101 protein-coding genes, 1 tRNA gene and 3 pseudogenes (1 of these 105 cut by a window edge) are annotated in these 113,517 nt (G+C 71.6%); 56 read left to right on the top strand and 49 right to left on the bottom strand.

Going from position 1 to position 113,517, the window contains the following annotated elements; all coding sequences use genetic code 11:
• The 3 genes in view from ACZ59A_RS34120 to ACZ59A_RS34110 are tightly spaced (at most 52 nt apart) and all read right to left on the bottom strand, a layout consistent with a single transcriptional unit that may run on beyond the window.
• Positions 1-79, bottom strand: partial view of an acyl-CoA dehydrogenase family protein gene (locus tag ACZ59A_RS34120; protein ID WP_470966858.1) — the 5' portion only. It extends 1,136 nt beyond the left edge of the window; 79 of the gene's 1,215 nt are visible here — the first part of the coding sequence; it begins with the start codon at positions 77-79; its stop codon lies beyond the left edge, outside the window.
• Between the two features lie 8 nt (positions 80-87).
• A complete protein-coding gene (locus tag ACZ59A_RS34115) occupies positions 88-1,110 on the bottom strand; it encodes a phosphotransferase family protein (RefSeq protein ID WP_470966855.1) in 1,023 nt (340 codons plus the stop codon).
• A 52-nt stretch (positions 1,111-1,162) separates the two neighbouring features.
• Positions 1,163-1,615 (bottom strand): winged helix-turn-helix transcriptional regulator, encoded by a 453-nt coding sequence (locus ACZ59A_RS34110; RefSeq protein ID WP_470966853.1) that lies wholly within the window; start codon positions 1,613-1,615, stop codon positions 1,163-1,165.
• Positions 1,616-1,751: 136 nt separating this feature from the next.
• Between ACZ59A_RS34110 and ACZ59A_RS34105 the strand changes: the two genes are divergently transcribed.
• Both ACZ59A_RS34105 and ACZ59A_RS34100 read left to right on the top strand, forming a co-directional pair.
• Entirely contained in the window at positions 1,752-2,417 is a 666-nt protein-coding gene (locus tag ACZ59A_RS34105; RefSeq protein ID WP_470966851.1) for an NADPH-dependent F420 reductase, read from the top strand.
• Between the two features lie 101 nt (positions 2,418-2,518).
• Positions 2,519-3,445: an NADP-dependent oxidoreductase gene (locus ACZ59A_RS34100; RefSeq protein WP_470966848.1), complete on the top strand. Its 927-nt coding sequence runs from the start codon at positions 2,519-2,521 to the stop codon at positions 3,443-3,445.
• 64 nt (positions 3,446-3,509) lie between these two features.
• Here ACZ59A_RS34100 and ACZ59A_RS34095 read toward each other — a convergent pair whose 3' ends face one another.
• The 4 genes from ACZ59A_RS34095 to ACZ59A_RS34080 are packed head-to-tail and all read right to left on the bottom strand — an operon-like array spanning position 3,510 to position 5,560.
• Entirely contained in the window at positions 3,510-3,830 is a 321-nt protein-coding gene (locus ACZ59A_RS34095) for a DUF202 domain-containing protein (RefSeq protein WP_468050488.1), read from the bottom strand.
• The gene (locus tag ACZ59A_RS34090; protein WP_470966846.1) at positions 3,818-4,225 is read right to left on the bottom strand and encodes a YidH family protein; all 408 of its coding nucleotides are present in this window, start codon (positions 4,223-4,225) and stop codon (positions 3,818-3,820) included. The genes ACZ59A_RS34095 and ACZ59A_RS34090 overlap by 13 nt, the downstream gene beginning before the upstream one ends.
• Positions 4,222-4,758 (bottom strand): NUDIX hydrolase, encoded by a 537-nt coding sequence (locus tag ACZ59A_RS34085; protein ID WP_470966843.1) that lies wholly within the window; start codon positions 4,756-4,758, stop codon positions 4,222-4,224. The genes ACZ59A_RS34090 and ACZ59A_RS34085 overlap by 4 nt, the downstream gene beginning before the upstream one ends.
• Positions 4,759-4,786: 28 nt before the next feature.
• On the bottom strand, positions 4,787-5,560 hold the full coding sequence (locus ACZ59A_RS34080; RefSeq protein ID WP_470966841.1) for a hypothetical protein: 774 nt from the start codon (positions 5,558-5,560) through the stop codon (positions 4,787-4,789).
• A gap of 214 nt (positions 5,561-5,774) precedes the next feature.
• On the opposite strand from ACZ59A_RS34080, the gene ACZ59A_RS34075 reads away from it, so the two are divergent.
• From ACZ59A_RS34075 to ACZ59A_RS34060, 4 genes are all read left to right on the top strand, one after another.
• Positions 5,775-7,430, top strand: a complete 1,656-nt coding sequence (locus ACZ59A_RS34075; protein ID WP_470966839.1) for an FAD-binding dehydrogenase — start codon at positions 5,775-5,777, stop codon at positions 7,428-7,430.
• 821 nt (positions 7,431-8,251) lie between these two features.
• Complete coding sequence (locus tag ACZ59A_RS34070) at positions 8,252-8,980, top strand: molybdopterin-dependent oxidoreductase (RefSeq protein ID WP_470966836.1); 729 nt, start codon at positions 8,252-8,254, stop codon at positions 8,978-8,980.
• On the top strand, positions 8,964-9,653 hold the full coding sequence (locus tag ACZ59A_RS34065; RefSeq protein ID WP_470966834.1) for a cytochrome b/b6 domain-containing protein: 690 nt from the start codon (positions 8,964-8,966) through the stop codon (positions 9,651-9,653). The genes ACZ59A_RS34070 and ACZ59A_RS34065 overlap by 17 nt, the downstream gene beginning before the upstream one ends.
• 70 nt (positions 9,654-9,723) lie before the next feature.
• Positions 9,724-10,743, top strand: a complete 1,020-nt coding sequence (locus tag ACZ59A_RS34060) for a glycoside hydrolase family 6 protein (RefSeq protein WP_470966832.1) — start codon at positions 9,724-9,726, stop codon at positions 10,741-10,743.
• Positions 10,744-10,803: 60 nt separating this feature from the next.
• Here ACZ59A_RS34060 and ACZ59A_RS34055 read toward each other — a convergent pair whose 3' ends face one another.
• Positions 10,804-12,747, bottom strand: a complete 1,944-nt coding sequence (locus ACZ59A_RS34055; RefSeq protein ID WP_470966829.1) for a glycosyltransferase family 2 protein — start codon at positions 12,745-12,747, stop codon at positions 10,804-10,806.
• Positions 12,748-13,041: 294 nt separating this feature from the next.
• On the opposite strand from ACZ59A_RS34055, the gene ACZ59A_RS34050 reads away from it, so the two are divergent.
• Positions 13,042-14,241: a glycosyltransferase gene (locus ACZ59A_RS34050; protein WP_470966827.1), complete on the top strand. Its 1,200-nt coding sequence runs from the start codon at positions 13,042-13,044 to the stop codon at positions 14,239-14,241.
• A gap of 35 nt (positions 14,242-14,276) precedes the next feature.
• Here ACZ59A_RS34050 and ACZ59A_RS34045 read toward each other — a convergent pair whose 3' ends face one another.
• The 4 genes from ACZ59A_RS34045 to ribA all read right to left on the bottom strand — a co-directional run bounded on the left by ACZ59A_RS34045 (position 14,277) and on the right by ribA (position 18,785).
• Positions 14,277-16,406, bottom strand: coding sequence for a xanthine dehydrogenase family protein molybdopterin-binding subunit (locus tag ACZ59A_RS34045; protein WP_470966824.1), 2,130 nt, complete (start codon positions 16,404-16,406; stop codon positions 14,277-14,279).
• Positions 16,403-17,425: an FAD binding domain-containing protein gene (locus tag ACZ59A_RS34040; RefSeq protein ID WP_470966821.1), complete on the bottom strand. Its 1,023-nt coding sequence runs from the start codon at positions 17,423-17,425 to the stop codon at positions 16,403-16,405. Before ACZ59A_RS34040 ends, ACZ59A_RS34045 begins: the two co-directional genes overlap by 4 nt.
• The gene (locus tag ACZ59A_RS34035) at positions 17,422-17,991 is read right to left on the bottom strand and encodes a 2Fe-2S iron-sulfur cluster-binding protein (RefSeq protein WP_470966819.1); all 570 of its coding nucleotides are present in this window, start codon (positions 17,989-17,991) and stop codon (positions 17,422-17,424) included. Before ACZ59A_RS34035 ends, ACZ59A_RS34040 begins: the two co-directional genes overlap by 4 nt.
• A 116-nt stretch (positions 17,992-18,107) precedes the next feature.
• Positions 18,108-18,785 carry a GTP cyclohydrolase II gene (ribA, locus tag ACZ59A_RS34030; protein ID WP_385445656.1) on the bottom strand — a complete coding sequence of 226 codons (678 nt, stop codon included), beginning with the start codon at positions 18,783-18,785 and terminating at the stop codon, positions 18,108-18,110.
• Positions 18,786-18,906: 121 nt separating this feature from the next.
• Between ribA and ACZ59A_RS34025 the strand changes: the two genes are divergently transcribed.
• Complete coding sequence (locus ACZ59A_RS34025) at positions 18,907-19,704, top strand: creatininase family protein (protein ID WP_470966816.1); 798 nt, start codon at positions 18,907-18,909, stop codon at positions 19,702-19,704.
• Positions 19,701-20,342: pseudogene (locus tag ACZ59A_RS34020) on the top strand (RibD family protein); the annotation flags it as partial. The gene ACZ59A_RS34025 and the pseudogene ACZ59A_RS34020, both read left to right, overlap by 4 nt.
• A gap of 273 nt (positions 20,343-20,615) precedes the next feature.
• On the opposite strand, the pseudogene ACZ59A_RS34015 reads toward ACZ59A_RS34020, so the two are convergent.
• The 5 genes and pseudogenes from ACZ59A_RS34015 to ACZ59A_RS33995 form a co-directional block, all read right to left on the bottom strand.
• A pseudogene (locus ACZ59A_RS34015) lies at positions 20,616-21,380 on the bottom strand (lysylphosphatidylglycerol synthase transmembrane domain-containing protein); the annotation flags it as partial.
• A gap of 68 nt (positions 21,381-21,448) precedes the next feature.
• Entirely contained in the window at positions 21,449-22,369 is a 921-nt protein-coding gene (locus ACZ59A_RS34010; protein ID WP_470966814.1) for a class I SAM-dependent methyltransferase, read from the bottom strand.
• A complete protein-coding gene (locus ACZ59A_RS34005; protein WP_470966811.1) occupies positions 22,366-23,523 on the bottom strand; it encodes a glycosyltransferase family 4 protein in 1,158 nt (385 codons plus the stop codon). Before ACZ59A_RS34005 ends, ACZ59A_RS34010 begins: the two co-directional genes overlap by 4 nt.
• Entirely contained in the window at positions 23,520-23,918 is a 399-nt protein-coding gene (locus ACZ59A_RS34000; protein ID WP_468050503.1) for a 6-pyruvoyl trahydropterin synthase family protein, read from the bottom strand. The genes ACZ59A_RS34005 and ACZ59A_RS34000 overlap by 4 nt, the downstream gene beginning before the upstream one ends.
• 105 nt (positions 23,919-24,023) lie before the next feature.
• The gene (locus ACZ59A_RS33995; RefSeq protein WP_470966808.1) at positions 24,024-24,995 is read right to left on the bottom strand and encodes a zinc-dependent alcohol dehydrogenase; all 972 of its coding nucleotides are present in this window, start codon (positions 24,993-24,995) and stop codon (positions 24,024-24,026) included.
• A gap of 161 nt (positions 24,996-25,156) precedes the next feature.
• Between ACZ59A_RS33995 and ACZ59A_RS33990 the strand changes: the two genes are divergently transcribed.
• Positions 25,157-25,993, top strand: coding sequence for a CDP-alcohol phosphatidyltransferase family protein (locus tag ACZ59A_RS33990; protein ID WP_470966805.1), 837 nt, complete (start codon positions 25,157-25,159; stop codon positions 25,991-25,993).
• 161 nt (positions 25,994-26,154) lie between these two features.
• On the opposite strand, the gene ACZ59A_RS33985 is transcribed toward ACZ59A_RS33990, so the two are convergent.
• From ACZ59A_RS33985 to ACZ59A_RS33960, 6 genes are all read right to left on the bottom strand, one after another.
• A complete protein-coding gene (locus tag ACZ59A_RS33985; protein WP_470966802.1) occupies positions 26,155-27,126 on the bottom strand; it encodes an aldo/keto reductase in 972 nt (323 codons plus the stop codon).
• 118 nt (positions 27,127-27,244) lie between these two features.
• On the bottom strand, positions 27,245-27,619 hold the full coding sequence (locus ACZ59A_RS33980) for a DUF2255 family protein (protein ID WP_470966799.1): 375 nt from the start codon (positions 27,617-27,619) through the stop codon (positions 27,245-27,247).
• A 97-nt stretch (positions 27,620-27,716) separates the two neighbouring features.
• On the bottom strand, positions 27,717-28,484 hold the full coding sequence (locus tag ACZ59A_RS33975) for an SDR family NAD(P)-dependent oxidoreductase (RefSeq protein ID WP_470966797.1): 768 nt from the start codon (positions 28,482-28,484) through the stop codon (positions 27,717-27,719).
• Positions 28,485-28,555: 71 nt separating this feature from the next.
• Complete coding sequence (locus ACZ59A_RS33970) at positions 28,556-29,572, bottom strand: zinc-dependent alcohol dehydrogenase family protein (protein ID WP_470966794.1); 1,017 nt, start codon at positions 29,570-29,572, stop codon at positions 28,556-28,558.
• A gap of 67 nt (positions 29,573-29,639) precedes the next feature.
• On the bottom strand, positions 29,640-30,044 hold the full coding sequence (locus ACZ59A_RS33965; RefSeq protein WP_470966791.1) for a (R)-mandelonitrile lyase: 405 nt from the start codon (positions 30,042-30,044) through the stop codon (positions 29,640-29,642).
• Between the two features lie 73 nt (positions 30,045-30,117).
• Complete coding sequence (locus tag ACZ59A_RS33960) at positions 30,118-30,444, bottom strand: carboxymuconolactone decarboxylase family protein (protein WP_470966789.1); 327 nt, start codon at positions 30,442-30,444, stop codon at positions 30,118-30,120.
• Between the two features lie 231 nt (positions 30,445-30,675).
• On the opposite strand from ACZ59A_RS33960, the gene ACZ59A_RS33955 reads away from it, so the two are divergent.
• Complete coding sequence (locus ACZ59A_RS33955) at positions 30,676-31,569, top strand: helix-turn-helix transcriptional regulator (RefSeq protein WP_470966786.1); 894 nt, start codon at positions 30,676-30,678, stop codon at positions 31,567-31,569.
• A gap of 121 nt (positions 31,570-31,690) precedes the next feature.
• Here the strand turns inward: ACZ59A_RS33955 and ACZ59A_RS33950 are convergent, their stop codons facing one another.
• Positions 31,691-32,632, bottom strand: coding sequence for a cupin domain-containing protein (locus ACZ59A_RS33950; protein WP_470966784.1), 942 nt, complete (start codon positions 32,630-32,632; stop codon positions 31,691-31,693).
• Positions 32,633-32,732: 100 nt separating this feature from the next.
• Between ACZ59A_RS33950 and ACZ59A_RS33945 the strand changes: the two genes are divergently transcribed.
• The gene (locus ACZ59A_RS33945) at positions 32,733-33,695 is read left to right on the top strand and encodes an MBL fold metallo-hydrolase (RefSeq protein ID WP_470966782.1); all 963 of its coding nucleotides are present in this window, start codon (positions 32,733-32,735) and stop codon (positions 33,693-33,695) included.
• A 218-nt stretch (positions 33,696-33,913) separates the two neighbouring features.
• Here ACZ59A_RS33945 and ACZ59A_RS33940 read toward each other — a convergent pair whose 3' ends face one another.
• From ACZ59A_RS33940 to ACZ59A_RS33920, 5 genes and pseudogenes are all read right to left on the bottom strand, one after another.
• Positions 33,914-35,041 carry a PQQ-dependent sugar dehydrogenase gene (locus tag ACZ59A_RS33940; RefSeq protein ID WP_470966779.1) on the bottom strand — a complete coding sequence of 376 codons (1,128 nt, stop codon included), beginning with the start codon at positions 35,039-35,041 and terminating at the stop codon, positions 33,914-33,916.
• 232 nt (positions 35,042-35,273) lie between these two features.
• Positions 35,274-37,467: pseudogene (locus tag ACZ59A_RS33935) on the bottom strand (xanthine dehydrogenase family protein molybdopterin-binding subunit).
• On the bottom strand, positions 37,464-38,444 hold the full coding sequence (locus ACZ59A_RS33930; RefSeq protein WP_470966777.1) for an FAD binding domain-containing protein: 981 nt from the start codon (positions 38,442-38,444) through the stop codon (positions 37,464-37,466). The pseudogene ACZ59A_RS33935 and the gene ACZ59A_RS33930 overlap by 4 nt, the downstream one beginning before the upstream one ends.
• A gap of 6 nt (positions 38,445-38,450) precedes the next feature.
• Positions 38,451-39,092 (bottom strand): (2Fe-2S)-binding protein, encoded by a 642-nt coding sequence (locus ACZ59A_RS33925; RefSeq protein WP_470966775.1) that lies wholly within the window; start codon positions 39,090-39,092, stop codon positions 38,451-38,453.
• A 162-nt stretch (positions 39,093-39,254) separates the two neighbouring features.
• Positions 39,255-40,013, bottom strand: coding sequence for a carboxymuconolactone decarboxylase family protein (locus ACZ59A_RS33920; RefSeq protein ID WP_470966772.1), 759 nt, complete (start codon positions 40,011-40,013; stop codon positions 39,255-39,257).
• Between the two features lie 586 nt (positions 40,014-40,599).
• Here ACZ59A_RS33920 and ACZ59A_RS33915 point away from each other — a divergent pair.
• The 5 genes from ACZ59A_RS33915 to ACZ59A_RS33895 all read left to right on the top strand — a co-directional run bounded on the left by ACZ59A_RS33915 (position 40,600) and on the right by ACZ59A_RS33895 (position 45,155).
• The gene (locus ACZ59A_RS33915) at positions 40,600-41,019 is read left to right on the top strand and encodes a (R)-mandelonitrile lyase (protein WP_470966769.1); all 420 of its coding nucleotides are present in this window, start codon (positions 40,600-40,602) and stop codon (positions 41,017-41,019) included.
• 41 nt (positions 41,020-41,060) lie between these two features.
• Positions 41,061-42,431, top strand: a complete 1,371-nt coding sequence (locus ACZ59A_RS33910) for an MFS transporter (protein WP_470966767.1) — start codon at positions 41,061-41,063, stop codon at positions 42,429-42,431.
• 20 nt (positions 42,432-42,451) lie between these two features.
• Entirely contained in the window at positions 42,452-42,820 is a 369-nt protein-coding gene (locus ACZ59A_RS33905; RefSeq protein ID WP_470966765.1) for a hypothetical protein, read from the top strand.
• A 79-nt stretch (positions 42,821-42,899) separates the two neighbouring features.
• Entirely contained in the window at positions 42,900-43,988 is a 1,089-nt protein-coding gene (locus ACZ59A_RS33900) for an aldo/keto reductase (protein ID WP_470966762.1), read from the top strand.
• A gap of 411 nt (positions 43,989-44,399) precedes the next feature.
• Positions 44,400-45,155: a recombinase zinc ribbon domain-containing protein gene (locus ACZ59A_RS33895; RefSeq protein ID WP_470966760.1), complete on the top strand. Its 756-nt coding sequence runs from the start codon at positions 44,400-44,402 to the stop codon at positions 45,153-45,155.
• Between the two features lie 43 nt (positions 45,156-45,198).
• Here ACZ59A_RS33895 and ACZ59A_RS33890 read toward each other — a convergent pair.
• A tRNA-Leu gene (locus ACZ59A_RS33890) sits at positions 45,199-45,283 on the bottom strand.
• A gap of 236 nt (positions 45,284-45,519) precedes the next feature.
• On the opposite strand from ACZ59A_RS33890, the gene ACZ59A_RS33885 reads away from it, so the two are divergent.
• The gene (locus ACZ59A_RS33885) at positions 45,520-46,860 is read left to right on the top strand and encodes a M20/M25/M40 family metallo-hydrolase (RefSeq protein ID WP_468050511.1); all 1,341 of its coding nucleotides are present in this window, start codon (positions 45,520-45,522) and stop codon (positions 46,858-46,860) included.
• A gap of 373 nt (positions 46,861-47,233) precedes the next feature.
• Positions 47,234-48,160 carry a chaplin gene (locus ACZ59A_RS33880; protein ID WP_470966757.1) on the top strand — a complete coding sequence of 309 codons (927 nt, stop codon included), beginning with the start codon at positions 47,234-47,236 and terminating at the stop codon, positions 48,158-48,160.
• Between the two features lie 87 nt (positions 48,161-48,247).
• Here the strand turns inward: ACZ59A_RS33880 and ACZ59A_RS33875 are convergent, their stop codons facing one another.
• Complete coding sequence (locus tag ACZ59A_RS33875) at positions 48,248-48,436, bottom strand: DUF5703 family protein (RefSeq protein ID WP_079038522.1); 189 nt, start codon at positions 48,434-48,436, stop codon at positions 48,248-48,250.
• A 47-nt stretch (positions 48,437-48,483) separates the two neighbouring features.
• On the opposite strand from ACZ59A_RS33875, the gene ACZ59A_RS33870 reads away from it, so the two are divergent.
• Positions 48,484-49,155: a hypothetical protein gene (locus tag ACZ59A_RS33870; RefSeq protein WP_470966754.1), complete on the top strand. Its 672-nt coding sequence runs from the start codon at positions 48,484-48,486 to the stop codon at positions 49,153-49,155.
• A gap of 70 nt (positions 49,156-49,225) precedes the next feature.
• On the opposite strand, the gene ACZ59A_RS33865 is transcribed toward ACZ59A_RS33870, so the two are convergent.
• Positions 49,226-51,685: a helix-hairpin-helix domain-containing protein gene (locus ACZ59A_RS33865; protein WP_470966752.1), complete on the bottom strand. Its 2,460-nt coding sequence runs from the start codon at positions 51,683-51,685 to the stop codon at positions 49,226-49,228.
• On the bottom strand, positions 51,682-52,662 hold the full coding sequence (locus tag ACZ59A_RS33860; protein ID WP_470966749.1) for an aldo/keto reductase: 981 nt from the start codon (positions 52,660-52,662) through the stop codon (positions 51,682-51,684). The genes ACZ59A_RS33865 and ACZ59A_RS33860 overlap by 4 nt, the downstream gene beginning before the upstream one ends.
• Positions 52,663-52,864: 202 nt before the next feature.
• On the opposite strand from ACZ59A_RS33860, the gene ACZ59A_RS33855 reads away from it, so the two are divergent.
• Together ACZ59A_RS33855 and ACZ59A_RS33850 are read left to right on the top strand one after the other, a co-directional pair.
• Positions 52,865-53,914 (top strand): LLM class F420-dependent oxidoreductase, encoded by a 1,050-nt coding sequence (locus ACZ59A_RS33855; RefSeq protein WP_470967086.1) that lies wholly within the window; start codon positions 52,865-52,867, stop codon positions 53,912-53,914.
• A 230-nt stretch (positions 53,915-54,144) separates the two neighbouring features.
• Complete coding sequence (locus ACZ59A_RS33850) at positions 54,145-54,942, top strand: ferritin-like domain-containing protein (RefSeq protein ID WP_470967084.1); 798 nt, start codon at positions 54,145-54,147, stop codon at positions 54,940-54,942.
• Between the two features lie 69 nt (positions 54,943-55,011).
• Here ACZ59A_RS33850 and corA read toward each other — a convergent pair whose 3' ends face one another.
• Positions 55,012-56,004, bottom strand: a complete 993-nt coding sequence (gene corA / locus ACZ59A_RS33845) for a magnesium/cobalt transporter CorA (protein ID WP_470966747.1) — start codon at positions 56,002-56,004, stop codon at positions 55,012-55,014.
• A 119-nt stretch (positions 56,005-56,123) separates the two neighbouring features.
• Between corA and ACZ59A_RS33840 the strand changes: the two genes are divergently transcribed.
• The 4 genes from ACZ59A_RS33840 to mshC all read left to right on the top strand — a co-directional run bounded on the left by ACZ59A_RS33840 (position 56,124) and on the right by mshC (position 59,725).
• On the top strand, positions 56,124-56,819 hold the full coding sequence (locus tag ACZ59A_RS33840; protein ID WP_468050517.1) for a histidine phosphatase family protein: 696 nt from the start codon (positions 56,124-56,126) through the stop codon (positions 56,817-56,819).
• Between the two features lie 101 nt (positions 56,820-56,920).
• Positions 56,921-57,511 (top strand): DUF3090 domain-containing protein, encoded by a 591-nt coding sequence (locus ACZ59A_RS33835; protein ID WP_468050518.1) that lies wholly within the window; start codon positions 56,921-56,923, stop codon positions 57,509-57,511.
• Positions 57,475-58,332: an SCO1664 family protein gene (locus ACZ59A_RS33830; RefSeq protein WP_468050519.1), complete on the top strand. Its 858-nt coding sequence runs from the start codon at positions 57,475-57,477 to the stop codon at positions 58,330-58,332. Before ACZ59A_RS33835 ends, ACZ59A_RS33830 begins: the two co-directional genes overlap by 37 nt.
• 163 nt (positions 58,333-58,495) lie before the next feature.
• Positions 58,496-59,725: a cysteine--1-D-myo-inosityl 2-amino-2-deoxy-alpha-D-glucopyranoside ligase gene (gene mshC, locus ACZ59A_RS33825; protein ID WP_470966743.1), complete on the top strand. Its 1,230-nt coding sequence runs from the start codon at positions 58,496-58,498 to the stop codon at positions 59,723-59,725.
• Positions 59,726-60,736: 1,011 nt separating this feature from the next.
• On the opposite strand, the gene ACZ59A_RS33820 is transcribed toward mshC, so the two are convergent.
• A complete protein-coding gene (locus ACZ59A_RS33820) occupies positions 60,737-61,795 on the bottom strand; it encodes a PAC2 family protein (RefSeq protein WP_468050521.1) in 1,059 nt (352 codons plus the stop codon).
• Positions 61,796-62,052: 257 nt separating this feature from the next.
• On the opposite strand from ACZ59A_RS33820, the gene ACZ59A_RS33815 reads away from it, so the two are divergent.
• From ACZ59A_RS33815 to ACZ59A_RS33785, 7 genes are all read left to right on the top strand, one after another.
• Positions 62,053-63,435, top strand: a complete 1,383-nt coding sequence (locus ACZ59A_RS33815) for an enolase C-terminal domain-like protein (protein ID WP_470967082.1) — start codon at positions 62,053-62,055, stop codon at positions 63,433-63,435.
• Positions 63,432-64,208, top strand: a complete 777-nt coding sequence (locus ACZ59A_RS33810; RefSeq protein ID WP_470966741.1) for an SDR family NAD(P)-dependent oxidoreductase — start codon at positions 63,432-63,434, stop codon at positions 64,206-64,208. The genes ACZ59A_RS33815 and ACZ59A_RS33810 overlap by 4 nt, the downstream gene beginning before the upstream one ends.
• 189 nt (positions 64,209-64,397) lie before the next feature.
• Complete coding sequence (locus tag ACZ59A_RS33805) at positions 64,398-65,435, top strand: sugar ABC transporter substrate-binding protein (protein ID WP_470966739.1); 1,038 nt, start codon at positions 64,398-64,400, stop codon at positions 65,433-65,435.
• 2 nt (positions 65,436-65,437) lie between these two features.
• A complete protein-coding gene (locus tag ACZ59A_RS33800; RefSeq protein ID WP_470966737.1) occupies positions 65,438-67,042 on the top strand; it encodes a sugar ABC transporter ATP-binding protein in 1,605 nt (534 codons plus the stop codon).
• Entirely contained in the window at positions 67,039-68,079 is a 1,041-nt protein-coding gene (locus tag ACZ59A_RS33795; RefSeq protein WP_470966735.1) for an ABC transporter permease, read from the top strand. Before ACZ59A_RS33800 ends, ACZ59A_RS33795 begins: the two co-directional genes overlap by 4 nt.
• Positions 68,080-68,103: 24 nt before the next feature.
• Positions 68,104-69,099 carry an aldo/keto reductase gene (locus tag ACZ59A_RS33790; protein WP_470966732.1) on the top strand — a complete coding sequence of 332 codons (996 nt, stop codon included), beginning with the start codon at positions 68,104-68,106 and terminating at the stop codon, positions 69,097-69,099.
• Between the two features lie 9 nt (positions 69,100-69,108).
• The gene (locus ACZ59A_RS33785) at positions 69,109-69,960 is read left to right on the top strand and encodes an amidohydrolase family protein (RefSeq protein ID WP_470966730.1); all 852 of its coding nucleotides are present in this window, start codon (positions 69,109-69,111) and stop codon (positions 69,958-69,960) included.
• Between the two features lie 696 nt (positions 69,961-70,656).
• Here the strand turns inward: ACZ59A_RS33785 and ACZ59A_RS33780 are convergent.
• From ACZ59A_RS33780 to ACZ59A_RS33755, 6 genes are all read right to left on the bottom strand, one after another.
• Positions 70,657-71,328 carry a FadR/GntR family transcriptional regulator gene (locus ACZ59A_RS33780; RefSeq protein ID WP_470966728.1) on the bottom strand — a complete coding sequence of 224 codons (672 nt, stop codon included), beginning with the start codon at positions 71,326-71,328 and terminating at the stop codon, positions 70,657-70,659.
• Between the two features lie 122 nt (positions 71,329-71,450).
• Positions 71,451-71,921, bottom strand: coding sequence for a hypothetical protein (locus ACZ59A_RS33775; RefSeq protein WP_470966725.1), 471 nt, complete (start codon positions 71,919-71,921; stop codon positions 71,451-71,453).
• A gap of 234 nt (positions 71,922-72,155) precedes the next feature.
• Complete coding sequence (locus ACZ59A_RS33770; protein WP_470966723.1) at positions 72,156-73,766, bottom strand: glycerol-3-phosphate dehydrogenase/oxidase; 1,611 nt, start codon at positions 73,764-73,766, stop codon at positions 72,156-72,158.
• 5 nt (positions 73,767-73,771) lie between these two features.
• On the bottom strand, positions 73,772-75,319 hold the full coding sequence (gene glpK / locus ACZ59A_RS33765) for a glycerol kinase GlpK (RefSeq protein WP_470966720.1): 1,548 nt from the start codon (positions 75,317-75,319) through the stop codon (positions 73,772-73,774).
• Between the two features lie 37 nt (positions 75,320-75,356).
• Positions 75,357-76,151, bottom strand: a complete 795-nt coding sequence (locus tag ACZ59A_RS33760) for an MIP/aquaporin family protein (RefSeq protein WP_470966718.1) — start codon at positions 76,149-76,151, stop codon at positions 75,357-75,359.
• Positions 76,152-76,450: 299 nt separating this feature from the next.
• Positions 76,451-77,215: an IclR family transcriptional regulator gene (locus ACZ59A_RS33755; RefSeq protein ID WP_470966715.1), complete on the bottom strand. Its 765-nt coding sequence runs from the start codon at positions 77,213-77,215 to the stop codon at positions 76,451-76,453.
• Between the two features lie 236 nt (positions 77,216-77,451).
• On the opposite strand from ACZ59A_RS33755, the gene metH reads away from it, so the two are divergent.
• From metH to ACZ59A_RS33735, 4 genes are all read left to right on the top strand, one after another.
• A complete protein-coding gene (metH, locus tag ACZ59A_RS33750; protein WP_470966713.1) occupies positions 77,452-80,955 on the top strand; it encodes a methionine synthase in 3,504 nt (1,167 codons plus the stop codon).
• 128 nt (positions 80,956-81,083) lie between these two features.
• Positions 81,084-81,785, top strand: a complete 702-nt coding sequence (locus ACZ59A_RS33745; protein WP_470966710.1) for an HAD family hydrolase — start codon at positions 81,084-81,086, stop codon at positions 81,783-81,785.
• 339 nt (positions 81,786-82,124) lie between these two features.
• Positions 82,125-83,729, top strand: coding sequence for an ABC transporter substrate-binding protein (locus ACZ59A_RS33740; protein WP_470966707.1), 1,605 nt, complete (start codon positions 82,125-82,127; stop codon positions 83,727-83,729).
• Positions 83,730-83,785: 56 nt separating this feature from the next.
• A complete protein-coding gene (locus ACZ59A_RS33735) occupies positions 83,786-85,381 on the top strand; it encodes an ABC transporter substrate-binding protein (RefSeq protein WP_470966705.1) in 1,596 nt (531 codons plus the stop codon).
• Positions 85,382-85,435: 54 nt separating this feature from the next.
• On the opposite strand, the gene ACZ59A_RS33730 is transcribed toward ACZ59A_RS33735, so the two are convergent.
• Positions 85,436-86,107 (bottom strand): response regulator, encoded by a 672-nt coding sequence (locus ACZ59A_RS33730; protein WP_009719179.1) that lies wholly within the window; start codon positions 86,105-86,107, stop codon positions 85,436-85,438.
• Positions 86,108-86,120: 13 nt separating this feature from the next.
• Positions 86,121-87,041, bottom strand: coding sequence for a RecB family exonuclease (locus ACZ59A_RS33725; protein WP_470966702.1), 921 nt, complete (start codon positions 87,039-87,041; stop codon positions 86,121-86,123).
• Positions 87,042-87,169: 128 nt separating this feature from the next.
• On the opposite strand from ACZ59A_RS33725, the gene ACZ59A_RS33720 reads away from it, so the two are divergent.
• From ACZ59A_RS33720 to ACZ59A_RS33710, 3 genes are all read left to right on the top strand, one after another.
• Positions 87,170-88,414 carry a site-2 protease family protein gene (locus ACZ59A_RS33720; protein ID WP_470966700.1) on the top strand — a complete coding sequence of 415 codons (1,245 nt, stop codon included), beginning with the start codon at positions 87,170-87,172 and terminating at the stop codon, positions 88,412-88,414.
• Positions 88,415-88,487: 73 nt separating this feature from the next.
• On the top strand, positions 88,488-89,450 hold the full coding sequence (locus ACZ59A_RS33715; RefSeq protein WP_470966698.1) for a tRNA (adenine-N1)-methyltransferase: 963 nt from the start codon (positions 88,488-88,490) through the stop codon (positions 89,448-89,450).
• A 116-nt stretch (positions 89,451-89,566) separates the two neighbouring features.
• The gene (locus ACZ59A_RS33710) at positions 89,567-90,169 is read left to right on the top strand and encodes a hypothetical protein (RefSeq protein ID WP_470966696.1); all 603 of its coding nucleotides are present in this window, start codon (positions 89,567-89,569) and stop codon (positions 90,167-90,169) included.
• A 50-nt stretch (positions 90,170-90,219) separates the two neighbouring features.
• On the opposite strand, the gene ACZ59A_RS33705 is transcribed toward ACZ59A_RS33710, so the two are convergent.
• Complete coding sequence (locus ACZ59A_RS33705; RefSeq protein ID WP_468050543.1) at positions 90,220-90,510, bottom strand: ferredoxin; 291 nt, start codon at positions 90,508-90,510, stop codon at positions 90,220-90,222.
• 257 nt (positions 90,511-90,767) lie between these two features.
• Between ACZ59A_RS33705 and arc the strand changes: the two genes are divergently transcribed.
• The 5 genes from arc to prcA all read left to right on the top strand — a co-directional run bounded on the left by arc (position 90,768) and on the right by prcA (position 96,454).
• Positions 90,768-92,534 carry a proteasome ATPase gene (arc, locus tag ACZ59A_RS33700; protein ID WP_385445313.1) on the top strand — a complete coding sequence of 589 codons (1,767 nt, stop codon included), beginning with the start codon at positions 90,768-90,770 and terminating at the stop codon, positions 92,532-92,534.
• A gap of 262 nt (positions 92,535-92,796) precedes the next feature.
• The gene (gene dop / locus ACZ59A_RS33695; RefSeq protein ID WP_468050544.1) at positions 92,797-94,308 is read left to right on the top strand and encodes a depupylase/deamidase Dop; all 1,512 of its coding nucleotides are present in this window, start codon (positions 92,797-92,799) and stop codon (positions 94,306-94,308) included.
• Between the two features lie 136 nt (positions 94,309-94,444).
• On the top strand, positions 94,445-94,663 hold the full coding sequence (locus ACZ59A_RS33690; protein ID WP_123101079.1) for a ubiquitin-like protein Pup: 219 nt from the start codon (positions 94,445-94,447) through the stop codon (positions 94,661-94,663).
• A 108-nt stretch (positions 94,664-94,771) separates the two neighbouring features.
• A complete protein-coding gene (gene prcB, locus ACZ59A_RS33685; RefSeq protein WP_470966693.1) occupies positions 94,772-95,617 on the top strand; it encodes a proteasome subunit beta in 846 nt (281 codons plus the stop codon).
• A gap of 54 nt (positions 95,618-95,671) precedes the next feature.
• Complete coding sequence (gene prcA / locus ACZ59A_RS33680) at positions 95,672-96,454, top strand: proteasome subunit alpha (RefSeq protein ID WP_470966690.1); 783 nt, start codon at positions 95,672-95,674, stop codon at positions 96,452-96,454.
• A 45-nt stretch (positions 96,455-96,499) separates the two neighbouring features.
• Here prcA and ACZ59A_RS33675 read toward each other — a convergent pair whose 3' ends face one another.
• Positions 96,500-97,552: a LacI family DNA-binding transcriptional regulator gene (locus ACZ59A_RS33675; RefSeq protein WP_470966687.1), complete on the bottom strand. Its 1,053-nt coding sequence runs from the start codon at positions 97,550-97,552 to the stop codon at positions 96,500-96,502.
• Between the two features lie 159 nt (positions 97,553-97,711).
• Between ACZ59A_RS33675 and ACZ59A_RS33670 the strand changes: the two genes are divergently transcribed.
• The 11 genes from ACZ59A_RS33670 to ACZ59A_RS33620 all read left to right on the top strand — a co-directional run bounded on the left by ACZ59A_RS33670 (position 97,712) and on the right by ACZ59A_RS33620 (position 109,030).
• Positions 97,712-98,971 (top strand): MFS transporter, encoded by a 1,260-nt coding sequence (locus tag ACZ59A_RS33670; protein WP_470966685.1) that lies wholly within the window; start codon positions 97,712-97,714, stop codon positions 98,969-98,971.
• Positions 98,972-98,980: 9 nt separating this feature from the next.
• Positions 98,981-100,342, top strand: a complete 1,362-nt coding sequence (gene pafA / locus ACZ59A_RS33665; RefSeq protein ID WP_468050550.1) for a Pup--protein ligase — start codon at positions 98,981-98,983, stop codon at positions 100,340-100,342.
• A gap of 126 nt (positions 100,343-100,468) precedes the next feature.
• Positions 100,469-101,464, top strand: coding sequence for an FKBP-type peptidyl-prolyl cis-trans isomerase (locus tag ACZ59A_RS33660; RefSeq protein ID WP_470966682.1), 996 nt, complete (start codon positions 100,469-100,471; stop codon positions 101,462-101,464).
• A 39-nt stretch (positions 101,465-101,503) separates the two neighbouring features.
• Positions 101,504-101,878: an FKBP-type peptidyl-prolyl cis-trans isomerase gene (locus ACZ59A_RS33655; protein WP_468050552.1), complete on the top strand. Its 375-nt coding sequence runs from the start codon at positions 101,504-101,506 to the stop codon at positions 101,876-101,878.
• A 117-nt stretch (positions 101,879-101,995) separates the two neighbouring features.
• Positions 101,996-102,973: a helix-turn-helix transcriptional regulator gene (locus ACZ59A_RS33650; RefSeq protein ID WP_470966680.1), complete on the top strand. Its 978-nt coding sequence runs from the start codon at positions 101,996-101,998 to the stop codon at positions 102,971-102,973.
• Between the two features lie 20 nt (positions 102,974-102,993).
• On the top strand, positions 102,994-103,953 hold the full coding sequence (locus ACZ59A_RS33645; RefSeq protein WP_470966677.1) for a helix-turn-helix transcriptional regulator: 960 nt from the start codon (positions 102,994-102,996) through the stop codon (positions 103,951-103,953).
• A gap of 29 nt (positions 103,954-103,982) precedes the next feature.
• Positions 103,983-104,225, top strand: coding sequence for a hypothetical protein (locus ACZ59A_RS33640; RefSeq protein WP_039939485.1), 243 nt, complete (start codon positions 103,983-103,985; stop codon positions 104,223-104,225).
• A 104-nt stretch (positions 104,226-104,329) separates the two neighbouring features.
• Positions 104,330-104,554, top strand: coding sequence for a hypothetical protein (locus ACZ59A_RS33635; protein WP_470966675.1), 225 nt, complete (start codon positions 104,330-104,332; stop codon positions 104,552-104,554).
• 223 nt (positions 104,555-104,777) lie between these two features.
• Positions 104,778-105,068 (top strand): Sec-independent protein translocase subunit TatA, encoded by a 291-nt coding sequence (gene tatA, locus ACZ59A_RS33630; protein WP_470966673.1) that lies wholly within the window; start codon positions 104,778-104,780, stop codon positions 105,066-105,068.
• A 66-nt stretch (positions 105,069-105,134) separates the two neighbouring features.
• Positions 105,135-106,100 (top strand): twin-arginine translocase subunit TatC, encoded by a 966-nt coding sequence (gene tatC, locus ACZ59A_RS33625; protein ID WP_468050558.1) that lies wholly within the window; start codon positions 105,135-105,137, stop codon positions 106,098-106,100.
• Positions 106,101-106,204: 104 nt separating this feature from the next.
• Positions 106,205-109,030 (top strand): DEAD/DEAH box helicase, encoded by a 2,826-nt coding sequence (locus ACZ59A_RS33620; RefSeq protein WP_470966670.1) that lies wholly within the window; start codon positions 106,205-106,207, stop codon positions 109,028-109,030.
• Positions 109,031-109,076: 46 nt separating this feature from the next.
• Here the strand turns inward: ACZ59A_RS33620 and ACZ59A_RS33615 are convergent, their stop codons facing one another.
• The 4 genes from ACZ59A_RS33615 to ACZ59A_RS33600 all read right to left on the bottom strand — a co-directional run bounded on the left by ACZ59A_RS33615 (position 109,077) and on the right by ACZ59A_RS33600 (position 113,501).
• Entirely contained in the window at positions 109,077-110,339 is a 1,263-nt protein-coding gene (locus tag ACZ59A_RS33615; RefSeq protein WP_470966668.1) for an IPT/TIG domain-containing protein, read from the bottom strand.
• A gap of 113 nt (positions 110,340-110,452) precedes the next feature.
• Positions 110,453-111,244, bottom strand: coding sequence for an IPT/TIG domain-containing protein (locus ACZ59A_RS33610; RefSeq protein WP_470966666.1), 792 nt, complete (start codon positions 111,242-111,244; stop codon positions 110,453-110,455).
• Positions 111,245-111,647: 403 nt separating this feature from the next.
• The gene (locus tag ACZ59A_RS33605) at positions 111,648-112,526 is read right to left on the bottom strand and encodes a siderophore-interacting protein (protein WP_470966663.1); all 879 of its coding nucleotides are present in this window, start codon (positions 112,524-112,526) and stop codon (positions 111,648-111,650) included.
• A gap of 48 nt (positions 112,527-112,574) precedes the next feature.
• On the bottom strand, positions 112,575-113,501 hold the full coding sequence (locus ACZ59A_RS33600; RefSeq protein ID WP_470966661.1) for a 5'-3' exonuclease: 927 nt from the start codon (positions 113,499-113,501) through the stop codon (positions 112,575-112,577).
• Positions 113,502-113,517: the final 16 nt, after the last annotated feature.

Raw genomic sequence — 113,517 nt, 5'->3', positions numbered from 1 at the left:
CCGGGTAGACGTGCTCGTCCATGAAGGTCAGCAGTTTGGCGCGGAGTTCTTCGGTGCGGGCGTCGAATGCGAAGTCCATGAGGTGTCTCAGTGCTCCTGGAGAGTGGTGAGGCCGTTGTCGATGAAGGCCGGGACGATTCGGCCGATGCGGTCGAAGCCCGCGCCGAGGGTCTGTCCGAGAGTGAAGCGGTAGTGGATGCCCTCCAAGATCACCGCGAGCTTGAAGTAGGCGAAGGCGGTGTACCAGGCGATGCCGCTGACGTCCCGGCCGGAGCCCTCGGCGTACCGCCGGACCAGTTCGTCCGTGCCCGGGTGGCCGGGGGCGCCCTGGGTGGAGGAGATGGGCGCGTCTTCGAGGGTGGGGTGTTCGCTGTACATCACGATCAGGCCGAGGTCGGTCAGCGGATCGCCGAGCGTGGACATCTCCCAGTCGAGGATCGCCTTGATCCGGTCGTCGGCGCCCACGAGGACGTTGTCCAGGCGGTAGTCGCCGTGCACCACGGTGGGCGCGGGGGAGGCGGGCAGCGCCTTGGTGAGCCGGGCGTGCAGCTCGTCGATGCCGGGCAGTTCACGGCTGCGCGAGGACTCCAGCTGCTTGCCCCAGCGCCGCAGCTGGCGCTCCAGAAAGCCCTCCGGCCGCCCGAAGTCGCCCAGCCCGACCGCGGCGGGGTCGACGGAGTGCAGCGCGACGAGCGTGTCCACCAGGGACAGCACCACGCCCCGGGTGCGCTCCGGGCCGATGGCGGCCAGCTGCTCGGCCGTACGGTACGGAGTGCCCTCCACGAACTCCATGACGTAGAACGGCGATCCGGTCACCGCCTCGTCCTCGCACAGCAGCACCGGCTCCGGCACCGGCACGCTGGTCGGGTGCAGCGCGCTGATCACCCGGTGCTCGCGCCGCATGTCATGGGCGGTGGCCAGCACATGCCCGAGCGGCGGGCGGCGGACCACCCAGCGGTGGGTGCCGTCGGTGACGGAGTAGGTGAGATTCGACCGGCCGCCCTCGATCAGCTCCGCGCTCAGCTCGCCGCCCACCAGCCCCGGCCGCTCGCGGTCGAGATGGGCGCGGAGCCGCGGCAGGTCGAGTCCTGGCGGATTGCCTTCGTTCATCGAATCTCTTCTTCCGTGGGAGGCGGGCGGACTGGCTCACTCCATGTCCACCTCATGATGCCGACCAGTCGGTATGTAGTCCAGTGTCCGTCCGCCACCGGTTCCCTCCCGCGCCTCCCTCCCGCGCTTCCCGCCGCAGCTCGGCGCGCTCCTGGGCCTCGGTGACCGCGTCGCCGTGCTCGATCCCCCAGGAGCCCAGCGCCTCGACGGGGCCCAGCAGGGTCCGGCCCAGCGGCGTCAGCCCGTACTCGACGCGCGGCGGCGCCTCCGCGTACCGGTGCCGCTCGACCAGCCCGTCGTCCTCCATGCGGCGCAGCGTCTCGTTGAGCACCTTGGCGCTGATGCCGCCGATCGCCGCGCGCAGCTCACCGGGGCGGCGCGGCCCCTCGCGCAGCCCGAAGATCACCACGGCGGTCCAGGTGCGGGTCAGCAGGTCGAAGCCGATCCGGGCCCGGCAGTCGGCGATGAACCGGCCGGTGGGCGAGGGGTGCGGGGATGTCGTCACTCGGGGCCTCCGGGGGGCGGGTTTCTGTGCCGTCCTAGCGGATCCGTTGGGCACCGCGGGGTGTCCAACGGACTTCCTAGTGTCCTGTTCCGGCAGGCGGCACATGCCGCCGCCGCTACGAGAGGGAGGCCGCGCGATGCGGATCGGAGTGCTGGGCACGGGAACCATGGCCGAGGGGCTGGCGGGACAGTGGGCGCGGGCGGGCCACGCGGTGTTCATCGGCGGCCGCACCCCCGGCAACGCGCGCGCCCTGGCGGAGCGGATCGGCCACGGGGCGCGGGCCGGATCGCCGCGCGAGGCCGCCGGGTTCGGGGAGGTGACGCTGCTCGCGGTCGCGTACGAAGGGGTGTCGGCCACCCTGGCCGCGGCGGGCGCGGGGGAGGGGACACTGAGCGGCCGGGCGCTGATCGACTGCACCAACGCGGTCGTCCCCGGCCGGTTCGTCCTCGCCACCGACGGCGGCCCGGGAGTGGCCGAGCGGATCGCCGCGCAGGCGGTGGGGGCCCATGTGGTGAAGGGGTTCAACCTGTGCGCGGACTCGGTGTGGCGGATGACCCCGCCGGTCTTCGCGGACGGCCCGCTCGGGGTGCCGCTGTGCGGGGACGACGAGGGGGCGCTGGAGGACGTACGGACCCTCGTGCGCGACATGGGCTGCGTACCGCTGGACGGCGGCGGCCTGGAGCGGGCCCGCCACCTGGAGGCGACGGCCGCGTTCCTGCTCGGCTTCTGGTTCGCGGGGGCGGAGCCGCGGACCGCGCTGCCTCCGGCGGCGGCCCAGGTGCCGTACCGCGTTCCCGCCTGAACCGGCCGGTGGCGGATTTGCGGTGCCGGTTCCCGAGCAGGAGCGTCGTAGGGGGAACGCGCCCGGGAAACCGTCACCAGGAACCGCGAGGAGCAGCCACCATGAAGGCCATCAGCTACCGCCGCTACGGCGGCCCCGAGGTCCTCGAATTCGGCGAGGTCCGGGACCCCAAGGTCGGGCCCGACTCGGTGCTGGTCCGGGTCAGGGCCGCCGCCGTGAACCCCGTCGACTGGAAGGCGCAGGCCGGTTATCTCGACCCCGTCCTGGACGCCGTCTTCCCGGTCATCCCGGGCTGGGACGTCGCCGGGGTGGTCGAGCAGACCGGACCGGCGGTGACCGGGTTCGAGGCCGGGGACGAGGTGATCGGATACGTACGCGAGGACTTCCTGTCCCGCGGCACCTGCGCCGAGTACGTGGCCGCGCCCCTGCGCACGCTCGCCCGCAAGCCGCGGAACCTGACCTTCGAGCAGGCCGCGGGCATCCCGCTGGCGGGGCTGACGGCCTACCAGTCGCTGGTCCGCGCGCTGCGGGTCGGCGAGGGCGACACGGTGCTGGTGCACGCGGCCGCCGGGGGCGTCGGCTCGATGGCGGTGCAGCTGGCCCGGCATCTGGGCGCCCGCGTCATCGGCACCGCCGGTGAGCGCAACCACGAATATCTGCGGACGCTGGGCGCCGAGCCGACCGTCTACGGGGACGGGCTCGCCGAGCGGGTGCGGGCGCTCGCCCCCGACGGGGTGCAGGCCGCGTTCGACCTGGTCGGCGGCGACGCCCTCACCGCGTCCGCGGAGGTGCTCGCCCCCGGCGGCAGGCTGGCGTCCATCGCCGACCCGGCGGTCCTCGGCCTCGGCGGCGCTTATGTCTTCGTCCGCCCCGACCCCGACGACCTCCAGGACCTGACCGACCTCGCCGAGCGCGGCGCGCTGAGGGTCGAGGTGTCGGCGACGTACCCGCTGGAGCGGACGGCGGAGGCGCAGCAGCGCAACGCGGAGGGCCACACCCGCGGCAAGATCGTCATCACGGTCGACTAGGCGCGTTCGGCGCCTTCGGTGCTCTCGTGCTCTCGGCGCCTTCGGCGTTCTCGGCCAGGCGCCGTCAGCTCAGCATGGCCGCACCGCACACCGCCGCCGCCAGCACACAGCCCACCGCTGCCGCCGCGGCGCGCGGGGTCAGCAGGGGCGGGCGCGGGGCGTGCAGATGGCGGATGCGGCGGTGTGCCACGGCCAGGAAGGCCAGCCCGGACAGGACGACCAGCGACAGGGCCAGCACCGAGAGCGGGCCGATGCCCGCGTGCAGGGTCTGCCGCCCCGCGAGCGAGGCGGCCACGGCGCAGGCCAGCGTCGTACGCCGCCACGCCAGCCGGGTGCGCTCCGGCTGGAGGCCGGGGTCCCGCACCGGCTCGGTCACCCGCCCCACCCCACGGCGACGACGAGCACCATCAGCAGCGCGACCAGCCCGACGGCCAGCCCCAGCATCACCGGGAAGCGCGACACCGGCAGGTCCTCGCCGCGCCGCATGGCGCGCTCGCAGCGGATCCAGTGGTTGAGGGCGCGCAGGGCGCACACCGCGCCGCCCGCGAGCAGCACGAGCGCGAGGGTCAGCCGGAGCGGGCGGCCGGTGTCCGGCAGGAACTGGTCGACCGCGAAACCGCCGCCCACCAGGGCCATCGCGGTGCGCAGCCAGGCCAGGAAGGTGCGCTCGTTGGCGAGCGAGAAGCGGTAGTCGGGGGTGTCGCCCTCCTCGCGGAGCCGTTCGGGCGCGAACCACAGCCGGACGCTCGCCACGGCCTCCCCGAGCTTGCCTCCGGTCACGGGGTGGGCCTCTCACGGCGCCAGTCCAGCAGCCGCCGGTACGCCTCCGAGCCGTCCGGTACCCACTCCCAATCGGTGAGCCGCCGCTCCAGCTCCTCGTCAGTGAGGAAGTCGTGCCAGGCGATCTCCTCGGCCTGCGGGGCGACCGGAAGGTCGCAGCGCACCTCGTAGACCCGGCTCCACCAGGTGTGCTCGGGGGTGTCGTAGAGGAAGGAGAACAGCGGTACGGGGGCGGGCAGCCCCTGGACGCCCAGCTCCTCCTCCGCCTCGCGCAGCGCCGCCTCGTCGTAGCTCTCGCCCGCTCCGACGACCCCGCCGACGAACATGTCGTACAGCGAGGGGAAGACCAGCTTCCGGTCGGTGCGGCGATGGACGAAGACGCGTCCCTCGGGGTCGCGTACGAGGACGAAGACGCATCGGTGGCGCAGCCGGTGGGCGGTGGCGTCACCGCGACGGGCCTGGCTTATCACCCGGTCCCGCTCGTCCACGATGTCCAGCAGTTCGTCGGCGGAAAGCGGCTCCTGATCAGGCATGTGGACATACAAGCAGATGGCGCCGCGGTCAGCGCGAGGGGCCACCGCCGTAGGGGCCGCCGCCCTGGCCACCCCGGCCGTACGGGCCGGAGCCGCCGCCGGGGTAGCCGTTGCCGTTCCCCTGACCGTTCCCCCAGCGCCCCTGGCCCTGGCCCTGGCCCTGGCCTTGACCCTGACCTTGACCGGCGCCGCCCTGTCCCTGGGCGTCGGCCTGCTGTTGCGCCTGCCGCCGGGCCTGCTCACCGGCCCACTGCCGCCACTCCTCGGCCCGCTCCCGCCACCTCTCGGCAGCGTCGGACCAGGCGGGCTTGGCCTGCTGCCCGGACGACGGGGTGCGGGGCTCGGCGGCCGGGGCGGCCGGAGCCTGCGTCGTCGGCTGCGCGGCGGGCGCCGGGGCCGCGGGCTCGGACGTACGCGAACCGCGCAGCGGCTTGTCACCCACGGCCGAGTCGCCGTACGCGGCGGCCTTCGGCTCCGGCGCGTCGGGGACGGCGGAGGGCGCGTCGTGCCCCGGTGCGGCCTGTGCCTCGCGCGCGTCCTTGCCCATGAGCATGAAGAGCGCGGTGGCCGCGCCGGTGGCCGACAGCAGGATCGCCCCGGCGGCCGCCTTGCGCCGCGGGTCGATGCCGCGACGGCGGGCGCGGGCGTGCCGGGGGCCGATGATCTCGCCCTGGAGGATGTGCGGGGTGACGGCGTCACCCGCCTCGATCGGCTGGGGACCGGGGGTGACAAGTGTCGGATTCACGATGCGCTTGTCCGCCGGATACGGCGGCCCGGATTGCTCAACGGAGCGGTCAGCCATGGTCGTTGATGATGCCGGTTTGGCTGAAGGGTGTCCAATAGTGATGAGGGATTGTTCCCTTTTGCTGCAGAAGAGAGCTATAGGCTGAGGTCGACCGTGTCCGGAAAGCGCTCTCACCCCCGCCATCGCGGCAGTTGACGCCGTACTGGCCGGTAGGCAGGATCGCACCCGACGACACCGTCGACCGGCTGACGAGGACGGGACACCACCAACCATGGCGTACGACGCGGATGTGATCGTGGTCGGGGCGGGCCTGGCGGGCCTCGCGGCCACCGCCGAGCTGGCCGACGCGGGCCGCAAGGTCATCCTGCTCGACCAGGAGCCCGAGCAGTCGCTCGGCGGCCAGGCCCACTGGTCCTTCGGCGGCCTCTTCCTCGTCGACTCGCCCGAACAGCGTCGGCTGCGCGTCCGCGACAGCCGCGAACTCGCCTGGCAGGACTGGCTGGGCACGGCCGGTTTTGACCGCGAGGAGGACCACTGGCCGCGCCGCTGGGCCGAGGCGTACGTGGACTTCGCGGCGGGCGAGAAGCGGTCCTGGCTGCACGCCCAGGGGCTGCGGCTGTTCCCCCTCGTCGGCTGGGCCGAGCGCGGTGGCTACGACGCGACGGGGCACGGCAACTCCGTACCCCGCTTCCACATCACCTGGGGCACCGGCCCCGGCGTCGTCGCCCCCTTCGAGCGCCGGGTGCGCGCCGCGGCCGCCCGCGGCCTGGTCGACCTGCGCTTCCGGCACCGGGTCACCGGGCTCTCGCGGAGCGCGGGCACCGTCGACACCGTCACGGGCGAGGTGCTGGAGCACAGCCGCGCCGAGCGGGGCACGGCCAGCAGCCGTGAGGTGACCGGCTCCTTCGAGCTGCGCGCCCAGGCCGTGATCATCACCTCCGGCGGCATCGGCGGCAACCACGACCTCGTACGCGCCAACTGGCCCGAGCGGCTGGGCTCCCCGCCCGAGCGGATGATCTCCGGCGTCCCCGCGCATGTGGACGGCGAGATGCTCGGCGTCACGGAGGCGGCCGGTGGCCACCTCATCAACCGCGACCGGATGTGGCACTACACCGAGGGCATCGAGAACTGGAACCCGATCTGGCCCCGGCACGGCATCCGCATCCTGCCCGGCCCCTCGTCGCTCTGGTTCGACGCCCGCGGAAAGCGGCTCCCGGTCCCGCTCTTCCCCGGCTTCGACACCCTCGGCACGCTCGAACACATCATGCGGACCGGGTACGACTACACATGGTTCGTCCTCACCCAAAAGATCATCGAGAAGGAGTTCGCGCTCTCCGGCTCCGAGCAGAACCCGGACCTGACGGGCAAGAGCGTCCGCGATGTGCTCGGCCGCGGGCGGGCCGGGGCGCCGGGGCCGGTCCAGGCGTTCATGGACCACGGCGCGGACTTCATCGTCGAACGCTCGCTGCCCGCCCTCGTGCGGCGGATGAACGAACTGACCGAGGACCCGCTCATCGACGAGGCCGAACTGCGCCGCGAGATCGTGGCCCGGGACCGCGAGATCGCCAACCCCTACACCAAGGACCTCCAGGTCACCGCCCTGCGCGGGACCCGCAAGTACATCGCCGACCGGCTCATCCGCACCGCCGCCCCGCACCGCATCCTCGACCCCAAGGCGGGTCCGCTGATCGCCGTACGGCTGAACATCCTCACCCGCAAGACGCTGGGCGGGCTGGAGACGGATCTGTCGTCGCGGGTGCTGACGGAGGGCGGCGAGCCGCTGCCGGGCGTCTACGCGGCGGGCGAGGCGGCAGGCTTCGGCGGCGGCGGCGTCCACGGCTACCGCTCCCTGGAGGGCACCTTCCTGGGCGGCTGCCTCTTCTCGGGCCGCACGGCAGGCCGCGCGGCGGCCAAGGCAGTCTCCTGACCCCACCGGGCCACCGGATCGCCCCTCGGCCGCCGACCGCTCGGGGCCGTGCCGCTGCCGCGCGGCGGCGCGGACGCGCCGGATCCGGCTCTCGGGGCCAACAGCGTGCCGCGCGGCGGCCAGGGCGGTGTCGTAATCGGGCCCCGCGCCCCTTGGGCACCCGGGCCCTTTGACCGGGCCACCGGATCGCCCCTCGGCCGCCGACCGCCCGGGGCCGTGCCGCTGCCGCGCGGCGGCGCGGACGCGCCGGATCCGGCTCCCGGGGCCAACAGCGCGCCGCGCGGCGGCCAAGGCAGTCTCCTGACCCCACCGGGCCACCGGATCGCCCCTCGGCCGCCGACCGCCTGGGCCGGGCCGCTGCCGCGTGGCGTGCGGCGGTGCGGACGCGCCGGATCCGGCTCCCGGGGCCAACAGCGTGCCGCGCGGCGGCCAGGGCGGTGTCGTAACCGGGCCCCGCGCCCTCTGCGTCCCCGCGCCCCGGGGCCTTTGGCCGGGTCGCTGGGCCGCCCCATGGGACGCCGAGCGCCCGGGCCGGGCCACCGCCGCGCGGCAAGCGGCGGTGCGGGCCCGCGCGGTGCGCACCAGGTCCGGTGCGGATCGCCGTCCGGCCAATGTCCGAGGCCCGGGCAGCGTGGACGGCTCGGACTGCTCCTCCCGTAGCCACCGCGCGGCGGGGCCCGGGGCGGCGCCCCGGTTCGGGAAGGGGCGGGGTGGGGGAAGAACCCCCGGAGGGCGCCACCCGCGGCGTTCAGATCTGACGGAAGTCTGACGAAAAGCCACAGACGGTGGTGCGCCACCCCGCCCGGTGGTCTTATCAGGGCATGGACGCAACATCCGGCGACGACGACCACGGCGCACCCGTCGGCCGCCGCATCCTGCTCGGCATGCTCGGCCTCGGCGCCGCCGGTATGGCCGTCGCTCCCTGGGCGCAGCGCGGGCTGGAGAAGACGCTCGGCGCGGTCGCCGACAAGGACCCCACCGGGGTGACCGGGCTGCTGCCCAACGGGGGCGGGTTCCGGTACTACTCCGTGACCTCCTCCGTCCCGCACAAGGACGCCACCAGCTACCGCCTCACCGTGGGCGGGCTCGTCGACAAGCCCGCCGACTACCGGCTCGCCGAGCTGCGCGCGCTCCCGCAGGCCCGGCTCGTCAAGGACGTCCAGTGCGTCACCGGGTGGCGGGTGCCGAAGACGCCGTTCGAGGGGGTGCGGCTGTCGACGCTGCTGGACGCCGCCGGGGTGAGCCGTCGCGCCAAGGCGGTCCGGTTCACCTGCTTCGACGGGGCGTACTCCGAGAGCCTCACCCTCGACCAGGCGCGCCGCCCGGACGTCCTGGTGGCGCTGCGGATGCAGGACAAGCCGCTGGGCCATGCGCACGGCGGTCCGGTCCGGCTCTACGTCGCGCCCATGTACTTCTACAAGTCGGCGAAGTGGCTCTCCGGTATCACCGTCACCGACGAGGTGCGCCCCGGCTACTGGGAGGAGCGCGGCTACGACGTGGACGGCTGGGTCGGCAGATCGAACGGACGCGACGATGCCCCCACTGCCTGAGGCCCCGCCGCCCCGGCCCGCCGCGGCCCCGGCCGCCACCGCGCGCCGGGTGCGCCGCTTCGCGCCCGCCGTGCGGTGGATCCACCGCACGACGGCCGCGCTGCTGGGCGTGTGCGTGGTGAGCGCGGCCTGCCTGTACGTGCCCGACCTGGCCCAACTCGTGGGCCGCCGCGCTCTCGTGGTCACCGTCCACGAGTGGACCGGCATCCTGGCGCTCGTACCGGCCCTCCTCGGCCTCGCCTCCCGCGCCTTCCGGGCCGACCTGGGCCGCCTCAACCGCTTCGGACCGCACGACCGCCGCTGGCTGCGGGCCGCGCTGCGCCGCGACCACAGCCGTGCGGAGCGCCCGGCGGGCAAGTTCAACGCGGGTCAGAAGGTGTACGCGGCCTGGACCGCGGGCGCGGTGCTGGTGATGGCGGGCACGGGATCGCTGATGTGGTTCACCGGGCTGGCCCCGCTGATGTGGCGCACCAGCGCCACCTTCATCCACGACTGGCTGGCGCTGGCCGTCGGCATCGTGGTGATCGGGCACATCGGGAAGGCGCTCGCCGATCCGGAGGCGCGGCGCGGGATGCGCACCGGGCGGGTCGACCCGGAGTGGGCGGCCCGCGAGCATCCGCTGTGGCGCCCGGAGGACGACGGCCCCGAACACCCCGAACGCCGCGTCCGCTGAACCGACGGCACGCGGTGCCATGATGCGTCGCATGCGCGAGAAATATCCAAAAAAGTCTGTTATGCGGCAAATGGCGGCAGTGGCCGCATGCGGTGTCATGGCGATGCTGCCGCTGAGCGGCTGTCAGATCTCCGACCCCCCGCCGCGGCGGGGCGGGCTCTGGGTGAACCCGGACGGCCCGGCCGCCCGGCACGTCCGGGCGCGGGAGGAGGGGAAGAACGGCGGCAAGGACGGGGACGCCGCCCTGATCCGCCGCATCGCACGGCAGCCGGTCGCCGAATGGCTCGGCCCCGACCCCCGCGAACGGGTGCGCTTCATCACCGGATCCGCGGCCCGGACCGGGACCACCCCGGTGCTGGTCGCCTACAACATCCCGTACCGGGACTGCGGCGGCTACTCGAGGGGCGGCGCGCCGAACGGCGCGGCCTACCGGAGGTGGATCGAGCAGATCGCGCTCGGCATCGGCGACCGGAAGGCGATCGTCGTGCTGGAGCCCGACGCGGTGGCGCAGGTCGTCGACGGCTGTGTGCCCCGCCGCCTGATCGGCCCCCGGCTGACGCTGCTGCGCGACGCGGTCGCCGCGTTCGCCGCGCTGCCCCGCGTACGGGTGTATCTGGACGCCGGGAACGCGGGGTGGATCAAGAACCCCGCCCGGCTGATGGTGCCGATGCTCAAGAGCGGCGTCGAGCAGGCGGACGGCTTCTCCCTGAACGTCTCCAACTTCCAGCCCACCGGCCGCACCAAGCGTTACGGCCACCGGCTGTCCAGGGCGGTGGGCGGGGCGCACTTCGTCATCGACACCAGCCGCAACGGCAACGGCCCGCTGCGGCGCAGGGGCGCGGCCCGGCACGAGGTCCGGTCGGAGAAGGCCTGGTGCAACCCGCCGGGGCGGGCGCTGGGTGAGCCGCCGAGCACCCACACCGGGGACCGGCTGGTGGACGCGTATCTGTGGATCAAGCGGCCCGGCGAGTCCGACGGGACGTGCAACGGCGGTCCCCCGGCGGGCCGCTGGTGGCCCGAGTACGCGCTCGGCCTGGCCCGGAACGCCGACGGCCCGGGCCGTGACGGACACGGTCCGGGCCGCCGCTGAGGCGCGCTGCGCTTCGCTTGCCACGCGGCGCGTTTCCGCATCACGCGCCGCGTTCCGGTATCACAGGGCGCACACCGCGTCCGGGTCCTTCGCCGCGGCCGCCGGGGCGCACGGGCCCGCGCTGTCCGCCCGCGCGGTCGGTACGGCCGGCGCCGCCACCGGGCGGCGCCGGTCCCGCAGCACCCCGCCGTACCAGATGGCCACCGGCGCCAGGCACAGCGCGAGCGCGAGGACCGCCCACATCCGCATCGCCGCATGCGTGTGCCCGAGGAAGAACGAGGCCGTGAGCGAGGTGCCGAAGAGCGTGCCCCACAGCAGATGGATACGGAACGTGGAGAGCCGGTCGGGGCTGGACGAGTCGCCCTTGGGCGTGACCACGAACCGGCTCCTGCGCCGCAGCACCGCGTCGAACAGCGACTTGACGTAGATCGGCGCGGACAGGGCGGACAGCAGCATTCCGGCGAGCCCGCCCGACCCCTCGGGCTCGTGCGGGGAGACGTTGTGGCGGCGGTTCCAGATGTACAGCCCGATCTGCAGCATCGCGGCGTCGCTGTAGAGCATCATCCACAGCTCGGCCGGGATGCGGATCCCGGAGGCCCCCAGCATCAGGAACAGCGTGCAGGACAGCGCCGAGAGCAGCCAGTTGACCGCGGTCATCGGGTAGTACGTGATCAGCAGCGTGTAGTTCAGCAGCTTCCCCGGGGACAGCGTGAACGGGGCCTTCCAGAACTGCTTGAGCACCGTCTCGTAGGTGCCCCGGCTCCACCGCATCTGCTGGGTGAAGAAGTCCGTCCAGGAGCTGGGGCCCTCGCCGACGGCGAGCACGTCAGGGGTGTAGACCGAGCGCCACTTCTTGCCGGTGGCCGGGTTGCGGTGGCGGTGCAGCTCGAATCCGGTGGCCATGTCCTCGGTGATCGAGTCGTACAGCCCGCCGATGCCGCGCAGCGCACTGATCCGCACCGCGTTGTTGGTGCCCACGAACATCGGGCTTCCGTAGGAGTTCCCGGCCCGCTGGATCAGCGCGTGGAACAGGAACTGCTGGCTTTCGGCGGCCTTGGTGACGGCGGTGTCGTAGTTTCCGTACACCTGCGGACCCACCACGAAGGAGATGTCCGGATCGCGGAAGTAACCGAGCATGCGCTCCAGGAAGTTGGGCAGCGGCACATGGTCGGTGTCCACACATGCCATGAATTCATAAGCGTCGCCGTGTGCGTCCAGCCAGGCGTTGTAATTCCCGTGCTTCGTCTTCGCCCGGAAAGCGCCCTTCGGCTGATTCCACTTCTCGACGCCCTTGCGGGAGAAGTGCCGTACGCCGAGCCGCGCGCACAGCTCCTTGACCTCCGCGTCGTCCCCCTCGTCGAGCAGCCAGACGTCCATCGTCCCCTGGTGCCGGATGCGCACCGCGCCCTCCAGCGTGGCGCGGACCATCCCGATCGGCTCCTTGCCGGGCACGAAACTCGTCAGGAACGCCACCCGGGTGCCGCGTTCGGCGGTCACCGGTACCGGATCCCGGGCCACCAGCGTCGCGTGAGCGTTGGAGATGACCGTGACCAGCCGGAACGTCTCGATCAGCGCGATCGAGACCAGCATCGCGACATCCGCCGCGGTCTCCCACGCCGTCACATAGCCGCGTGTCGCCCAGTGGTCCGGCCGCAGCAGCCAGAGCAGCAGCAGCGCCGAGCACACCGGCGCCCCGCACAGCAGCAGTGCCGCCCGGATCCGGTGCGGCTCCTGCGCCAGCAGGCTGCGGCTGCGCACCCGGTACGGGCGGTCGGCGGGCGGCTCCGTCAGCGGGCCCGCCAGCTCGCTGTACCGCTTGTACTCGTACACCGCGGCCGAGCCGGGGTGCGCGGCATCCGGGGCGGGGCGCGCATGCGGGGGTGCGGCGGGGTGCCCAGCGGCGTGCCCGGCGGCTTTTCCGGCGGCGCGCGCGGCGGCGGGAGCGACTCCACGACGCGGATCTCGGGCGTTTCTCGAATCTCTGACGGGGGTCTGTGCAGACATGGGCACTCCCGCGGGCTGTCTGGAACCGGATGTCGCGCCGCGATGACCCGGACGGTCCACATTCGTCATGTCATCGCGCGAGATGAGAAGGTAACAATCGGATGTGGCGGTATTGCGTACATCGGATTTTCGGCGCGCCCCTGGCGATAGGCCGCGAAAGGGCCACCCTGACGGCCCATCAGCGCGCGTCTTACGTGATTTACATCCCGCCCTCTGGCAAGGTCGGGGATCGCGTGAAAAACGCCAGTCCACGGATCCACGGCTGCACAACGGAGGATGGGGCGGGGTCGCCCGATGAGAGTTCTGCACATCATCTCCCGCCTCGGTGCGGGCGGCGCCGAGCAGCAACTGCGGCTGCTGCTGCGCCATGTGCCGGTGCGCTGCGACGTGGTCGCCCTCGCCGCACCGGGCAGAACCGCACACGGCATCCGCACCGACGGCATCCCGGTCACCCATCTGCCCCTGGACGGCCGCGCGGGCGAGCTGCGGGCGCTGCCCGCCCTGGTGCGCACCATCCGCTCCGGCGGCTACGACCTGGTGCACACCCACCTCTACCGGGCCTGTGTCTACGGCCGGATCGCCGCCCGGCTGGCGGGCGTACGGGCCGTGATCGCCACCGAACACGCCCTGGGCGAGCGCAGCGTCGACGGCCGCCCCCTGAACCCCGCCGTCCGCGCCCGCTATCTGGCCGCCGAACGGCTCGGCTCCGCGACCGTCGCCGTCTCGGCCACCGTCGCCGACCGGCTGCGCGACTGGGGCGTGCCCAACCACCGCATCCACCTGGTGCCCAACGGCATCGACGCCCGCCACTTCCGCTTCACCCCCGCCATCCGCGCCGCCGCCCGCGCCCGCCTCGCCATCCCCGAACGGGCCTTCGTCGTCGGCGCGGTCGGCCGCCTGGTGGCCGCCAAGCGGTTCGACACGGCGGTACGTGCCGTCGCCGCCGTCCCCGGGGCCCGGCTGCTGCTGGTCGGCGAGGGGCCCGAGCGCCCCGCCCTGGAGGACCTGGCCGCCCGGCTCGGCGCGGCCGACCGCATCCGGCTGCTGGGGGAGCGGGACGGGGCCGTCGCCCCGTCCGACGACCGGCCCGCCGGGCTGCCCGGGCTGCTGGCCGCCATGGACGTCCTGGTGTCGCCGTCCGCCGAGGAGGCGTTCGGGCTCGCGCCGCTGGAAGCCCTCGCCGCCGGTCTTCCGGTGCTGTACACCGTCTGCCCGGCCCTCGACGAACTCCCCGCCGACGCCGCCCCCGCCGCCCGACGCATCGCCCCCGGCGCGGCCCCCCTCGCCGACGCCCTGCGCCGCGAGGCCGCCGCGGGCCCGAGGCGATACCCGGTGCCGGACGCGGTCGAGCGCTACGACATCGCCCGCGGCGTCCGCCGCCTCATGGACCTCTACGACCGCACCACCACCTGCGGCCCCGACGGCTGCCTACGCGTCCCCCCGATCACCCTCCGCACCCCCCGCCACGGCGAACGCGGCGCCCCCGCGGGCTGACCCCACGCTCCCGCTTGAACGCCGCGGACCGTGTGTCAGGGCAGCAGCTTGTCGAGGGTGACCGGCAGGTCCCGTACCCGCACACCCGTGGCGTGGTGCACGGCGTTGGCGATGGCCGCGGCCGTGCCGACGATGCATACCTCGCCGAGGCCCTTGGCGCCCATCACATTGGTGTGCGGGTCCGTCTCGTCCAGCCAGTGCGCCTCGATCGCGTGCACATCGGCGTTGGCGGCGATGTGGTACTGGGCGAAGTCCTGGTTGACCACGTGTCCGAACCGGGGGTCCAGCACGCTGTGTTCGTACAGCGCCATCGACATGCCCTGCGTCATGCCGCCCAGCAGCTGGGAGCGGGCGGTTCTGGGGTTGATGACCCGGCCCACGTCGAACATGCCGAGCAGTCTGGGCACCCGGATCTCGCCGGTGTCCGCGTCCACCCGGACCTCGGCGAACTGCGCGCCGAAGCTGTGCATCGCGTACCGCTCGGCGTCGGTGTTCACGGGCATGTCGGCGGTGACCTCCAGGCCGTCCGGCGGGATCACGCCGCCGTGTCCGGTCTCCAGGAGCGTCCGCAGCTGGCGGGCGGCCTCCGCGATCGACGAGCCCCAGCTGTTGATGCCGGAGGAGAAACCGGCGGGGGAGGCGCTCGGCAGGGTGGTGTCCCCGATCCGCAGCTCCACCCGCTCGACCGGCACGCCGAGCGCGTCCGCGGCGATCTGGGTGAGCGCCGTCCAGGTGCCGGTGCCCAGGTCGGCGGCGGCGATCAGCGCCGTGCAGTGCCCGTCCGGGGTGATCCGGACCGTCGCCGCGTTGCCCGGGAGGCGCGGGGAGGGGTACGTGGAGGCGGCCACCCCGGTCCCGATCAGCCAGCGGCCCATCCGGCGCGCCCGGGGCGTCGGGTCGCGGCGCTCCCAGCCGGCCCGGCGGGCGCCCTCGCGCAGACAGGACACCAGATGGCGGCTGGAGAACGGCAGTCCGGACTCGGGGTGGACGTCCGGCTCGTTGCGGACGCGGAACTCCACCGGGTCCATGCCGCAGGCGATCGCCATCTCGTCCATCGCCGACTCCAGCGCGAACATGCCCTGCCCCTCGCCCGGCGCCCGCATGATCGTCGGCACCGGGATGTCCAGCGGGGCCAGCCGGTGGGTGGTGCGCCGGTGGGGGGCGGCGTACATCATCCGGGTGCACACGGCCACCTGGTCGGCGTACCCCTTGGCCCGGGCGGTCTGCTCGACCACGTCATGGGTGACGGCGGTGAGTCTGCCGTCGGGGTCGGCGCCGAGCCGGATCCGCTGGACGGACGCCGGGCGGAAGCCCACCAGCGCGAACATCTGCTGGCGGGTCAGGGCGAACTTGACCGGTCGGCGCACGGTCCGCGACGCCATCGCGGCGAGCACCGCGTACGTGTGCGGATACACCTTCGACCCGAAGCCGCCGCCGACGTGCGGGGACACCACCCGCACCCGGCCGGGTTCGAGCCCCAGCGTGGCGGCGAGCAGATCGCGGCTCATCGTCGCGCCCTGCGTGGAGCAGTACACCAGCAGCTCGCCGTCGGACCAGGTGACCACGGCGGTGTGCGGCTCCATCGGATTGTTGTGGTTCATCGGCGTGGTGTACGTGGCGTCCAGCATGGTGTGCGCGGCGGCCAGTGCCGTATCGGCGTCGCCGAGGACGCTGTCGGCGGGGGAGCCGTCCATGAGTTCGCCGCCGCCCTGGCCGAACTGGGCCGCGTCCACCGGCTTGTAGAGGTCGTTCCGGTCCTCGCGCAGCGCCACGTCGGGCGGGCGCTGCTCGTAGGTGAAGCGGACCAGGCCCGCCGCGTACCGGGCCGTCTCCGGGGTCTCCGCGACCACCGCACCGGTGAACTGCCCACGCCAGGCCACCTCGTCGGACTGCAGCACCGCCAGCTCCGGATCATCCGGCAAGGTCAGCCGCGGCGCGGTGAGATGGGTGAGCACGGCCAGCACCCCCGGCTCGGCCTCCGCGGCGGCCGTGTCGACCCCGGTGATCCGCCCGGCGGCGATGGTGGCCTGCAGCGGATGGAGATAGGCGGGGTGCTCGACGGGCCATTCGAAGGCGTACGTGGCGGTGCCGGTGACCTTCAGCGCGCCGTCGATCCGGCGCAGCGGCCGGCCGACCGCCAGCGGCCGCTCCCTGACCTCGCTCATCGTGCCACCTCCAGCAGATCGAGCAGCGTGGCGACGAGGGTGTTGCGGGCGAGCGCCACCTTGAAGGCGTTGCCCGGCAGCGGGTCCGCCTGGGCCAGCTCGGCCGCGGCGGCGTCCCGGAAGCTGTCCCACGTCGCGGGCGCGCCGCGCAGCGACTCCTCGGCCTTCCACGCCCGCCACGGCTTGTGCGCCACGCCGCCGAGCGCGATGCGTACGTCGCGTACGGTCCCCCCGTCCTCGACGTCCAGCGCGGCGGCGACCGACACCAGCGCGAAGGCGTACGAGGCGCGGTCGCGCACCTTGCGGTAGCGGGAGGTGGTGGTGAAGTCGGGCGGCGGCAGCTCCACGGCCGTGATCAGCTCCCCCCGTTGCAGCACCGTGTCCCGCTCGGGGGTGTCGCCGGGCAGCCGGTGCAGCTCGGTCAGCGCGATGCGCCGCTCGCCGTCCTCGATGCCTTGTATGCCCTGAAGGCCATGGACCCCCTGTACGCAGACCACGGCGTCGAGCGCCGCCAGCGCGACCGCCATGTCGGAGGGGTGGGTGGCCACACAGGAAGGCGAGGCGCCCAGGATCGCCATGTCGCGCTGATGGCCCTCCAGCGCCGAACAGCCCGACCCCGGCTCGCGCTTGTTGCACGGGGTGGTCACGTTCTGGAAGTACGCGCAGCGGGTGCGCTGCAACAGGTTCCCGCCGGTGGTGGCGAGGTTGCGCAACTGGCCCGAGGCGCCCGACAGTACGGCCTGCGAGAGCACCGGATAGCGCCGCCGGACCCGCCGGTCGGCGGCCAGATCGCTGTTGGGGACGGCGGCGCCGATGCGCAGCGACCCGTCCGGCAGCTCCTCGATCCGGTCCGAGGTGAGCCGCCGCACGTCGATCAGCACCTCGGGGGTCGCCACCTCCAGCCGCATCAGATCGACCAGGTTCGTGCCACCGGCCAGATACGCCGCCTCCGGCTCCTCGGCCAGCGCGGTCACGGCCGCCGCCACGGTGTCGGCGTGCTCGTAGCGGAAGGGCTTCATCGGCGCGCTCCCTCGTCCCGGTGGGCCGCCGCCTCGTCCCGGTGTGCGACATCGGCGATGGCCGGGACGATGTTGGCGTACGCGGCGCAGCGGCACAGGTTGCCGCTCATGCGCTCGGCGATCTCCTCGTCGTCCAGCACCACGTCGGCGGCGTTCGGATCCTTGGCCACGGCGCTCGGCCAGCCCGCCGCGGCCTCGCGCAGCATGCCCACCGCCGAGCAGATCTGGCCGGGGGTGCAGTAGCCGCACTGGAACGCGTCATGGGCGATGAACGAGCGCTGGAGCGGATGCAGCCCGTCGCCCTCGCCGTCACCCCCGGCGCCGTTCGCGAGACCGGCGGCCGTGACGATGTCGGCGCCCTGGTGCGCCACCGCCAGCGCCAGACAGGCGAGGACGCGGCGGCCGTCGAGCAGGAGGGTGCAGGCGCCGCACTGGCCATGGTCACAGCCCTTCTTGGGGCTGGTGTTCCCCAGCCGCTCGCGGAGGGCGTCCAGCAGCGTCGTACGGGTGTCGACGGTGAGCCGGTGTTCCGTACCGTCCACCCGGAGCGTGATCTCCACGTCCATGCTTCACATCATCGGACATGTATGCGCTGATCGCCTGTTCGCGACCCCGTGCACAGAGATCGCCGACGGCGCGGCGGGCCCGCCGCGCCGTCGGCGCCACCGGCTCCGCGCGCCGTTCAGGACCGCTCGGCGCCGCCGTCGACGGACGACAGCACGCCGTCCAGATGCGGCAGGTAGTGGTCCATCCGCTCCCGCTTGGTCAGCAGGTAGGGCAGGTTCTCCTCGCACGGCTGGATCAGCAGCGGAACCTGCTCGCTGATCTTGATGCCGTGGCGCAGCAGCGCCTCGCGCTTGCGCGGGTTGTTGGAGAGCAGCCGTATGGAGCGCACCCCGAGGTCGTGCAGCATCTCCGCCGCCACCTGGTAGTCGCGGGCGTCGTCCGGGAGGCCGAGGGCGAGGTTGGCCTCGACCGTGTCGAGGCCCTCCGCCTGCAGCTGCATCGCCTGGAGCTTGGCCAGCAGGCCGATTCCCCGGCCCTCGTGGCCGCGGAGGTAGACGAGAATGCCCCGTCCCTCGCTCACGATGGCGCGCAGCGCCGCGGACAGTTGGTCGCCGCATTCGCAGTGCCGGGAGCCGAAGGCGTCTCCGGTCAGGCACTCGGAATGCACGCGCGTCAGTGCGTCCTCGCCCTTGACGTCGCCGTATACCAGCGCGATCTGTTCATCTCCGCGATTGTGGTCCTGGTAGCCGAAGGCGAGAAAATCGCCGTGCACGGTGGACAGCCGGAGATTCACCACTCGTTCGACATCAGACCGACGAGCGCTGTCGACCAACACGCTATCACTTGCTGTCATGTTGCAACCCTATCTGGTAAACGCCGGGTGGCGTAGGGGAAAATGGCAAAGACGGCCGGGTGATTGGCCGCGCATCCGTAGCACGAAGTGCGAAGCACGAAGAACGAAAGGCCCGTAGAACATGAGCGATTCGGAAACGCCGGAGCAGTGGGCCTCGGAGCTCCTGCCGTCGACGACCACGGAGGAGATGCGGGCCCTGCGGCCCGGTGTCGCCGTCCTGCCGATCGGCAGCTTCGAGCAACACGGCGCGTATCTCCCGCTGGTGACGGACACGGTCATCGCCTGCACCATCGCCCGGGAGATCGCCGCGGCGTATCCGGTCCAGCTCCTCCCGCCCGTCACGGTTTCCTGCTCGCACGAGCACGCGGACTGGCCGGGCACGGTCTCCATCTCCGCCGCGACCCTGTACTCCGTGGTGCGCGACATCGCCGGATCGCTGCGCCGCTCCGGTATCGGTTCGCTGATTCTGGTGAACGGGCACGGCGGAAATTACGTCCTGCGCAACATTGTTCAGGAATCCGCGGGCACCGGTACCCGCATGGCGCTTTTCCCGGGCTCGGCCGACTGGGACACGGCCCGCACCAGGGCCGGTGTCCTGACCCCGTCGTACAGCGATATGCACGCCGGAGAAGTGGAGACCTCCATCCTGTTGCATGCCCATCCCGAACTCGTCCGTCCCGGTTATGAAACCTCCGATTGTCTCGCCGACGACCGGAAGCATCTGCTGACCCTCGGTATGGCCGAGTACACCGAGTCCGGTGTCATCGGCCGCCCTTCTCTGGCCTCCGCCGACAAGGGAAAAGAACTTCTCGCCGCACTCACCGAATCCTTCGCCGAGTACCTTTCTGTCGTCGGCGAGCAGGTCGGCGAACGAGTCGACGAGCAGGTCGGCGAGCGACAGGAAACGGAGACGCGATGACGACGCTGGACACGGCGCGGGCATGGGAGCGGCTGCACTCCATACGGACCGTGGCCGAGGCCCGGGCCGCCGGGCTGGTGCGCGGTGCGAACGGCGCGGTGCGCTGGCGCGAGGACGCCACCGCGGAGGCGGACGAACTCGCCGACCGCTATCTGCCGCTCTGCCTGGCCGGACCGCGGCTGACGATCGCCCAGCTCGGCCAGAGCCTCGACGGCTTCATCGCGACCCGTACCGGCGACGCCGACTACGTCACCGGCGAGGAGGACCGGCGCCATCTGCACCGGCTTCGCGCCCTCACCGACGCCGTGGTGATCGGGGCCGGGACCGCCATCGCGGACGACCCCCAGCTCACCGTGCGCGCCTGCGCCGGACCGCATCCGGTGCGCGTCGTCCTCGATCCGCACGGCCGGGTACCTCCGCATCGCCGGGTCTTCACCGACGGCTCAGCGCCGACCCTGTGGGCGGTGGGAGCGGACGCCGGGAACGGGCGGACGGCGCCGGACGGAGTTGACGTACTGACCCTGCCGGACCGTGCCGCGTTCACGCCGCAGCGCCTGGTGGAGGCGCTTGCGGCGCGCGGGCTCGGCCGGGTGCTGGTCGAGGGCGGCGGCGTCACGGTGTCGCGCTTTCTGCACGACGACGCGCTGCACCGGCTGTACGTCACCGTGGCACCGGTTCTGCTCGGCGACGGCATCCCGGGGCTCCGCTTCGACGGCACCCCCGTCATGCGCGACGCCCTGCGGCCCCGCACCCGCCGGGCCCGCCTTGGCGAGGACACCCTCTTCGAGCTGGACCTGGGGACGCCGCAGCCCGACGGCCCACTGCCCGACCAGCACACCCAGACCGGGCAGGCTCGCGGCGAAGGTGAGCACCCCGTACACGACGGCGACCGTCAGCCCCTGCGCGGCGCCCAGGCCCGCGGTGCCGAAGGCCCACGCGGTGACGCCCTCGCGGGGACCCCAGCCGCCGACGTTCAGCGGCAGCGCCATGGCGAGCAGGGCCAGCACCATGATGGGGACCAGCTGGACCGCCGGGGCGGTTGATCCCGCCGCCCGCGCGGCCAGCAGGAACATCCCGAGATAGCCCGCCAGCACCACCGCGGACGAGAGCACGACCCCCGGCCAGCTCGCGCGGGCCAGCAGCCCGAGCCGCGCCTCGGTGAGCGCGGCGCGCAGCGCCCGGCGCCCCCGCGAGGTGCCGGGCCTGCGGCGCAGCCGTACGACGGCCACGGCCCCGAGCGCGCACACCGCGAGCAGCGCGAGTGCGGCGCCGGGCGTCGTGGCCACGGCGTGGAGCACCCGGCCGGTCTCGGACAGGGCGAACGAGGGCCGGGCGAACAGGAGCGCCACGCCGACCATCACCAGCACCACCTGACCCGCGGTCCGCTCCAGCACCACGGCGCGCACGCCCCGGGCGACATCGCCCTCGGTCCGCCCGTGCCGTACCGCGCGGTGCACATCGCCCAGGACGCCGCCGGGCAGCGCCGCGTTGAGGAACTGGGAGCGGTAGTAGTCGGCGACGGCCTGCACCAGGGGCAGCCGGATGCGCAGCGCCCGCGCCACCACGCACCAGCGCCAGGCGCTGAACACGGTGGTCAGCAGGCCCAGTCCGAGGGCGGCCAGCAGGGTGAGGCCGTCGATGCGGCGCAGCCCGTCGAGGAAGGCGCCGGTGCCCATCTGCCACAGCAGCACCGCGATGATGGCCGCTCCGGCGAGGGTGCCGAGCCTGGCCCGGATCGTCGCGCTCATGACACTTCGCCCGTCGGCGCGGGATGCGCGGGAGTCACCGGCCGCGGCAGGGCGAGCAGGTCGTCGTGGTGCACCACCACCCGCAGTTCACCCGCCGCGCACTCCGCCAGACGGCGCCGCAGATACGTCTCGGCGCGCGGCTCCAGGTCCGGCCGGTGCTCCACGGCCGCGCCCACCCAGCCCCGCAGCCACTCCGCCGCCAGCGCGGATTCCGCGGCGCCCAGCAGCCAGGGGCTGGCGTGCGTCCGTACGGTCGCACCGTGCCGGGCGAACGCCTCGGAGGCCACCGCGACGGCGTCCGGCCCCAGCAGACCGGAGCGGCGCTGATGGGCGTTGAAGGCGTCGGCGATCTCCGCGTCCAGCGGATCCTCCGGGGTCAGCTCGACCCGGCCCGCCACCGACAGCGCCAGCAGCACCGGGCAGCCCGCGCCGGCACAGGCCGCGGCGAGCCCTTCTATTTCCTCGGCGGTGAGCACGTCCAGTAGCGCGGAAGCCGTCACCAGCGACGCACCGGCCAGGTCCGCCGCGGTCAGCGAGCCCAGGTCGCCGCGGCGCGTGCGCACCGTGACCGGACTGCCGTCGGCGGCCGTACGCGGGGCCCGCTCGGCGGCCAGCTCCAGCAGACCGGGGTCGTGGTCGTGCAGGACCCACTCCTGCGGGCCGTCCAGCCGGGGCGCCAGCCACCGGCCCAGGGAGCCGGTGCCGCAACCGAGGTCATGGATCACCTGCCCGGTGCGTCCGGACCGGGGTGCCTGCCCGGCCTCTCCCGTCTGGATCACCTGCCCGGTGCGTCCGGCCCCCTCGGCCAGCCGGGCACGCAGCGGCTCCAGCAGTTCGGGCGCGCGGGCGACGGCGTCCGCGCCCTCGCGCAACTCCAGCCACTCGGGCGCGTAGCGGGGCGTATCGGTGGTGGTCACGCGGCCCTCCGGGGTTCACGGCGAAGTCGTTCCAGCGCACCGGCCAGATCCGTTGCGGTCGTCCGCCAGCCGTCCAGCGCGGTGCGCCGGCCGCGGGCGGCCGTGATCAGCCGACGGCGTACATCGGGGTCGCCCAGCCAGCGGCGCAGCGCCGACCTGAGCGCGGCCGGGTCGTCCGGGGTGACGAGCAGGCCCGGCACACTGCCCTCGGGCGCGTACCCGAGCGCCTCCGGAATCCCGCCCACGGCGGTGGCCAGCACCGGAACGCCGTGCGCCAGCGCCTCGGTCACCACCATTCCGTACGTCTCGGCGTACGAGGCGAGCACCAGCAGATCGGCACCGGCGAAGCTCGCCTCCAGCTCCGCGCCGCCGCGCGGGCCGGTCAGCCGCACCCGGTCGCCGAGGCCGTGCGCCTCGATCAGCTCGCGGAGCCGTTCCACATAGCGCGGGTCCTGGCCGAGACCGCCGACGCACTCCAGCGTCCACGGCACGTCGGTGACCTCCGCCAGCGCCTCCACCAGCCGGTGCTGACCCTTGCGCGGGGTCACCGAGGCGACGCACAGCAGCCGCGTGCCCTCGTCCGTGCCGGACGCCTGCGGTGCCACATCGGCGCCGGGCGCGGCCACATGGACCCGGCCCGGGGCGAGCCCGTGGTGCGACACCAGCCGACGGGCCGCCCAGCTGCTGGTGGCCACGACGGCGGGCATCGCGTTCAGCGTCTTGCGCTCCAGCGCGTCCAGGTCCGCCGCCCGGCCGGGGGCGAGCCCCGTCTCCTCACCGAGCGGCAGATGCACCAGCACCGCGGGCCGCAGCCGTTCCGCCTCGGGAACGACGAGATAGGGGACGGCGCAGGCCACGAGCCCGTCGAGCAGGACAATGCTGCCGTCCGGCAGCTCCGCGAGGAGCCGGGACAGCTCCGCGCGCGCCGCGGGCCCGGGCTGCGGCCAGCTGCCCGCGATCGTGTGCTCGTGGACGTCCCAGCCGATGCCGGGCAGCTCCCGGCAGATCCGCCGGTCGTACGTATTGCCCCCGCTCGGCGTGGCCGGGTCGTCCACCCCGCCGGGCATGACGACGTGCACCTCGCGCAGCGGCGGCGGGACGGCACCGCTGCCGACGCCCCACAGGCTCCCGGGACTCTCCAGGTGCGCGGTCACAGGTCACGCTCGTAACTCGCCCAGGCGACATGCGATTCGTGCAGGGTCACCTGGATCCCCGACAGGCCGCGCGCGCCCTCGCCGAGCGCCCCGGCGTGCACCCGTTCCGCGAGCCGGTCGGCGATGACCTTGGCCAGGAACTCGGTGGAGGTGTTGATCCCCTTGAAGGCTGGCTCGTCGTCGAGGTTCCGGTAGTTGAGGTCGCCGACCACCGCGCTCAGTTCCTGGGTGGCCAGTCCGATGTCGACGACGATGTTGTCGTCGTCCAGCGCGGCGCGCCGGAAGGTGGCGTCCACCAGGAAGGTGGCGCCGTGCAGACGCTGCGCGGGTCCGAAGACCTCTCCGCTGAAGCTGTGGGCGACCATCAGGTGATCGCGGACGGTGATGCTGAACAACGGCCCTCCCGGTCCGGCTGGCACATCTCGGCTTCTAGTACGGCCGATGCCTTCCCCGTGTTCAGCCCCAGCTCAGCCTTGTTCGGTCGGCCGTGCGGACGCGCCTCAGTAGCGCACCCGGTGGCACAGCCCCGGCAGCTCGCCCGCGGTGATCCGGGCCATCACCCCCGGCAGCTCCTCGAACGCGCATTCCCCCGTGACCAGCGCGTCCAGCGCGGGGTCGGCGAGCAACTCCATCGCGACCGCCAGCCGGTCCGCATAGCCGCGGCGGCCGCCGCGGACCGGGGACACCGTCCCCACCTGACTGCTGCGCACGGTCAGCCGGCGGGAGTGGAACGCCTCGCCCAGCGGCACGCTGATCCGGCGGTCGCCGTACCAGCTCAGCTCGATGACCGTGCCCTCCGGAGCGAGGAGTTCCAGGGAGCGCGCGAGCCCGGCCTCGCTCGCGCTGGCGTGCACCACGAGGTCACGTTCGCCCTCGGCGTCCCCCGGCAGCGCGAAGTCGACGCCGAGCGCCTCGGCGATCCCGGCGCGCGCCGGGTCGGCGTCCACCAACTGGACCCGTACGGCCGGATGGCGGGCCAGCAGCGCCGCGACCGACGCCCCGACCATCCCCGCCCCGACCACCGCGATCCGGTCGCCGAGCAGCGGCGCCGCGTCCCACACCGCGTTCACCGCGGTCTCCACCGTCCCGGCCAGCACCGCCCGCTCGGCGGGCACCCCCTCCGGCACGGGCGTCACGGCGCTCGCCGGGACCACGTACCGCGTCTGATGCGGGAACAGGCAGAAGACCGTACGGCCCGCCAGCTCCGGCGGCCCCTCCTCGACCACCCCCACATTGAGGTAGCCGTACTTCACCGGCCCCGGAAAGTCGCCCTCCTGGAACGGCGCCCGCATCGCGCCGTACTGGCTCTCCGGCACCCCGCCCCGGAACACCAGCGCCTCCGTGCCGCGGCTCACACCGGAGCACAGCGTGCGCACCACGACCTCACCCTCGGCGGGCTCGGGCAGCACCACATCCCGTATCCCGCCGTGACCGGGGGAGTCGAGCCAGAAAGCACGGGCGACGCGCTCCATCGGCGTCCTCTCTATAGAACGGGGCGGAAACTCCGCACGGAAACAATGGGCCGCGCATCACGCTGAACAAACGGGAGACGCGCCACGTACGGGACAACATCAAGCCGCGCACACGCTACGCGGCGCCAATCGACACTGTCACACAGCCGGAGGGGTGCCCGGTGGCCCTGAACCACACTTACAACGCGAGGCTGTTGCGGCAGGAGACGGCCGCGGGGGCGGGCGTACAGCTCGTCCTGCTCGGCCTGCTGGGCGCCTCGCTCGGCCTGGGACCCGCGGGCTGGCTCACCGGCCTCGTCTTCGCGGCCGTCACCTGGGCCGTGCTGACCCGCGCCGTCTCCCGCTCCTGGCTGTCCTCGTTCGGGCCCGCCAACCGCGTCACCCTGGCCCGGGCCACCCTCGTCGGAGGCGTGACCGCGCTGGTCGCCGACTCCTTCACGAACCCGCCCCGGGTCGCGGTCCTGACCGCGCTCACCGCGGTGGCCCTGATCCTCGACGCCGTCGACGGCCAGGTGGCCCGCCGCACCGGAACCTCCTCGCCCCTGGGCGCCCGGTTTGACATGGAGGTCGACGCCATCCTCATCCTGGTGCTCAGCGTCTACGTCGCCACCGCGCTGGGGCCCTGGGTGCTGCTGATCGGCGCCATGCGCTACGCCTTCGTCGCCGCCGCCCGCTTCCTGCCCTGGATGAACGCGCCGCTCCCGCACAGCATGGCCCGCAAGACGGTGGCCGCGCTCCAGGGCGTCGCCCTCCTCGTGGCCGCCACCGCCCTCCTCCCGGCCCCCGCGAACCTCGCGGTCGTCCTGCTGGCCCTGACCTCGCTGGTCTGGTCCTTCGCCCGGGACATCGGATGGCTGTGGAGCACCGCCCGCGCCGACCTGCGGACGACCCCCGACCGCCCGGTCGCCCGCGTCGCCCCCCTCACCCGCCCGATGCCCCGCCCGATGCCCCGCGTGGTCACCGCCGAAGACGGCGCACTCCCCGCACGCAGCGCGTGAGCGCCCTGGCGGCGACCACAAAAAGCCGGTCGATGCGTCGCATCGACCGGCTTTTTGGATATGTGTCCGAGGGGGAGTTGGACCGATACCCCACGGCTCACACCCCTCACGACGGTGCTGGTGCTGCCGTAATCGTGGATTGCCACGTTCGCGCGAGGCTCCTAGAACCAGGACGGTCCGGTGTTGACGTACGGAGCCTCCAGGGCCGCCGCTTCCTCGTCCGTCAACTGGAGAGCGAGTGCGTCGGCGGCCTGCTCGAGATGGTGCGGCTTGGTGGCTCCGACGATGGGGGCCGAGACCAGCGGGCTGCGCAGAACCCAGGCGAGTGCGACCTGGGCCATGGTCACGCCGCGGGTTTCGGCGAGTCGCTGGACGGTGTTGATGACCGGTTCGTCGTGCGGGTTGTCGAAGGACTGCACGACGTGGTCGGTTCGGGAGCGGGTGCTCTGCTCGCCGACGGGGCGGGCGAGGCGGCCCTTGCCGTTGGGCGAGTAGGGGACCAGGCCCACGCCCATGTCGCCGCACATGGCCATCAGCTCCGGCTCGTCCTGGCGGCGCAGGAGGTTGTACTGGTTCTGCATGGACACGAAGCGGGTCCATCCGCCGAGGTCGGCGGCGTGCTGGAGCTTGGCGAACTGCCATGCGTACATGGACGAGGCGCCGAGGTAGCGGACCTTTCCCGCCTTGACGACGTCGTGCAGTGCCTCCATGGTCTCTTCGACCGGCGTCTCGGCGTCGTATCGGTGGATCTGGTAGAGGTCGATGTAGTCGGTGCCCAGCCGGGCCAGGGAGGCGTCGACCTGTTCGAGGATCGCCTTGCGGGACAGACCCTCGCCGCCGGGGCCGTCGTGCATCCTGCCGCGGACCTTGGTGGCGAGCACGATGTCCTCGCGCCGGGAGTACTCGGGGATGGCGCGGCCGACGATTTCCTCGGAGGTGCCGGCCTGGTAGACGTTGGCGGTGTCCCAGAAGCTGATACCCAGCTCGACGGCCTGCCGGAAGAACGGCGCCGCCTTGTCCTCGGTCAGCGCCCAGGGATGGGCGCCGGGGACGGTGGGATCGCCGTAACTCATGCACCCCAGGGCGAGCCGGCTCACCTTCAGACCGGTGGTGCCGAGACGTACGTACTCCATGATGACGCTCCTTGGGCATCGCGGGGGGCCGTGCCGGGCCGGGGCCGTGGCGCTCACGTGGCCGTCCGGGCGGCGCGGCGACCGCCCTGGGCTGGTTGCCGCCGTTCGGCGGCGGGTTCTACAGGGCGGGGGTGATGCGGACGGTCGTCGAGCGAGGTCCGCTCCGGAGCATGTGCTCCAGGTAGGGGCTGGGGGCGTACTTGGCGCGGTAGGCGTCGTCGACGGCGTCCAGGACCTTTTCCTCGGCGGGCGCGAAGCGCACCTCGTGGTCGGTGTCGGCGATGCGGATGCGTCCGGCTTTCTGCGTTGTCGCCGCCTGGTACCAGCGGGAACCGGGGCCGTGGTAGGGGCGGACGTAGAGGTCACCGCCCACAACGACCGACCAGATCCAGGTCGGGGTGCCGTAGGTGACGCCGTCCTCGCGGAAAGGGGAGACGTGCAGGTCATCGGCGGGTGCGAAGGAACGCAGCTGCGCCTGGTCCCAGGTGCTCATGGAAGGGGCTTCCGTTCAGTGAGGGGCCCCGGCCCGGGGCGGTCGCGGGACGGGGGGTGCGCACCGCCCCGGGCCGGTGTCCGAGGTGATGTTGGCTTCAGTGGGTCGTGTAGCCGCCGTCGACGGGCAGGGCGACGCCGAGGACGAAGCCGGCGGCGGGGCTGCACAGCCACAGGGCGGCTGCGGCGACCTCTTCGGCCTGGCCGAGGCGGCCGATGGGCTGCTGCTTCATGATCTCGGCCATGGCTTCTGCCTGGCCTTCGAGCATGTCGGCGACCATGGGGGTCTCGATGACGCCGGGGCAGATGGCGTTGATGCGGATGCCCCGGGGGGCGTACTCGACCGCGGCGCTCTTGGTCAGGCCGATCACGCCGTGCTTGGAGGCGTGGTAGGCGGCGCGTTCGGGCAGGCCGACCAGCCCGCCCAGGGAGGAGCAGTTGACGATCGCGCCGGAGCCCTGGGTGCGCATCTGCCGCAGCTCGTGCTTCTGGGCGGCCCAGACGCCGCGCAGGTTGACGGCGTTGACGCGGTCGAACTCCTCGGCGCTCTCGTCGGCGGCGTCCGAGGGCGGGGCCTGGATCCCGGCGTTGTTGAACGCCATGTCCAGGCGGCCATAGGTGTCCACCGCGCTCTGGACCATGGCGGCGGCCTGGTCCTCGTCGGTGACGTCGCACACCACGCCGATGGCCCGGTGGCCGGCGGCGGTGAGTTCCTCGGCGGCCTTCTGGACGGCGTCCTTGTTGACGTCGGCCAGGACGACGGCGGCGCCTGCCCGGGCGAAGGCGCGGGCGGCGGCCAGTCCCATGCCGGAGGCCGCGCCGGTGACCAGGGCGACCTGGCCTTCGAAGTTGTACTGCGGGTTCATGGGGAGGGTTCCAATCTCCGGACGGTGCGGGTGCCGGCCGGTGCTGCGGGGTATGGGGTGCGCGCGGTGTGTCAGGGGCGCAGCAGGGACTTGATCGCGCGACGCTCGTCCATGGCCTTGTAGCCCTCGGCGGCCTGCTCCAGGGGCAGTTCCAGGTCGAAGACCTTGCCCGGGTTGATCCGGCCGTCCAGCACGCGCTGGATGAGGTCCGGCAGGAAGGCGCGGACCGGTGCGGGGCCGCCGCGCAGGGCGACGTGGGAGAAGAACAGCTCCTCGCCGTCGATCCGCACGCCATGAGGGACGCCGACGAAGCCGACGTTGCCGCCGGGGCGGGTGGAGTTCAGGGACTGCCGCATGGAGTCGGAGGTGCCCACACACTCCAGGACGGCATCCGCGCCGATACCGCCGGTCAGCTCCTTGACCCGGGCAACGCCTTCCTCGCCGCGCTCGGCGACGATGTCGGTGGCGCCGAACTCGCGGGCCAGCTTCTGCCGCGGCTCGTGCCGGGACATGGCGATGATCCGCTCGGCCCCGAGTTCCCTGGCGGCGATGACCGCACACAGGCCGACCGCGCCGTCCCCGACCACCACGACGGTGTCGCCCGGCTTTACCTGGGCGGTGACGGCCGCGTACCAGCCGGTGCCCATCACGTCGGAGCAGGCCAGCAGGCTGGGCAGGTGCTCGTCCGCGACGTCGCCGGGGACGTGGACGAGGGTGCCGTCGGCGAGCGGGACGCGGACGTACTCCGCCTGGGCGCCGCCGACGAATTCGCGGTGCAGGCAGTTGGTCTGGTAGCCGTTTTCGCAGTGGGGGCAGGTGTTGTCGGAGGCGAAGAACGAGCCGACCACCAACTGGCCGGGCTTGATGCCGGTCACCTCGCTGCCGACCTCTTCGACGATGCCGACGTACTCGTGGCCGCCGGGCGTGGGCCCGGCGACGTCGTTGACGCCGCGATAGTCCCACAGGTCCGACCCGCACACACAGGTCACGATGGTGCGGATCACCGCGTCGGTGGGTTGCTGGAGGACGGGCTCGGGCCGGTCCTCGACCCGGATGTCACGGGGGGCGTGAAGCACAGTTGCGCGCATGGTTCTTTCCGTAGTCGCGAAAGAGGGGCGTGGCGGGGCGCCGGACGGTTCCGGGCGCCCGCAGAGGTCAGGAGGTGCGGGCGGGGTGGCGGGCGCCGGCGTACTCGTCATCCGTGACGTGCTCCAGCCAGGCGACCTCGTCGCCCTCCCACAGCGCGATGTGCGCCATGAACCGGTCCGGGGCCGCGCCGTGCCAGTGCTCCTCACCGGCCGGCGTGAAGATCACGTCCCCGGAGCGGGCCTCGACGATCTCGCCGCCGCGGGACTGGATCAGGGCGATGCCCTCCACGATGCAGAGGGTCTGGCCCAGGCCGTGGGAGTGCCACGCGGTGCGGGCGCCGGGCGCGAAGCGCACCATGTTCGCCCGCGCGCGGGAGGGATCCTCGCCGCGGTAGATCACATCCGCCCACGCATCTCCGGTGAACATCTCCTTCGGCAGCTTCGCTGTCGCCGGAGGCTGGATGATCTCCATGATCGTCTCTCCTTGCATACGCTCTGTCGCGGTCGGGCCACGCACGGGGTGGTGGCAGAGGGGCGGGGCCGGGTCAGGAGTCGGCCAGGACGCCGCGTGCGACCGTGAGCGCGGACATGGCCTTGGGCCATCCGGCGTAGAACGCCAGGTGTGTGACGGTCTCGATCAGTTCCTTGCCGCTCACCCCGTTCTCGCGGGCCCTGCCCAGGTGGAAGGCGAGCTGCTCGGTACTGCCGCTGGTGATCAGGCTGGCCACGGTCACGAGGCTGCGGTCACGGGCAGAGAGGTCCGGGTTCTCCCACACCTGCCCGAACAGCACGTCCTCGCTGTATCCGGCCAGCGCCGGGGCAAGATCCCCGAACTGCTCACGCGGCCCCCCGGTCTTCTTGTTCTCCGACATCGAAGGCTCCTTTCCGTGGATGCCCGGCGCGTCCCGACGACTTACCGGGGGAACGGGCATCGGCTTCCGTTCCGCTCTGCTGCCACGGTGTGCGCCATCGGAGCGGAAGGTCGGCCGACCTATCGGCCCGCTATCGAGAAAACAGCAGCTCACAGTCGCGCGGAAGGACCCATCGATACGTGTACTGACAGTGCGCCTCTCCCTCGCCAGGATCGTCGTAGCCTCGACGACATGGACAACCGAAGCGAGGTCCGTGCGTTCCTCACCAGCCGCCGCGCCAAGATCACCCCACAGCAGGCCGGTCTTCCCGCCTCCGGGCACCGGCGGGTCAAAGGGCTGCGCCGCGAGGAGGTCGCGATGCTCGCCGGGGTCAGCGCCGAGTACTACGCCCGGATGGAACGCGGCAACCTCTCCGGCGCATCCGAAGCCGTCCTCGATTCCCTTGCCCGCGCCCTCCACCTGGACGACGCGGAGCGCGCCCACCTCTGGGACCTGGCCCGTACCGCCAGCGCCACGCGCCGCCCCGCACGCCGCCGCGCCGCGCAGCCCATCCGGCCCGCCTTGCAACAGCTCCTCGACGCGATGACCGACGCGCCCGTCTTCATCCGCAACGGCCGCCTCGACATCCTCGCCACCAACCGCCTCGGCAAAGCCCTCTACTGGCCCCTGTTCCAGGACCCCGCCCGGCCGGTCAACCTCGCCCGCTTCCAGTTCCTCAACCCCGGCGCCGCCGAATACATGACCGAACTGGACGCCCAGAGGGCCGCGGCCGCCGCCCTCCTGCGCACCGAGGCCGGCCAGGACCCCTACAACCGTGACCTCAGCGACCTGATCGGGGAGCTGTCGACCCGAAGCGAAGCCTTCCGCTCCCTGTGGGCCGCGCACAACGTGCGGCTGCACCACACCGGTGTCAAACGCTTCCACCACCCCGCCGTCGGCGACCTCACCCTCACCTTCGAGGCTCTTCCCGTTCCCACCGACCCCGGCCTCACCCTCACCGCCCTGAGCGCCGAACCCGGCACCCCCGCCCGGGATGCGCTCAAGCTCCTCGCCACCTGGTTCGCCACCCTCGACCACAACGAAGCAACGGAGCCCGGCCATATCAGCGAGGAGCAGACCACTTAGCGCGGCGGACAGCCCGGATGGGGCGGACAAGCGCCGGGGCCGTCCTCGTCACCACACGGCACGTCTCGTTGAAGCGGATCCTGCCGTGCCCCACGGTCTGTGCCAGAACCTCGTTTGACACTCATTGAGGGTTCGAGGCACGGCCGGATCGCTCCGTGACCTGGGCCCGGTACCGTCCCGGCGTGATGCCGAACTCCCTCTCGAAGGCGTGGGAGAGCGCGTACGGGCTGCCGTAGCCGACGCGGCCGGCGATGGTGGCCAGGGTGTCCGGGGTGTCGCGGAGCAGGGTGGCGGCCAGGATCACGCGCCACCACGTGAGGTACGCCATCGGCGGGCGGCCGATCAGAGTGGTGAAGCGGCGCGCCAGGGTGGGGCGGGAAACGCCCGCCTCGGCGGCCAGGCGGTCGTTGCTCCACGGCGCGGCCGGGTCCGAGTGCAGCGCGCGCAGGGCGGAGCCCGTCACCGGGTCGCCCAGCGCGCCGGGCCAGGCGCCGCAGGTGGCCTCGGTCATCCAGGAGCGGATCATGTAGACGAGGAGCAGGTCGAGCAGGTTGGGGAGGGCCACACAGGAGCCCGGCCGCAACTCGTCCAGCTCACCGGCCAACAGGTCGATGGCGGACCGGAGTTCGAGGTGGCGGCCGACCCGGCTGGGCAGGTGGACGACCTCGGGCAGCTCCGCCATGAGCGGGTGCATGCGGCTGCAGTCGAGCCGGTACTTGCCGCAGAGCATCTCCGTCTCGTCGGGTTCGGTCCGGCCCCGCGGCGCTGTTCCCGCGAGCCATCGCTCGGCCGGCACTGCCCTCTTCCGTGCGACCGCCGTATCGAGGGGGGAGTCGGCGAGTACGTGGCCCGCGCCGTGAGGGAGCAGCACCGCGTCGCCCACGCCGAGGGACACCTGGGTGCCGCTGTCGGTCAGCAGCCAGCAGGTGCCCTTCATGACGACGTGGAAGCCCGCGCCGTCGTAGCGGTCCAGCCGCGCGCACCAGCTCCCGCGTATCCGCACCCGGTGGGATTCGGGGTGCCCGAGGTGCACTGCGGAGATCGCGTCGCTCACCACATCCATCCGCCCAGGGTATCTCTCGTATGGCGGGTGAGACGGATGCGTATCTTTTTGAGCCGGATACGCATCGATACGATCGGCCGGTCTTCTTAAGGTCGAGCACATGACGAACGAGGACGAGCGTGTGCAGAGCATGGTGCTGGGGGATGTCGAGGTCATCCGGGTCGTCGAGTGGCACGAACCCTTCCTGACCACTTCCGACTTCCTTCCGCAGGTCGGTGCCGAGGTGTGGAAGGACAACGAGCACTGGCTGGCACCGGACCACTGGAGGCCGGACAGTGACCGGACGGTGATCGCGCTGCAGACGTGGGTACTGCGCAGTGCGGGGCGGACCGTTCTGGTCGACACAGGAGCGGGCAACGGGCGCGATCGGCCCGGCATGGCGCCGTATTTCGACCAGTGTCAAGGGGATTTTCTCGAGCTCCTGGCGAGGGCCGGTGTCCGTCCGCACGATGTCGATGTTGTCGTCAACACCCACCTCCACGTCGATCACGTCGGCTGGAACACCGCCGACGCGGACGGGCAGTGGGCACCCACGTTTCCCAACGCCCAATACCTCATTCCGGCCGCCGACGACTTCCACTACGGTCCGGACAACGCCTACGGGGGCGGCGTGCAGGAGGTCGACCGCCTGACCTACGAAGACAGCATCGCGCCCGTCCACCGGGCCGGACAGGCCGTGCTGTGGGACGGCCACCACCGCATCGACGAACACCTCACCCTGGAATCCGCCCCCGGCCACACCCCCGGCTCCTCCGTACTGCGCCTCGCCTCCGGGACCGACGGGGCCGTCTTCGCCGGAGACCTGCTCCACAGCCCAGTGCAGATCCTCGACCCCTGCTGCAACAGCAACGCCTGCCTGGACCCGGAACAAGCGGCGGCCAGCCGTCGCCGGATCCTCGCGCGTGCGGCCGACGAACGCGAACTCCTCATCCCCGCCCACTTCGGCGGCACGGGCGCCGTCGAAGTCCACCGGGAACGCCACGGATTCGCCCTCGGCCCCTGGGCGACGCCCGCCTCCGGCGGACCGGGGAAGTCGGCACGAGGCCCTCACCCCGTCGGCTGACGGTACCGACGCCACCGTCGCCGCCCGCCCCGCCCCGGCATCCCCCACGCAACCATCCGCCCCGGCCTGGAGGCCGTCCCTCATGACGCACACGTCGACCGACCGGCCCGCGGCCGGAGCGAGCGGCGCCCTCGTCCCGGTGCTCGCCTTCGTGGGCATCGTGGTCTCGGTGATGCAGACCCTCCTCGTCCCGGTGCTCAAAGGTCCGGCCGTTGCCGCTATCGGGCTGGCCGGATCCACAGCAGGCGGTCGGCGGTGGCGGACCTGGTCGTGGCGCGCGGAGAGGTGTTCGTCGAGGTCACATAGACACCGTCCTGGTAGGGCAGCACGGCGCGCGCCCGTTCCCCGGAGGTGAAAACGGGCTCCAGCCCGTCCTTGTCCTCGTTGGCCGCGTAGAGGATCTGCGCGCCGAGCGCCGCGACGAGCAGGTCATCGCCCGCGAAGGCGATGCCGGACGGCGCCCACGTGCCGTTGCCGGAGCTGAGGAAGGGAGCCTCCATGCCCGCCCGCCGGCTGTCGTCCTGAACGAGCGGCCACCCGTAATTGCCACCGGGGACGATGCGGTTGATCTCGTCGTGGGCGGACTCGCCGTGCTCCGCGGAGTAGAGCCGGCCGTCGCTGTCCCAGGCCAGCCCCTGGGGATTACGGTGCCCGTAGGAGTAGACGTAGGAGTCCGCGAAGGGATTGCCCGCAGCGGGACGGCCTTCGAGGTTCATTCTGAGGATCTTCCCGGCCAGGTTGTCCCTGTCCTGCGGGTATTCCTCGTTGTGGACCCAGCCCGTGGTGGCGTAGAGGTTGCCGTCGGGACCGATCGCCAGCCGTCCCCCGTTGTACAGCTCGTGCCCGGGGATGCCGTCGAGCAGGCTGCGCGTCTCCGTCCACGCCTTCCCGTCGTAGTGGACCTGGGCGATCCGGTTCGCGAGGGCGGATCCATCGGCGTACGTGTAGTAGATGTACGCGGTGCCGGTGTCGGCGAAGTTGTCAGCGAGGGCGAGTCCCATCAGGCCGCTGCCACCGTCGTGCCGGACGGGGTCCGAGGTGCGCACGTCGTACCGTTCGAGGCGGCCGTCCACGTCGATCATCGCGATGGTGCCCGCGACCTCGGTCACGATCAGCGTGCCGTCGGAGATCCTGACTTCCCACGGGTAGTTCAGTTCGTCGCTGACGACCGTGACGTTCCAGTCGTCGGTGGTCAGCCCGGTCAGCCCGGGGCCGGTGTAGTCGCTGCCGGCAGCCGGGTCCGGCCCGGTGTAGGAGGACGGGGACCGGGGCGTCTCCCGCTCGGGTGCTGAACAGGCCGCCAGGGTGAGCACGGCGGTGAGGAGAAGGGGGAGGTGGCTTTTCATGGGGTCGTCTCCAAGAGGTGTGCCGGACGGGCACGGACACGGGGCTCCGTCTCGTCGGCGGATCGCTCCTCGCACCAGCGGCGCAGGGCGTCGGCGATGTTCGGCATCGGTGGTTCTCCGGGGCGGGCGCGGACGTGGACGGGCCGCCGCCGCATCGTGGGGATGTCATCGCGGCGGCGGCCCTGGTGTCAGGCCACCGGACGGGGGCCGGACGGCCGGCAGGGCCGGGGGATCAGAGGAGCGCCTCGGTGGTGATGGGCAGTTCACGTACGCGCCGGCCGGTGGCGTGGAAGACCGCGTTGGCGATGGCGGCCGCGACGCCGACGTGGACGACCTCGCCGAGTCCTTTCACCCCGATCGGGTCGGCGTGGTGGTCCTCGCCGTCGATGTAGATAGCCCGGAGGTCGGGTACGTCCGCGTTGACGGGCACGAGGTAGTCGGCGAGGTCGGCGTTGACGATGCGGCCGTCGCGGTGGTCGGTGACCGTGTGCTCCAGCAGGGCCGTGCCGATGCCACCGACCATGCCGCCGATCGCCTGGCTGTCGGCGAGCTTGGGGCTGATGATCCGGCCCGCGTCGTACACCCCGAGCAGGCGCCGTACGCGTACCAGCCCGAGGCGGGCATCCACGGCGACCTCGGCGAAGGTCGCGCTGTAGGCGTACATGGACCTACGGGCGTCGGTGGGTGTGTAGGTCCCGGCCGCTTCCAGGTGGGAGCGGCCGTTGCGGGCGAGAAGCTGCCGGTAGGTCTCGCCCCGCGCGGGGTTTCCCCGCACGTGCAGTCGGCCGCCGCGTACGACGATGTCGTCGGCGTCGACGCCGTGCAGGGGGGGAGTCCTCGTCCTGGACGGCGAGCTTGATCGCCTGTTGCCGTACCTCGTCGCAGCCGATCTGGACCGCCGAGCCGACGCTGGCCATGGTCATGGAGCCGCCGTGCGGTGGGGTGGGCGGCATGAGGGAGTCGCCGAGGCGGAAGGTCACCGCGCGCATGGTCAGACCGAGCGCGTCGGCGGCCACCTGTGTCTGGGAGGTGTACGTGCCCGGACCCATGTCGCTGGACGCGGCCTCGACCAGGGCCGTGCCGTCGGCGTTCAGCCGGATGCGGGCCTGGGCGGTGACCCGCACGGTGTCGTAGGCCCCGGTGGCCATGCCGGTGCCGATCAGCCGGTCGCCCTCGCGGGTGGAGCCCGGCCGGGGGCTGCGCCGGTCCCAGCCGAACTCCCGGGCACCGGTGGTGTAGCAGTCGCGCAGCCGGCGGGTGGAGAACGGCAGGCCGCTGGCCTGGTCCTTGTCGGGCTCGTTGCGCCGGCGCAGCTCCAAGGGGTCGATGCCCAGTTCGTGGGCGAGTTCGTCCATCGCCGACTCGATGACGAAGGCGGCCGTCGCGTAGCCGGGGCCGCGCATATAAAGCGGGGTGTTCACATCCAGCGGGACGGTGCTGTACGTCTGGCTGACATGGGGCATCGTGTAGAGCATCTGTCCCGGTGTCAGGACGGCCTCGGTGAACGTCTCGTACGACGAGGTCTCCGCGCGCACGTCGTGCGTCATGGCGCTCAGCCGTCCGCGCCGGTCGCTGCCCAGGCGCACCTGGTACTCGTATGCGGGCCGGAAGCCGGTCCCGAAGTACATCTGCCTGCGGGTGAGGACGAGTTTGACCGGCCGGCCCGTCTCACGGGCGGCGAGGGCGGCGATCGTGGTGTGCGGCCAGGTCCGCAGTCCGCTGCCGAAGCCGCCCCCGACGAACGGCGAGATGACCCGCACCGACTCCAGCGGCACGCCGAACACGGCGGCGAGTTCGGTCTGCGTGCCGCCGACGACCCACTGGGTCTTGTCCCACACGGTGAGCTTGCCGCCGTCCCAGCGGGCGATGGTGGCGTGCGGCTCCATCGGGTTGTGGTGGTTGCGAGCGGTCCGATACGTCATCTCCAGCCGTACGGCAGCCGACCGGAGAGCTTTCTCGGCGTCACCGCGCGCGTAGGTGGCCGGCTTGTCGGCCTTCGCGGTCCTCAGATCCGTCGAGGGTTCGGCGGCGTCGTAGGAGACCCTCACCAGGCTCGCGCCGTGCTGGGCCGCCTCCAGCGTCGTGGCCACGACGACGGCGACGGGCTGGCCGTGGAAGAGGACCTGATCGTCCTGGAAGACGCGCAGCCGTCTGCCCGGCGGGTTGTTGGAGCCGGCATTGTCGCGGTAGGTGAGCCGAGGCGCGTCGAGGTGGCTGATCACCTTCATGACGCCGCGCTGGGCGAGGGCGGCACGGGTGTCGATGCCGGTGATCCGGCCCCGGCCGACGCCGCTGTCGACGACGACCGCGTGGACCACTCCCTCGACGTCGTGCTCGGCGGCATACGGAGCCCGGCCGGTGACCTTCAGCCGACCGTCCACCCGGGACACCGGGGCTCCTACGGCTGCCTGCGGCTGGGGGCTCATGCGCTGTCTCCCGTGATGCGAAGCTGGCGTTCGACGGTCCGCCTGAGCAGTTCGGCCTTGAAGCCGTTGTGCCGCAGCGGACGGGCTCCGTCGGCGGCGCGCTCGGCCGCCGCCGCCCACAGGGCGCCGGAGGGGCGCCGGCCTATGAGGCGCTGTTCGACGGCCGGCAGCCTCCAGGGCACCGTGCCCACACCTCCGGCCGCGACCTTCGCCTCCCGGATCACCCCGCCCTCCACATGCAGTGCCACCGCCGCCGAGGTGAGTGCGAACTCGTACGACTCCCGGTCGCGCACCTTCAGGAAGCCGGACCTGAGCGGGCGCGGGTGTGCCGGTATTTCCACACCGCTGATCAGTTCGCCCTGGCGCAGCGCCTGCTCGCGGTGAGGGGTACGACCCGGCCGCAGCAGAAAGTCGGAGAACGGAACGCCGCGCTCGCCGTCCGGGCCCAGCAGGCGCACGCTCGCCTCCAGCACCGCGAAGGCCACGGCGACATCGGAGGGGTGCGTGGCCACGCACTGGTCGGAGGCGCCCAGGATCGCGTGCGTGCGGTTGAAGCCCTGCAGCGCCGCGCAGCCCGAGCCCGCCTCCCGCTTGTTGCAGTCGGCCGTCACATCACGGAAGTACGTACACCGGGTGCGCTGCATGATGTTGCCGCCGATGGTGGCCATGTTCCGCAGCTGGGCCGACGCGCTCAGCTCCAGGGCCTGCGAGATGACGGGATAGAGGGTGCGCACCTTCGGATGCGCGGCGGCTTCGGCCATGCTCACCAGGGCGCCGATGCGCAGACCGCCGCGCTCGGTGACCGTGACCTGCCGCAACGGCAGATCGCTGATGTCCACGAGTGTGTCCGGACGTTCGACGGTCTCCCGCATGAGATCGACCAGGGTCGTGCCGCCGGCGATGTAGCGGCCGCCCTGGCGGCCGGCGCGAAGAGCCTCTCGGGTGTCGGAGACCTTGGTGTATGAGAAGGGGTACATAAAGGCTCACTCTCCGCCCGCGGTCTGCTGGACCGCTCGAACGATCTTGGTGTAGCAGCCGCAGCGGCAGATATTGCCGCTCATCCACTCCCGGATCTCCCCGGCGGAGCCGGTGTGGCCCTCCTTCATGCAGCCGACGCCGGACATGATCTGGCCGGGCGTGCAGTAGCCGCACTGGAAGGCGTCCTGCTCGATGAACGCCTCCTGCAACGGGTGGAGCCTGTCGCCGTCGGCGAGCCCTTCGACGGTGGTGACCTCGGCGCCCTCCAGACGGATCGCCAGTGTCAGACACGAGTTGACGCGACGGCCGTCGACCAGCACGGTGCAGGCGCCGCAGGCACCGGCGTCGCAGCCCTTCTTGCTGCCCGGCAGATCCAGATGCTCACGCAGCAGATCCAGCAGCGAGGTGCGGTTGTCGACCGTGACGCTGTGCCGCCTGCCGTTGACGGTCAAGGAGACGGAGTCGCGGGGAGCCGCGGCCGACGCCTCCTCGGCGTCGAATGCGAGCGGCCCCGCCAGACCGCCCGCCGCCACCGCCCCGCCGGCCGCGGTGGTGGTCGCGATGAAGGTGCGTCGGGACGGCGTCGGCCGGGAATCGAGGGCCCCGGCCGGGGGCGGTGCGGCTGAGCCGGTGAGTTCCTGGGACATGGGTCTGCCTTCGGTGGGGCGGACGGATGGGTAGGAGCGCCCAGACATCCGGGCGCTGGATGCGGCAACGGCGCCGAACGCCTCCCGGGGCCCGTCAGGCTGTGTCGGACGCGGTCTTTCGGGAGTGGACCCGCACCCACAGGGAGGCTTGCGCCCTGGTCGTCACGAGCGCGAGTTCAGGACGTCCTTGACAATGGGCAGGGCGGAGAAGACCCGGGGCCAGCCGGCGTAGAAGGCGAGCTGGTTCAGCGTTTCACCGGCCTGCGCCGACGTCAGCCCGTTGTCCATGGCCCGGCCCAGGTGGTACGTCAGCTGTTCCGACTGCCCGTTGGTGATCAACGCGACCACGGTGACCAGGCTGCGGTCCCGCGGCCTGAGGTCAGGACGGAGCCACAGGTCCCGGAAAACGACATCGCGGGTGTTCTCGACCACGCCCGGTGACACGGCATCGAAGTCGGACCGGACGTCATCGTCGCGTGACTTCTCGGCATCCTGGTCCAACGGCAACAGATCGGCTCGAACAGCAGGGAGTTCGGATTTCTTGACGCCTCGCTCGTCGAAGACGTTCTTGATGCCCGGGATGGCCGCGCGCGCATTCTGCCAGCCACTGTAGAACGCCAAGTGGGTAACAGCTTCGGAGATCTCGCGCGGCCTCACACCGTCGTCCATCGCCTTGTCGACGTAGAAAGGAAGCTCAGCGGAATGCCCGCCGGCGATCATGTGGGCCACCGTCACGAGGCTCCGGTCGCGGTCCGACAGCCCCGGGCGCCGCCAGAGCCGCATGACGTTCTTCTCGTGGTACGCATCCAGCGCCGGAGCCACATCCCCGACGTCAGCCAGGGCAGCCGCAGAACCGGCCTGAGGCTTTTCGGAGCCGCTTCCCGACGCGCTGCACCCCACCAGCGCTACCAGGGCGGTCACGGCGGCGATGCTCGGCAGTACACGGTGCTTCACAGGTGAACCTCTGCTTCTCGGAGGCGACGACGCTCAAGGTGGCGTTGAGCGCCCGACGAATGCGATGCCGGTGCACGGACCGGACGCCGAGCCGGCACCGCAACAGGCCACGATCGAGAACATCGCAGTTCAACCGCGCGAGGAAGGACCTGGCGTGAGGTGTACTGCCAGTACACCAACCCGCAGGTCCTCCCATATGACCGCGCACTGCGGTTTTGTCGTTGGCAGCCGCGGAGCACAGCGATCCGAAGCTCTCGGTCAACGTCTCCCTGAACGATCGGGCAGTGGGTGCTACGCGGCGGACGGCATGCCTGCCGCCGCCGGGCAGGGAGAACCGTCCCGGTGACACGGCGGAGAGGGATCGCGGGAGAGAGCGGGCCGGCCCGGGGACCGCCATCCACCGGCGAAGCCCATCGAGAGGGGACGTGACCATATGCGGTTGCCGAGCGGCCGGTTGAACCGGCGCACCGTACTCCGATCCGCCGCGGCCTTGACCGTGCCACTCTCGGTGGCCGACGGCGGGGTCAGCAGCGCAGCACCGAGGAGGGACAGCATGGAGCTTGTGAAGAAGCGGCCGACCGGCAAGGGACCGGCGGAGAATTTCCACGGAGATGTCTGGTTCGATGTCATCTACCAGGGAGAGGAACCCTCCCGGGCTCGGGCCAACATGGTCCGCTTCGCGCCCGGCGCCCGCTCCGCCTGGCACTGGCACGGCCTGGGGCAGACCCTCTACATCGTCGAAGGCGTCGCCCTCATCCAGTCCCGTGGCGGCAAGATCCTCGAAGCTCACCCCGGCGACGTCGTCTACACACCCCCCGGCGAGCAGCACTGGCACGGTGCCGCGCCCGACCACTTCATGACTCATCTCGCGCTGTGGGAGAAGCCCGGTCCGGGCGGCGGTCCGGAAAACACATGGCTGGAGCACGTGCTTGAGGCCGAATACAACGGACCGCGCGACAGCACTCGCTGTTGAGGCCGGGACGGAGATTCTCCGGACGCCGCACCTTCACGGAGGTGCCGCTGAGGGGGGCACTGGCAGGGACTCCCCTCACGACGCGCAGTGATGCCTTCCGCGTGATGTGGGGCGCCCACGACGTACGGGTCTTCCGCGACGGGACGAAGCGCTTCCGGTATCCGGTCGTGGGCCGGCTCGATCTCGATCACGAGACCATGTTCCTGGCCGCCGACGGTCAGATCGGCGTGGCCGTCTACAGCGCCGTACCGGGCAGCACGGCCGAGGACGGCCCGAAGCTGCTCGCGTCCTGGGCCGTCCACCGCGGCGCACCCGGCGTCCGCGGCGATCGATACCGAGGGCTGACCCGCCGTCCTCCGCGCTCCCGTTCCGCCCGCCCGGCCCCTCTCCGGGCCGGGCGCCACCGCGACCGCGCGCATGCCGGTGGGGGCCATGCCGGTCCCCCCCACGGCGGGGCTCCCACGCCGTCGCGGATCGCGGCTGCATGGCGAGTGCCGCACCGCTGCGGCCGTCCCCGACGCAAGAGGTTCTTCTTCCGCATGTCTTCCCCGCAAGAGAAGCCCGGCACGCTGCCGTTCGTCGTCCATCTGCTGGGCTTCGGCGCGTTCCTGATGGGCACCACCGAGTTCATCATCGCGGGCATCCTGCCCGAACTGGCCTTTGACCTTGGGGTCGGTGTCGCCCGGGCAGGTCTGCTGATCACGGCGTTCGCGATCGGCATGATCGTCGGTGCCCCCGTGCTGGGGCTGCTCACGCTGCGCCAGCCCCGCCGCTCCACCCTGGTACTGACCCTCGCCGTGTTCGCTGTCGGTCACGTGATCGCCGCGCTCAGCTCCTCCTTCACCGCCGTGTTCGCGGCCCGCGTGCTCAGTGCGCTGGCGACCGGCGCGTTCTGGGCTGTCGCCTCGGTCGTGGCCACCGCCGCGGCGGGTCCCGCCGCAAGCTCCCGGGCCCTGGGCGTGATGGTCAGCGGTTCGGCCCTGGCCACCGTGATCGGCGTGCCGGTGGGTACCTGGGCCGGAGGCCGTCGGCCGGCGTGGCGCGTTCTGGGCACTGGCCGTCCTGGCCGGGGTCGCGGCGCTGCCTACCGGCCGGTTCGTCCCCGCCGGCGAGCGGCGTGCCACGGCCTCGGTCCGCTCCGAGTTCACCGCTCTGCGCCAGGGCAGGCTGTGGCTGTCGATGAGCGCCACCGCCCTGATCACGGGCAGCGCCATGGCCGCCTTCAGCTTCGTCACCCCTCTGCTCACCGCGCGGACCGGCATCTCCACGGGTGCGGTGCCGCTGGTCCTGATCGGATACGCCTCGGCGCCCTGGCTGGCACGAACCTCGGTGGACGGCTCGGCGACCGCAAGCCGCTGACCACTGTCACCGGTGCCGCGATCGGGGCGCCGCGCTCGTCCTCCTACTGCTGATCCCGCTGTCCCACAGCGCCGTGCCGACCATCATCCTGGTGGTGCTGCTGGGCCTGACCGGCATGTCTGTGCCCCCGGTCGTCACCTCCCTGGCCGTGCGCTTCGCGGGCAACGCTCCCACCCTCGCCGCCGGGCCGGCTGTCTCCTCCTTCAACGCCGGCATCGCCGCTGGCTCCTGGATCGCCGGCGGCGCCCTGGAATCCTCCCTGGGTCTGACCTGGCCGGCTCTCGTCGGCACCGTGATGGTCACCCTCGCCCTGGTGCCGCTGGCCGCCCTCGGGTCGATCGGCGCGACCCGTACGACAGCACCCCGTATACCTGCGGCCTCCGCAGGGAGGCCCGAGAGGGGAACCCCGTCCGAGGCCGGCGCCCACCACGCGGCGCTCTGAACCAATCCCGCAGGCTCCCGTGGCACCCCCACCGCGAACCCTGCCCACGCTCCACAACAACCGAAAGGGAGATCCAGTCATGAAGTACCGCACTCTTGGTAAGTCTGGTCTCGCCGCGTCCAAGCTGGCGCTCGGCACGATGTACTTCGGCACCGAGAACACCGAGGAAGAGGCGTTCGCGCTGCTAGACGCCTTCGTCGAGGCCGGCGGCAACTTGGTCGATACCTCTGATGTGTATTCCGGCAGCCTGTCCGAGCAGATCATCGGCCGCTGGCTGGCCGCCCGCCCCCGCGAGATCACCGACCGCATCGTGCTCGCGACCAAGGGCCGCTACACCACCGGCCCCGACGTCAACGACCTCGGCCTGTCCCGCCGCCACCTCACCCGCGCACTCGACGGCTCCCTGCACCGCCTGGGCGTGGAGACGATCGACCTGTACCAGATGCACGGCTGGGACGCGCACACGCCTGTCGAGGAAACACTGTCCTTCCTCGACGACACGATCCAGGCCGGGAAGATCCACTACGCGGGGCTGTCGAACTTCACCGGCTGGCAGCTCCAGCTCACCGTCTCCACCGCCAAGGCCATGGGCGTCCACGTTCCCCTCACCCTCCAACAGCAGTACAGCCTGCTGTCCCGCGAGAGCGAATATGAAATGGTCCCCGCCGCCCTGCACAACAACATCGGCCTGCTGCCATGGTCCCCGCTGGCCGGCGGCTTCCTCACCGGCAAGTACCAGCGCGGCACCACCCCCGCCCCCCACACCCGCGCCGCCTCCGGCAACGAGCTGTACCAGTACGTGTCGGCCGAATACGCCGCCTCCGACCGCAACTGGGCCACCATCGACGAAGTCATCCGCATCGCCGGCGAGACCGGCGTCACCCCCGCCCAGGTCGCCCTGAGCTGGATCGCCGACCGCCCCGGCGTCACCGCACCGATCTTCGGCGCCCGCACCCTCAGGCAGCTCCACGACAGCATCGCCGCCGCCGACCTCACCCTGGACGACGAAGCCACCGCCGCACTCGACAAGATCAGCACCCCCACACCCGGCGGCTACCCCTACGGCGCATTCGGCACCAGCCAGCGCGACCGCCGCCTCCAGGGCGGCCCCCAGGCTCTCGGCGACCTCGTCGCAGAAGGATCCGACCACCCCTTGGCCAGCACCTGAACCTGGTGCGAAGGGGCGTTGATCGTGCATCGCCAGGCAGACGGCTACTGGTCGACGCTCCAGCAACTCCAACGCTCGGCCCCACCCCACCGGCGCCCAACCCGTGCGCGACTCCCGCAGCACACCGGGGTGACCCCGCTGGTTCCCGGCGTTCGGCGTCCAGGATTCTGCGAACCCGCGCTCCGCCGGGCGGAGATCAGGTGTGGCCGGTTTCGGTGAGGGGCGGCAGGTGGCCTGGTGCGGCCGGGGGTTCCCGGCAGCAGTGCTGTGTGCGGGGCAGGGCGGAGCGGCCGAGGTCAACTGCGGCCAGGCGGACACTGGCGCCGAGGACGAACCCGGCACCGGGGGGGCGGCCGCGTTGACGGCGCCCAGTGCTACCGCGACGACGTCACCCTCGGTTACACCACCGCCATGCGCTGGAACAGCCAGGACAAGTGGATCGTCTCGAAGAAGATCGTCCATGCCCCGCTGGTCGACGACGAGACCTTCGCCCGCGTCCAGGACGTCTTCCAGGCCCGTACCCGGACCAGCCCTGCCCACGGGGTCAAGCGGGCCCGCATCCCCTACCTGTTCCGCGGAGCGATCGTTTGTGCGGCCTGCGGGCGCGAGATGCAGGGGCACTGGGCGCATGAGCAGGCGTACTACCGCTGCCGGTTCCCCGACCAGTACGCGCTCGCCCACCGCATCCGGCATCCCCGCAACGTGTACCTGCGCGAGAGCTGGGTCATCCCGCCCCTCGACGATTGGCTTGCCAAGGTGTTCCTCCCGCACCGGCTCGACGAAACCATCGACCTCATGGCCACCGCGACGGCCCCTGAACAGGAAACCGCTGCCGTTACGGCCGTCCGTAAGGTGATCGCCGACTGTGACACCAAGCTCGCCACCCACCGCGCCGCCCTCGAAGCAGGCGCCGACCCCGCCCTCGTCACCCAGTGGATCACCGAAACCCAGACCCGCCGGGCCAGAGCCGAAGCCGAACTCCGCGCGTCATCGAAGGGGCGGGAGCCCGGATGCCCCGGGACGAGATCGCGCGGCTCGTCCGCTCGATCAAGGACCTGGCCGCCGTGGTGCGCCAGGCCGAGACCGGGGCCACGGCCGCGATCTACCAGCAGCTCGGGCTGCGGCTCACGTACGATTCCGGGAAGCACGAAGTGCTGGCCGAGATGAGACTCGACCAGCACTCTCATGAAGCCCGTGGGGCATCAGTATGTGTCCGAGGGGGGACTTGAACCCCCACGCCCGATAAAGGGCACTAGCACCTCAAGCTAGCGCGTCTGCCATTCCGCCACCCGGACCAGGTGTCTGCCGTCCGGCCTGCGGCCGTTCCGACGTGGAAAACCATAGCAAACATCAGAGCGTGCTCGATCACGCGGACGACGGCCGCCGCTGGCCCGACGCTGTGTGTCGGGAGCGTGACGGTGGTATTGCGGCCTTGGGCTGCGGCGTCGGGAGGGGCAGGATGGCGGGATAGCCCCGCGGCGGGCCGGTCCGGGTGGATGCGGCCCGGGGGCAGGAACGAAGAGGAGGCAGCGTGAGTGAGTCGCAAGCGGGCGGGACGAAAGCCGGAACGGTCAGCGGCGAGGACGAGGTCGTCGATCTGTGCCGTGATCTGATCCGGATCGATACCAGCAACTACGGCCCCGACCACTCCGGCCCCGGCGAGCGGGCCGCCGCCGAGTACGTCGCCGAGAAGCTCGCCGAGGTGGGGCTCGAACCGCAGATCTTCGAATCGCGCAAGGGCCGGGCCTCGACCGTGGCCCGCATCGAGGGCGAGGACCCGTCCCGGCCCGCGCTGCTCATCCACGGCCACACCGACGTCGTACCGGCCAACGCCGAGGACTGGACCCATCACCCCTTCTCCGGCGAGATCGCCGACGGCTGCGTCTGGGGCCGGGGCGCGGTGGACATGAAGGACATGGACGCCATGACGCTCGCGGTCGTACGGGAGCGGCTGCGCACCGGCCGCAAGCCCCCGCGCGACATCGTGCTCGCCTTCCTCGCCGACGAGGAGGCGGGCGGGGTGTACGGGGCGCGGCACCTGGTCAACGAGCACCCGGGGCTGTTCGAGGGCGTGACGGAGGCGATCGGCGAGGTCGGCGGCTTCTCCTTCACCGTCAACCAGGACCTGCGGCTGTACCTGATCGAGACCGCCCAGAAGGGCATGCACTGGATGCGGCTCACGGTGGACGGCACCGCGGGCCATGGCTCGATGGTCAACAACGACAACGCCATCACCGAGCTGACGGAGGCGGTCGGGCGGCTCGGGCGGCACAAGTTCCCGGTCCGGGTGACCAAGACCGTACGGTCCTTCCTGGACGAGCTGTCCGACGCGCTCGGCACCCCGCTCGACCCGGAGAACATGGACGAGACGCTGGCCAAGCTCGGCGGGATCGCGAAGCTCATCGGAGCGACGCTGCAGAACACCGCCGCGCCGACCATGCTCGGCGCCGGGTACAAGGTCAACGTGATCCCGGGGCAGGCGACGGCCCATGTGGACGGCCGCTTCCTGCCGGGTCTGGAGGACGAGTTCCTGGCCGACCTCGACCGCATCCTCGGTCCGCGGGTCAAGCGTGAGGACGTGCACGCGGACAAGGCCCTGGAGACGAGCTTCGACGGCGCGCTGGTCGATGCCATGCAGACGGCGCTCAAGGCCGAGGACCCGATCGCGCGCGCCGTGCCGTACTGCCTCTCCGGCGGCACGGACGCCAAGTCCTTCGACGACCTCGGCATCCGCTGCTTCGGCTTCGCGCCGCTGCAGCTGCCTCCGGAGCTGGACTTCGCCGGGATGTTCCACGGGGTGGACGAGCGGGTGCCGGTGGACGGGCTGAAGTTCGGCGTGCGGGTCCTCGACCGGTTCCTCGACGCGTGCTGAGGTGCCTGCTGAACCGGCCGACTGAATTGGCCCGGCCGAACTCTGCCTGGATGGCCTAATCGATCAGACATACCGAATGCATCACAAAGGGTGAATGCTGTCGTAGCTTGATAGCTTGATTGCTCCTTCCTCGTTACATGGGGTGTGCGGCTCGTGACCGGGCCGCGACGCCGAAGAGGGGGCGGGAAGAAGAACCCCGGCCTTCGGCGACCACCGCATCGATCACGTGACGTTGAGTCACGGTCCACCGGAATGTGATCCCGGCGGGCCCGGAGTGTGCGCCACGCACCTCCGGGGCCGCCCGGGCATGGGGGTGCGGGCGATACCGCCCGCACGCGTTCCGGCCGGGCCACAGGCAGGGGAGCGAAGAGTTATGCGACAGGTTGCGAAAAAGGGCCTGATCACCGTAGCGGCGGCGAGCGGCGTTCTGGCCGTGACCGGGGGCTACGCACACGCCGATTCGGGGGCGAACGGCGGCGCCGGGTACTCGCCCGGGATCGTGTCGGGCAACAACATCCAGGCTCCGGTGCACATCCCGGTGAATGTGTGCGGGAACACCGTGAACGTCCTCGGGTTCCTCAACGACGCCCGGTGCGGCAGCGGGGCGCAGCAGGGCTCCGGCAGCTCCGGTACGTCCGGCAGCTCCGGCAGTTCGTCCAGCAGCTCCCAGGCGGGGGACTCCTCCGCCCAGGGCAGCACCCAGAACTCGCCGGGGATCGGCTCCGGCAACAACATCCAGGCCCCGGTGCACGTTCCGGTGAACGTGTGCGGGAACAGCATCGGCGTGATCGCGGCCAGCAACAGCGGCGGGGGCGACTGCGGCGTGGTCGACGCCGTACCGGACAACCCGGGGAACCCCGGGAACCCGGGCAACCCCGGCAACCCCGGCAACCCGGGGAATCCTGGTACGCCCGGCAACCCGGGGAATCCAGGCAACCCTGGCAATCCGGGTAACCCCGGTACGCCTGGCAACCCGGGGAACCCCGGTAACCCCGGCACCCCGGGCAACCCCGGTAACCCGGGTCAGCCCGGTACCCCCGGCAACCCCGGCCAGCCGAACAACCCGGGAGATGACACCCCCGGCGACAACGGTGACAACGGCGACAACGGGAACGGGCAGGGCCAGACCGGATCGCACGCCGCCGACCCGGCCGCGAACCTCGGCGGTTCCCACCTCACGGGCAGCGAGCAGCTCGCCCACACCGGTGCCGGACCGATGGAACTGGCCATTCCGGCCGCTGCGGGCATGCTGCTCGCGGGCACGGTGCTCTACCGCCGGGCGCGCGTCGCCCGGCGCTGACCTCGCCTACCGCGTCTACACCGTCTGACCTGGTCTGATCCGGTCGGATCAGCAGCGGGCCCCGCCTCGTGCGGGGCCCGCTGTGCGTCACCAGGTGGCGCGGAGCTGGCGAATGATGCGACGCCGCAGCCGCACTCTTCGGCTGCCGTCGGGGTTGAGTCTCAGTCGATCCAACTCCCAGTGTCCGTATTCGGCATGGTCGGTGAGCAGGCGGGTAGCGGCGTTGCGGGAGACCCCGCGTGGCACATACACGTCGCAGAATTCGTATTCCGGCATCGCATCTATTGTGCGGGAACTGCCCTGGTACGGATAGCGTCTGCACTATGTCTGATGCTGCGCAGCCATCCGCTGCCGAGGTACGCGCCGCCGCTGAAGCGGTGAAAGCCGCACTGGACCGTCACCTCGACGCCGTCGAGCGCCGGTCCGGGGAAGGCGACCCGGCCGTCTACGCCGCATTCAACGAACTGGCGGCGGCAGCCGAGGTCTACGACGAGCTGCTCTACGACGCCTACGACGAAGTCACGCCCTTCGAGATCCCGGGCGACGACAGCCTGCCCGCCTACGCGGGGCCGGACGAACCCAGTGCGCTCAGCGTGCTGATCCGCCGGGACTACGCGGTCGTCGAACCGCAGCGGCTGCTGTCGCAGGCCCAGCGCATCGTCGACCTGGATCCGGACCTCGACACCGGGGGCGGCCGCCTGGGCGGCGGGACGGCCGGGGCCGGTGAGAGTGTCCATGCCGCTCTCGGGGTGGTGTTCGGCGAGTTCGAACCGGACGAGATCGCCTCCCGGCACAAGGAATTCGGCCTGGAGGAGGGCGACTCGACCCTCTGGGTCTCGGCCCTCGAAGAGCCCGCCGAACCGGGCGAATGGCTGTCCGCCCCGTTCGACCAGGCCGATCCCGAGCAGATCGTGTGCCGCTTCGACGTCAGCTCGGTCTTCGACGAGGAGCTGGACGAGGAGGACGATCTCGAGGTGCTGGGCCCGGGGAGCTGAACCCGGCCGACCGCCGCACCCCGGGCCCTCCGGCCGCGCCTCGCGCGAGCCCGAGGGCCCGTACCGCCCGTCACCCCGTGGGCGGGGCCTGGGTCTGGAGCAGGGACCGCAGGCGCGTGGTGCGGTCCTTGAACGGGATCTCCGCGACCGCCCGCTGCAGCGCCGCCTCCACGCCGTGCACCACGGACAGATGCCGCTCACCCCGGCCGAAGGCGGTGTAGATCCAGGCCCGGGTCAGCCCGGCGCTCGCATCCCCCGGCAGCACCACGACCGCCGCGGGCCAGCGCATTCCGGCCGCCTGATGCGCGGTGAGGGCCCAGCCGTGCCGCACCAGGTCGCCCACCTGCTCACGGGGCACCACCACCGGCGCCCCCGCGCAATCCAGCCGCAGCCCCTCGGCGTCCGCCGACACCACGGTGCCCGGGAGGGCACGTCCCGGCGCCGGGGTATACGCGACGCGGTCCCCGGGGTCGAACCCGGCGAACCGGCCGGGGCCGGGGTTCAGCCGCTCCTTCAGCGCCGCGTTGAGAGCACGCGTCCCGGCCGCGCCACCATGGCCCGGCGTGATCACCTGCGTCTGCTCCGACGACACGCCGATCGCGCGCGGAACCGAGTCCGCGACCAGCTGCACGGTGCGGTGCACGGCCTCGCCCGCGTCGCGCACGGGGACGATCACGACCTCCTTGCCCGGTGCCTCGACCTGGTTCAGCTCGCCGATGCCGATGCCCGAGACCAGCTCGCCGATCGGCCCGGGGTCGGGCGTACGGGAGACGACCTGCGGGCAGCGGCGGGCCGCGAGCAGATCCGCGAAGACCCGGCCGGGCCCGGCCGACCACAGCACGCCCGGGTCCCCGCTCAGCACCAGCCGGGCGCCGTCCGGCAGGGACTCGACGAGCATGGCCGCCGCCTCCACGTCCATCTGGGGCGCGTCCAGCACGGCGATCAGGTCGAGCGCCAGCGCGCCGTCCTCGTCGCGCCCCGGGCCCTCGCCGCCGGAAAGCAGCCCGGCGACGGTGACGGCCGCGTCGGCGCCGACCTCCGCGGCCAGCCGCCGCCTGCCGTCCTCGCTGTGCGCGGCGGCGCGGACCCGCAGCCCCATCGACCGCGCGGCGGCGATCAGCGCCGCCGGTTCGGCGCGGGCCGCCTCGCCGCCGCTGTGCGTGACCAGGCCGTGCGCCGCGACGGTACGGATCAGCTCCGCGGCGGACGGGGACGGCGCGGCGGTGGCGGCCGCCTCCCAGTCCGGCTCGGTCCGTGGTGCGTCGGCGAACGTGGTGATCAGCCGGGCGAACCCGTCCGCCAGGCTCTCCTCCGCGAGCGCGTAGCGGTCGAGCCCCAGCAGCACCCGGACCGGCTGCTCGGCGTCCTCGTCCTCGGACGGGGCGGGCCGGGCGCCCGGGGGCGCCTCCAGGGCGTCCTGGAAGACCAGCACCCCGCCGCCCGCGATGGCCGCCCGCAGCGCCTCGTCCGGATCCGGTACGGACACCTTCGCGAGCGCGGCGCGCAGTGCGGAGGACTCCAGCGCGGTGTGCCCTTCGAGGGCGGCGCGCTCCAGCAGCCAGCCGGTGAGCGCCTGCGAACGGCGCTCGTCGCCCGGCTCGCACTCCGGCCCCAGCAGGGCGCGGGCGAACCCGTCGGCCTGGTCGGGGCGCACCCCGGGCACGGCGAGCAGCTGCCAGGGATCCTCGCGCAGCGCCTCGGCGGCGCGCTCGCCCAGGGTCTCGGCGACCGATACGGCCAGCGCCTCGGGCGCCCCGCCCGCTGCCAGCACCTCCCGGACTCCGGCCAGCCCGACCGCCGCGGGGCGCGCCGGTCGCGGAACGGAAGCCGGGGCGGCGGCCCGGGCCGGTTCGGGCGCGGGAGCGGCGGCGGGCTGCGGCCGGGCGGGCGCCGGGCGGCGCTCGTTGAAGAACGACGCCGCCGCCCGCTCCCCGCTCTCCACGGCCCGCACGGCAGCGGCCAACGCCTCAGCCGCCGCCGACCGCCCACCCTTGCCGCCCCCGGCACCTGGTTGACCGCCCGCAGCACCCGCCGGAGCCGCTGCACCGGCCCCGGGGCCGCCCGCACCGGTCCCGGCGGCGCCGCTCCCGGGCTCCGGGTCCACTCCGGCGGGGGGCTGGCCGGGGGCGTCCGCGGCAGCCGAGCGCCCCGGTGCGGCGGCGCCGGTCCCCGTGGGTTCGGCACTGGCCCCGGCGTGCGCGTCGGTCCCAGGGCCGTCCGGCCCCGTCCCGGCGGCGCCGCTCCCGGCACCGGGCTGCCCACCTTGTGCCGCGGCGGTCCCCGTGGGTTCGGTCCCGGTCCCGGGCTCGGCCTGCGCGTCGGGCCCGGGAGTGTCGGGGGCCGCTCCCGCAGGGGCGTCCCCGGGGCCGGGCTGCCCTTGGGCCTCGCCGCCCGGCTGGGCGGCTGCTGACGCGGCGTCGGGCGCCGGGGCACCGTCCGCGTCCGGCGCGGCGGCGGGCGTGGCGGATTCCGCGCTCGCCTCGGTGGCCTCCTCGGGCGGGGGGTCGCCGGCGAGGTGGTCGGTCGTCACAGCGTGCTCCAGTCCTGATCGGGATAGCGGTGCACGGGCGCCGACACATCGTCGAGCGCCTGGCAGATCTCGTCCGGAAGACTAAGGGCCTCCACCGACAGCGCCGCACGCAACTGCTGGGCGTTGCGCGCGCCGACGATGGGGGCGGTCACGCCCGGGCGGTCGCGCACCCAGGCCAGGGCGACGTGCAGGGCGCTGGTCGCCAGGCCGTCGGCGGCTATGGCGACGGCGTCGACGATCCGGCTCGCCTCCTCGTCGAGGTACGGGGCGACGAAGGCGGCGAGCGAGGAGGCGCCGCGGGAGTCGGAGGGCGTCATGTGCCGGTACTTTCCGGTCAGTACGCCACGCCCCAGCGGCGAGGAGGGCAGCAGGCCGATGCCGAGGTCGAGGGCGGCGGGCAGCACCTCGCGCTCGATGCCGCGCTGGAGCAGCGAGTACTCCATCTGGGTGCTGGCGAGCCGGGTGTGGGCACCGGACGAGGCCAGCTGCCAGGTGGCGGCCTTGGCGAGCTGCCAGCCGCAGAAGTTCGACACGCCGACATACCGCGCCCGCCCGCTGCTGACCGCGATGTCGAGCGCCTGCAGGGTCTCCTCGAGCGGGGTGACGGGGTCGAAGGCGTGCACCTGCCACAGGTCGACATGGTCCGTGCCGAGCCGCTCCAACGAGGCGTCCAGGGCGGCCAGGAGGTGGCCGCGGGAGCCGTCGAAGCGGCGGTCCGGGTCGGGGACGCTGCCCGCCTTGGTGGCGATCTGCAGATCGCGCCGCGGCACCAGCCCCTCCAGCAGCCGCCCGAGCAGATACTCCGCCTCCCCGTCCGCGTACACATCGGCGGTGTCGACCAGCGTCCCGCCCGCCTCCCAGAACGTCTTGAGCTGGTCCGCCGCTTCGTGTTCGCCGGTGTCCCGCCCCCAGGTGAGCGTGCCGAGCCCGAGCCGGGATACGCGCAGGCCGGTGCGGCCCAGGTGCCTTAGCTCCATGTACATCGCTCCATGAACATCGAGATTACTGGCCGGAAAGCGGACCGTGTCAGCCTGTGGATAACCCACCCCCAGCCCCCGGTGGATCACCCATGAGCCACCCCCGGCCTACCCCGGACCCACCCCTGACGTACCGGGGTTCCGCGCGCTAGAGTCCCCGGAGCAGCGACGTTACTGATCAGTAAGGGGTGCGCGCATGGGTATGCGGCTCGGAATCAACCTCGGCTACTGGGGCGCGGGGATGGACGCGGACAACCTCGCGGTCGCCCGCGAGGCCGACCGGCTCGGCTATTCGGTCTGCTGGGCCGCGGAGGCGTACGGATCGGATGCCGCCACCGTCCTGTCGTGGGTCGCCGCGCAGACCGAACACATCGACGTCGGCTCGGCCATCTTCCAGATCCCGGCCCGTACGCCCGCGATGACGGCGATGACCGCCGCCACCCTCGACTCCCTCTCCGGCGGCCGGTTCCGCCTCGGCCTCGGCGTCTCGGGCCCGCAGGTCTCGGAGGGCTGGTACGGCGTGCGGTTCGACAAGCCGCTCGCCCGCACCCGCGAGTACGTGGAGATCATCCGCAAGGCGATGTCGCGCGAGCGGCTGACCCACGAGGGCGACAACTGGACCCTGCCGCTGCCCGGCGGCCCCGGCAAGCCCCTCAAGCTCACCGTGCACCCGGTGCGCGAGTACATCCCGCTCTACATCGCGGCCATCGGCCCGAAGAACCTGGAGCAGACCGGCGAGATCGCCGACGGCGCGCTGGTCATCTTCTTCGCCCCCGAGCACGCCGAGGCGACCACCCTCGGCTCGCTGCGGGCGGGCCGGGAGAAGGCGGGCAAGACCCTCGACGGGTTCGACCTGGTGCCCACCGTCCCGCTCGCGGTGGGCGAGGACGTCCGCGCGCTCGCCGACCAGTTCCGCCCGTACACCGCGCTCTACGTGGGCGGCATGGGCAGCGCCAAGCAGAACTTCTACAACAAGCTCGCGCAGCGCATGGGGTACGAGAAGGAGGCCGCCGAGATCCAGGAGAAGTACCTGGCCGGGGACAAGGAGGGCGCCGCCGCCGCCATTCCCCACGAGCTGATCGACTCCACCACGCTGCTCGGCCCGGTCGAGCGCATCGCCGACCGCATGAAGGCGTACGCCGAGGCCGGTGTCACCACCCTGTCGCTCACGCCCGCGGGCTTCACGCTGGAGGAGCGGGTGGCGGGCCTGCGGGCCGGTGTCGAGGCGATGGAGCGCGCCGGGCTCGCGTAGGTGGGACGGACAGCCGACGGGCACCGGACGTTTCCGCGGCCGTGGTGGGGGCTCGGGGGTCTTCCCCGCCACGGCCGTCACCGAGCACAACGCCTCCGGTGCCCCGGGGTTACGCGTCCGGCGGGACCCGCCATATTCGCTCGTGATTCCCTCGTACGGATGAGCCGGATGCCCCACCTGTTGCCACTTCCGATACCCGGCATTTGACTCATTTCACGGAGGTGGCCATCGTGCTCTCGGCGAAAAGCGTCTTCCAGGAGATCCTCGGGAACGACGAATCGTTCCGGCTGTTCTGCTCCATCGCGGCCAGCGGCGAGGCGCAGGGCGGCTGGGAGAACGGCCGGATCGCCGCGCTCGTGCCCGAGAGCCAGCGCGCCCTCGCGCCCAAGATCACCCGCCATGGCGCGGACGAGGACAAGCACGGCCGGATCTTCAACGCCCTGCTCCGCAAGCGCGGCCTGGAGCCGGTGGAGGTGCCGCGCGCGGCGGACTACACCATGCTGCTGGAGGCCCGCGGCGTCGGCCTCGCCCACGAGAAGCTGCGCCGCGACGAACCGCTCACCGAGCACGACATCGTCGTCTACCTCGCCCACAGCCGGGTCACCGAGCAGCGCGCCGCCGCGCAGATGGCCATGTTGCGCGGCTGCTTCGGCGGCCATCCCGAGATCGGCCGCGCGGTCACGATGATCGCCAAGGACGAGGAGAACCACCTCGCCTACTGCCACGAGGAGTTGCTGCGGCTGGCCGCCGCCGGGTACGGCCGGACCATCCAGCGGGCGCTGCGCGAGTGCGCGCTCGTCGAAATGGAGGTCCACCGGTGCGTCAGCCTCGCCGTGATGACGCACATGGGGGGCATCCTCGGCTGGTCGAGGCGGAAGTCCGCGGTGCTGACGGCGGGCGTCAAGGCCGGGTACGGGTACGAGCGGCTGGGCGGCTGGCGCCGCATGGTGACGCTGCGGATGCCCGAGCGCAGGGACGCGCTGGGGGCCTCGGAGACGGCCGCCCCCGAGGCGCCCGAGTTCGCCTGAGCCCCCGCACCCCGCCCGCATCAGGGCGGCCCCGCCCCCGCCCGTAGCGGGCGGCGGCGTACGGCCCGGTCAGAGCCAGCCGCGGCGCTTGAACATGCGGTACAGCAGCGCGATCACTCCGGCCATCAGCCCCACCGCGGCCGGATAGCCCCACGGCTGGCGCAGCTCCCACATGTGCGTGAAGTTCATGCCGTAGATACCGGCGATCAGCGTCGGCACCGCCGCCATCGCCGCCCACGCCGAGATCTTCCGCATGTCGTCGTTCTGCCGCACGCCCATCTGCGCCAGATGGGCCGAGAGGATGTCCGACAGCAGCCGGTCCAGGCCCTCCACATGCTCGTTCACCCGGGTCAGATGGTCATGGACGTCGCGGAAGAACGGCCGCGACCCCTCGTGGACGAACGGCACCCCGGCACCCGAGAGCCGGGTCATCGGCTCCGCCAACGGGCCCGTGGCGCGGCGGAATTCGAGCACCTCGCGCTTGAAGGCGTAGATCCGGCCCGCCGTGTTCTGGCCCCCGTTGCCGTCCGGCGCGAACACCTCGGTCTCCAGCTCGTCCAGATCCTCGTGGAGGGCGTCCGCCACGTCCAGATACTGGTCCACGACCGCGTCGGCGACCGCGTACATCACCGCCGTCGGCCCGTGCTGGAGCACATCGGGGGTGTGTTCCAGCCGTTCCCGCACCGCGCTCAGCGCATTGGCCTCGCCGTGCCGCACAGTCACCACGAAGGAGTCACCGACGAACACCATCAGCTCACCGGCGGTGACGGTGCCCGCCCGCTCGTCGTACCGCACCGGCTTGAGCACCAGGAACAGCGAGTCGTCATAGATCTCCAGCTTGGGCCGCTGGTGCGCGGTCAGCGCGTCCTCCACGGCCAGCGGGTGCAGTCCGAACTCGCTGGTGACCAGCGCGAACTCCTTCTCCGTCGGCTCGTGCAGCCCGATCCAGAGAAACGAGTCCCCGGCCAGACGCGCCTGGTCGAGGGCGTCGGAGAAGTCGGCGGGTCCCTCTGTGCGGCACCCGTCCTGGTAAATGGCACAATCCACGATCACGCGGGGCATTGTGCCTCGCCCGGGTAAGAAGCGCACCGGCGGGTGGAGAAGCACACCGGCCGGGGAAGCGCGGACGGCGGGCGCATACCCTCCCTGAGCGGCCCCGGAGTGGCCGTAGGGTGGCAGGCATGCCCACGCTGATCCTCGTCCGGCACGGCCGGTCCACCGCGAACACGTCCGGCGTCCTCGCGGGCTGGACGCCCGGTGTCGCCCTCGACGAGCGCGGCGCCGCGCAGGCCGCGGAGCTGCCGGGGCGGCTCGCCCGGCTGCCGCTCGCCGCCGCCGTCACCAGCCCGCTCCAGCGCTGCCAGGAGACCCTCGCGCCGCTGGTCGCCGCCCGCCCCGAACTGCCGCTGCACACCGAGGAGCGGATCGGGGAGTGCCACTACGGCGACTGGTCGGGCCGCAAACTCGCCGAGCTGGCCGATGAACCACTGATGAACATCGTCCAGCAGCATCCGTCCGCCGCCACCTTCCCCGGGGGCGAGTCCATGCGCGCCATGCAGGCACGCGCGGTCGACGCGGTGCGCGACTGGAACGCCCGGGTCCAGGAGGAGCACGGCGCCGACGCCAGCTATCTGATGTGCTCGCACGGCGACATCATCAAGGCGATCGTCGCGGACGCCCTCGGCCTCCACCTCGATCTCTTCCAGCGGATCTCGGTCGAGCCCTGCTCGGTCACCGCGATCCGCTACACCCCCGCCCGGCCCTTCGTCGTACGGCTGGGCGACACCGGCGACTTCGCGGGACTCGCGCCCCGCGAGGACGCCCCCGCCGACCGCGGCGGGGACGCGGCAGTGGGCGGCGACGCGGGGGCACCATGATCTCCGAGCGCAGTAGGGTGGTCCCGCGGCGCGGCCGTACCACGGCAGCCGCGACCCAGTAGTTCAACCAGCCGACCAGTCGACGCAAATGGAGCAGGACGTTGTCCCGTCAGGTGTTCCTCTATGACCCGCCGGACCGATTCGTCGCCGGTACGGTCGGGCTGCCTGGCCGCCGTACCTTTTTCCTGCAGGCGTCCGCGGGCGGCCGGACCACCAGCGTGGCACTGGAGAAGACCCAGGTGGCGGCGCTTGCCGAGCGGATAGACGAGCTGCTCGACGAGGTGGTGCGGCGCACCGGTGGCAACGCGCCGGTACCGGCCGTCGCCCCCTCCGAACTCAGCGACACCGCACCGCTCGACGCCCCCGTGGAAGAGGAATTCCGCGTCGGCACCATGGCCCTCGCCTGGGACGGCGAGGAACAGCGCATGATCGTGGAGGCGCAGGCGCTCGTCGAGCTGGAAGCCGAGTCCGAGGAGGACCTCGCCGAGGCCGAGGAACGGCTCCTGCAGGACGACGTGAACGGGCCGCCCATGCTGCGGGTGCGGCTCACCGGCATCCAGGCACGCGCCTTCGCCAAGCGGGCGCTGGACGTCGTCAACGCCGGCCGGCCGCCCTGCCCGCTGTGCAGCCTGCCGCTCGACCCGGAAGGACACGTATGTCCGCGCCAGAACGGATACCGCCGCGAAGCCTGACGCCCCCGGAGCCGTCCGAGCTGCTGGCCCTGGGCGAGCTGACGGTGCGCGGCCGGGTCCGCGAGGCGTCCAACGCGGTGCTCTACTGCACGGTCGAGTACGAGGGCCACAGCGCCCCCTGCGTCTACAAGCCGGTGGCCGGGGAACGGCCGCTGTGGGACTTCCCCGACGGCACGCTCGCCCAGCGCGAGGTCGCCGCGTACGAGATCTCCGAGGCGACCGGCTGGGGCCTGGTCCCGCCCACCGTGCTGCGCGACGGGCCGTACGGGCAGGGCATGTGCCAGCTGTGGGTCGAGGTGGCCGACGGCGACGGCTCCGATGACCCGGCCGCCGACGGCACCGAGCTGCTCGCCCTCGTCGAGGGCGACGAGCCTGGCCCCGGCTGGAAGGCGGTCGGCTTCGCGGAGGTGGAGGAGGGCCGCACCGCGCTGCTGGTGCACGCCGACGACGTACGGCTGCGGCGGCTGGCCGTACTCGACGCGGTGATCAACAACGGCGACCGCAAGGGCGGCCATCTGCTGCCCGCCGCGGGCGGCCGGCTCTATGCGATTGATCACGGTGTGACCTTCAACGCCGAGGACAAGCTGCGCACCCTGCTGTGGGGATGGGCGGGGGAGCCGCTGCCGGACGACGTGCTGGAGGTGCTGCGGCGGCTGGCGGACCAGCTCGCCGACGACGGCCCGCTGGGCGCCCGGCTGGCGAAGCTGATCACCGGCGCCGAGATCGAGGCGCTGCGGGCCCGGGTGGCGGCGCTGTTGCGGACCGGGCTGCACCCCGCGCCCAGCGGCCAGTGGCCCGCCATTCCGTGGCCGCCGGTCTGAGCCGACGGCTCACGGAGCGACCACGGAGCGACTACGGACCGGGTACGCGGTAGCGACCAAGCAGCTCACGGGCGAATACGCAAGACCGTCTATCCGGCCAACAAACGGTCAGCAGGCCCGGTCCGGTTCGTATCCGGAACTGGCATCCGGTTACGCTCATTGCATGTATGCCTGGCCCGCTTCCGAGGTTCCCGCCCTGCCTGGCAGTGGCCGCGACCTGAGGATCCACGACACCGCGACCGGGGGACCGATCACCCTCACCCCCGGCCCCGTCGCCCGCATCTACGTCTGCGGCATCACGCCGTACGACGCGACCCATATGGGTCATGCGGCGACCTACAACGCGTTCGACCTCGTTCAGCGCGTGTGGCTCGACACCAAGCGCCAGGTCCACTACGTCCAGAACGTCACCGACATCGACGATCCGCTGCTGGAGCGGGCCGTGGCGAACGGCGACGACTGGACGGCCCTCGCCGAGCGCGAGACCGCCCTCTTCCGCGAGGACATGACGGCCCTGCGGATGCTGCCCCCGCGCCACTTCATCGGTGCCGTCGAGTCGATACCGGGGATCGTGCCGCTCGTGGAGCGGCTGCGGGACGCGGGCGCGGCGTACGAGGTCGAGGGCGACATCTACTTCTCCGTGGAGTCGGACCCCGCCTTCGGCTCGGTCAGCCGCCTCGACGCCGAGGCCATGCGGCTGCTGTCCGCCGAGCGCGGCGGCGACCCGGAGCGCCCGGGCAAGAAGAACCCGCTGGACCCGATGCTGTGGGTGGCCGCCCGTGAGGGCGAGCCGAGTTGGGACGGGGGCTCGCTCGGCCCCGGCCGCCCCGGCTGGCACATCGAGTGCGTGGCCATCGCCCTCGACCACCTCGGCATGGGCTTCGACATCCAGGGCGGCGGCTCCGATCTCGCCTTCCCGCACCACGAGATGGGCGCCTCGCACGCCCAGGTCCTCACCGGCGAGCGGCCGTTCGCGCAGTCGTACGTGCACGCCGGGATGGTCGCGCTGGACGGCGAGAAGATGTCCAAGTCCAAGGGCAACCTGGTCTTCGTCTCCGCGCTGCGGCGCGAGGGCGTCGACCCGGCCGCCATCCGGCTCGCCCTGCTGGCCCACCACTACCGCTCCGACTGGGAGTGGACGGACGACGTCCTGCGGGACGCCGAGGCCCGCCTCGCCCGCTGGCGCGCCGCCGTCTCGCGGCCGGACGGCCCGTCGGCGGACGCGCTGGTGGAGGAGATACGGGAGGCCCTGGCGAACGACCTCGACTCCCCGTCGGCCCTCGCGGCCGTCGACCGCTGGGCGGCCACGCAGTCCTCGTCCGGCGGCACGGACGAGGGAGCCCCGGGCCTGGCCTCCCGAGCCGTGGACGCCCTCCTGGGCGTAGCCCTGTAGGGCGTCCCCACCCGCAGGGCTGCGCCCCGGACCAGGGCGGTGAACGCGCCGCCGACTGTGGCCCTGCGGGGGCTTCCCCACCCCGCCCCTTCCCGAACCAGGGGGCTCCGCCCCCGGACCCCCGGCCCGGGGGCGACCTGCCAAGGGGCCGGAGCCCCCGTCCGGACACCGGCCGTTACCCGGATGCCACGGAGCGGCGAGGCCGCGCTGCGACCGACAGCAGCCCGGCGCGGGGCCCCTCCGGAACGGGGTCCGGAGCCCGGGGCGACCGTCAAGGGGCCGGAGCCTTCGTCCGGGTACCGGCCAGCATGCTGCCCCCACGGAGCGGCGAAGCCGTGCTGCGACCGGGGGATCGGGTCCCGGCAGCAACCTGGCACGGAGCCCCCTCCGGAACGGGTCTGGGGCCCGGGGCGAAGCCCGCGGACTGGGTCCGGGGGCGACCGTCAAGGGGCCGGAGCCTTCGTCCGGGTACCGGCCAGCATGCTGCCCGCCGCCGCGGAGTGGCGAGGCCGCGTTGCGACTGGGGGATCGGGCCCCGGGCAGCAGCCCGGCGCGGAGCCCTCTCCGGAACGGGGTCCGGGGCCCGGGGGCGAAGCCTGCGGACTGGGCCCGGGGTGACCGTCAAGGGGCTGGAGCCTTCGTCCGGGCACCGGCCGTTGTCCGCCGCCACGGAGCGGCGAAGCCGCGCGTCGACCGGGGGATCGGGCCCCGGCAGCGGCCCGGCGCGGAGCCCTCTCCGGAACGGGGTCCGGGGCCCGGGGCACCCGACGAAGCTTGTCAGTGGCCGGGGGATCGGGGCCGGAGCGCAGCTCGCGGGGGTCCGGGGCGGAGCCCCCGGGTTCGGGAAGGGGCGGGGTGGGGAAGCCCCCGCAGGGCCACGCCCACCGGCACGTCCACCGCCCGTGGCGCCAGCGCCCGCGTCCGCAAGGTCCGACGGGAGCCCCCGGGGCAGGCAGGCCCCCGTAGCGGGGGCCGGGGCGCGGGCCGCTTGGGGGGCTGGAGCGAGGGGGCTCAGCCCTGGTCGTCCGGGCGGTCCTCCGCGTCGGTGCTTTCGGCGTCCTCGTCGCTCCCGGAGCTGTCCCCGCCCTCGTCGTCCTTCGCGGACGGCTTCCGCGGGCGGGTGTGGCCGCTGCCCGGATCCCGCAGGTACGGGGCGCCGGTCTCGCGGCCGTCGGCCACGCCGCCGGTGCCCGTCTCCGTCGCATGACCGCCCGGCGTGCCCGGTGAGCCGTCCCGGCGGCGCAGGTAGCGCTCGAATTCGCGCGCGATCGCCTCGCCCGACGCCTCCGGCAGCTCCGCCGTGTCCCGGGCCTCCTCCAGCGACTGGACGTACTCGGCGACCTCGCTGTCCTCCGAGGCGAGTTGGTCCACGCCCAGCTGCCAGGCGCGCGCGTCCTCGGTCAGCTCGCCGAGCGGGATGCGGACGCCGATCAGGTCCTCGAGGCGGTTCAGCAGGGCCAGGGTCGCCTTCGGGTTCGGCGGCTGGGAGACGTAGTGCGGGACGGCCGCCCACAGGCTCACCGCGGGGACACCGGCGTGGGTGCATGCCTCCTGGAGGATGCCGACGATGCCGGTGGGCCCCTCGTAGCGGGTCTCCTCGAGGTCGAGGCTGCGGGCCAGGTCCGGGTCGGAGGTGACACCGCTGACCGGCACCGGCCGGGTGTGCGGGGTGTCGCCGAGCAGTGCCCCGAGGACGACGACCATCTCGACGCCCAACTCATGGGCGTAGCCGAGGATCTCGTTGCAGAACGACCGCCACCGCATGCTCGGCTCGATACCCCGGACCAGCACCAGGTCGCGGGTCTTCTCGCCGCTCTCCGCGCGGACCACGGAGAGCCGGGTGGTCGGCCAAGTGATCTTGCGGACCCCGTTGTCCAGGGCGACGGTGGGCCGGTTCACCTGGAAGTCGTAGTAGTCCTCGGCGTCGAGAGAGGCGAAGACCTCGCCCTTCCACTCCCGGTCCAGGTGCCCGACCGCGGTGGAGGCGGCGTCTCCGGCGTCGTTCCAGCCCTCGAAGGCACAGATCATGACCGGGTCGATCAGCTCGGGAACCCCCTCAAGCTCGATCACCCAGCGCCTCCTTCCGACCGGGGCGGACGGCTTGGTACCGCCCCCGGTTGCAGTTCTTTTGCGTGCGCCCCAAGCCTACGGCTTCAAGGGGGCCCCGCCGCAGCCCCCGTACAGCAACCCACTGTGATTCATCCGACCTGTTTCCTGAAAGTTGCGGCACACCTCTGGACGAGACCCCCAAGTCAGCGCTATACATCGGATCACCGTTAAAGGTCCGATGTTCTATCGCGCGTCGTTCAGGGAGCCCCCCATTGAGTTTGCGCCCGACCGTCACTGAGTTCGAGGTCCATGACATCCGGTTTCCCACCTCGGAGCAGCTCGACGGCTCGGACGCGATGAATCCGGACCCCGACTACTCCGCTGCCTATGTGGTGCTCCGTACGGACGTCCCTGACACCTCGCACGACACCACCCACGGCACGACCACCGCGGAAGGCCACGGCTTCGTCTTCACCATCGGCCGCGGCAACGACGTGACCGCCGCCGCCATCCGCTCGCTGCGCCCCCAGGTCGTCGGCCGCCCCGCCCCGCTCACCGCGGCCGGGCTGGCCGACCTCTACCGCGACCTCACCCATGACTCCCAGCTGCGCTGGCTCGGCCCGGAGAAGGGCGTCATGCATATGGCGGCCGGTGCGGTGGTGAACGCCGCCTGGGACCTCGCCGCCCGGCAGGCCGGAAAGCCGCTGTGGCAGTTCCTGGCCGACATGTCGCCCGAGGAGCTGGCCGACCTCGTCGACTACCGCTACCTCAGCGACGCCCTCACCCGCGACGAGGCGCTGGAGATCCTGCGCGCCGCCGAGCCCGGCCGCGCCGAGCGCGCCGCGCTGCTGCGCGAGCGCGGCTACCCCGCCTACACCACCTCGGCGGGCTGGCTCGGCTACTCCGACGAGAAAATGATCAAGCTGGCGCAGGAGGCGGTCTCCGACGGCTTCGATCAGATCAAGCTCAAGGTCGGCGGCGACCTCGACGAGGACCTCAGACGGATGCGGCTGGCCCGCGAGGCGGTGGGCCCGGACATCCGGATCGCCGTCGACGCCAACCAGCGCTGGGACGTCGCGGAGGCGCTGCGCTGGATGCGCGCCCTGGCGCCTTACGACCCGCACTGGATCGAGGAACCGACCAGCCCCGACGACGTCCTCGGCCACGCCGCCATCCGCGCCGGACAGCCCGTCAAGGTCGCCACCGGTGAGCACGTCGCCAACCGCGTCGTCTTCAAACAGCTGCTTCAGGCCGAAGCCGTCGACTTCGTGCAGATCGACGCGGCGCGCGTGGCCGGGGTCAACGAGAACCTGGCGATCCTGCTGCTCGCCGCCAAGCACGGCGTGCCGGTGTGCCCGCACGCGGGCGGCGTCGGGCTGTGCGAACTGGTCCAGCATCTGGCCATGTTCGACTTCGTGGCCGTCTCGGGCAGCTGGGACGACCGGGTCATCGAGTACGTCGACCACCTCCACGAGCACTTCGCCGACCCGGCGGTCGTCGAGGCGGGCCGCTACCGCGCACCGGCCGCCCCGGGCTTCTCCGCCCGGATGCTCCCCGAGTCGATCGCCGCCTACCGCTATCCCGACGGGCCCGAATGGCAGGCCCGGAACGCCGCACCGCAATCGGCACCGCAGTCCGTACGAAACAAGGAGACCTCTTGAGCCCCACCGGCGACTTCGAAGGGCTGGCCGCGCTCGTCACCGGCGGCGCCTCGGGCATCGGCGCCGCCATCGCCACCACGCTGCGCGACCGCGGTGCGCGGGTCGCCGTGCTCGACCGGGACCCGACGGGCGCCCCGACCGGCACCCTGCCGGTCAAGACCGACGTCACCTCCGACGAGGGAGTACGGGCCGCGGTGGAGGCGGTGGTGGCCGAATTCGGCGCCCTGCACACCGTCGTCGGCAACGCGGGCATCGGCGCGATAGGCACCGTCGAGGACAACTCCGACGAGGAGTGGCAGCGGCTGCTGGACGTCAACGTCCTCGGCCTGGTGCGCACCGCGCGGGCCGCGCTGCCGCATCTGCGCGCCGCGGCGGCGAGCCGTCCCGGGGCCGTCTCCATCACCCACACCTGCTCGATCGCCGCCACCGCCGGACTGCCGCAGCGCGCCGCGTACAGCGCCAGCAAGGGCGCGGTGCTGTCGCTCACCCTCGCCATGGCCGCCGACCACGTACGCGAGGGCATCCGCGTCAACTGCGTCAACCCCGGCACCGTCGACACCCCATGGGTGGGGCGGCTGCTCGGCCAGGCCGCCGATCCGGCGGCCGAGCGCGCCGCCCTGGAGGCCCGTCAGCCGACCGGGCGGCTGGTGTCCGCCGAGGAGGTCGCCGCGGCCGTGGCGTATCTGGCGTCTCCCGCCGCCGCGGCCGTCACCGGCACCTCGCTGGCCGTCGACGGCGGAATGCAGGGGCTGCGCCTGCGCCCCGCCACCTGAGAACGACGCCCGCACACCGCACAACCGCACCCGCACCCGCACGCCACATCGCACCGCCCGCACTGCCGCACGCGCACCCGCACATCGCACCGCCGCACCCGCACGCCACATCGCACCGCCGCGCATCAGACATCCGCACCGCGTACCCGCACCACGCACGTCGCACCACTCGACTTAGGACGGGACTCGATGACGAGACTCCGCACCACCGGAGCCGCGGCCTGCGCCGTGCTGCTCGCCGTCGCCGGGCTGGCCGGCTGCAACCGTGAGAGCAACGGCGCAGCAGGCGGCGGCAAGGTGGGCATCGACATGCCGCGCACCGACACCGACTTCTGGAACTCCTACCAGCAGTATCTGGAGAAGGGCATCGACAAGGGCACGGTCTCCGCGCTCCCGCTGTCCAACTCGCAGAACGACATCTCCAAGCTCGTCTCCAACGTCCAGGCGTTCACCGACCAGGGCGCCAAGGCGATCGTCATGGCCCCCCAGGACACCGGGGCCGTCTCCTCCACCCTTGAGCAGCTGGAGGAGAAGAAGATCCCCGTCATCAGCGTGGACACCCGCCCCGACTCCGGCAAGATCTACATGGTGGTGCGGGCCGACAACCGGGCGTACGGCACCAAGGCGTGCGAATACCTGGGCCGACAGCTGGGCGGCAAGGGCCGGGTCGCCGAACTGCAGGGCGACCTCAGCTCCATCAACGGCCGCGACCGGTCGCAGGCGTTCGCCTCGTGCATGAAGAAGAAGTACCCGGGCATCAAGGTGCACGAGCTGCCCACCGACTGGAAGGGCGACGTCGCCTCCGCGAAGCTGCAGAGCCTGCTCGCCCAGCACCGCAAGCTCGACGGCATCTACATGCAGGCCGGTGGCGCCTTCCTGCAGTCCACCCTGGCGCTGCTGGAGCAGAAGAAGCTGCTCAAGCCCGCGGGCTCGGCGGGGCACATCACCATCATCTCCAACGACGGCATACCGGAGGAGCTGGACGCGATCCGCGCCGGGAAGATCGACGCGACCCTCTCCCAGCCCGCCGACCTCTACGCCCAGTGGGCGCTGAACTACGCCAAGGCGGCGCTGGAGGACAAGGAGTTCAAGCCCGGTCCGACCGATCACGGCTCGAAGATCGTCAAGATCGCGAACGGTCTGGAGGACCAGCTTCCGGCGCCCCTGGTCACCAAGAAGAACGTCAACGACCCGAAGCTGTGGGCCAACCAGCTCGAAAAGAAGTAGCGATGACAGCGGCAGCGGCAGCACAGCCCACCGTGGTCCGGGCGCACGGCATCGTCAAACGCTTCGGACCGACCGTCGCCCTGGACCACGCCCGGCTGGCCGTGCGGCCCGGGGAGGCGCACGCCCTCGTCGGACGCAACGGGGCGGGCAAGTCCACGCTGGTGTCCGTCCTCACCGGCATGGAACGCCCGGACGAGGGCGAGGTGACGTTCTCCGACGAACCCGCCCCCGGCTACGGCGACACCGCGGCCTGGCAGCGCCGGGTCGCCTGTGTCTACCAGAAGTCGATGGTGGTCCCGCATCTGACGGTCGCCGAGAACCTCTACCTCGGCCGCTTCCAGGGCACCGGGCGCATCCGCTGGCACGCGCTGCGCGAGGCCGCCCGGGCGCTGCTGGGGGAGTACGGGGTGGACGTGGACCCCCGGACCCGGGCGAAGGACCTCGGCGTCGAGCAGCGGCAGTTCGTGGAGATCGCCCGCGCCCTGTCCTTCGGCGCCCGGCTGATCATCCTCGACGAGCCCACCGCACAGCTCGACGCGGGCGGCATCGACCGGCTCTTCACCAAGCTGCTCGAACTGCGCGGGCAGGGCGTCGCCTTCCTGTTCATCTCGCACCACCTCCAGGAGGTCTACGACCTCTGCGACACCGTCACCGTCTTCCGCGACGCCCGGCACGTGCTGACCGCCCCGGTCGCCGACCTGCCCAAGGAGGACCTGGTCGTGGCGATGACGGGCGACGGCGAAGGCGCCCCCGGGGGCGCCTCCCGGGCCGCCGTCCGCGCCCCCGTCACCGTCAAGGCGGCCGACCCGGGCGGCGAGCCGGTGCTGCGCACCGAAGGGCTCACCCTGGAGGACGAGTTCGCGCCGCTGGACCTGGTGGTGCGGCCGGGCGAGGTGCTGGGTCTGGCCGGGGCGACCGCCAGCGGCAACACGGCGATCGGCGAGACCCTGGTGGGCCTGCGGCAACCGGGCGGCGGCCGGGTCTCCGTACGGGGCAGGCCGGTGCGTCCCGGCAGCGTGCCGCACGCCATCGACGCGGGCATCGGCTACGTCCCGGAGGACCGCCACGACCAGGGTCTGGTGCTGGGCCGCAGCGTCGCCGAGAACGCCACGCTGACCGTCACCGACCAGCTCGGGCCGTACGGCACGGTGCTGCCGTCCCGGACCCGCGCGTTCGCCCAGCGCATGATCACCTCGCTCGACATCAAGACCTCGGGGCCGTCGCAGCCCGTCTCGGGCCTGTCCGGCGGCAATCAGCAGAAGGTCGTCATCGCGCGGGCGCTGGCGCGCGAGCCGAGCGTGCTGGTCGCGATCCGGCCGACCGCCGGGGTGGACGTGAAGTCCAAGGACGCCCTGCTCGGCGTCGTACGGGATGTCGCGGCGGCCGGGAGCGGCGCGCTGATCGTCTCCGACGAGCTGGACGACCTCCGGGTCTGCGACCGGGTCCTGGCGTTCTTCCACGGGCGGGTCGTCGCCGAGTTCGGCAGCGGCTGGAGCGACCGCCAGCTGGTCGCCGCGATGGAAGGCATGACGGAACCGGGCACGGACGGCACCGCACAAGGTACGTCCGGGGGAACCGAAGACCGCACGGGAGGACCACAGACATGATCGGTACCGCACGGCAGCAGCCCGCCGAGGCGGTGGCGGACGGGGCGGCGGGGGCGCGAGGCCGTCCGCGGATCGACATCGCGCGCTGGCGCGATCTGTCCCTGGTCCCGGTGATCTTCGTCCTGGGCGTGATCGGCTTCATCGTCTCGCCCGCCTTCCTCACCGAGGACAACCTGATCGGCGTCGTCCAGCAGTCCACCGAGCTGGGGCTGCTGGTGCTGGGCGAGGCGCTGATCCTGATCAGCGGCCGGATGGACCTCTCGCTGGAGTCCACCATCGCCGTGGCGCCCGTGATCGCCCTCTGGCTGGTGCTGCCGTCCCACGGCGCGCGCTTCGAAGGGCTCGGGCTGCTGCCCGTATGGACCGCCATTCCGCTGTGTCTGGCGGTGGGCGCCCTGATCGGCGCGGCCAACGGCTTCCTGATGCTCAAGCTGCGCGTCAACGGCTTCATCGCGACCCTGGGCATGCTCACCATGCTGCGCGGACTCCAGGTGGGCATCGCCGAGGGCCAGTCCATCGTCAACGTCCCCGAGTCCTTCCGCTACCTCGGCAAGGCCGACTGGCTGGGCGCGCCCGCCGCCGTATGGCTGTGCCTCGGCCTGTACGCGCTCGGCGGCCTGGCGCTGGGCTATCTGCGGCACGGCCGCTCCCTGTACGCGATCGGCGGCAACCCCGAGGCGGCGCGCGCCGCCGGTATCCGCGTCGACCGCATCACCTGGATCGTGCTCAGCGTCGGCGGCGGGCTGGCCGCCTTCGCCGGAATCCTCTACACCGGCCACTACGGCTCGGTCGCCGCGACCCAGGGCAACGGCTGGATCTTCCAGGTGTTCGCCGCCGCGGTCATCGGCGGCATCAGCCTCAAGGGCGGCCGCGGCACGCTCTTCGGAGCCCTCACGGGTGTGCTTACGCTGCAATTGGTCGTCAATGTGATGACCCTGGGCGGCGTTCCGCCACTGTGGAACCAGTTCATCAACGGCTCCATCATCATCGTCGCGCTGATCATCTCCCGCTACGCGAGCGGCGAGAAGCAAGACTGACACCAAGGACAGAGGCGAGAAATCATGGCGCAGGTACCGCGCGGGCCGCGCGAACTGGGGCGCTCGGGCGTCCACGTACCACCCCTCGGGCTCGGCTGCGCCCCGCTGGCCAATCTGTACGCCGCGGTGCCCGAGGAACGCGCCCTGGCGACCGTCCACACCGCGCTGGAACTCGGCTCCACCTATCTGGACACCGCGCCGCACTACGGCGTCGGGCTGTCCGAGGAGCGGCTGGGGCGCGCGCTCGCGGGGCGCGACCGCGGCTCGTACACGCTCTCCACCAAGGTGGGGCGGCGGCTGCGGGACCGGGCGCCCGGCGAACCCGTCCAGCCGGACGGGTTCGCGGACACCCCCGACCGGGTCCGCGAGTGGGACTTCAGCCGGGACGGCATCCGCGCCTCCCTTGAGTCCTCCTTGGAGCGCCTCGGCGTCGAGGCCCTCGACATCGTCTACGTCCACGACCCGGAGAACCACATCCGCGAGGTGTACGAGACGGCCTTCCCGGCGCTCGCCGAACTGCGCGACCAGAAGCTCGTCCGGGCCATCGGCTTCGGCATGAACTACAGCGACATCCTCGCCCGCTTCGTCGCCGACCTCGACGTGGACGTCGTCCTGTGCGCCGGGCGCTGGACGCTGCTGGAGCGCACCGCCTACGACGACCTGCTGCCGGTGTGCGAGCGGCGCGGCACCTCCGTCGTGGTCGGCGGCGTCTACAACTCCGGGCTGCTCGCCGACCCCCGCCCCGGCGCGCGCTACAACTACGAGGAGGCGCCGCCCGAGATCGCCGAGCGGGCCCGGCGGCTCGCCGCCGTCTGCGCCGAGTTCGGGGTCCCGCTGCGGGCCGCCGCCCTGCGCTTCCCCTTCGGCCACCCGGCAGTGGCGTCGGCGGTCGTCGGCGCCGCCGGTCCGGACGAAGTGCGGGACAACGCCGAGATGTTCGGCTACGACATTCCCGACGAGCTGTGGCACGCGCTGGTCCGGCGCGGGCTGCTCGACGACGACATCCCGCTGCCGGTCTGAGGAGAGCCCGTGTCTCGCCGCATCGACGCCCACCACCATCTGTGGGACCTGTCCCGTCGGCCGCAGCCGTGGATGGACGGCACCTGGGCCGACCCCATCGCCCGCACGTACACCCCGGCGGACCTCGTCCCCCACCTCGACGAGCACGGCATCGACGCCACCGTCATCGTCCAGTCCAGCTCCTCGTACGACGAGACGCGCGAACTCCTCGCCCTGGCGGGCGCCTCGGACCGGATCGCGGGCGTCGTCGGCTGGGCCGACCTCACCGACCCCGAACTGCCCGCTCTCCTCGCCACCCTGGCCGCGGGCCCCGGCGGGGACCGGCTGGTGGGCCTGCGGCACCAGGTGCAGGACGAGCCGGACCCGGACTGGCTGGCCCGCGCCGACGTACGCCGCGGCCTCGCCGCCGCGGCCGACGCGGGGCTCGTCTACGACCTGCTGGTCACCCCGCGCGAGCTGCCCGCCGCGACCACCGCGGTACGCGAGCTCCCGGGACTGCGCTTCGTCCTCGACCACGCGGCGAAACCCCCGGTGGCCCGAGGCGAGCGGGAGCCCTGGGCCGACCAGCTGACGCGGCTGGCCGCCCTTCCGAACGTCGACTGCAAGCTGTCGGGCCTGGTGACCGAGGCCGACTGGACGTCCTGGAAACCCGAGCAGTTGCTGCCGTACGCCCGCCACGTACTGGAGGCGTTCGGCCCGGAGCGAGTGCTGTTCGGCTCGGACTGGCCGGTATGTGAACTGGCCGCGACGTACGCGGACGTAGTGACCCTGGCGCACCGAGCCACCACCTCCCTGACCGCCACCGAACGCCAAGCAGTCTTCGGCACCAACGCCGCGCACACGTACGGCCTGCACCCCTAGCGCGGGCGTTACCCCGTACCGAGAGACGGCCCCCACCGCCCCGAGCGGGCGACCCCACCGCGCTGAGCGGGGGCGGCTCCGCTGGGCAGAGGGGCGGCGTCCCCGTGCCGAGAGGCGGCTGCCAGCGCCCTGTGCGGGCGGCTGCACTGTGCTGAGCGGGGGCGGCTCCGCTGGGCAGAGGGCCGGTGTCCTCGTGCCGAGGGACTGCCCCCACCGCCCTGGGCGGGTGGCCCCACCGCCTAGAGGCGGCTGTACCGCGCTGAGCGGGGGCGGCTCCGCTGGGCAGAGGGGCGGCGTCCCCGTGCCGAGAGGCGGCTGCCAGCGCCCCGCGTGGGCGGCTGTACCGCGCTGAGCGGGGGGCGGCTCCGCTGGGCAGAGGGGCGGTGTCCCCGTGCCGGGAGACGGCTCCCACCGCCCCGGGCGAGCCCCATCGCCCAGAGGCGGCTGCACCGCGCGGAGAGGGTGCCGGGGCTGCCTCCGGTGCCCCGCACCGGGGCCTGGGCGGAGCGGCGCTGCGCGGCTTCGTACCGAGTGCGCGCCGGTCCTCGGCGTCCGGCGGCCGCAGGGCTACCCCAGGTCGGCCCCGCCCCCCTGGGCCTTACGCCGGGGGCGGGGCGGATGTGCCCACTACCCAGCCCCTCCGGCGTTTGAGGAACGGGGTCCGGGGCGGAGCCCAGGGGGCGGGGGAAGGCCCCCTCACAGCGTCGAGCGCAGCCACTGCTCCACGCTCGCGACATGCACCGTCGCCCACGACCGCGCCGCCTCCGCGTCCCGGTCCCGGAGCGCGCCCAGGATCGCCCGGTGCTCGTGGAGGGTGCGGCTGACCGCGTCCTCCTGGGTGAGGCCGCGCCAGACGCGGGCGCGGGTCGTGGGGCCGGAGAGCCCGTCCAGGAGGGAGCAGAGCACCGAGTTGCCCGACGCGTGGACGATCCCCCGGTGGAATTCGAGGTCGCAGGCGACCAGCTCCTCCACCGAGGGCGTCTGCCCCAGCGCGTCCAACTGGGCGCCCAGCGCGTCCAGCTCGGTCTCGCTGATCCGGCTGCACGCCTGCGCCGTGGCCGCGGGCTCCAGGATGCGGCGCACCGCCAGGAACTCCAGGACGGTGTCGTCCCGGTGGAAGTCCACGACGAAGCTCAGCGCCTCCAGCAGCAGCTGGGGGTCGAGGCTGGTGACGTACGTACCGTCGCCCTGCCGCACGTCGAGGATGCGGATCAGGGACAGCGCGCGGACGGCCTCGCGCAGCGAATTGCGGGACAGGCCCAGATCCGCGGCCAGCTCGCTCTCCTTGGGAAGCCGGTCACCCGGGCGCAGCGCACCCGAGACGATCATGCCCTTGATTTTTTCGATCGCCTCGTCGGTGACCGCCATGATGGACCTCCGGGTCAAACATCCGATGTATGGGTCCATTATGACGCGCGCGGACCGGCGGCGTCTTCGGGGGACGCCGCCGGTCCGTTGTCGGCTTTCGCCGAGGGGCTCGGAAGAGCGGTTCAGAAGGTGAAGGGGCCCGGCGACTGCGGCGAGGTGGCGGTGCAGTTCACCGTGATCAAACCGAAGATCACCAGCTTCAGCGACTTGGCCTCCAGCTTGTCACCCGCGGCCACGGTGCCCTTGAGCGGGCCGGTGGTCACATCGGCGCCGGTCTTGATGGCCGGGTTGGAGTTGCCGGTGAACGTCGTGGTGCCGGAGCCGTTCTTCGTCAGCGTCAGGGTCGAGCTGACCGCGCCCGCCGGAACGTCGATCGGCGCCTTGATCGCGCCCGAGGAGAGGGTGATGGTCGCGGCGGTGCCGCTCTGCGTGGCCGTCAGTGTCGCGAGGCCCGAACCGAATGTTCCGCACTCGGCCGTGATGGTCGCGGTGGTCGGGGTGACCGCGACCGCGCTCGGCGCCAGCGCGAGCGCGCCGGCGGCCAGTGCTGCTGTTCCCATTGCCGTGCCGATCCCGAGCTTGATGCGTCTCATGGGGGACTGCCTTCCGGGTGGGGGAAGTGAGCGGTGGGCTGGTGGGGGGTGCGCCCGCGCCTTCTGACTGTCCGTCACGCGCGGACGGAAGGCTATTGATGCGCGTGCCGCCGAAGAAGGCAAGAGTGATTCCGCAACTTTTTAACTGGCGGGTAAGGTCGCGCCCCGCGCGCACAGACGGACGGCCGGGTGAGGAGAAACGTCTCCTCACCCGGCCGTCTCGCACAGGGAACCTCAGCCGCGCTTGGCCAGCAGCTCCTCGACCCGCCCGCGGATGGCGTCGTCGTCCAGGCCGCGGATCGTCAGCGTGGTGCGGCGGCGCAGCACGTCGTCCGCCGTCTGCGCCCACTCGTGGTCCCGGGCGTAGACGACCTGGGCCCAGATCTCCGGGGCGTCCGGGTGGATCCGCTCGGCGAGCGCCGCGTCCCCGCTCGCCAGCCGCGCGATGTCGAAGGAGAGCGAACCGTAGTGGGTCGCCAGATGGCGCGCGGTGTCCGCGGCCATGCGCGGGCCGGGCGTACCGCCGTCGACCAGCAGCCGGTGGGCGACCGCGTGCGGATTGGCGAGGCCGGGCAGCGGCATGTGCTTGGGCAGCTGCTTGACCGGCTCCATGTCGTCCGCGAGCGGACGGCCCGGCAGCTGGGCGAGCTTGCTCATCACGGTGCGGCCGATGTGGCGGAAGGTGGTCCACTTGCCGCCCGCTATGGAGAGCATGCCGCCCTTGCCCTCGGTGACCACCGTCTCCCGCTTGGCCTTGGCCGTGTCGCCGGGGCCGCCGGGCAGCACCCGCAGCCCCGCGAAGGAGTACGTGATCAGGTCGCGGGAGAGCTGCTGGTCGCGGATGGAGAAGGCGGCCTCGTCCAGGATCTGGGTGACGTCCGCGTCGTTGACCGCGACCTCGGCCGGGTCACCCTCGTACGGCTCGTCGGTGGTGCCGAGCAGCAGCATGTCCTCCCAGGGGAGGGCGAAGGTGATGCGGTACTTGTCGATCGGCGTCGCCAGCGCCGCCCGCCAGGGGGAGGTGCGCTTGAGGACCAGATGAGCGCCCTTGGAGAGCCGGATGGACGGCGCTGCGTTCGGGTCCTCCATCCGGCGCAGGTGGTCCACCCAGGGGCCGGTGGCGTTGAGCACCAGCCGGGCGTTGACGCCGAACTCGGTGCCGTCGGTACGGTCCTTCAGCTCCGCGCCGGTGACCCGGCCGTCGGACTTGCGCAGCCCGGTGACCTCGGCGTGGTTGAGGACGGTGGCGCCCGCGTCGACCGCGGCCCGGACCGTCATCAGGGCCATGCGGCTGTCGTTCATCTGCCCGTCGCCGTACACGGCGACCGCCCGCAGCCCCTCGGTGCGCAGCTCCGGGACGTCCCGCGCGGCCTTCTCGGCGTTGATCACATGGCCGACGCCGTCGCGGAACGCGGAGAGCGCCGAGTACGCGAAGACGCCCGCGCCCAGCTTGGCCGCGCCGTGCGGGCCGCCCTTGTAGACCGGCAGGTAGAAGGTGAGCGGGTTGGACAGGTGCGGAGCGACGCTGTGGGAGACGGCGCGCCGCTCGAAGTGGTTCTCGGCGACCAGCTTGACCGCACCGGTCTGGAGGTAGCGCAGGCCGCCGTGGAGCAGCTTGGAGGAGGCGGAGGAGGTGGCGCCGGCGAAGTCGCCGGCGTCCACCATGGCCACCCGCAGTCCGGACTGCGCGGCGTGCCAGGCAGTGGTGATGCCCAGGATGCCGCCGCCGATCACCAGGAGGTCGTACGAAGCCTTGGACAGCTGTTCCCGGGTTTCGGCGCGGGTCGGGTGCGAACCGGCAGCCGGGTGCGTCCCGAGGGAAGGAACGCTCTGCAGGGGGGTCATTGAGATTACTCCTCGTCCTCGATCCAGCCCATGGTCCGCTGCACGGCCTTGAGCCAGCTCTTGTACTCGCGGTCCCGTACGTCCGCGTCCATACGGGGGGTCCACTCGGCGGCCCGGCGCCAGTTGGCGCGCAGCGCGTCGGTGTCCGGCCAGAAGCCGACGGCCAGGCCGGCGGCGTAGGCGGCGCCGAGGCAGGTCGTCTCGGCGACCATCGGGCGCACCACAGGTGCGTCGAGGGCGTCCGAGAGGGTCTGCATCAGCAGGTTGTTGGAGGTCATTCCGCCGTCGACCTTGAGCGCGGTCAGCTCGACGCCGGAGTCCTTGGTCATCGCGTCGACGATCTCGCGGGTCTGCCAGGCGGTGGCCTCCAGCACGGCCCGCGCGATGTGCGCCTTGGTGACGTAACGCGTCAGGCCCGCGATCACGCCGCGCGCGTCGTCGCGCCAGTACGGGGCGAACAGACCGGAGAACGCGGGCACGAAGTACGCGCCGCCGTTGTCCTCCACCGAGCTGGCCAGGGTCTCGATCTCGGCGGCGCTGTTGATCAGCCCCATCTGGTCGCGCATCCACTGCACCAGCGAACCGGTGACCGCGATGGAGCCCTCCAGGGCGTACACCGGCTTCTGGTCGCCGATCCGGTAGCCGACGGTGGTCAGCAGGCCGTTGTAGGAGTTGACCGGCTTGTCGGCGGTGTTCATCAGCAGGAAGGTGCCTGTGCCGTACGTGGACTTGGCCTCACCCTCGGCGAAACAGGTCTGGCCGAAGAGGGCCGCCTGCTGGTCGCCGAGCGCGGAGGCGACGGGCACGCCCGCGAGGACGCCGTCGGCGGTGTGCCCGTAGACCTCGGCGGAGGAACGGATCTCCGGCAGCAGGGCGGCCGGGATGTTCATCGACGTCAGGATCTTCGGGTCCCAGTCGAGGGTGTGCAGGTTCATCAGCATGGTGCGGGAGGCGTTGGTGACGTCGGTGACGTGCACCCCGCCGTTGACCCCGCCGGTCAGGTTCCAGATGACCCAGGAGTCCATGGTGCCGAAGAGGATGTCCCCGGCCTCGGCGCGCTCGCGCAGCCCCTCGACGTTGTCGAGCAGCCAGCGGATCTTGGGCCCGGCGAAGTAGGACGCCAGGGGGAGACCCGTCTCGCGGCGGAAGCGGTCCTGGCCGACGTTGCGGCCCAGCTCCCGGCAGAGGGCGTCGGTGCGGGTGTCCTGCCAGACCAGCGCGTTGTGCACCGGCTCACCGGTGTTCTTGTCCCACAGCAGGGTGGTCTCGCGCTGGTTCGTGATGCCGATCGCCTTGACGTCGGCGGAGGTGATCTCGGCCTTGGTGATCGCGCCGGTCACGACCTCCTGCACGTTCTGCCAGATCTCGGTCGCGTTGTGTTCGACCCAGCCCGGCTTGGGGAAAATCTGTTCGTGTTCCTTCTGGTCGACCGAGACGATGCGCCCGTCCCGGTCGAACACGATGCAGCGGCTGGACGTGGTGCCCTGGTCGATCGCGGCGATGAACGGACCGTGTCCGTGGGAGGAGGCGCTCGTGGTGTGGGTGTCGGTCATGGTGGGTTGCTCTCCTGCGGGTCCGAGGGGGTGGGGGCTAGGCGAAGGCGATCTCGTAGATGCCGCCGGCGAGAGCTCCGCCGAGGAGCGGGCCGACGACGGGGATCCAGGCATAGCCCCAGTCCGAGCCGCCCTTGTTGGGCAGCGGCAGGAGGGCGTGCACGATGCGCGGGCCCAGGTCACGTACCGGGTTGATGGCGTAGCCGGTCGGACCGCCGAGAGAGAGGCCGACGCCGACCACGACCAGGGCGGTGATCAGGACGCCGATCACGCCCAGACCCTTGCCGTCGCCGTTCAGGCCCTGGGTGAGGATGGCGAGGACCAGCACGGCGGTGGCGATGATCTCGGTGGCCAGGTTCTGCACGGTGTTGCGGATCTCCGGGCCGGTCGAGAAGACCCCCAGCACCGGGCCCGCGTTTGTGGCCTCGGCCGCGTCGGCCTTCTCCGTGTCCTGCGCGCCCGGACCGCCGACGATCTCGCGGTCGGTGAGATGCGCCTGGAAGTGGCCCACGTAGGCGACCCACACCAGCACCGCGCCGATCATGGCGCCGAGGATCTGCCCGAGGAAGTAGACCGGTACGTCGCTCCACTCGATGCCGCCGTTGATCGCGAGACCGAGGGTGACCGCCGGGTTGAGGTGTGCGCCGGAGAGCGGCGCCGATATGTACGCGCCCGTGAGGACGGCGAAGCCCCACCCGAAGGTGATGGCCACCCATCCCGCGTCGAACGCCTTGGATCGCTTCAAGAGAACGCCTGCGACGACACCGCAGCCGAGCAGGGTGAGAACGGCGGTACCGATGGTCTCGCCGATGAAGATGTCGGAGCTGGACACCCGCGACTCCTTTGTCCTTCGTCCAGGGGAAGGCGAACCCCCGGTCCCGCCGAGGATCCGCGCCCTCGTGGGAGGGCGTTGGTCGGCCCGCGGCGAGTCCACCATAGCGAATATTGTCGTCAGGTGTTCGACAATGCCGACCGATGAACGGCAGTTTTCTTCACGGCGAAGAGCCCGTCAAGGGTCGTGTGGAGGAAAACTCCGGAGGATGTGAAACCGTGATGGAGGACCATAGACCTGGCCAAAGGTCCTGGTCAGGCTCCCGGTCCAGGTCGGGGCCTGTGCGGGTCGGGGCGGGGTCAGAAGCGCCCGGCGCCCAGGTCCCGGGAGACCGCCCGGGCGCAGTCCCGTACGGCGGCGATCAGCTCGGAGCGAAGCTCCCCGTCCTCGCACACCCGCTCCACCGCGCCGGTGATCCCCACCGCCCCCACCGGCAGCCGCCGCCGGTCGTGCACCGGGGCCGCGACCGAGGCGACGCCCTCCCAGGTCTCCTCCACGTCCGAGCCCCAGCCGCGCGCCCGGGTGAGCGCCAGGACGCCCTCGAACGCGTCCTCCTCGGTCACCGTGTGCTTGGTGAGCGGCTCCCGGTCGCCCTCGGCCGCCTCGCTGTGCGCCACCGGGTCGTACGCGGACAGCACCTTGCCCAGGGCCGTGGAGTGCAGCGGCTGCATGGCGCCGACCTCCAGCACCTGACGGCTGTCGTCCGGCCGGAAGACATGGTGGACGATGAGCACGCCCTGCTGGTGCAGTACGCCGAGATAGACGCTCTCGCCGCTGGAGCGCGCCAGGTCGTCCGTCCACACCAGGGCGCGGGCGCGCAGCTCGTGGACGTCCAGATAGCTGTTGCCCAGCCGCAGCAGCTCGGCGCCCAGCTGGTAGCGGCCCGAGTTCTCGTCCTGTTCGACGAACCCCTCCTGCTGGAGGGTGCGCAGGATGCCGTGGGCGGTCCCCTTGGCGAGCCCGAGGGTGGAGGCGATATCGGACAGTCCCAGCCGTCGCTCGCCGCCGGCGAGCAGGCGTAGCATCGCGGCAGCCCGCTCCAACGACTGGATGTTCCGTGGCATCGCCAACCTCCTGACTGCGGTTCGACAATGCTGAACACTATCGGTCCATGTCGACTCCGCGGTACATCCGGCCAAACGTAAATGATCACCAGTCGGCCGCGGCCGACCGGAGGAAGTGCGTCCGGCTGATGGGACGGCCGCCTGCCCTCTTGCCCCCGGCAGCTAGGCTGGCCTGGTGCGCCCTTCCCAAGTGAGGGCGCAAAGCCGACAGCCGTCGCACTCCAGGGAGCACATCCATGGCCTCGCACACGTCATCGTCCGCATCCGCCGCCCGAGCCGACGCCCTTCGCGAGGCACTTGCCTCCCGCGTCGTGGTAGCCGACGGCGCGATGGGCACGATGCTCCAGGCGCAGGACCCCAGTCTCGATGACTTCCAGCAGCTCGAAGGCTGCAACGAGATCCTCAACGTCACCCGCCCCGACATCGTCCGCTCGGTTCACGCGGCGTACTTCGAGGTGGGCGTGGACTGTGTCGAGACGAACACCTTCGGCGCCAACCACGCGGCGCTGGGCGAGTACGACATCCCCGAGCGGGTCTACGAGCTGTCCGAGGCGGGCGTCCGGATCGCCCGTGAGGTGGCCGACGAGTTCGCCGCCGACGGGCGCCACCGCTGGGTGCTCGGCTCGATGGGCCCCGGCACCAAGCTCCCCACCCTCGGCCACGCCCCGTACACCACGCTGCGCGACGCCTACCAGCAGAACGCCGAGGGCATGATCGCCGGTGGCGCGGACGCCCTCCTGGTCGAGACCACCCAGGACCTGCTGCAGACCAAGGCCGCCGTCCTCGGCGCCCGCCGCGCGCTGGACGCCACCGGCGCCAACCTCCCGCTCATCTGCTCGGTCACCGTCGAGACCACCGGCACCATGCTGCTGGGCTCCGAGATCGGCGCGGCGCTCACCGCCCTGGAGCCGCTCGGCATCGACATGATCGGCCTCAACTGCGCGACCGGCCCGGCCGAGATGAGCGAGCACCTGCGCTACCTCGCCCGCCACTCGCGTATCCCGCTGTCCTGCATGCCGAACGCGGGCCTGCCGGTGCTCGGCAAGGACGGCGCCCACTACCCGCTCACCGCGAGCGAGCTGGCCGACGCCCAGGAGACCTTCGTCCGCGAGTACGGGATGTCCCTGGTCGGCGGCTGCTGCGGCACCACGCCCGAGCATCTGCGCCAGGTCGTCGAGCGGGTCCGCGACCTGACCCCGACCACCCGCGAGCCGCGCCCCGAGCCGGGCGCCGCCTCGCTCTACCAGACCGTGCCGTTCCGCCAGGACACCTCGTACCTGGCCATCGGCGAGCGGACGAACGCCAACGGCTCCAAGAAGTTCCGCGAGGCCATGCTGGACGGCCGCTGGGACGACTGCGTGGAGATCGCCCGCGAGCAGATCCGCGAGGGCGCCCATCTGCTCGACCTGTGCGTCGACTACGTCGGCCGCGACGGCGTCGCGGACATGCAGGAGCTGGCCGGCCGCTTCGCCACCGCCTCCACCCTCCCCATCGTGCTGGACTCCACCGAGGTGGACGTCATCCAGGCCGGTCTGGAGAAGCTGGGCGGCCGCGCGGTCATCAACTCGGTCAACTACGAGGACGGCGACGGCCCCGAGTCCCGCTTCGCCAAGGTCACCACGCTCGCCCGGGAACACGGCGCCGCGCTGATCGCGCTGACCATCGACGAGGAGGGCCAGGCGCGCACGCCGGAGCACAAGGTCGAGATCGCCCAGCGGATCATCGCCGACCTGACCGGCAACTGGGGCATCCACGAGTCCGACATCCTCATCGACTGCCTGACCTTCACCATCTGCACCGGTCAGGAGGAGTCCCGCAAGGACGGCATCGCCACCATCGAGGCGATCCGTGAGCTCAAGCGCCGCCACCCCGATGTCCAGACCACGCTGGGCCTGTCGAACATCTCCTTCGGCCTCAACCCGGCCGCCCGCATCCTGCTCAACTCCGTCTTCCTGGACGAATGCGTCAAGGCCGGGCTGGACTCGGCGATCGTGCACGCCAGCAAGATCCTGCCGATCGCGCGGTTCGACGAGGAGCAGGTCACCACGGCGCTGGACCTGATCTACGACCGGCGCGCGGAGGGGTACGACCCGCTGCAGAAGCTGATGGCGCTCTTCGAGGGCGCCACGGCGAAGTCCCTCAAGGCGGGCAAGGCCGAGGAACTGGCCGCCCTGCCGCTGGACGAGCGTCTCCAGCGGCGCATCATCGACGGCGAGCGCAACGGCCTGGAGGCCGACCTCGACGAGGCCCTCGCCGAGCGGCCCGCCCTGGAGATCGTCAACGAGACGCTGCTGGAGGGCATGAAGGTCGTCGGCGAACTCTTCGGCTCCGGCCAGATGCAGCTGCCGTTCGTCCTCCAGTCCGCCGAGGTGATGAAGACCGCGGTGGCCCATCTGGAGCCGCACATGGAGAAGACGGACGACGACGGCAAGGGCACCATCGTGCTCGCCACCGTCCGCGGCGACGTCCACGACATCGGCAAGAACCTCGTCGACATCATCCTCTCCAACAACGGCTACAACGTCGTCAACCTCGGCATCAAGCAGCCGGTCTCCGCGATCCTGGAGGCCGCCGCGGAGCACCGCGCCGACGTCATCGGCATGTCAGGGCTGCTGGTGAAGTCCACGGTGATCATGAAGGAGAACCTGGAGGAGCTGAACCAGCGCAAGCTGGCCGCCGACTTCCCGGTCATCCTCGGCGGCGCCGCCCTCACCCGCGCCTACGTCGAACAGGACCTTCACGAGATCTACGAGGGCGAGGTCCGCTACGCCCGCGACGCCTTCGAGGGGCTGCGGCTCATGGACGCCCTGATCGCCGTCAAGCGCGGCGTCCCGGGCGCGGAGCTGCCCGCCCTCAAGCAGCGCCGGGTGCCCAAGCGCGACACGGCGCTGAGCGAGCCGGAGCCGGAGGGCCCGTCGCGTTCCGACGTCGCCATCGACAACCCGGTGCCCGCCCCGCCGTTCTGGGGCACCCGCGTCGTCAAGGGCATCCAGCAGGTCGACTACGCCTCCTGGCTGGACGAGGGCGCGCTGTTCAAGGGCCAGTGGGGGCTGAAGGAGGCCCGCACGGGCGACGGACCGAGCTACACGGAGCTGGTGGAGTCCGAGGGACGCCCGCGGCTGCGCGGCTGGCTGGACAAGCTGCGTACGGAGAACCTGCTGGAGGCCGCGGTGGTCTACGGCTACTTCCCCTGCGTCTCCAAGGGCGACGACCTCGTCCTGCTCAACGAGGACGGCAGCGAGCGGACCCGCTTCACCTTCCCGCGCCAGCGCCGGGGACGCCGCCTGTGCCTGGCGGACTTCTTCCGGCCCGAGGAGTCCGGCGAGACCGATGTGGTCGGCCTCCAGGTGGTCACCGTCGGCTCGAAGATCGGCGAGGCGACCGCCGAGCTGTTCGCCGCCGACTCCTACCGCGACTACCTGGAGCTGCACGGGCTGTCCGTGCAGCTCGCCGAGGCGCTGGCCGAGTACTGGCACGCCCGGGTCCGGGCCGAGCTGGGCTACGCAGGTGAGGACCCCGGCGCCATCGAGGACATGTTCGCGCTGAAGTACCGCGGCGCGCGCTTCTCCCTCGGCTACGGCGCCTGCCCCGACCTGGAGGACCGGGCCAAGATCGCCGATCTGCTGGAGCCGGAGCGGATCGGGGTGAAGCTCTCCGAGGAGTTCCAGCTGCACCCCGAGCAGTCGACCGACGCGATCGTCATCCATCACCCGGAGGCCAAGTACTTCAACGCCCGGTAACCGGTGGGCGCCCGACAGGAGGCGCCGCGACGCACCGCGTCGTAGACTGGTCGATCCGGTAGAGGCCGGTCGTCTTCCGTATTCCGGAAGAGGGCCGGCCTTCGTGCCCCGTATCCGGAGGTGTTTGGATGACCAGCAGCATCCCCGCCGTCGACACTCGTTCGGCCGAAGGCTCGGCCCTGCAGGCGGTCCTGCTCGACATGGACGGCACCCTGGTGGACACCGAGGACATCTGGTGGGACGCGGAAGTGTCCATCTTCGCCGAGCTGGGCCACGCCCTCGCCGAGGAGTACCGCGAGGTGGTGGTCGGCGGCCCGATGGCCCGCAGCGCCTCGTTCCTCATCGAGGCCACCGGCGCCGACATCGCGCTCGCGGAGCTGAGCGGCCTGCTGAACAGCCGCTTCACCGAGCTGCTCGACGGCACCGTGCCCATGCTCCCCGGCGCGCGCCGGCTGCTCACCGAACTGGCCGCCCACGGGGTGCCGACCGCCCTGGTCTCCGCCTCGCACCGGAAGGTGGTGGACCGGCTGCTGCGGTCGATCGGTCCGGAGTACTTCGCGCTGACGGTCGCGGGCGACGAGATCGGCCGTACGAAGCCGCACCCCGACCCGTATTTGTTCGCCGCCGCGGGGCTGGCCGCCGAACCGGCGCGGTGCGTGGTCATCGAGGACACGGCGACCGGGGTACGGGCCGCCGAGGCGGCCGGGTGCCGGGTGGTGGCGGTGCCCTCCATCGTGCCGATCGAGCCCGCGGCGGGCCGCACGGTCGTGGGATCGCTCGAAGAAGTCGATCTTCCCTTTCTTCGCAGACTGGTCACAGCGGTGCACTGATCGCACACTGAGCGTATTTCTGTAAATTGCAGACTGAATAACGCGCTCCGCGATTTTGTGTGGCGGCGGCGGCATTCCGGGCGTGATGTTTATCACTGCATATGCCGTCGACAGATCGGGCGGGTATCTGCTGCGCGTCCTGTTTGGTGCGATGTGGGCGAGCCCTTGTGTCCGGATTGGTGACATCCCGTACGATACGCGACCGCGTTCGGATATCGGGCGGACCTTTCTCGTTATCGGTGCGTGATATCGCCTCAACTTCGTTGTGTCTGAGCATGGCTGGCGCCTCGGACTAATCTCGTCGCGAGTGGTTGATCGATCGCAGGGAGACTCCCGACAATGAAGCGCAAGTCGCTCGCGCTGCCGGCCGTGGCGGGCCTACTGACGTCAGCGCTCACCGCATGCGGTGGACCCGACGGCTCGGGCGCTGATGACGGCGCCATCGTCCTGGGGAGTACCGACCGGATCGAGGCATCGAAGGTGGCGCCCGCCCCGCTGGACCCCGCCCAGGCCTACGACTTCGCCTCGTGGAGCGTGCTGCACAACAGCTTCCAGACGCTGATGCGGCTGCCCCGCTCGGGAACCGATCCGATACCCGACGCCGCGCAGAAGTGCGGCTTCCAGGACCGGCAGAGCGAGCAGTACCGCTGCACCCTGCGCAGCGGGCTGAAGTTCTCCAACGGCCACGCGCTCACCTCCGAGGACGTCAAGTTCTCGCTCGACCGGATGCTGCGGATCAAGGACCGCAACGGCCCGGTCTCCCTGCTCTCCAACGTGGACACGGTGGAGACCCCGACCTCCCGCGAGGTCGTCATCCATCTCCGCGCGCCCGACGCGACGTTCCCGTCCAAGCTCACCACCCCGGCCGCGGCCATCCTGGACAGCGAGGTCTACCAGGGGAACGCGCTGCGCAAGGGCTTCGACCTCGTCGGTTCCGGCCCGTACCAGGCGAAGACCGAGGTGCGGGGCGACCGGCTGGTGAAGGTGCTCTTCACCCGGAACCCGAACTACCAGGGCGACGTGAAGCCGGACAGCGACAAGGTCGAGCTGCGGTTCTTCGACTCCGCGCCGGCCATGGAGAAGGCGCTGACCAAGGGCGACATCGACGTGGTGCACCGCGGCTTCTCGCCCGGCCAGATCGACGAGCTCAACAAGGGCGAGGTCAAGGGCGTCCGGCTCTTCGAGTCCTCCGGCCAGGGCATCCGCTACCTCGTCTTCGACACCGACGACCCGTCGGTGAAGAGCAAGGCCGTGCGGCAGGCCATCGCCCATCTGGTGGACCGGCAGGCGCTGGTACGTGACGTCTACAAGCGGACCGCCGAGCCCCTGTACTCGCTGATCCCGAACAACGTCAGCTCGCACACCAACTCGTTCTACAACGAGTACGGCGACCCGGACCCCGACGCCGCCCGCGGCGTCCTGCGCGACGCGGGGATCAGCACCCCGGTGAAGCTGACCCTGACGTACACGACCGACCACTACGGTCCGGAGACCGCCCAGGAGTTCAAGGAGCTGCGGAGCCAGCTCAACCGCAGCGGCCTCTTCAAGGTCAAGATCAAGGGCGTCCGCTGGACCGAGTTCCGCCCCAACCTCCCCAAGCGCACCTACGCCGCCTACGGCATGGGGTGGCTGCCGGACTTCCCGGACCCGGACAACTACATCGCGCCCTTCCTGACCAAGGACAACTTCCTCAACTCGCCCTACCGCGACAGCGCCGTGCAGGACCAGCTGATCCCGCGGACCCGGCAGGAGAGCCAGCGCACCCGTGCGGGCGGAGACTTCCAGACCATCCAGAACACCGTCGCCGACGATGTGCCCTATCTGCCGCTGTGGCAGGGGAACACCTATGTGGCGGCCCGAGACAACATCACCGGGGCCGAATACGCATTCGACTCCTCGACCATGCTGCAGCTATGGGAGCTGGGCCGAGGAGCCGGCAGCTGACGCAACGCCAGACGGGGGCCGGATAACAAGACGACGAAACTGTGAGGAAACCACCCGTGAGGAAACGTGACCAGTGGCTGGCAGCTCCGCTTGGTGCGGGACTTGCCGCCGCCCTGCTCACCGGTTGTGGGAGCGAGGACGGGGACGCCGCGGGCAGCGGTGAGCACGTCGTCATGGGCATGTCGGACGAGGTGCTGGCCACCGACCCGGCATCCGGCTACGACCCGGGCTCCTGGCTGTTGTTCAACAACGTGTTCCAGTCGCTGCTGAGCTTCCCCAAGGGCGGCACCACCCCGCAGCCCGAGGCGGCGGAGAAGTGCGGCTTCAAGGACAACTCCAGCCAGGTCTTCACCTGCACGCTGCGGAACGACCTGAAGTTCTCCAACGGGCATCCGCTCACCTCAGAGGACGTCAAGTTCTCGTTCGAGCGCACCATGCGGATCAACGACGAGAACGGCCCGGCCGTGATGCTCTCCAGCATCGGGAACATCAAGACCCCGGACGAGCGGACCGTCGTCTTCAACCTGAAGACCCCGGACGCCACCTTCCCGCAGAAGATCGCCTCCGGCGCCGGGTCCATCGTGGACCACAGCGAATACCCGGCCGACAAGCTGCGCTCCGACAACAAGGCGATCGGCTCCGGCGTCTACAAGCTGGACTCCTTCGGCAAGGAGGAGGCCGACTTCTCGGTCAACGGCGAGTACAAGGGCCCCGCCGAGGCCCAGAACACCGGGATGACCCTCAAGTTCTTCCAGGGCCGCCAGCAGGCGCTGAAGGACGCCGTCCAGAACGGTGACGTGGACCTGGCCTACCGCGGACTGGCCATGAAGGACCTGGCCGACCTCCAGGCCGAGTCCCTCAGCGGCGGCAAGAACCTGAACGTCGTCGAGGGCACCGGCGCCGAGGTCCAGCACCTGGTCTTCAACATGAAGGACCCGGTGGCCGGAAAGCTGGGCGTGCGCAAGGCCATGGCGTACCTCATCGACCGCTCCACCCTGGTCCGGGACGTCTACAAGCGCACCGCCGAGCCGCTGTACTCGGTCGTCCCCGCGGGCATCACCGGCCACAACACGGCCTTCTTCGACAAGTACGGCGACCGGCCGCAGCCCGAGAAGGCCAAGCAGGCGCTGCGCGAGGAGGGCATCACCGACAAGGTCAAGCTCACCTTGTGGGGCACCCCGATCCGCTACGGCCCCGGCACCGTGCCGGGCCTCCAGGAGATCGCCAAGCAGCTCAACGCCAGCGGGCTGTTCGACGTCGACGTGAAGAGCACCGACGTCGCCGCGTACGAGAAGGGCGTGGCCGCGGGCGACTACCCCGTCTACGTCAAGGGCTGGGTGCCCGACTACCCGGACCCGGACAACTTCGTCGCCCCGTTCTTCGGCTCCGGCAACGTCCTGGCCAACCACTACACCTCGGCGCAGCTCACCGGGCAGCTCATACCGGCCACCGCGGGCCAGCCCAGCCGCTCGGCCACGGTCGGCGACTTCCAGAAGATCCAGAACCTGGTCGCCGACGAGGTGCCGATGCTCCCGCTGTGGCAGGGCAAGCAGTACGCGGTGGCCCAGGACTCCATCTCCGGGCTGCAGTGGACCCTGGACGCCTCGACGGTCTTCCGCTTCTGGGAGATCAAGAAGTCGCCCACCGACTGACGCCCGTCCCGCTCCGGCGCGCGCCTTCCGGCCACTGCGCGCCGGAGCGGACCCCTACTGCGCGCCGGGGCGGACCAGCCCGCTCTCGTACGCGTAGACCGCGGCCTGCACCCGGTCCCGCAGTCCCAGCTTGGTCAGCACATGGCCCACATGCGTCTTGACCGTCGTCTCGCTGACGAACAGATCCGCGGCGATCTCCGCGTTCGACAGCCCGCGGGCCACCAGTTTGAGCACCTCGACCTCGCGCTCGGTGAGCGTGTGCAGGGTGTCCGGAACCGGTTCCTCGCCCGACGGCAGATGCCCGGCGTACTTGTCGAGCAGGCGGCGCGTGATGCTCGGCGCCAGCATCGCCTCGCCCGCCGCCACCACCCGGATGGCCTGCACCAGCTCGGTGGCCGGGGCGTCCTTCAGCAGAAAGCCGCTGGCCCCGGCGCGCAGCGCCTCCACCACGTACTCGTCGAGGTCGAAGGTGGTCAGCACCAGCACCTTGGCCGGGCCGTCCCGCCCGGGGCCGGTGATCTGCCGGGTCGCCTCCACCCCGTCCATCCGCGGCATCCGGATGTCCATCAGCACCACGTCGGGCTGGAGCGCCCGCACCTGGTCGAGAGCCTGCAGGCCGTCCCCGGCCTCGCCGACGACCGCCAGATCCTGCTCCGCCTCCAGGATCATCCGGAAGCCGGTGCGCAGCAGCGGTTGATCATCGACCAGTAGGACGCGGATCGCCACGGGATCTCCTTCGCTAGACCGCGTCCATTCTGCCGGAGCCGCCGTCCTGCGGCCGAACAGGGGACTGTGCCGGGATCACGGGCAGCGGATACGGCGGGGGAGTGCCACCGAATTCCGGACAGTGCGCCTGGTGGTCGCACCAGCCGCACAGCTTGGTCCGGCGCGGCAGGAAGTCCCCCGTCTCCGTCGCCAGCCGGATCGCCTCCCACAGGGCCAGCACCTTGCGCTCCACCCCGAGCAGATCCCGCTCCTGCGGGTCGTACGTCAGCACATCGCCGCTGCCCAGATAGACCAGCTGCAGCCGGCGCGGCACCGTGCCGCGCAGCCGCCACAGCACCAGGGCGTAGAACTTCATCTGGAACAGCGCTTCCCCCGCGTACTGCGGCCCGGGCGCCTTCCCCGTCTTGTAGTCGACGATCCGCACATCCCCGGTCGGCGCGATGTCCACCCGGTCGATGATCCCGCGCAGCGTCAGCCCCGACTCCAGCGCGGTCTCCACGAACAGCTCCCGCTCGGCGGGCTCCAGCCGGGTCGGGTCCTCCAGCGAGAACCACCCCTCGACCAGCTTCTCGGCGCTCATCAGCCACTCGGCCAGCCGCTCCGGGGACTCCGCGCCGTCCTCCTCCCGGAACAGCTCCGCCAGCTCCGGCTTGGCCTCCAGCAGCCGCTCCCACTCGCCCGGCACCATCGCCCGGGCACGCGGCGCGGTGCGCTCGGCGGCGGGCGCGTCGAACAGACGCTCCAGCACCGAGTGCACCACCGTGCCCCGGGTCGCGGCGGCGCTCGGCTTCTCCGGCAGTTTGTCGATCACCCGGAAGCGGTACAGCAACGGGCATCGCATGAAGTCGGCCGCACGAGACGGCGAGAGCGACGCGGCGCGGCCGGACTGCGGTGCCCCGTCCGGCTGTTCGGGCTGCCCTGAGGTGATTCCCATGGCGAAGACCCTACGACCCGCCACCGACAACCGGACGCATACCATCGACGTCCGAGCCCCTCGCACTGCATGATCGTGGGGACCGTATCAAAACAGGGTGCGACGGACGCATCCGACGAGGGGACACCGTGGACAACAGCGGGCAGCGGCAGTCCGGCGACGGGGGAGCGGACCGCACGACCGAGCCCGAGGCGGACAAGCCGCGCCGCCCACGCGAGGTGGGCGGCGGCATTCTGATGGGGCGCCCCTTCGGCGTGCCCGTCTACGTCTCGCCCAGCTGGTTCCTCGTGGCCGCCCTCATCACCTGGGTCTTCGGCGGCCAGCTGGAGCGGGTGCTGCCGGAGCTGGGCGCCGTCCGCTACCTGGTGTCGCTCTTCTTCGCGGTCGCCTTCTACGCCTCCGTCCTGGTGCACGAGCTGGCACACACCGTGGCCGCCCTGCGCTTCAAGCTGCCCGTGCGCCGGATCCAGCTGCAGTTCTTCGGCGGCGTCTCGGAGATCGAGAAGGAGTCCGAGACCCCCGGCCGGGAATTCGTCCTCGCCTTCGTCGGCCCGCTGCTCTCGCTGATCCTCTCCGGGGTCTTCTACGTCGGGATGCTCTTCGTGGACCCCGACTCGGTGCCCGGGGTGCTGCTCGCCGGGCTGATGATCTCCAACCTCATCGTGGCCATCTTCAACCTGCTGCCCGGCCTTCCGCTGGACGGCGGGCGGATGCTGCGGGCCGTCGTCTGGAAGATCAGCGGCAAGCCCATGGCGGGCACCGTCGCCGCCGCCTGGACCGGCCGGGCGCTCGCCGTCGCCGTCCTGGTGGGGCTGCCGCTGCTCACCCAGGCGGGCGGCCTCGGCGGGGAGCCCAAGGACTTCGGCAGCGTCGACTCGCTCACCGACGCGCTGCTCGCCGCCATACTGGCCGCGATCATCTGGACCGGCGCGGGCAACAGCCTGCGCATGGCCCGGCTGCGGGAGCGCCTGCCGGACCTGCGCGCCCGCAACCTCACCCGGCGCGCCGTGCCCGTCTCCTCCGACACCCCGCTGTCCGAGGCGCTGCGGCGGGCCAACGAGGCGGGGGCGCGCGCCCTGGTCGTGGTGGACGGCCACGGCGCCCCGACCGCCGTGGTGCGGGAGGCGGCGATCGTCGGGGTCCCGGAGCACCGGCGCCCCTGGGTCGCGGTCAGCGGCCTCGCCCAGGACCTCAAGGACGGCATGCGGGTCTCCGCCGAGCTGACCGGCGAGGAGCTGCTGGACACCCTGCGCGCCACCCCCGCGACCGAGTACCTGGTGGTGGAGGAGACAGGCGAGATCTACGGCGTCCTCTCCACGGCGGACGTCGAGCGCGCCTTCGTCAACGCCATGGCGCGCACCCCCACCGGCTGATCCGAGGGGTCCCGGGAGCCCCCGCCGAGGCCCGCCGTCCCGGGCGGGCTCCCGCTGCCGGTAGGCTGTTCACATGTCCGAACCGACCGGTGCCGCCCGCCGTCGCGGGCCCTTCCAGGTCGGGGACCAGGTCCAGCTCACCGATCCCAAGGGTCGCCACTACACGTTCACGCTCGAAGCCGGGAAGAATTTCCATACCCATAAGGGTTCCTTCCCCCATGACGAGCTGATCGGCGTCCCCGAGGGAACCGTCGTGCGCACCACGGGAAACGTCGCGTACCTCGCGCTGCGTCCCCTGCTCCCCGACTATGTCCTGTCCATGCCACGCGGTGCCGCCGTGGTCTACCCCAAGGACGCGGGGCAGATCCTGGCGATGGCCGATATCTTCCCCGGCGCACGCGTCGTCGAGGCGGGCGTCGGCTCCGGCTCGCTCTCCACCTTCCTGCTGCGGGCCATCGGCGACCAGGGCATGCTGCACTCCTACGAGCGCCGGGCCGACTTCGCCGAGATCGCCTCCCAGAACGTCGAGCGCTACTTCGGCTCCCCGCACCCCGCCTGGCGGCTGACCGTCGGCGACCTCCAGGACAACCTGTCCGACACCGACGTCGACCGCGTCATCCTGGACATGCTCGCCCCCTGGGAGTGCCTGGAGGCGGTGTCCAAGGCGCTCGTGCCCGGCGGCATCCTGTGCGCCTACGTCGCCACCACCACCCAGCTGGCCCGCACCGTGGAGTCCATCCGCGAGTTCGGCACCTTCAACGAGCCGTCGGCCTGGGAGACCATGGTCCGCACCTGGCACGTCGAGGGTCTGGCGGTGCGCCCCGATCACCGGATGATCGGCCACACCGGCTTCCTGCTCACCGCCCGCCGCCTCGCGGACGGCGTGGAGCCGCCGCTGCGCCGCCGCCGGCCCGCCAAGGGCGCGTACGGCGACGACTACCCGGGCTACGGCAGCGGGAAGGGCACGGGCGCCACCGGAGCCCAGGAGGGCAAGGGCGCGTCCGGCGGGCAGGACTCCGCCGCCGACCGCGGCTGACGGCCCCGATACGCCAACGACTCGGCGCGGCCACCGATTTCCCCCGTGCGGGGCGGTGGCCGCGCCGGTGTGAGATGTGGCACGATGCGGAGCACCCCCTCCGCCGCAGCCATCTCATGGAGTCGTCCCGCGTGCAGTCTCTGGGCCCGGATCTCGCACACACCCGTCCCCGTCCGGTGCACTGGATCGCGACCGCGGCCGCCGTGGCCGCCGTCGTCGCCGGGGCGTCGGCCTTCCAGCCCTCCGACGCGAAGGCCACTCCCGCCCCCACCACCCTCTCCGCGCACCGCGGCGGCGCTCTGCCGGTTCTGCGGGCCCCTGATCCGCGCGCCGCGCACTACCCGATGGACTGCGGCCGGGCCGCCCCCGGCGTAGTGGACCGGGCCTCGGCGGACCTGGACGGGGACGGGCGGCCGGAAACCGTCGCCGTGGTGCGCTGCGAGACCGCGGCCGGTAATCCGCCCAGCGGCGTCTACGTGCTCGCGCAGCCGAAGCGCGCGGGTGCGGCCCCCCGGATCGTGGCGACCTTCGTCGATCCGAAGGAGGGGATGAGTGTCCAGGATTTCACCGTGCGCGGAACGAAGGTTTCGGCCACTTTGCTGGGCTACTCGTCCCTGAAGGTCCCGCGGTGCTGTCCGGATCTGCAGCGCAAGGTCAACTGGCAGTGGCAGGACGGAGAGTTCGTCCTGAAGGCACTGCCGGTGCCGGGGAGTGTCTGACCGGTCACGCAGCGCTGCACCCGGCGCCCGGCCCCGCGGGCCCGCGGACGCTACTCGGCGTCCGGCCCGTACACCTCGACCCGGTCCGCCGCGCGCCGCACATGGATGCAGTCGCCCGGGCACTCCTTGGCGGAGTCCACGACCTCGGTGAGCAGCGGCAGCGGCACCTTGGTGGTCGCGCCCTTGTCCTGCAGAAGCTCGTCGTCGGCGCTCTTGACGTAGGCTAGACCGTCGATGTCGAGTTCGAAGACCTCGGGCGCGTACTGGGCACAGATCCCATCACCCGTGCACAGGTCCTGGTCAATCCAGACTTCAAGATCGCCGAGCTCCTCGTTCTGCACGGTGCGTCGCCTGCCGTTCCCTCGATACGCGATTCAACATTGACTAAATATCGCCAGCCCTGGCGGGTGTTGACCGGGTCGACGATACAACCGCTCGCTTTCCGATGTTGTTGGGTGGGTATTCACCTGGCGTGAGGGAGTGCGCAAGGGTGAAGATCGGACACACGCCGACCGGGTTTGTGATCTAGGGGTTTCAACCCGCACCGGCCCAGGTAGGGTCAGGAAGCGTCCAGCTCCCCTTGGAGGAGGTGAGGACCGTGGCAGCCCACGACGACGACATCAACCGCGGCATCCGGCCGGGGCGGGGGTCTGATGACCCCGCCGGTCAGGTTGCCTATCTCGAGCAGGAAATCGCCGTCCTGCGCCGCAAGCTCGCCGACTCTCCGCGTCACACGAGGATTCTCGAAGAGCGGATCGTCGAGCTGCAGACCAATCTGGCGGGAGTCTCCGCACAGAACGAGCGGCTCGCGAACACCCTCCGTGAGGCCCGCGACCAGATCGTGGCCCTCAAGGAGGAGGTCGACCGGCTCGCACAGCCGCCGGCCGGTTTCGGTGCCTTTCTGCAGGCGAACGAGGACGGCACAGCTGACATCTTCACCGGGGGCCGTAAACTCCGCGTGAATGTGAGCCCAAGCGTCGAGCTCGACGACCTCCAAAAGGGCCAGGAGGTCATGCTCAACGAGGCGCTCAATGTGGTCGAGGCCATGGAGTTCGAGCGCGCCGGGGACATCGTCACACTCAAGGAGGTCCTTGAGGACGGTGAGCGGGCCCTGGTGATCGGGCACACCGACGAGGAGCGCGTGGTGCGGCTCGCCGAGCCGCTGCTGGAAACCACCATCCGTCCCGGTGACGCCCTGCTGCTGGAGCCCCGGTCCGGCTACGTCTACGAGGTCGTGCCGAAGAGCGAGGTCGAGGAACTCGTCCTCGAAGAGGTTCCGGACATCGACTACACCAAGATCGGCGGCCTGGGAAACCAGATCGAGCTGATCCGGGACGCGGTCGAGCTTCCGTACCTCTACCCCGATCTGTTCAAGGAGCACGAACTGCGGCCGCCCAAGGGCGTGCTGCTGTACGGCCCGCCCGGCTGCGGCAAGACGCTGATCGCGAAGGCCGTCGCCAACTCCCTTGCCAAGAAGGTCGCCGAGGTCACCGGCAAGCCCGCGGGGAAGAGCTTCTTCCTCAACATCAAGGGCCCCGAGCTGCTCAACAAGTACGTCGGTGAGACGGAGCGGCACATCCGGCTGGTCTTCCAGCGGGCCCGGGAGAAGGCCAGCGAGGGCACGCCGGTCATCGTCTTCTTCGACGAGATGGACTCCCTGTTCCGCACCCGTGGCTCCGGCGTCAGCTCGGACGTGGAGAACACCATCGTTCCGCAGCTGCTCTCGGAGATCGACGGTGTCGAGGGCCTGGAGAACGTCATCGTCATCGGCGCCTCGAACCGCGAGGACATGATCGACCCGGCCATTCTGCGCCCCGGCCGCCTCGACGTGAAGATCAAGATCGAGCGTCCGGACGCGGAGGCCGCCAAGGACATCTTCTCGAAGTACCTGACCGCCACCCTGCCGGTCCACACGGACGACCTCGCCGAGCACAGCGGCTCCGCGAAGGCGGCCGTCGCCGGCATGATCCAGTCGGTCGTCGAGCAGATGTACGCGGAATCCGAGGAGAACCGCTTCCTGGAGGTCACCTACGCCAATGGTGACAAGGAAGTCCTCTACTTCAAGGACTTCAACTCCGGCGCCATGATCCAGAACATTGTGGACCGGGCGAAGAAGATGGCCATCAAGGCATTCCTCGACCACAACCAGAAGGGCCTTCGGGTCTCCCATCTGCTCGCCGCATGCGTGGACGAGTTCAAGGAGAACGAGGACCTGCCCAACACCACCAACCCGGACGACTGGGCCCGCATCTCCGGTAAGAAGGGCGAGCGGATCGTCTTCATCCGCACCCTTGTCACCGGAAAGCAGGGCGCGGACACGGGACGCTCCATCGACACGGTGGCCAACACCGGTCAGTACCTGTAACACCGCTGTCCGGCTGCGGATGTCCTGGACGGGGCATCCGCAGCCGGATGCGCTTTTCGGACGGCATTCATCGTATGAGTCCTACGAGCCCCACCGGAGCAATGACTGTCATGATCTCCGCAGCACCGCACAGCCGTATCCGGCTCATCGGTACCGCCGCGGTTCCGCGGCGCGGCGGCTCGGGGGCCACATGCGGACCGGAAGCGCAGCGGTACTTGAGCGCCGGCCCCGTCCCGGGGTCGCGCCGGGCAAGGAGGGCCGCATGACCGTACGGCGCGTAATGGGAATCGAGACGGAGTACGGGATCTCCGTCCCGGGGCACCCGAACGCCAATGCCATGCTCACCTCATCCCAGGTCGTCAACGCCTACGCGGCGGCGATGCACCGGGCGCGCCGCGCCCGCTGGGACTTCGAGGAGGAGAACCCCCTGCGGGACGCCCGTGGCTTCGACCTCGCGCGGGAGTCCGCGGACTCCAGCCAGCTCACGGACGAGGACATCGGCCTGGCCAATGTCATCCTCACCAACGGGGCACGGCTCTACGTCGACCATGCGCACCCGGAGTACTCCGCCCCCGAGGTCACCAACCCGCGGGACGCGGTGCTCTGGGACAAGGCGGGCGAGCGCATCATGGCCGAGGCCGCGATGCGCGCCGCCGAGCTGCCCGGCGCCCAGCCGATCCACCTCTACAAGAACAACACCGACAACAAGGGCGCGTCCTACGGCACGCACGAGAACTACCTGATGAAGCGGGAGACCCCGTTCTCGGACATCGTGCGCCATCTGACGCCCTTCTTCGTCTCCCGCCAGGTCGTCACGGGTGCCGGGCGCGTCGGCATCGGCCAGGACGGGCACGAGCACGGCTTCCAGATCAGTCAGCGGGCCGACTACTTCGAGGTCGAGGTGGGGCTGGAGACCACCCTCAAGCGGCCCATCATCAACACCCGCGACGAGCCGCACGCCGACGCCGAGAAGTACCGCCGGCTGCACGTGATCATCGGCGACGCCAACCTCTCCGAGCTGTCGACGTACCTCAAGCTCGGCACCACCTCGCTGGTGCTGTCGATGATCGAGGACGGCTTCATCGCCGTGGACCTGGCCGTCGACCAGCCGGTCCGCACGCTGCACCAGGTCTCGCACGACCCGACGCTCCAGCGCCTGATCACGCTGCGCAGCGGCCGCACGCTCACCGCCGTACAGCTTCAGATGGAGTACTTCGAGCTGGCCCGCAAGTACGTCGAGGACCGCTTCGGCGCGGACGCCGACGAGCAGACCCGGGACGTGCTGACCCGCTGGGAGGACGTGCTCAACCGGCTGGAGCGCGATCCGATGTCCCTGTCCGGCGAGCTGGACTGGGTGGCCAAGCGGGAGCTGCTGGAGGGCTACCGCAGGCGCGACGGCCTGGAGTGGGACGCCGCCCGGCTCCATCTGGTGGACCTGCAGTACGCCGACGTACGCCCCGAGAAGGGCCTCTACAACCGGCTGGCCGCCCGCGGCAAGATGAAGCGGCTGCTGGACGACTCCGACGTGGCACGGGCCCAGAACAAGCCCCCGGAGGACACCCGCGCCTACTTCCGCGGCCGCTGCCTGGAGCAGTACGCGGACGACGTGGCCGCGGCCTCCTGGGACTCGGTGATCTTCGACCTCCCGGGCCGTGACTCTCTGCAACGGGTTCCCACGCTGGAGCCCCTCCGGGGCACCCGCAACCACGTCAAGGAGCTGCTGGACCGCTGCCGCACGGCCGAGGACCTGGTCCGGGTGCTGTCCGGAGGCTGAAATGGGCTCCGACCGGGAATCATGGTGATGGTCTCCGCGCTTTGTACCGAGTGGGAGGCCGATGTCGGACCCTGCTTGTAGGGTCTGATCTTGAGACCGATCGAATCTAGCGGGCGAACCGAGCGGGGTGAGGGACATGGCGACCAAGGACACCGGCGGCGGTCAGCAGAAGGCGTCGCGCCAGACCGAGGAGGTCGAGGAGCAGGCGCAGGACGCGCAGGCCGCGGAGGATCTCAAGGAGCGGCAGGAGAAGCTCTCCGACGACGTCGACTCCGTGCTGGACGAGATCGACGACGTCCTCGAGGAGAACGCCGAGGACTTCGTGCGGTCCTTCGTGCAAAAGGGCGGAGAGTAAAGCGCATCCCCTCCGTCCTGCGCCCCATCGAGGGGGCGCAGGACGGATGACTTCCATGGCCAGGGGTAAGGTCCGAGCAGTATTTCAAGATCTGGTGGAAGGAATCGTGTGGAAGCCAACACTCGAAGCACAGGGCGTCTGCCGGCTGCCTTCCTGACGCCCGGCTCCTCGTCGTTCATGGACTTTCTCGGCACGCATCAGCCCGAGCTGCTTCCGGGGAGCCGCCCGCTTCCCCCGGTGCAGGGCGCCATCGAGGCACCGCATGGCACGACGATCGTGGCGGCGACGTTCGCCGGCGGGGTGGCACTCGCCGGTGACCGCCGCGCGACCATGGGGAACATCATCGCGCAGCGCGACATCGAGAAGGTCTTCCCGGCGGATGAGTACTCGGCCGTCGGCATCGCGGGCACGGCCGGTCTCGCCGTGGAGATGGTCAAGCTCTTCCAGCTGGAGCTGGAGCACTTCGAGAAGGTCGAGGGCACCGTCCTCTCGCTGGAGGGCAAGGCCAACCGGCTGTCGACCATGATCCGCGGCAATCTCGGCATGGCGATGCAGGGGCTCGCTGTCGTCCCGCTCTTCGCGGGCTATGACGTCGACCGCGAGAAGGGCCGCATCTTCTCCTACGACGTGACCGGCGGGCGTTCGGAGGAGCGCGGCTTCGCGGCCACCGGCTCCGGCTCGACGTTCGCACGCGGTGCGCTCAAGAAGCTCTACCGCGAGGACCTGACGGAGGAGCAGGCCGCCACCGCCGTCATCCAGGCGCTGTACGACGCCGCGGATGACGACTCGGCGACCGGCGGCCCCGACCTGGCCCGGCGCATTTATCCCATCGTCACGGTCATCACCGAGGACGGTTTCAAGAAGTTCACCGAGGCAGAGGTGGCCGACATCGTCCGCGCCGTCCACGAGCGGCGGCTCGAAGAGCCGGACGGCCCGCGCGCCGCCCTGCTCTGAGGGGACGGTCGACCCGGAATGCATTCGCCAATGACAGAAAAGGACGGGTAGCCGGTGACGACGCCGTTCTATGTATCGCCCCAGCAGGCCATGGCCGACCGCGCGGAATACGCCCGCAAGGGCATCGCGCGCGGCCGCAGCGTGGTAGTGCTGCAGTATTCCGACGGCATCCTCTTCGTCGCCGAGAATCCGTCCCGCGCCCTGCACAAGGTCAGCGAGATCTACGACCGGATCGCCTTCGCGGCGGTCGGCAAGTACAACGAATTCGAGAATCTGCGCATCGGCGGCGTCCGCTACGCCGATCTGCGCGGCTATACCTATGACCGCGACGATGTCACGGCCCGGGGGCTCGCGAACGTCTACGCGCAGACACTGGGCACCATCTTCTCCAGCGCCGCCGAGAAGCCGTACGAGGTCGAGCTGATCGTCGCCGAGACCGGGGACGGCCCCGCCGACGACCAGATCTACCGGCTGCCGCACGACGGCTCCATCGTGGACGAGCACGGCTCGGTCGCCGTCGGTGGCAACGCCGACCAGATCAGCACCTACCTCGACCAGCGCCACCGGGACGGCATGACGCTGGCCGAAGCCCTCAAGCTGGCCGTCGACTCGCTGTCCCGGGACAACAACGGCGGCGAGCGCAGCCTCACCGCCGAGCAGCTGGAGGTCGCGGTCCTGGACCGCAAGCGGCCTCAGGCCCGGAAGTTCAAGCGCGTCCTGGGCGGGCAGCTGGCCCGTCTCCTGGAGGGTTCCGGGGCCGCGGCGGAGGCCGACGCGGAGTCGGGCGAAGCCACGGAGTCCGACGAGTCCGGGGAGTCCTCGGACAGCGAGGAGTAGGCACCGTCGCATCGCGGTGAGCCCCGGCCGGTCACCGGCCGGGGCTCAGGCGTCGGCGCCCGGTCCGGCCGCCGGGGGCAGGGCGCTGGAGTCCCGTACGACCAGCTCCACGGGCAGGGTCGGGTCCCCGGCCGGTTCCCCGCCCAGGACCGCCATCAGCGCCCGCATCCCCTCCGCCCCGACCGCCTGCGCGGGCAGCCGCACGGTGGTCAGCTCCGGCTCGACCGCCGTGGCCAGCGCCAGGTCGTCGACGCCGGTGACCGACACGTCCTCCGGCACCCGCAGCCCCAGCCGCCGGGCGGCCTTGCACGCGCCCGCGGCGAGGATGTCGTCGTCGCACATCAGCGCCGTGGGCCGGGGCCCCGGGCCGCCGAGCGCCCGCAGCGCCGCCCGCCGTCCCTCCTCGACGCTCAGCGCCGCGTGCTCGGTGTGCAGCACGGTGCCGGGCACCGCGCGCACCGCCGCGGCCAGGGCCCGGGCGCGTACCCGGAACGTCCAGGAGTCCACCGCCGCCGCCACATGGACGATCCGGCGGTGCCCCAGGCCCAGCAGATGCGCCGCCGCCTGCCGCATGCCGTCGCCGATGTCCAGGTTGACCGTGGCGGCGGCGGCCGGGTCGTCGGGGTCGCTGTCGAGCATCACCAGTGGCAGCCCGCCCCCGCGCACCGCGTCCAGCGCCTCGGCGGCCATCGAGGAGGCGATCACGCCGTCCAGCGAGGCCCGCGCCGAGTCGAAGGGGTCCCGGGCCGGGCCGACGCCCTCGGGGGAGGGGTAGAGCACCACCCCGAAGCCGTGGTCGGCGGCGACCCGGGCGGCGCCGGTGTAGACGTGCGCGAAGAACTCGTTGGTCAGGGCCGGGACGACGAGCAGCACGGTCCGGGTGCGGCCCAGCCGCAGGCTGCGCGCCGCCAGGTTCGGCCGGTAGCCCAGCTCGCGCGCCGCGGCCCGTACGGCGTCCGCCGTGCGCTCCGACACCCGTCCGCGCCACTTGTCGCCGAGCACGAGGGAGACGGTCGCCTGGGACACCCCGGCGCGCCGCGCCACGTCCCGGCTGGTGACCCGCGCCGCGGCCGCGGACGGTCCGGTCCGGTGTGCCACATCGCCTCCGCTTCGTGCGTTCCCTGTATCCGCCCGCCGCGGGTGGACCCGGGGCAGGCCGCCATGGTACGTATAACGACGCGTCGTTATACGTAAAACTCGCTCCATCGCCCACGATCCGTCGCCCCCCGAGGGCATGACCCACGAGGAGGGCCGGCCATGGCGGCTGGTTACGGGGAACTGCTGCGCACCCGCTACGCGGCACGGCTGCTCACCGGCACGCTGATCGGCCGGCTCCCGAACGCCACCGCCGCGCTCGCCGTGGTGCTCTTCGCCCGCGCCGAGGGCGGAAGCTACGCGCTCGCCGGGGCGCTCTCGGCCGTCTACGGGGTGGCCACCGCCGTCGGGCAGCCGCTGCTGGGCCGGGCGGTGGACCACTGGGGCCAGCCGCGGGTGATGCTCCCGGCGGCCGTGGTGTCCGCGCTCGGGATGGCGCTGTTCGCCGTCGTGGGCCTCGACCCGCTGCCGGTGGCGTACGCCGCGATGCTTGTCGCGGGCCTGTTCACGCCCCCGCTGGAGGGCGGGCTGCGGGCCCTGTGGCCGGACGTCCTGCGCCGCTCCGACCAGGTGCACGTGGCGTACGCGCTGGACGCCGTGGCCCAGGAGGTGATGTTCGCGGTCGGCCCGCTGCTGGTCACCCTGCTGGTCGCCGGATGGTCCGAGGCGGCCGCGCTGCTGGTCATCAACGCGGTGGGGGTCCTGGGCGCGCTGTCCGTCGTGGTGTCCCCGCCGTCCCGGCGGTGGCGCTCGGCGCCGCGCGAGGCGCACTGGCTGGGCGCGCTGCGCTCGTCCGGGATGCTGGTGCTGATCGGCTCGTTCTTCTTCGTCGGCACCGCGCTCGGCGCCATCGCCGTGGCCGCCGTCGCGTACGCCGACGAGCACGGCGGCGGCCTGGTCTCCAGCTATCTGCTCTCCGCGCTCGGCGCGGGCGCGCTGGTCGGCGGCGTGGTCTACGGCGCCCGCCCGTGGGCCGGTCCGCCCGAGCAGCGGCTGCGGCTGCTGGTGGCCGCCCTGGCGCTCGGCTATGTGCCGCTCGTCCTGGTGCCGGGCGTCCCCGCGATGACGGTCCTGGCGGGCGTGGCGGGGGTGTTCCTGGCCCCGGCGCTCGCGTGCGCCTTCGTCGTCATCGACCGGCACGCCCCGGCCGGTACGGTCACCGAGGCGTTCTCGTGGCTCGTGACCACCTTCGGCGTGGGCAGCTCGGTCGGCGCGGCCGCCGCCGGCCCCGCCGTGGAGCTGGGCGGTGTGGCCCTGGGATTCGCCGTCCCGGGGGCCGCCGGAGCGGCCGCGCTGGCCGTCCTGCTGGCCGCCGGGAGGCACCTGAAGGAGGCGCCGCGGCGAACGCCGGATGACCCCCGTCCGGAAAATGATCGCAGCCATGCCGCCGAACCCGGTTTCAGAGCAGGCCATCAGGCGTAATGTTCAGGCATGGACCGCCGCATTTTCGGGCTGGAGAACGAGTACGGCGTCACGTGCACATTCAGGGGACAACGCCGGTTGTCTCCTGACGAAGTGGCGCGGTACCTCTTCCGCCGTGTCGTCTCGTGGGGCCGTAGCAGCAATGTGTTCCTGCGCAACGGCGCCCGCCTCTATCTCGACGTGGGTTCGCACCCGGAATACGCCACACCCGAGTGCGACAACGTGACCGAGCTGGTCACCCACGACAAGTCCGGCGAGCGTATTCTCGAAGGTCTGCTCGTCGACGCCGAGCGCCGCCTGCACGAGGAGGGAATCGCGGGCGACGTCTATCTCTTCAAGAACAACACGGACTCGGCGGGCAACTCCTACGGCTGCCACGAGAACTATCTGGTGGCCCGGCACGGGGAGTTCTCCCGGCTCGCCGACATTCTCATCCCGTTCCTGGTGACGCGGCAGCTGCTGTGCGGGGCGGGCAAGGTGCTGCAGACCCCGCGTGGCGCGGTCTACTGCGTCAGCCAGCGCGCCGAGCACATCTGGGAGGGTGTCAGCTCGGCGACGACCCGCTCCCGGCCGATCATCAACACCCGCGACGAGCCGCACGCCGATGCCGAGCGCTACCGGCGGCTGCACGTCATCGTGGGCGACTCCAACATGTCCGAGACCACGATGCTGCTCAAGGTCGGCGCCACCGACCTGGTGCTCCGCATGATCGAGGCGGGCACCGTGATGCGCGACCTGACCCTGGAGAACCCGATCCGGGCGATCCGCGAGGTCAGCCACGACATCACCGGGCAGCGCAAGGTGCGGCTCGCCAGCGGGCGCGAGGCGTCCGCCCTGGAGGTGCAGCAGGAGTACTACGAGAAGGCCGTCGACTTCTGCGAGCGCCGGGGCATCCGCACCGGCACCGTCGAGCGGGTGCTGGAGCTGTGGGGCCGCACCCTGGACGCGATCCGCACCGAGGAGCTGGACCGGATCGGCACCGAGATCGACTGGGTGATGAAGTACCGGCTCATCGAGCGGTACCGCGCGAAGAACAACATCACCATGTCCCATCCGCGGATCGCCCAGATGGACCTCGCCTACCACGACATCCACCGCCGCCGGGGCCTGTACTACCTGCTGGAGAAGCGCGGTCAGGCCGCCCGGGTGTGCAACGACCTGAAGATTTTCGAGGGCAAGTCGGTGCCCCCGCAGACCACCCGCGCCCGCCTGCGCGGTGACTTCATCCGCCGCGCCCAGGAGCAGCGCCGCGACTTCACCGTGGACTGGGTGCACCTCAAGCTCAATGACCAGGCACAGCGCACCGTGCTGTGCAAGGACCCGTTCCGTTCGGTCGATGACCGGGTGGAGAAACTCATCGCCGGTATGTAGGCGGCCGCCTGAGTCGGCGTACGGCTTATGTATGACGCGGGCCCCGTGCGTTTCTCGGACGGGGCCCGCGTCACGCCGTAAAGTGGCGCGCATTGGCCATCGCAAGATCTACCTAACGAGGACTCCGTGCGCCGACGCTCCGTACTCCTTGCCGTGCCCGCGGGCCTGCTCACGCTCGCGGGCTGCGGTGACGACAAGTCAGGATCCGACAAGGCCAAGCCCTCCCAGGAGCCGACCGGGCAGACGCCCGCACCGGCCCCCAGCGGGAAGATCGTGAGCGGCCCGGTCCCGGACATCACCGGAGGCAAGGAGTTCGGCGACAAGCCGAAGGTCGCCAAGGGCAGCGGAAAGCCGTCCTCTGACCTCGCGGTGAAGACGGTGATCAAGGGGGACGGGCCGAAGACGGCCAAGGGCGACTATGTCCAGGTGAACTACCTCGCCCAGATCTGGAACACCGGCAAGGTCGTGGACAACACCTACGACAAGAAGCAGACGGCCGCCTTCCCGATCGGCAAGGGCCAGGTGCTCCCGGGCTGGGACCAGGGGCTGGTGGGCCGCAACGTCGGCAGCCGGCTGGAGCTGGCCGTCCCCCCGGCGTACGCGTACGGCAAGCAGGGGCAGCCGCAGGCGGGCATCAAGGGCACGGACACCCTGGTCTTCGTCATCGACATCGAGGGCGCCTTCAACGCCAAGAGCTCGGCCAAGGGCAAGAAGGTGGCGCAGAGCAACATCGACATGCCCAAGGTGTCCGACAACACCGACGGCAAGGCGCCCAGCATCACCATCCCCAAGAAGGACGCGCCGAAGAAGCTCGTCTCCGAGTACGTCATCGAGGGCGACGGCCCCGAGGTCTCGGCGAAGGACGCCCTGCTGGTGCAGTACAAGGGCGTGCTGTGGGACGGCGGCAAGGAATTCGACTCCACCTACAAGCGCGGTCAGCTGGCCCAGTTCTCCCTGCAGCAGGTCGTCAAGGGCTGGTCGCAGGGGCTCACGGGCAAGAAGGCGGGCAGCCGGGTGCTGATCGTCGTACCCCCGGACCTGGGCTACGGGAAGAAGGCCCAGAAGGGCATCCCGGCCAACTCCACCCTGGTCTTCACCGTGGACATCCTGGCCGTTCTGTAGGGTGTGCGGGTTGCCCACAACGTAACGAGGAGCAATTTCGTGAGCACCGACAAGCCCGAGGTCGACTTCCCGGGCGGCGAGCCGCCGGCGGACCTGGATATCAAGGACATCTGGGAGGGCGACGGGCCTGCCGCCAAGGCCGGCGACAACATCGCCGTCCACTACGTGGGCGTGGCCTTCTCCACCGGTGAGGAGTTCGACGCGAGCTACAACCGCGGCACCCCGCTGCGCATTCAGCTCGGTGTCGGACAGGTCATCTCCGGCTGGGACCAGGGTCTGCAGGGCATGAAGGTCGGCGGTCGCCGCCAGCTGATCATCCCGCCGCACCTGGCCTACGGCGACCGTGGCGCCGGCGGCGGCCGGATCAAGCCGGGCGAGTCGCTGATCTTCGTGTGTGACCTGGTCTCCGTCTGAGACACCCGCACGCGTGCATGCCGAGGGTCCCCGCCGGTGGGCGGGGGCCCTCGGCTTTTGCGGTGCGTGCCAGGAGCGGTACGGTCACGGTCGTAAGGTCAAATAGAAAGGGCGTCGATGGCGATTGCCAAGGCCGAGCGGCTGATGAATCTGGCGCTGTGCCTGCTGGGAACCCGGCGTCCGCTGACCAAACGGGAGTTGCGGGGCTCCATAGAGGCATACCTGGAGGGGGCGAGCGGGTCCACCGCCGCGGGTGACGAGGCGTTCAACCGTATGTTCGAGCGCGACAAGGACGATCTGCGCGAACTCGGCCTGGTCATCGAGACGGTGGAGGGCCTCGACGGCGAAGTCGGCTACCTCGCCCGCCGGGACAGCAACCGCCTCCCCCCGATCACCCTGGACGCCGAGGAGGCCGCCGCCCTCGGGCTGGCCGCCAAGGTCTGGCAGCAGGCCCGGCTCGCGGGCGCCGCGAGCGGCGCGCTGCAGAAGCTGCGCGCCGCCGGGATGCCGGTCGCCGAGGACCCGTACGACACCCAGCCGCAGAGCGCGCTGCAGCCGCACATCCCGGTCCACGAGGCCGCCTTCGAGCCGCTGATGCTCGCCTGCCGCGACCGCCGCCCGGTCGTCTTCGACTACCGCAAGTCCAACGCCGCCCGCCCCGAGCAGCGCCAGGTCGAGCCCTGGACGCTGGAGTGCTGGCGCGGCCACTGGTACCTCGCCGGGTGGGACCGCGGGCGGTCCGCCGGGCGCGTCTTCCGGCTCTCCCGGATCACCGGCCGGGTGCGGCTGCGCTCCGGCGCGTACACCGCCGAGGTGCCCGATCACTCCACCGTGCGGGAGACCGTGGAGAGCTGGGCGGGGGAGACCGCCACCAGCACCGCCCGGATCAGGGTGCGGGCCGGGCACGGCTATCCGCTGCGGGCGAAGGCGCTCACCACCCGCAACGGGGACGACGGCTGGGACGAGCTGGAGATCCCGTACGGGCACGGACTGGATGCCTGGCTCGTGGAATTCGGCCCGGAGGTGGTCGTGCTGGCGCCCGACGAGCTGCGGGCCGACGTCGTGGAACGGCTGCGCGCCGTGGCCAAGGGCTGAGGGGACGGAACGACTTCATCATGGCCGGAAACGCCATTGACCAGACCCGCCGGATGCTGTCCCTGGTGACGTATCTGCGGGAGCGCCCCGGGGCCCGCGTCGCCGAGGTCGCCCGCGCCTTCGGCATCAGTGAGGACGAGCTGATCGCCGACCTCGACGTGCTGCCGCTGTGCGGCACCAGCTTCCGCGGCGGCGACCTGCTGGACATCGACACCGACGGCGAGCGCATCTGGTGGCACAACCCCGACGACGTCGCCGAGCCGCTGCGGCTGGCCGCCGACGAGGCCACCGCGCTGCTCGTCGCCGCGCGCGCCGTCGCCACCCTGCCCGGGCTGCGCGAGAGCGACCGGGAGGCGCTGCTGCGGGCCACCGCCAAGCTGGAGGCCGCGGCGGGCGAGGTGGCGGGCGCCAGCTCCCGGCTCTCGGTCACCTTCGAGTCCGAGGGCGGCGTCTTCGCCGACGTCGACCGGGCCATCTCCGAGCGGCGCAGGCTGTGGCTGCGCTACTACTCGCCCGCGCGTGACGAGGTCACCGAGCGCGAGGTCGACCCGATCCGGCTGTTCGCCGTCGGCCACACCTATATGGAGGCGTGGTGCCGCCTGTCGGAGGCCCGCCGCACCTTCCGGCTCGACCGGGTGGTGGAGATCAAGCTGCTGGACGAGGCGTCCGACCCGCCCCCCATCGAGCTGCGCGACCTCTCCGACCCGTCCACCGGGCTGGTGCAGACCGGCGCCGAGGACCCCGAGGTGGTCGTCGAGACCGGCCCGGGCGGGCGCTGGGTCGCCGAGTACTACCCGCACGACAGTGCGGAGGAGCTGCCCGACGGCGGCCTCAGGATCACGCTGCGCGCCCCCGACCCCGGCAGCTTGCGCCGACTGGCACTGCGGCTCGGCAGGGACGGCCGGATCGTCGCGCCGCAGGGGCTCGCGGACAGCGCGCGGGACGCGGCGGGGCAAGCGCTTGCGGCCTACGGCGAGTGAGGGTCGCGGTGAATGAAGGGACGCACACAGTGACCGCTGGGGGGAATCCCACCTCGGTGATCTTCAAGGCGGCCTGCCCGGAGTGCCGGGGCCGGTTCGAGCTGGCCGCCGGTGCGCTGCGGCTGGCGATCGGGGCCAGTGACCGCACCACCTTCTACTCCTTCACCTGTCCCGACTGCGGCAGCGCGGTGCGCAAGCCCGCGGGGGAGCGGATCGTGGAGCTGCTCACCGGCGGCGGGGTGCGCACCCTGCGGCTGCACTCCACGGTCTGAACCTCACGGTCCGACCGCGCTCCACTGTCCGACGGTGCTCGGGCCGACGGTGCTCGGGTCGAGGGTGCTCGGGGCCGCCGCGGCGGCCCCGATAGGCTCGCCCCATGCTCTGGCCGATGCTCGCCCTCGCCCTCGCCTTCTGTGGAATCGCCGTCCTCGCCGTGCTCTCCGTACGGGTCTACGCGGAGGTGCGCAGACTGGCCCGGCAGGTGTCGGACAGCTCCGAGCGGATCACCCGGGCCGCGGAGGACCTGGAGCGGGCCACGGAACCGCTGAGTGCGCAGGTGGGAGCGGTGCACCGGGACGAGAACGCCACCCGCGGCCACTGAGCGGCGGCTGATCGACGGTGCCCTGCTGTAACACAGGGAAGCGGGGTACGCTGGCTGGTCGTGGCCCTGGAATCGAGGCGGAGGGCCGCAACCAGGCGTCTGCATGGGGATTGCCCTGCATTTACCCCTGCGCGCTACGATCGCTGACAGCACGGCTGCCGGACTCCTGTCCGAACGGTCGGCAGCCCCACCCCCAGCCGCCTCGGTGAGAAGGTAGACGAATATGTTCGGAAGGCTCGGCGCTACCGAGATCATCCTCATCCTGATCGTCGTTCTGCTGCTGTTCGGTGCGAAGAAGCTCCCCGACATGGCGCGCTCGCTGGGTAAGTCGGCCCGCATCCTCAAGAGCGAGGCCAAGGCGATGAAGTCCGAGGGCAAGCAGGACCAGGACGCCCCGGCCGACCCGCCGCAGCCCGGCCAGGACCAGGGCGCGCACCGCACCATCCAGGCCGCTCCGGGCGATGTCTCCAGCTCCCGCCCGGTGGCCGAACCGAGCGACACCACCAAGCGCTGACCCAGGGCCACTTGGAGGCGGGCGCCGACGGCGGCCGCCGTCCGACGCACGAGATGAGGACGTGGGTTGCTCAAGTCTGCCCGCAACAAGCAGGAGAAGGACCCTGAGGGGCGGATGCCCCTCGCGGACCATTTGCGCGAGCTGCGCAACCGGTTGGTGCGATCGGTCCTGGCGATCTGCGTGATCACGATCGTCGCGATGTTCTTCTACAAGGACATCGTCGACTTCCTGATGAAGCCGGTCCTGGATTCCGTCGGCTGCCCGAACGGGGCGCGGCTGTCCCAGCTGGCCAACAACGACGCCAAGAAGCAGTGCGCGTACTTCACCGTGAACGGTCTGCTGTCGCCGTTCACGATCATGCTGAAGGTCTCCTTCACGACCGGCCTGGTTCTCGCCACCCCGGTCTGGCTGTACCAGCTGTGGGCGTTCCTCGCGCCCGGTCTGCACCGCAACGAGAAGAAGTACGGGCTCTTCTTCGTCGGCCTGGGAGTGCCGCTGTTCGTCGGCGGTGCCTTCTTCGCCTACAAGATCCTTCCGACCAGCGCCAAGGTCCTGCTCGACTTCACCCCCGGCGGGGCCAACAACCTGCTCCCGCTGGACGACTTCCTCGATCTGCTCGCCCGCATGATCGTCGTCTTCGGGCTGGCGTTCGAGCTGCCGCTGCTGCTGATCCTGCTGAACTTCACCGGCATCCTCAGCGGCCGCCGGATGCTCGGCTGGTGGCGGGCCATGATCATGGGCATCACGGTCTTCGGCGCGGTGGCCACCCCCAGCACCGACCCGATCGGCATGTTCGCCCTGGCCGGACCGGTCACCGTGCTCTACTTCGGCGCCGTCGCCGTCGCCCTCCTCAACGACCGCCGCAAGGAGCGCAGCCGGGCCGCCGACCCCGACTTCGGCCTGAGCGACGACGAGGCGTCGAGCCTGGATCTGACGCCGGAGGCCATCGAGGGGACCGAGCGCGTCGGCGCGGGCGAGCTGCCCGCCGGTGACGACCCCGTGCGGCGCAACGGATACGACGACGTCACGTAGGCGGGCCGCCGACGGATGACCGGGGCCCGCCGGGGCCCCGGATCCCCATCCCGCCGTAAAGATCGCGTGCGTTGTCGGAGGTGGCCGGTAGGCTCGTACATACGATGACCGACGAGCTATCTCCTGCCGAGCGCTATGCGGCCGCCCGTACCCGGGCCGCTGAGCAGGCCACCGCGCTGGCCCCCTTCCGCGAGATGTACGCCTTCGCGCTGGACCCGTTCCAGATCGAGGCGTGTCAGGCCCTCGAGGCCGGGAAGGGCGTGCTGGTCGCCGCCCCCACCGGCTCGGGAAAGACCATCGTGGGCGAGTTCGCCGTCCACCTGGCGCTCACCCAGGGCCGCAAGTGCTTCTACACCACGCCCATCAAGGCGCTGTCGAACCAGAAGTACGCCGACCTCGTCAAGCGCTACGGCGCCGACAAGGTGGGCCTGCTCACCGGGGACAACAGCGTCAATTCCGAGGCCCCGGTGGTCGTCATGACCACCGAGGTGCTGCGCAACATGCTCTACGCGGGCTCGCAGTCGCTGCTCGGCCTCGGCTATGTGGTGATGGACGAGGTGCACTACCTCTCCGACCGCTTCCGCGGCGCCGTCTGGGAAGAGGTCATCATCCACCTCCCCGAGTCGGTGACGCTCGTATCACTGTCCGCGACGGTCTCCAACGCCGAGGAGTTCGGCGACTGGCTGGACACCGTGCGCGGCGACACCGAGGTGATCGTCTCCGAGCACCGCCCGGTGCCGCTGTGGCAGCACGTGCTCGCCGGGCGCCGGATGTACGACCTCTTCGAGGAGAAGACCGGCCGGGACGGTGACCAGTCCGGCCGCCGGGAGGTCAATCCCGACCTCGTCCGGCTGGCCCGGATGGAGAACAGCCGCCCCGCCTTCGGCCGCGACAAGCGCCGGGGGCGGAACAACATGCGGGAGGCCGACCGGGAGCGCGAGCGCCGCCAGCGCAGCCGGATCTGGACCCCGGGCAGAGCCGAGGTCATCGACCGGCTCGACAACGAGGGCCTGTTGCCCGCCATCACCTTCATCTTCAGCCGGGCGGGCTGCGAATCGGCCGTCCAGCAGTGCCTGTACGCGGGGCTGCGGCTCAACGACGACGCGGCGCGCGCCCAGGTGCGGGCGACAGTCGAGGAGCGCACCGCGGGCATCCCCGACGAAGACCTGCATGTGCTGGGGTATTTCGAGTGGCTGGAAGGGCTGGAGCGGGGCATCGCGGCCCACCACGCCGGAATGCTGCCCACCTTCAAGGAGGTCGTCGAGGAGCTGTTCGTCCGCGGCCTGGTCAAGGCGGTCTTCGCCACCGAGACCCTGGCGCTGGGCATCAACATGCCCGCCCGCTCGGTGGTGTTGGAGAAGCTCGTCAAGTGGAACGGGGAGCAGCACGCCGACATCACCCCCGGCGAGTACACCCAGTTGACCGGGCGGGCCGGGCGGCGCGGCATCGACGTCGAGGGCCATGCGGTCGTGCTGTGGCAGCGCGCCATGGACCCGGCCGCCCTCGCGGGCCTGGCCGGCACGCGCACGTATCCGCTGCGCTCGTCCTTCAAGCCCTCGTACAACATGGCGGTCAACCTGGTCTCCCAGTTCGGGCGGCACCGCTCGCGGGAGCTGCTGGAGACCTCGTTCGCCCAGTTCCAGGCGGACAAGGCGGTCGTCGGGATCTCCCGTCAGGTGCAGCGCAACGAGGAGGGGCTGGAGGGGTACCGCGCCTCCATGGACTGCCACCTCGGCGACTTCGACGAGTACGCGCGGCTGCGCCGCGAGCTGAAGGACCGCGAGACCGAGCTGGCCCGGCAGGGCGCCGCGCAGCGCCGCGCGGCCGCCGCGGTGGCGCTGGAGAAGCTCCGCCCGGGCGATGTCATCCATGTGCCCACCGGCAAGTTCGCCGGGCTGGCCCTGGTGCTGGACCCCGGGCTGGCCGCCGGGCGGGCAGACCGCCACCGCGGCTTCGAGCACCACGACGGGCCGCGCCCGCTGGTGCTCACCGCCGAGCGCCAGGTCAAGCGGCTGGCCTCGATCGACTTCCCGGTGCCGGTCGAGCCGCTGGACCGGATGCGGATCCCCAAGTCGTTCAACCCGCGCAGCCCGCAGTCCCGCCGGGACCTGGCCTCCGCGCTGCGCACCAAGGCCGGGCACCACGATGGGCGGCGGCACCGCAAGGAGCGCTCGCGCGCGGCCGACGACGCCGAGATCGCCCGGCTGCGCACCGCCATCCGCGCCCACCCCTGCCATGGCTGCTCCGACCGCGAGGACCACGCCCGCTGGGGCGAGCGCTACCACCGCCTGCTGCGCGACACCCGCCAGCTGGAGCGGCGCATCGAGGGGCGTACGAACACCATCGCCCGCACCTTCGACCGGATCTGCGCCCTGCTCACCGAGCTGGAGTACCTGCGCGGCGACGAGGTCACGGACGTCGGCAAGCGGCTGGCCCGCCTCTACGGCGAGCTGGACCTGCTGGCCAGCGAATGCCTCCGGGAAGGCGTGTGGGAGGGGCTGAAGCCCGCCGAGCTGGCGGCGTGCGCCTCGGCGCTGGTGTACGAGTCCCGGTCGGCGGACGACGCGCTGCCGCCCAAGCTCCCCACCGGTCCCGCCAAGGAAGCGCTGGGCGAGATGGTCCGCATCTGGGGCCGGCTGGACGCCCTGGAGGAGGAGCACAGGATCAACCAGGCCGAGGGGGTCGGCCAGCGCGAACCGGACCTGGGCTTCGCCTGGGCCGCCTACCGCTGGGCGTCCGGCCACGGGCTGGACGAGGTGCTGCGGGAAGTGGACATGCCCGCCGGTGACTTCGTGCGCTGGTGCAAGCAGCTGATCGACGTGCTGGGCCAGATCGGGGCCGCCGCCCCGGACGGCGCGGTGGCGCGCAACGCCCGCCGGGCGGTCGACGGGCTGCTGCGCGGGGTCGTGGCGTACTCCTCGGTCGGCTGAGGCAGGCCCTGGGCCTGAGACCGGCCCTGGACCATGAAGGGCCGGATCACGACGGATCGTAGGTGAACGGCAGGGCGTTGCTGGTTCCGGCCGGGGTGTGGGCCACGACGCTCACCACCCCGGGCGGCCCGCCCGGGGTGGTGGCGACGACCTGGGTGTCCGAGATCGCGGCGAACGCGGCCGGGACGCCGCCGAAGGTCACCGAGTCGGTGTAGGTGAGGTTGCCGCCGACGAGCACGACCGACTCGCCCCCGGTTTCCAGGCCGTTCGGCGGGTTGAGGCTGGTGAGGACCGGGGCGCCGAGATACGTGTAATGCGGATTCCCGGTCCCCGTCGAGCTGGTGCCGCCGGGGGTGGTGACGGTGACCTGGACCGTGCCGGACCCCGCCGGGGCGGTGACGGTCAGCTGGCTGTCGGAGATCACGTTGATGGCGGTGGCCGGGTTTCCTCCGAAGGAGACGGCGCTGGTGAGGGTGAGACCGGTGCCGAAGACGGTCACGGTGTTGCCGCCGGTGGCCGGGCCGAGATGGGTGGACAGTTCGGTGACGGTCGGCGCGGTGATGTAGAAGTACGGCAGCGGATTGCTGGTGCCGCCCGGTGTGGTGACGGTGACGTTGACCGCGGACGCCGGCCCGGCGGGCGCGGTGACGGTGATCTGGGTGGCGGTGTTGGTGAGGATGGCCGCCGCGTTGATCCCGAACATGACCGAGGTCGCCCCGGAGAGGCTGGTGCCGTTGAGGGTGACCGTATTGCCGCCCGTGGTCGGCCCCGAGGCCGGGCTGAGGCTGGTGAGGGACGGTGCGGGGGCGGTGGCGTAGGTGTAGCCGAGCGCGTTGCTGGTGCCGCCGGGGGTGATGACGACGACGGCCACGCTGCCGGTGCCCGCCGGGGCGGTGACGGTGATCTGGGTGGCGGTGTTGGTGAGGATGGTGGCGGGGTTGGGGCCGAAGAGCACCTGGGTGGCGCCGCCGAGGCCCGTGCCGTTGAGGGTGACCGTGTTGCCGCCGGAGGGGGGACCCGAGGCCGGGCTGAGCGTGGTGAGAACGGGGGCCGTGACGGTGGTGTAGGTGAAGAACACGTTCTGGGAGCTGGTCCCCGTCGGCCCGGTGACCGTGACCTTGACCGCGCCGGTCCCCGCGGGCGTCCTGGCCGTGATCTGCGTGCTGTTCACGACGACCACGTTCGTGGCCAGACTCGGGCCGAACCTGACCGCGGTGGCGCCAGTGAAGCCGGAGCCGGTGATGGTGACGGGGGTACCGCCCGCCGGGACACCTTGGGCAGGGCTGACGCTGGTCACGATGGGGGCCATGACGCTGTTCTCCTTCTGGTACCTCGACGGCAGCGCCCTGGCCGGTGGCTGTCGGCCAGGGCGCTCGGGGCGAACGTGCGGTGACGCTGTCGGCGCTCGGTCGTCCCCGGCCGTCAGGTGATGGTGAAGGCCTGGTCGTTGGAGTCCCCGCCGCACGTGTGGACCGTGATGGTCCCGGCGCCGGTGGCGAGCCCGCCGGGCACGGTGGCCACGAGCTGGTCGTCGCCGATGGGGATGAAGACCGCGAGGGCGGTGGCGGCGGCGCTGTCGGTGAAGGTGACGGTGTCGACGCCGATGAAGGCGGTTCCGTTGATGGTGACGCTGTCGCCCGCCGTGCCCGAGGTGGGCGCCACGGAGGTGATGGCCGGGGCGAGGTAGTAGTCGACCAGGGTGGTGCCCGAGGAGCTGGTGCCGCCCGCCGTGGTGATGGTCACCGCCTGCGTCGACACGTCGGCGACCTGCCCCGGGTTGGCCGGTGCGGTGAAGGTGACCTGGTTGGTCTGCGTGGGGGAGACCGCGACGTTTCCGACGGTGCCGACCCCGACCTGCGTACCGGTCAGGAAGTTGGTGCCGAACAGGGTCGCCGCGCCACCCGTGGCGGCGGGCAGACAGGTGACGCTCAGTCCGGTGGTCGTCGGGGTGGCGATGACGAAGAACGGCAGTGCGTTGCTGGTGGCGCCGGTGTTGCTGGTCACGCTGATGGAGACCTGGCCGGAGCACGGTGCCGTGCTGGGCACGACGAAGGTGACCTGGGTGGCGGTGACGCCCGTCGGAGTGACCGCCGTCGACCCGAAGTTCACACGGGTCGTGGTGGCCATCGCGGTGCCGTTGATCTGGACGGTGTCCCCGGGCTTGCCTTGGTTCGTGGTGGTGGTCGTGTCCACCACGGACGTGATGGTTGCCATGATGCTTCTCCTTCGATGGTGCCGCTTCGCCGGAAGGCGCGGAGAGCAGGCCGATGGCTGACGCGCTCCGCGACCGCGGAGGACGTCCCCCGGTGGGCGGGAAGGGCGGGTGAAAGACCCGTGGCCTCGGGGCCGGCACCTGGGGGCGGGTCTTCGGGATGAAGCGACTCGGCGCCGTCAACGAGGGGCGCCGTCAAGCTCGCTGCTTCCGATTTAAGCGATCGGGTGAAGGAGCCGGAAGGTGGAACTGGAGCAACCGGGAATTTATGTGTAAGTAGGGTTAAAGCCTGTTAATAGACTTTCTCTGCCGTCGTACGCCCCCTGAAATCCCCCTGAAAAGCGGCAGGGCGGGTGGGCGGCCTCAGCCGTCCACCCGCCCGCCGTGGCGTCGCGCGTGCGTGTCCTACGCCGCGGCCTCCTCGGGCCGCTCCCTCTCCTGCTCGGCCTCCACCTGCTGGTTCCACTCCCGCTTCGACGCCTGCCAGCCGTCCTCGTTGTGACCGCGCCGCCAGTAGCCGGAGATGGACAGCCACTCGCGCGGCACCTCGCGCTCCATCCGCAGATAGCGGCGGATCTCCTTCACGAAGCCCGCCTCGCCGTGCACGAAGGCGTGCACCTGTCCGGCCGGGAACTCCAGGCCGCGGACGGCCGCCACCAGCGCCTCGCCGACCGGCGCGGCGCCCCGGTGTAGCCACACCACCTCGGCACCGTCCGGAACGGCCAGCTTGTGCTCCTCCTCCGGGCCCTCGACCTCGATGAAGGCGTGCACCGGAGCCCCGCCCGCGCCCTGCGGCCGGTGGGCCAGCCGCTCCAGCGCGGCGGCGATGGCGGGCAGCGCGCTCTCGTCACCGGCGAGCAGGTGCCAGCCGGCGTCCTCGCGCGGGGCGTACGCGCCGCCCGGGCCCTGGAGGTAGATCTCCTCCCCGGGGCGCACCCGCGCCGCCCAGGGCCCGGCCAGGCCCTCGTCGCCGTGGACCACGAAGTCGAGCGTCAGCTCGCGGGCCGCCGGGTCCCAGGCGCGCACCGTGTACGTACGGGTGACCGGCCACTGCTCGCGCGGGAAGTCCTCGCGGATCCGCTCCGGGTCGAAGGGCTCGGGATACGCCACGCCCTCGGCCGGGAACAGCAGCTTGACGTAGTGATCGGTCCACTCACCGGCGCCGAAGTCGGCGAGGCCGTCGCCACCGAGGACCACCCGCACCATGTGCGGGGTGAGCCGGTCGGTGCGTACCACCTGCGCCCGGTGGGGCCGCGGACGTTTACGGGCCGGACGGTCCGCCATGGCGGCCTCCTTGATCGACAGTGAGTTAGGTTAAGCTAACCTAACACTTTATCCCTCAAGGGTGGAGAGCAACCGACGTAGGGATCCCCCCAGTCCCCAGCGTTCCGCGAGGGCGTCCACCGCGCGCGGGTCGCGCGGTGCGTGAGGGACCGCGGCGTCGAACGGGGGCAGCGGGACGTCCGAGGCTACCCGGACGACCTTCGGAGCGACCGCGAGATACGGCCGCGCCTCGTCCAGCCGCTTGCGCTGGGTGGGGGTCAGCTTGGAGCCCGGGTCGTCGACCGCGGCCATGATCCCGGCCAGGTCGCCATGGGCGGCCAGCAGCTTGGCCGCGGTCTTCTCGCCGACCCCGGGAACCCCCGGCAGGCCGTCGCTCGGGTCGCCGCGCAGCAGCGCCAGGTCCGAGTACCCCGCGCCGTCCACCCCGTACTTCTCGCGCAGCAGGGCCTCGTCCACCAGCTGCAGCGTGCCGACGCCCTTGACCGGGTACAGCACCCGCGCCCGGCGCTCGTCGCTGACCAGCTGGTAGAGGTCGCGGTCGCCGGTGACGATGTCGACCGGTCCGGCCGCGCGCCCGGCGAGCGTGCCGATCACGTCGTCCGCCTCGTAGCCCGCCGAGCCCACCCGGGCGATGCCGATCGCGTCCAGCACCGCGTCGATCACCGGGACCTGCGGGGAGAGGGTGTCCGGAACCTCCTCCTGGTCGACCCCGGCCCCCTGAGGGGCCTCCTCGGCGACCCGGTGCGCCTTGTACGTGGGGATCAGCTCGACCCGCCACGCGGGCCGCCAGTCGAAGTCCATGCAGGCGACCAGATCGTCCGGCCGGTGGTCCTGGACGAGCCGGGCGATGAAGTCGAGCAGTCCGCGTACGGCGTTCACCGGAGTGCCGTCGGGAGCCTTGACCGAATCAGGCACCCCGAAATAGGCGCGGAAGTACAGAGAAGCGGTGTCGAGAAGCATCAGACGTCGGGTCACGCTTCGATAATGCCGT

Source organism: Streptomyces sp. NPDC040405 (assembly GCF_055595765.1).
Note: the sequence above shows the minus strand (reverse complement) of the source record. Positions and strands in the feature narration are given on the sequence as shown.

Excerpts from the sequence above, each read along its gene's own strand:
- ACZ59A_RS34105 (WP_470966851.1), top strand. The coding sequence starts at position 1,752 with ATGCGGATCGGAGTGCTGGGCACGGGAACCATGGCCGAGGGGCTGGCG.
- ACZ59A_RS33620 (WP_470966670.1), top strand. The coding sequence starts at position 106,205 with ATGACCGACGAGCTATCTCCTGCCGAGCGCTATGCGGCCGCCCGTACC.
- ACZ59A_RS33950 (WP_470966784.1), bottom strand. The coding sequence starts at position 32,632 with ATGGATGTGGTGAGCGACGCGATCTCCGCAGTGCACCTCGGGCACCCC.
- ACZ59A_RS34100 (WP_470966848.1), top strand. The coding sequence starts at position 2,519 with ATGAAGGCCATCAGCTACCGCCGCTACGGCGGCCCCGAGGTCCTCGAA.
- ACZ59A_RS34075 (WP_470966839.1), top strand. The coding sequence starts at position 5,775 with ATGGCGTACGACGCGGATGTGATCGTGGTCGGGGCGGGCCTGGCGGGC.
- ACZ59A_RS33855 (WP_470967086.1), top strand. The coding sequence starts at position 52,865 with ATGCGGCTCGGAATCAACCTCGGCTACTGGGGCGCGGGGATGGACGCG.
- ACZ59A_RS34115 (WP_470966855.1), bottom strand. The coding sequence starts at position 1,110 with ATGAACGAAGGCAATCCGCCAGGACTCGACCTGCCGCGGCTCCGCGCC.
- ACZ59A_RS34045 (WP_470966824.1), bottom strand. The coding sequence starts at position 16,406 with ATGAGCGAGGTCAGGGAGCGGCCGCTGGCGGTCGGCCGGCCGCTGCGC.
- ACZ59A_RS33610 (WP_470966666.1), bottom strand. The coding sequence starts at position 111,244 with ATGGCAACCATCACGTCCGTGGTGGACACGACCACCACCACGAACCAA.
- ACZ59A_RS33830 (WP_468050519.1), top strand. The coding sequence starts at position 57,475 with ATGTCCGCGCCAGAACGGATACCGCCGCGAAGCCTGACGCCCCCGGAG.
- ACZ59A_RS33635 (WP_470966675.1), top strand. The coding sequence starts at position 104,330 with ATGCTCTGGCCGATGCTCGCCCTCGCCCTCGCCTTCTGTGGAATCGCC.
- pafA (WP_468050550.1), top strand. The coding sequence starts at position 98,981 with ATGGACCGCCGCATTTTCGGGCTGGAGAACGAGTACGGCGTCACGTGC.
- ACZ59A_RS33940 (WP_470966779.1), bottom strand. The coding sequence starts at position 35,041 with ATGAAAAGCCACCTCCCCCTTCTCCTCACCGCCGTGCTCACCCTGGCG.
- ACZ59A_RS33875 (WP_079038522.1), bottom strand. The coding sequence starts at position 48,436 with ATGCCGGAATACGAATTCTGCGACGTGTATGTGCCACGCGGGGTCTCC.
- ACZ59A_RS33690 (WP_123101079.1), top strand. The coding sequence starts at position 94,445 with ATGGCGACCAAGGACACCGGCGGCGGTCAGCAGAAGGCGTCGCGCCAG.
- ACZ59A_RS34055 (WP_470966829.1), bottom strand. The coding sequence starts at position 12,747 with ATGTCTGCACAGACCCCCGTCAGAGATTCGAGAAACGCCCGAGATCCG.
- ACZ59A_RS33605 (WP_470966663.1), bottom strand. The coding sequence starts at position 112,526 with ATGGCGGACCGTCCGGCCCGTAAACGTCCGCGGCCCCACCGGGCGCAG.
- mshC (WP_470966743.1), top strand. The coding sequence starts at position 58,496 with ATGTATGCCTGGCCCGCTTCCGAGGTTCCCGCCCTGCCTGGCAGTGGC.
- glpK (WP_470966720.1), bottom strand. The coding sequence starts at position 75,319 with ATGACCGACACCCACACCACGAGCGCCTCCTCCCACGGACACGGTCCG.
- ACZ59A_RS33955 (WP_470966786.1), top strand. The coding sequence starts at position 30,676 with ATGGACAACCGAAGCGAGGTCCGTGCGTTCCTCACCAGCCGCCGCGCC.
- ribA (WP_385445656.1), bottom strand. The coding sequence starts at position 18,785 with ATGACAGCAAGTGATAGCGTGTTGGTCGACAGCGCTCGTCGGTCTGAT.
- ACZ59A_RS33995 (WP_470966808.1), bottom strand. The coding sequence starts at position 24,995 with ATGGAGCGCGTCGCCCGTGCTTTCTGGCTCGACTCCCCCGGTCACGGC.
- ACZ59A_RS34060 (WP_470966832.1), top strand. The coding sequence starts at position 9,724 with ATGGCGGCAGTGGCCGCATGCGGTGTCATGGCGATGCTGCCGCTGAGC.
- ACZ59A_RS33805 (WP_470966739.1), top strand. The coding sequence starts at position 64,398 with ATGACGAGACTCCGCACCACCGGAGCCGCGGCCTGCGCCGTGCTGCTC.
- ACZ59A_RS33930 (WP_470966777.1), bottom strand. The coding sequence starts at position 38,444 with ATGTACCCCTTCTCATACACCAAGGTCTCCGACACCCGAGAGGCTCTT.
- ACZ59A_RS33795 (WP_470966735.1), top strand. The coding sequence starts at position 67,039 with ATGATCGGTACCGCACGGCAGCAGCCCGCCGAGGCGGTGGCGGACGGG.
- ACZ59A_RS34070 (WP_470966836.1), top strand. The coding sequence starts at position 8,252 with ATGGACGCAACATCCGGCGACGACGACCACGGCGCACCCGTCGGCCGC.
- ACZ59A_RS33790 (WP_470966732.1), top strand. The coding sequence starts at position 68,104 with ATGGCGCAGGTACCGCGCGGGCCGCGCGAACTGGGGCGCTCGGGCGTC.
- ACZ59A_RS33670 (WP_470966685.1), top strand. The coding sequence starts at position 97,712 with ATGGCGGCTGGTTACGGGGAACTGCTGCGCACCCGCTACGCGGCACGG.
- ACZ59A_RS34050 (WP_470966827.1), top strand. The coding sequence starts at position 13,042 with ATGAGAGTTCTGCACATCATCTCCCGCCTCGGTGCGGGCGGCGCCGAG.
- ACZ59A_RS33715 (WP_470966698.1), top strand. The coding sequence starts at position 88,488 with ATGTCCGAACCGACCGGTGCCGCCCGCCGTCGCGGGCCCTTCCAGGTC.
- ACZ59A_RS34080 (WP_470966841.1), bottom strand. The coding sequence starts at position 5,560 with ATGGCTGACCGCTCCGTTGAGCAATCCGGGCCGCCGTATCCGGCGGAC.
- ACZ59A_RS33860 (WP_470966749.1), bottom strand. The coding sequence starts at position 52,662 with ATGGAGCTAAGGCACCTGGGCCGCACCGGCCTGCGCGTATCCCGGCTC.
- ACZ59A_RS33775 (WP_470966725.1), bottom strand. The coding sequence starts at position 71,921 with ATGAGACGCATCAAGCTCGGGATCGGCACGGCAATGGGAACAGCAGCA.
- ACZ59A_RS33870 (WP_470966754.1), top strand. The coding sequence starts at position 48,484 with ATGTCTGATGCTGCGCAGCCATCCGCTGCCGAGGTACGCGCCGCCGCT.
- dop (WP_468050544.1), top strand. The coding sequence starts at position 92,797 with ATGACCGTACGGCGCGTAATGGGAATCGAGACGGAGTACGGGATCTCC.
- ACZ59A_RS34040 (WP_470966821.1), bottom strand. The coding sequence starts at position 17,425 with ATGAAGCCCTTCCGCTACGAGCACGCCGACACCGTGGCGGCGGCCGTG.
- ACZ59A_RS33755 (WP_470966715.1), bottom strand. The coding sequence starts at position 77,215 with ATGCCACGGAACATCCAGTCGTTGGAGCGGGCTGCCGCGATGCTACGC.
- tatA (WP_470966673.1), top strand. The coding sequence starts at position 104,778 with ATGTTCGGAAGGCTCGGCGCTACCGAGATCATCCTCATCCTGATCGTC.
- ACZ59A_RS33745 (WP_470966710.1), top strand. The coding sequence starts at position 81,084 with ATGACCAGCAGCATCCCCGCCGTCGACACTCGTTCGGCCGAAGGCTCG.
- ACZ59A_RS33880 (WP_470966757.1), top strand. The coding sequence starts at position 47,234 with ATGCGACAGGTTGCGAAAAAGGGCCTGATCACCGTAGCGGCGGCGAGC.
- ACZ59A_RS33985 (WP_470966802.1), bottom strand. The coding sequence starts at position 27,126 with ATGGAGTACGTACGTCTCGGCACCACCGGTCTGAAGGTGAGCCGGCTC.
- ACZ59A_RS33895 (WP_470966760.1), top strand. The coding sequence starts at position 44,400 with ATGCGCTGGAACAGCCAGGACAAGTGGATCGTCTCGAAGAAGATCGTC.
- ACZ59A_RS33740 (WP_470966707.1), top strand. The coding sequence starts at position 82,125 with ATGAAGCGCAAGTCGCTCGCGCTGCCGGCCGTGGCGGGCCTACTGACG.
- ACZ59A_RS33975 (WP_470966797.1), bottom strand. The coding sequence starts at position 28,484 with ATGAACCCGCAGTACAACTTCGAAGGCCAGGTCGCCCTGGTCACCGGC.
- ACZ59A_RS33770 (WP_470966723.1), bottom strand. The coding sequence starts at position 73,766 with ATGACCCCCCTGCAGAGCGTTCCTTCCCTCGGGACGCACCCGGCTGCC.
- ACZ59A_RS33960 (WP_470966789.1), bottom strand. The coding sequence starts at position 30,444 with ATGTCGGAGAACAAGAAGACCGGGGGGCCGCGTGAGCAGTTCGGGGAT.
- ACZ59A_RS33840 (WP_468050517.1), top strand. The coding sequence starts at position 56,124 with ATGCCCACGCTGATCCTCGTCCGGCACGGCCGGTCCACCGCGAACACG.
- ACZ59A_RS33710 (WP_470966696.1), top strand. The coding sequence starts at position 89,567 with ATGGAGTCGTCCCGCGTGCAGTCTCTGGGCCCGGATCTCGCACACACC.
- corA (WP_470966747.1), bottom strand. The coding sequence starts at position 56,004 with ATGCCCCGCGTGATCGTGGATTGTGCCATTTACCAGGACGGGTGCCGC.
- metH (WP_470966713.1), top strand. The coding sequence starts at position 77,452 with ATGGCCTCGCACACGTCATCGTCCGCATCCGCCGCCCGAGCCGACGCC.
- ACZ59A_RS33645 (WP_470966677.1), top strand. The coding sequence starts at position 102,994 with ATGGCCGGAAACGCCATTGACCAGACCCGCCGGATGCTGTCCCTGGTG.
- ACZ59A_RS34085 (WP_470966843.1), bottom strand. The coding sequence starts at position 4,758 with ATGCCTGATCAGGAGCCGCTTTCCGCCGACGAACTGCTGGACATCGTG.
- ACZ59A_RS33900 (WP_470966762.1), top strand. The coding sequence starts at position 42,900 with ATGAAGTACCGCACTCTTGGTAAGTCTGGTCTCGCCGCGTCCAAGCTG.
- ACZ59A_RS33945 (WP_470966782.1), top strand. The coding sequence starts at position 32,733 with ATGACGAACGAGGACGAGCGTGTGCAGAGCATGGTGCTGGGGGATGTC.
- ACZ59A_RS33965 (WP_470966791.1), bottom strand. The coding sequence starts at position 30,044 with ATGGAGATCATCCAGCCTCCGGCGACAGCGAAGCTGCCGAAGGAGATG.
- ACZ59A_RS33980 (WP_470966799.1), bottom strand. The coding sequence starts at position 27,619 with ATGAGCACCTGGGACCAGGCGCAGCTGCGTTCCTTCGCACCCGCCGAT.
- ACZ59A_RS33915 (WP_470966769.1), top strand. The coding sequence starts at position 40,600 with ATGGAGCTTGTGAAGAAGCGGCCGACCGGCAAGGGACCGGCGGAGAAT.
- ACZ59A_RS33800 (WP_470966737.1), top strand. The coding sequence starts at position 65,438 with ATGACAGCGGCAGCGGCAGCACAGCCCACCGTGGTCCGGGCGCACGGC.
- ACZ59A_RS33615 (WP_470966668.1), bottom strand. The coding sequence starts at position 110,339 with ATGGCCCCCATCGTGACCAGCGTCAGCCCTGCCCAAGGTGTCCCGGCG.
- ACZ59A_RS33650 (WP_470966680.1), top strand. The coding sequence starts at position 101,996 with ATGGCGATTGCCAAGGCCGAGCGGCTGATGAATCTGGCGCTGTGCCTG.
- ACZ59A_RS33780 (WP_470966728.1), bottom strand. The coding sequence starts at position 71,328 with ATGGCGGTCACCGACGAGGCGATCGAAAAAATCAAGGGCATGATCGTC.
- ACZ59A_RS33970 (WP_470966794.1), bottom strand. The coding sequence starts at position 29,572 with ATGCGCGCAACTGTGCTTCACGCCCCCCGTGACATCCGGGTCGAGGAC.
- ACZ59A_RS34035 (WP_470966819.1), bottom strand. The coding sequence starts at position 17,991 with ATGGACGTGGAGATCACGCTCCGGGTGGACGGTACGGAACACCGGCTC.
- ACZ59A_RS34025 (WP_470966816.1), top strand. The coding sequence starts at position 18,907 with ATGAGCGATTCGGAAACGCCGGAGCAGTGGGCCTCGGAGCTCCTGCCG.
- ACZ59A_RS33925 (WP_470966775.1), bottom strand. The coding sequence starts at position 39,092 with ATGTCCCAGGAACTCACCGGCTCAGCCGCACCGCCCCCGGCCGGGGCC.
- ACZ59A_RS34065 (WP_470966834.1), top strand. The coding sequence starts at position 8,964 with ATGCCCCCACTGCCTGAGGCCCCGCCGCCCCGGCCCGCCGCGGCCCCG.
- ACZ59A_RS33725 (WP_470966702.1), bottom strand. The coding sequence starts at position 87,041 with ATGGGAATCACCTCAGGGCAGCCCGAACAGCCGGACGGGGCACCGCAG.